Genomic DNA, 115,343 nt, shown 5'->3' with positions numbered 1-115,343 from the left:
TTCCAGCGGTCGCCCCACGCCGTCAGCGCGAGCAGGGTCGGGTAGAGGTCGAGGCCCTTGTCCGTCAGCCGATATTCGAAACGCGGCGGCCGATCCTGATACGCACGCTTGACCAGCACGCCTTCGTCAACGAGCCGCGCGAGCCGCTCGGCCAGCACATGGCGCGTGAGGCCAAGCTGGGTCTGGAACGCGTCGAAGCGTCGGCAGCCGAGGAACGCGTTGCGGAGGATCAGCATGGTCCAGCGGTCGCCGAGCACGGCGAGCGTACGCGCGACCGAACAGTTCAGCGTGCCGATGTCATCCCATTTCATCGTCGAGTCTCTTGCGTCGGTTCAGCAAAATAGCGGGTTCGATTATAGAACCCGCCTTCGGTTGTAACGGGCCCGGCCACGTTGACAACGGCCGCCGTCGCTGTCAATAATGAGTTCCAATTTAGAACTTACTCGCGCGGCGACGCGCTTTCAACCCGGAGACAACCCGATGAACCCGCTTTCCCTGTCTGGTCTCGATCTGCTGCGCGCAGCGGTATCGGGCGATGCGCCGCTCGCGTCGATTTCCGAGACGATCCCGATGCGTCCGCTCGACGTCGAGCTCGGTTACGTGAAGTTCTCGGCGCGGGCGGACGGCCGGCACCTGAATCCGCTTGGCGGCGTCCACGGCGGGTTCGCCGCGACGGTGCTCGATTCGGTCACGGGGTGCGCGGTGCATTCGATGCTGGACGCGGGTGTCGGCTACGGCACGGTCGATCTGCACGTGAAGATGCTGCGGCCCGTGCCGCGCGACGCCGACCTGGTTGCCGAAGGGCGCGTGATTCACCTGTCGCGTTCGCTGGGCGTCGCGGAGGGCACGTTGAAGACCGCGGACGACAAGATCGTCGCGCATGCGTCGGCGACCTGCTTCATCCAGCGGCCGCAGTAACGGCGGGCGGCAACACCGTCGTTCGGGCCGGCGCGTGAACCTCCACGCCGGTGCCGAAGGCCGTCTGTAAGCGTAGGTGGCGCCGGTCTGAAGCGGTCGCTTCAATGTGATAGCGTTCCTGCTTTCCACCGACGCGACAGGAGCAGCATGGAATACCGCACACTTGGCGATTCGGGCGTCGAGGTCAGCCTGATCGGCCTGGGCACGATGACGTGGGGCGAGCAGAATTCGGAGCGCGATGCGCACGAGCAGATCGACTACGCGATCGGGCAGGGCGTGACGCTGATCGATGCCGCGGAAATGTATCCGGTGCCGCCGAAACCCGAAACGCAGGGGCGCACCGAGGCGTACATCGGCACCTGGCTCGCGCAGCATCGCGCGCAGCGCGAGCGCATCGTGCTCGCGACGAAAATCGCTGGGCCGGCACGGCAGCCGCACAATCCGCGCCATATTCGCGGCGAAGGCAACCAGTTCGACCGCAAGAACCTGACCGAAGCGCTCGACGGCAGCCTCAAGCGCCTGCAGACCGACTACGTCGATCTCTACCAGTTGCACTGGCCCGACCGCAGCACGACGACGTTCGGCCGTCCTGCCTATCCGTGGGTCGACGACGCCTATACGGTGCCGATCGAGGACACCCTCGGCGTGCTCGCGGAATTCGTGAAGGCCGGCAAGGTGCGCGCGATTGGCGTGTCGAACGAAACGCCGTGGGGCGTCGCGCAGTTCCTGCGCGCGGCCGAGAAGCTCGGGCTGCCGCGCATCGCGAGCATCCAGAATCCGTACAGCCTGCTGAACCGCACGTTCGAAAACGGCCTGTCGGAATTCACGCATCGCGATGGCGTCGGCCTGCTCGCCTATTCGCCGCTCGCGTTCGGCTGGCTGTCCGGCAAGTACGAGAACGGCGCGCGTCCGGCCGGCGCACGCATCACGCTGTTCGAACGCTTCCAGCGTTACAGCAAGCCGCAGGCCGTCGAGGCGACGTCACGCTATGTCGCGCTCGCACGGCGTCACGGGCTGTCGCCCGCGCAGCTCGCGCTGGCGTTCGTCAACAGCCGGCCGTTCACGCGCAGCAACCTGGTCGGGGCGACGTCGCTCGAACAGTTGAAGGAGAACATCGGCAGCATTGACGTGAAGCTGTCCGACGAGATCCTCGCCGAGATCGACGCGCTGCATGAACGGCAGCCGAACCCCGCGCCATGACCTGAACCAAGCGGTGCGCGGCCCGCGCGGCAACCATGCCGCGACGGGCCGCACCGGCGGCGCATCGCTGCGCCGTCGTTCCTTCCGTTATCGCATCTTGAGCCGTGTGCGCGCGACGAACAGCGCGGCGAGGCTCAGCAGCGCGCAGCCCATCAGATAGAGCGCCGGCGACAGCCGGTTGCCGGTCGCGCTGATCAGCCAGGTGATGACGAACGGCGCGAAGCCGCCGAACAGCGTGACGCCCGTGTTGTAGCTGACCGCGAGCCCCGTCGCGCGCGTCTGCGACGGGAACAGCTCGGCCATCAGTGCCGGCAGTGCGCCGCAGTACATCGCCTTCAGCGCACCGATCCAGACCAGGGCGGCGAGCATCGTCGCGAACGATGCGTGACGCGTGAGCCACGCGAATGTCGGGTACACGGTGACGAGCATCAGGATTGCCGCAACCGCCATCATGCGGATCCGCCCGGTACGATCGGACAGGTGGCCGACGACCGGCGTGACGAGCGTGAGCACGAAGCCGGTCGCGAGCGTCGCCGCGAAGCCTGTCGACGCGGGCAGCCCGAGCTGCTTGATCGCATAGGTCGGCATATACAGCACCATGTAGTTGATCGCGGTCGAGATCACGAGCGCGCCGACCGACAGCAGCAGCCGCAACTTCTGATCGGCGAACAACTCGCGCACGGGCGCTTCCGAGCGTGCCTGTGTCTTGAACTCGACGCCTTCGTCAACGTAGCGGCGGATGTACAGCCCGACCGGGCCGATCGCGAGCCCGAACAGGAACGGCACGCGCCAGCCCCAGCTTTCGAGCTGCGCGGTCGTCAGCGTGGATGTCAGCACCGCGCCGAAGCCCGATGCGAGCAGCGTCGCGAGGCCCTGGCTCGCGAACTGCCAGCTCGACATGAAACCGCGCCGCTGCGGTGCGTGCTCGACGAGGAACGCGGTCGAGCTCGCGAATTCGCCGCCCGCGGAAAAGCCCTGCATCAGCCGTGACAGCATGATCCCGAGCGGCGCGAGTATGCCGATCGCTGCGTAGGTCGGCATCAGCGCGATCAGCAGTGTGCCGGCCATCATCATCGCGATCGACAGCAGCAGCGACCCCTTGCGGCCCGCGCGATCCGCGTACGCGCCGAGCACGAAGCCGCCGATCGGCCGGATCAGGTAGGACAGCCCGAACGTGCCGAGCGTGAGCATCAGCGACGTCGCTTCGCTGGTCGCGGGGAAGAACAGCTTGGCGATCGTCACCGCGAAGAAGCCGTAGACGATCAGGTCGAACCATTCGAGTGCGTTGCCGATCGATGCCGCGAAGATGATGCGCCGGATCTTCGCGGCGCTGGGGCGGGCGGCTTCCTGCGAGGTCAGGGTGGTCGTATTCATCGTGTGTGCAGGTCCCGAGAAAGGGGCGAAGCGCGTTACAGGGTGGCGTTACAGGGCGGCGCCGGTCGCGGCGGGCACCGCGCGGCGAACGGTCGGCGCGTCGTCGCCGAGATCCCAGAAAAGGCCGGCCATCATCTGCAGCCCCTCGCTGACGACGCTCGCGAGCAGGTGCTCGTCCGGCGCGTGCTGCGAGCATGCCGGGTACGAGTGCGGCACCCACAGCGTCGGCAGCCCGAGCGTGTCGGCGAACACTTCGTTCGGCAGCGTGCCGCCGAGATTCGGCAGGATCGCGGGCTTCTTGCCGGTGGTCCGCGCCAGCGATGCGACGGCCCAGCGGACCCACGGATCGTCCGGCGGCACGCGCGTCGCCGGGGCGCCGCGTTCGACGTCGATCTCGATGTCGGCGAAGCCGTGCGCATCGAGGTGCGTGCGCAGATGCGCATGCAGCGCTTCCCAGTCGGTGCCGACGACGAAGCGCAACTGGCAGTGCGCATATGCGGCGGGCGGGATCGCATTGACGGGGTGCTCGGGGTTGCCGGCCTTGAACGCGAGGATCTCGAACGTGTTCCAGCCGAATACGCGCTCGGCCGCGGTGAGGCCGGGCTCGCCCCAGTCGGCGTCGAGCGCGGGATCGCCGGGACCGCCGCCAACGGAGAGATCGGCGAGCGCATCGCGCACGGCTGCCGGGATCGGCGGCGGACGCAGCCCCGCGACGCGAATCGCGCCGCGCGCGTCGACGAGGCTCGCAAGCGCATGGGCGAGCACGATCGCCGGATTGCGCAGCAGCCCGCCCCAGTTGCCGGAGTGATGCGCGCCGTCGCGGGCGCGCAGGCTCAGCTTGAAATTGACCGAGCCGCGCGAACCGAGGAAAACCGTTGGGCGCGCGGCGGCGATGCGCGGGCCGTCGGACGCGATCAGCACGTCGGCCGCGAGCGCGTCGCGCTCCTGGCGGCACAGTGCGTCGAGGCCCGGCGAACCCGTTTCCTCGCCCATCTCGATCAGCAGCTTCGCGTTGAAGCCGAGCTGGCCGCCGCGCGCGTCGAGCACGCTCGCCAGCGCGGCCAGGTTGATGGTGTGCTGGCCCTTGTTGTCGGCGCTGCCGCGGCCGTACCAGCGGTCGCCGTCGGCGGTCAGCGTCCACGGCGACAGCGGTGCGCGCCATTGCGCGTCGTAGCCGCGCACGACGTCGCCGTGGCCATAGATCAGCACGGTCGGCAGTGCGTCGTCTTCGTGGCGCGATGCGAGCAGGAACGGGCCGCCGCCGTCGATGGGGTTGTCGACGATCCGCGACGTGAAGCCGAGGCGCGCGGCTTCGGGGGCGATCTCGTCGGTCAGGTACGCGCGCAGCGCGGCATCGTTGCCGCTTTCCTGACTTTCGGTGCGCAGACCGACGCGGCGGCTCAGGGTCGTGAAGAACGCACCGGATTCGAACTGGTTCAGCGCGTGCTGGATGGCGGCGGTACGGCTCAAGTCGTGCTCCTCGGTCGGGTTCGCTGCACGCGCCGGATCGTGCCTGCAGCGTGAGGTGCGATCGATTCTAGAAAGCCGTTTTTTTTGTCACAATGATCGAATTTCGAACCTTTCTTTGCCGAAAAGGCAAAGCAGCGCGGCCGGCAGCCGGGCGGAGACAGAACGATGGCGGCTTTCCTGCATGGCCTGGCATTGCGGTATTTCGTCGAAGTGGCGCGCACCGGCTCGATCAGTGACGCGTCCGCGCGGCTGCACGTGGCCGTATCGGCGATCAGCCGCCAGATCGCGAAACTGGAGGGCGAGCTTGGCGCACCGCTGTTCGAGCGCCGGCCGCGCGGGATGGCGCTGTCGGAGGCCGGCGAGCGGCTCCTGGCGTTCGCGCAGCGCAGCCTGCTCGAGGCCGAGCACGTGATGAAGGACATCGGCGGGCTCGATGCGCTGCACGGCAGCCTGCTGAAGATCGCATGCTCGGAAGGGTTCGCGATCGATTTCCTGCCCGGCACGCTCGCCAGTTTCAAGGCGCGCCATCCGGGCGTCGATTTCTCCGTGTGGGTGGTGTCGCCGGCGGACGCGACGCGGCGGGTGCGCGACGGCGATGTGGACATCGCGTTGAGCTTCAGCCTCGCGCCGGAGAAGGGCGTGCGTGTCGAGCACACCGAGCGCGCGCCGATCTTCGCGCTGGTGCGGCACGACCATCCGCTCGCGACGCGAGAAGCGGTGTCGCTCGCCGATGTCGCGCGTCATCCGCACGTGCTGCCCGAGGCCGGCACGACGGTGCGCCAACTGATCGACATCGCGTGCGCGCTCGACGGGCTGCTGCTCGAGCCCGAACTGACGAGCAACAACACGGCGGCGATGTACGGCTACGCACGGCGCACGGGCGCGGTGATGTTTACGGGGCTGCTGTCGGTGCGCGATCGCTGCGCCGCGGACGGCTTCGTCGTCGTGCCCGTGACGAACCCGCAGCTACGCGAGCGCAGCATCCAGGTGCAGACGATGGCGGGGCGCGATCTACCCGCGTCGGTTCGTGCGTTCCGCGACCATCTGATCGACGCGATGCAGGCCGCCTCGGCGCCGCCGACCGCCGCGCGCGTCCCGAGACGCCGGCCCGTGAGATAATCGTCAATCCGCCTTCCGCGCCCATGCGGCTCATCGAGCCGCATCGCCCCTGTTCGACGCCAAATTGAAGAACCTGCTTGTCACCCTCGATCACGCCGGTGAGTTCGACGAGATCATCGACGTGCGCACGCCGCTCGAGTTCGCCGAGGATCATATCCCTGGCGCGCTGAACGCGCCCGTACTCAGCAACGAGGAGCGCGTGCTCATCGGCACGATGTACCGGCAGGTGTCGCCGTACGAGGCGACCCGGGTCGGCGCGGCGATCGTCGCGCGCAACATCGCACGGCATCTGGATACGACGTTCGCCGATCGTCCGCGCAACTGGCGGCCGCTGATCTACTGCTGGCGCGGCGGCAAGCGCTCGGGCTCGATGACGACCTGGTTCAACCTGATCGGCTGGAAAGCGCGCCAGCTCGACGGCGGCTACAAGTCGTACCGCCAGTCGGTGTGCGCGACGCTCGACTCGCTGCCGACGCGCTTTCGCTACATCGCGCTCGTCGGGCATACGGGCTGCGGCAAGACGCGCCTGCTGAACGCATTGCGCGACGTCGGCGCGCAGACGCTCGACCTCGAGGCGCTTGCGTGCCATCGCGGTTCGCTGCTCGGCGCGCTTCCGGGCAAGCCGCAGCCGGCGCAGAAGGGGTTCGACTCCGGGCTCGTCGAAACACTCGGGCGTTTCGACCCCGAATGGCCGGTGTTCGTCGAATCGGAAAGCCGCAGGATCGGGCTCGTGCAGTTGCCGATCGCGTTGATCGAAGCGTTTCACGCAGGGCCGTGGGTGCATGTCGACGCGGCGCACGACGAGCGCATCGCATTCCTCCTCGACGATTATGCGCACCTGTTCGACGAACCGGACACCTTCAAGGCGCAGCTCGATCGGCTGATCGGCCTGCATAGCCGCGAACAGGTAACACGCTGGAAGGCGCTGATCGATGCGGACGCGCGGGCGGAGCTGTTCACCGAGCTGATCGACAAGCATTACGATCCCGCCTATGCGCGCACCTATCGCGCGACCTACAACAAACCGAACCGGGCGCTGACGTTCACGTTCCGGCCCAACGCCGCCGACGGACACGATCAGGCGCGTGCGCTGCTGGCCGCACTCGCGCAAGCCGGGCTGCCCGCATCGGCCGCGCTTGCCGCGGGCGCGACATCCGAACCCGACCAAGACCAATCGACGACCACACGATGACGACAACACGCACCCAACCCAGTCCGGCCCTCGGCTGGATGACCTTCCTGCTGATCGCGGTCGCGGGCCTGTTCTATGTGAAATGGTTCCCGTACTACAACAAGGCGTTCGTTGCCGCCGAGCATCATTCGATCGGCCAGTCGATCCTGATGGGCACATCGGCGGCCGCCCCGGAGCCGTCGCTGAAGGCCGCGCTCGATTACGCGTGGGCGTACGGCAAGGCGATCTGGCAGGCGATGGTGCTGGGCCTGCTGCTCGGTTCGGCCGTGCAGGCGCTGCTGCCCGCGCACTGGGTTGCGCGCGTGCTCGGCCGCACCGGCTTCGGCAGCGTCGCCGCGGGCGGCCTGCTGTCGCTGCCCGGCATGATGTGCACGTGCTGCGCGGCGCCGGTCGTCGCGGGGCTGCGTGCGCGCCATGCATCGCCGGGCGGCGCGGTTGCGTTCTGGCTCGGCAACACGGTGCTGAACCCGGCGGCGCTGGTGTTCATGGGCTTCGTGCTCGGCTGGCACTGGAGTGCGCTGCGCCTGGTGCTCGGCATCGCGATGGTGTTCGGGATCGGCTATCTGCTGAACCGCATCGCACGCCCTGAAGACCGCAGCATCGGCGATGCACAGCTTGCCGAGCTGGCGGCCGAGCAGGCCGCGGCCGGCAATCCGTTCGTCCGCTGGATGAAGCTGCTGGCGCGCATGGCCGTGCGGCTCGTGCCCGAATACATCGTGCTCGTGCTGCTGCTCGGCGCCGCGCGCGCGTGGCTGTTCCCGCATATCGGCCCGGACATCGGCAATCATCTCGGCTGGATCGTCGCGTTCGCGGTCGCGGGCATGCTGTTCGTGATCCCGACGGCCGGCGAGGTGCCGATCATCCAGGCAATGCTGTCGCTCGGCATGGGCGTCGGCCCGGCCGCCGCGCTGCTGATGACGCTGCCGCCGATCAGCGTGCCGTCGCTCGCGATGCTCGCGCGTTCGTTCAAGCCTTACATGCTGGCCATCGTCGCGATCCTCGTCGTCGTGTTCGGGATCGCGAGCGGCCTGCTCGCGGTCGCGCTCGGGTTCTGACGCGCGCGAGCGGCGCGCCAATCGGGCGCAATCGTCGTATTCATCCGGCGCCGCCGTTTCACGCGTGCGGCGCCATTTACAAGAAGCAAACAGGAAAACGCATGACCCAACCGAAGATCCATCCTCGACTCGAAAAGGCGCTGACGCGCGGTGATCTCGCGATCCGCCAGGCCAATTCCGCGCGGGCGACTGCCGTGCTGAACGCACTCGGCATGATGATCATCGAGGCTTCCGCAACGATCGGCGTCGAAGCCAGCATCGACATTCCGCAGGGCGACCGCATTTACGATCCGGTCAACGGCCTGTGGCCGCAGAAGATGCTGGTGTCGTTCGACGGCCCGGTGGACGAGGCTGACAAGGAAGAGCTGCGCTCGGTTTATCTGCTTGCCGACGATCCGGGCACGCAGTTCCGCGTCGAATGGCATCGCGCGGACGGCAAGCTGGGCCGCCAGGAAGGTGGCCCGCTCGCGACCGTCGCGTTCCTGACCGACGTCGAGATCCCGTGGAGCGACGACGACGAGTAACGTCGTCGCATGAAGCCGGCGCCCAGTGCGCCGGCCGTCAGCGCATCATCCGCCGCCGGAATAGCCATGCGGACAGCAGGAATCCGCCGACCGCGTAACCTGCGAGCACCGCGACATGCAGCGCGACGTCGGTCGCCGGCCGGCCGAGCATCGCGGGCCGAATCAACTCGACGGCATTCGCGAGCGGCAGCGCCTGCGCCGCATGCCGCGCGATCGGCGGCAACTGCGTGGTCGGGAAGAACACGCCCGACAGCAGCAGCATCGGCGTCAGCACGAGCGTCTGATAAAACATGAAGAAATCGTAGGACGGCGCGAGCGCCGTGACGATCATCGCGATGCTTGCAAACGCGAGGCCCGCAAGCGCGATCACGGGCAGCGCCACGAGCATCGACGGAAACTGCGCATAGCCGAGCGCCCCCGCGACGAGCATGATCGCAGCCCCCGACAGCATCGCCTTGCTGGCCCCCCAGACGATCTCGCCGAGCACGATGTCGCCGAGCGCGAGCGGCGTATGCATGATTGCTTCCCACGTGCGCTGCACGTGCATCCGCGAGAATCCCGAATACATCGACTCGAAGCTCGCGGACATCATCACGCTCGACCCGACCGTGCCGGCCGCGAGGAACGCGATATACGACACGCCGTCGACGTGGCCGAGCATCAGGCCGAGTCCGAACCCCAACCCGAACAGATAGATCATCGGATCGGCGAGATTGCCGAACATCGACGCGAGCGCGAGCTTGCGCCAGACGAGATAGTTGCGCCGCCAGACGGCGATCCAGTTGGTCGCGTTCGCGGGCATCGCGATCGCGAAACGTGACACGCGCGGGGGGGCCGACGGTGCGGCGGAATAGTTGCGGACGTCCATGATCGATCAGTCCTGCATTTCGCGGCCCGTGAGCCGCAGGAACACATCTTCGAGATTGGCCGGGCGATGCAGATAGCGCAACCCCGTGCGACCCTTGAGTCGCGCACTGAGCGGTTCCGGGTCGCTCACGTAGCAGAACAGCGTCTCGCCGCTGATCTCGGTGCGCTTCGCGAACGCCGACAGTTCGTCGCGCAGCGTGGCTGGATCGGGCCCGTAGATTTCGATCACGTCGCAGCCGATCTCCGATTCGATCAGTGCGTGCGGCGCGCCTTCGGCGATCTTGCGGCCTTCCTCGATCACGCACAGGCGGTCGCACAGGCGCTCCGCTTCTTCCATGAAGTGCGTGGTGATCAGGATCGTCTTGCCGCGTGCGAGCAGCGAGCGCAGCCGTTCCCACATCAGGTGGCGTGCCTGCGGGTCGAGGCCCGTCGTCGGCTCGTCGAGCACCAGCACATCGGGATCGTTGACGAGCGCGCGGGCGAGTGTCAGGCGGCGCTTCATGCCGCCCGACAATTCGCCGACCTTGGCATTGGCCTTGTTCTCGAGCTTCGCGAATTCGAGCAGCGGCTGCACGAGCGCGTGCGCATCCTGCGCCGACATGCCGAAATAGCGGCTGAACACGAGCAGGTTCTCGCGCACGGTGAAGTCGGGGTCGAGATTGTCGAACTGCGGGACGACCCCGACACGCCGGCGCGCATGCCGTGCACGCGATGGAACCGGTTCGCCGCAGAGCGAAATGGCGCCTGCGTCGGGGTGCGTGAGGCCGAGCAGCATTTTCAGCGTGGTGGTCTTGCCGGCGCCGTTCGGCCCGAGCAGGCCGTAGCATTCGCCGGCCTGTACGGTGAAGGACAGGCCGTTGACGACGAGCTTGTCGCCATAGCGCTTTTCGACGTTCCGGAAATCGATCGGTGCAACGGACATGGGGTGGTTGTCGTTGGAAGCGGGCTCGGACGCGGTCCGCTCCCGGATGCGAGGCCGGTTGGCGAACCGATCGGACGATTGCGTGCCGCACGGGCATGGCCGAAGCACACGACGCCGGCGCCTGCCGGCCTGCTGGAGTGCGAACGGGCCATTCTAGTGCATTGGTTGCGTCTCTTCAGAGCATACCTGCACGGTGCGATGCATGTACGCACCGATCGTGCACCGCATCATCGCGTACGCGCCGAGCGGGGCGAATCAGCGTTTTCCATCCCTTGCGTCCTGAATTGCGGCGCACCATGATGAATGCGTAGGCTCGTTGTTGCGATAGGGAGGCTTCATGGCTAGCTACAACAAGATTCTGTTGTGTTACGACGGCTCGCTCGAAGGGCGCAAGGCCCTGCGCTGCGGCGCCAACCTCGCGATGGACCTGAAGGCCGAGACGCATTTGCTGTCGGTCGTCGATATGCGCTCGAGCATTGCGCAGAGCGCAGGCTTGCTGACCGACGTCGCGTGCGGCCGGTTCGAGGAAACCGCGCGCGAAATCCTGCAGGAAGGGGTGAACTGGCTGCGCGAGCGCGGCGTGCAGGCCGAAGGCCATTTCGCGTTCGGCTATCCGATCGACGAAATCGCGAATCTCGCGACGGAGCTGAAGGTCGACCTCGTCGTTGTCGGCCATCGGTGCCGTAGCGGCTTATCGAGATGGTGGATGGGGTCGGGCAACACGCAACTGCTCGACCGCGTGAACTGCAGCATTCTGGTTGCGTGTTCGTCGGCGCAGGAGCAAAAGGCCGAAATCGCGCGTGAGCGTGAAGCGGCCACGGCGAACGGCAAATGATCCAATGATTCGATGACTGCCTGACCGGCGAATCGCGTCGGTCAGGCGTCATGCCGTACGCGTGGCGCGGGTACCGACCGCGGCCACCCAAGACCTGTCAAGCGTGCAGGTCGATCGCGGACAACTTCCACGAGAACAGGCCGAAGCGGTGGAATATTGCCGCATAGCGCGTGCCGTCGGCACTGCGCTGGTAGGTCACGACGAATTCATCGATATTCCGGTAGCCGGCGCTGGTTTGCTGCTGGTGCGGCGCATGTGTTGCGTCGACCGCGCTTGCCGGTGCGGCAGCGGCGGGTGATTGCGATGACGCGGCCGTGGTGGCCGCGTTGCTGCCCGGAGCGGTCGCGCTCGCCGGAGCCGGATTGGCTGCGGGGGCGGCCGGCGTGTTGCCCGGCGCATGGCTGCCTGGCGGCAAATTCGACCATTCGGGCGGACGCTCACCCGGATTGCCACGCGGCGGCAATCCGCTCATCAGCGCGGCCACGCCCTCCGGGGTGGCGTACGCATCGACCAGGGGGCCGATCAGTGCCGACCCGATCAACGCACCGATCACCGCGAACGGATTGTCCTTCTTCACCGCGTCGATCCGGCGCATCAACTCTTCCGTGACCTGCTGCTTCAGGCTGATGCGCAGCGACGGGAAATCGACATAATCACTGATGGCCTGCGCATCGCGCGCATCGATCGCCGATTTCAGGCGACCGAGCGCGACGTACGGCGACGCGTAGGCATAGCCGATCGCCGCAATGATGGCGACGGCCAGCACGACGATCAGCAGGGGCTTGAGCCGCCATGCGCGGCCCGAAGATCCGGTCACATTGCCTCCGGTGCGGGGATATTCCGCAATCAGAGACCGCCTGGCGTGGCCGATCGTTCCTCCGCGATGCAGCGATCGATCATCCGGCACACGGCATCGATCGTGCCGACCATGATCAGGCGCGAACGGCCGTGATAGACGCGCACCGGCGCGCGGCGCGCGGGTTCGGCGTGATTCAGGCCGGCGTTCAGCGATACCCGCGCGAAAGCGGGAAGCGCCGACGGCAGCAGGGACGCCTGCCGTTCGACTGCGACTTCTTCTTGCACAGGCGCCGCAGCGGACAGCGGTGCGCAGGGCGTGCGGCCGCGCAGGTGACGCAGGCGACCGAATTGACGGAAAGGCAGCAGACGGGAAAGGCGTTCCATGATGTTCTCCTGAGCGAGACGGAATGTCAGAGTTCGCCCGAGCGAATCAGCCCGACGGCGATGCCTTCCAGCGCGAATTCCGCGCTGCCGGCCTTGACGAAGATGTTTTCGTAATCCGGGTTCTCCGCGATCAGCTCGAGACCGCCAGGCCGGCGCATCAGGCGTTTGACCGTGACGTCGTCGCCGAGACGCGCAACGATGATCTGGCCGTCCTTCGCTTCCGTGCGCTTCTGCACGGCGAGGAGGTCGCCGTCGAGGATGCCGGCGTCGCGCATCGACAGGCCGCGCACTTTCAGCAGGTAATCGGGCTTGCTGGAGAACAGCGCGGGATCGCACGCGTAATGCTGCGAGATGTGCTCCTGCGCAAGGATCGGGCTACCGGCCGCGACGCGGCCGACGAGCGGCAGCGACAGCTGCATCAGGCCGGGGTGCGGCAGCGTGAACTGGTGCGGGGCATCGTCGATGCCGAGCAGGCGGATGCCGCGCGATGCGCCGGCGGCCAGCTCGATCACACCCTTGCGCGCCAGCGCGCGCAGGTGCTCCTCGGCAGCATTCGGCGAGCTGAAGCCCAGCTCGGCTGCGATCTCGGCACGAGTGGGCGGGAATCCGGAGCGCTCGATCGCGCGACGGATCAAGTCGAACACTTGCTGCTGACGGGCGGTGAGTTTGGTCATGGCTCAACTGTATGGATAGACAGTGAGCTGTATTTTTATACAGTAGTCCGCGAATTTCAAGTGTTACTTGAGGTTCGACGCGATCGCGCCGGTTCCGGCGCGATCTCGCGACGTCCGGACGCCGGTTCATCTGCCTCAACCGTCCATCCAGCCTGCGTTAGCACTTTTGAGTATTAAAAAATGAGGAACGATTATTTTTAATCATGTAACCCGTTCGTTAGACTGGCCCGACATCGCAATACCGACAACACTGGAGAACCAAGGATGGGCAAGCGCAACACGGGGCTGGCGGGCGGAGTGGGCCGCCTGATCGCAACACTCGCGCTCGGCGCGGCGGCGGCGCTGGGCGTCGCGACGCACGCGCAGGCCGATACGACCTTCCTGAACGTGTCGTACGACCCGACGCGCGAGCTGTATCAGGACTTCAACCAGGCGTTCGGCAAGGAGTGGAAGGCGAAGACGGGCGAGACCGTCAACTTCAAGCAGTCGCACGGCGGTTCGGGCGCGCAGGCGCGCTCGGTGCTCGATGGCCTCCAGGCCGACGTCGTGACGCTGGCGCTGGCGTACGACATCGACGCGCTCGCGAACAAGGGGCTCGTCAGCAAGGACTGGCAGAAGCGGCTGCCCGACAACGCGTCGCCGTACACGTCGACGATCGTGTTCCTGGTGCGCAAGGGCAATCCGAAGGGGATCAAGGACTGGGACGACCTGACCAAGCCGGGCATCTCGATCGTCACGCCGAATCCGAAGACGTCGGGCGGCGCGCGCTGGAACTACCTGGCCGCATGGGCATACGCGGTGCACAAGCCGGGCGGCAACGAGCAGACGGCGAAGGAGTTCGTCACGAAGCTGTACAAGAACGCGGGCGTGCTCGATTCGGGCGCGCGCGGCGCAACCACGAGCTTCGTGCAGCGCGGGATCGGCGACGTGCTGATCGCATGGGAAAACGAGGCATTCCTGTCGGTCAAGGAGTTCGGCACCGACAAGTTCGAGATCGTCGTGCCGTCGGTGAGCATCCTGGCCGAGCCGCCGGTCGCGGTGGTCGACAAGGTGGTCGACAAGAAGGGCACGCGCAAGCTGGCCGATGCATACCTGAACTTCCTGTACAGCCCGCAGGGCCAGGAGATCGCGGCGCGCAACTACTACCGGCCGCGTTCGAAGAACGTGCCGGCGGAGCTGACGAAGCAGTTCCCGAAGCTGAAGCTGTACACGGTCGACGATACCTTCGGCGGCTGGACGAATGCGCAGAAGACGCATTTCGCGGACGGCGGCGTGTTCGATTCGATCTACAAGCCGCAGTAACGCCATAACGACAGCGGCGCGCCACGCAGCGCGCCGCATCCCCGACGGCCCGCCGGCGCGATTCACTGCGCCGGCGTTTGCGTCGGACCCATGAGCAGCATCGACCCAGCAAGAGCATCCGATGACGACGTACACCTTTCGCAAGCCGAGCGCGCTGCCCGGTTTCGGCGTGACGCTAGGCATCACGGTGGCCTATTTGAGCCTCGTGGTGCTGATACCGCTCGCCGCCACGTTCCTGAAGACCGCGACGCTGTCGTGGGACCAGTTCGTCACCGCCGTCACGTCGCCGCGCGTGCTGGCGTCGTACCGGCTGACGTTCTCCGCCGCACTCGGCGGCGCGCTGATCAACGCCGTATTCGGCTTTCTCGTCGCGTGGGTGCTCGTGCGCTACACGTTCCCGTTCAAGCGCCTCGTCGATGCGATCGTCGACCTGCCGTTCGCGCTGCCGACGTCGGTCGCCGGCATTTCGCTCGCGGCCGTTTACGCGACCAACGGCTGGGTCGGCCAGTATCTCGCGCCGCTCGGCATCAAGATCGCGTTCACGCCGGCCGGCGTGCTGGTCGCGCTGACCTTCATCGGGCTGCCGTTCGTCGTGCGCACGGTGCAGCCGGTGCTCGAGGATTTCGAACGCGAGCAGGAAGAGGCCGCCGCGTGCCTCGGCGCGTCGCGCTGGCTGACGTTCCGCCGCGTCGTGCTGCCGGCCGTGCTGCCGGCGCTCCTCACCGGGTTCGCACTCGCGTTCGCGCGCGCGCTCGGGGAATACGGCTCGGTGATCTTCATCGCCGGCAACGTGCCGATGAAATCCGAGATCACGTCGCTGCTGATCATCACGAAGCTCGAACAGTACGACTACGCGGGCGCGACCGCGCTCGCGGTCGTGATGCTCGTCGTGTCGTTCCTGATGCTGCTGCTGATCAACACGCTGCAGTGGTATCTGCAGCGCAGGACGAGCAAGGGCGCAAGCGGGCCCGCGCCCGCCACCGTCACCGCCGTTGCAGCAGGAGGCCAGCAATGAGCCAGGAGGCCACCGTCGTGCTGAAAACCCCGTCGTCGGAAGCGCAAGGGCGCGCCGCGAAGCGGCTCGACCCCGTCAGCGAGTCGCGCGTCGTGCGCTGGCTGCTCACGGGCATCGCGCTGGCGTTCCTCGCGTTCTTCCTCGTCGTGCCGCTCGCCGCGGTGTTCGTCGAGGCGCTGAGAAAGGGCGTCGGCTTCTATCTCGAATCGCTGGCCGACCCCGACGCGTGGTCGGCGATCAAGCTGACCCTGACCGTCGCCGCGATCGCCGTGCCGCTGAACCTCGTGTTCGGCGTGTGCGCATCGTGGGCGATCGCGAAATTCGAATTCCGCGGCAAGGCGCTGCTGACGACGCTGATCGACCTGCCGTTCTCGGTGTCGCCGGTGATCTCGGGCCTCGTGTACGTGCTGCTGTTCGGCGCGCAGGGCTGGCTCGGGCCATGGCTGCAGGATCACGACGTGCAGATCATCTTCGCGGTGCCGGGCATCGTGCTCGCGACGATCTTCGTCACGTTCCCGTTCGTTGCGCGCGAGCTGATTCCGCTGATGCAGGCACAAGGCACGGACGAGGAAGAAGCCGCGCGCGTGCTCGGTGCATCCGGCTGGCAGATCTTCCGCCGCGTGACGTTGCCGAACGTGAGGTGGGGCCTGCTGTACGGCGTGATCCTGTGCAATGCGCGCGCGATGGGCGAGTTCGGCGCGGTATCGGTCGTGTCGGGCCACATCCGCGGCGTGACCGACACGATGCCGCTGCACGTCGAGATCCTGTACAACGAATACAACTTCGCGGCGGCGTTCGCGGTGGCGTCGGTGCTGGCGCTGCTCGCGCTCGTCACGCTCGCGCTGAAGCTGCTGGCCGAGCGCCATCTCGCCGCCGAACTGGCCGGCGCGCGCGACACCGTTCCCGCACATGCCGGCCCCGTCGCCGCCGTTTCGTCGAAATCGTAAAGAGGCAACCAGAATGGGTATCACCGTCCGTAACCTTCAGAAGCGCTTCGGCGATTTCACGGCGCTCGACAACGTATCGCTCGACTTCCCGCCCGGCGAGCTGGTCGCGCTGCTGGGGCCGTCCGGCTGCGGCAAGACCACGCTGCTGCGCGTGATCGCGGGTCTCGAGCACGCGGATGCCGGCCAGGTCGTGTTGCAGGGGCTCGACGTGGCGTCGGTCGGCGCACGTGATCGCCAGGTCGGTTTCGTGTTCCAGCATTACGCATTGTTCCGCCACATGACGGTCTTCGAGAACGTCGCGTTCGGGCTGCGCGTGAAGCCGCGTCGCGAGCGGCCGTCGGAAAGCGCGATCCGCGACAAGGTGCACGAGTTGCTGAAGCTCGTGCAGCTCGACTGGCTCGCGCAGCGCTATCCGTCCGAGCTGTCGGGCGGCCAGCGCCAGCGCATCGCGCTCGCTCGCGCACTCGCGGTCGAGCCGAAGGTGCTGCTGCTCGACGAGCCGTTCGGCGCGCTCGACGCGAAGGTCCGCAAGGAGCTGCGCGGCTGGCTGCGTCGTCTGCACGACGACCTGCACATCTCGACGATCTTCGTCACGCACGACCAGGAGGAGGCGCTGGAAGTCGCGGACCGCATCGTCGTGCTGAACCGCGGCCATGTCGAGCAGGTCGGCAGCCCGCAGGACGTCTACGATCACCCGCAGAGCGCGTTCGTCTACGAGTTCCTCGGCGCGGCCAACCGGCTGCCGGGCACGGTCGCCGGGCGTGGCTTCGTCGCCGAGGGCGCGGCCGCGCCGATCGAGATCGATGCCGATTTCGCCGGCCCCGCGAACGCCTATGTGCGCCCGCACGACCTGCAGCTGTGGCCGATTGGCGAAGGGCACCGCGACGGCATCGCGGTGGACGTGCGCCGCGTGATTCCGCTGGGCGGGTCGGTGCGCGTGGAACTCGAGGCGCGTGCGGGCGGCGCGCTCGAGGCGGAACTCGATCGCGATGCGTGGCGTGCGCTGTCGCTGCAGGTCGGCGATGGTGCGACCGCCGTGCCGCGCGCCGTGAGGGTGTTTCCCGCGCGTTAACGCAAAAATGCAGGGCAGGGGGCGGAAATTGCTCCGATTCGACAATCAAACAACGACAGCCTAAGAGGCATACCCATGAATTTTCAGCAATTGCGGTTCGTGCGCGAAGCGGTGCGCCAGAACATGAACCTGACGGAAGTCGCGAACGTGCTGTACACGTCGCAGTCGGGCGTGTCGAAGCAGATCAAGGATCTCGAGGATGAACTGGGCGTCGACATCTTCATCCGGCGCGGCAAGCGGCTGACGGGGCTCACGGAGCCTGGCAAGGCGGTGCACCAGCTGATCGAGCGGATGCTGCTCGACGCCGAGAACCTGCGTCGTGTCGCGCGCCAGTTCGCCGACCAGGACAGCGGCCACCTCGTCGTCGCGACGACACACACGCAGGCGCGTTACGCGCTGCCGAAGGTGATCCGGCAGTTCACCGACGTGTTCCCGAAGGTGCATCTCGCGCTGCGCCAGGGCAGCCCGCAGCAGATCGCGCAGATGATCCTGAACGGCGAGGCCGATCTCGGCATCTCGACCGAGGCGCTCGACCGCTATCCGGACATCGTCACGTTCCCGTGCTACTCGTGGCACCACACGGTCGTCGTGCCGAAGGGCCATCCGCTCGTCGGTCGCGAGAACCTGACGCTCGAGGAAATCGCCGAGTATCCGATCATCACGTACGACCAGGACTTCACGGGCCGCTCGCATATCGACCAGGCGTTCACGGCGGCGGGCGCCGTGCCCGACGTCGTGCTGACCGCGATCGACGCGGACGTGATCAAGACTTACGTCGAGCTCGGGATGGGGATCGGCGTCGTCGCGGCGATGGCCTACGATCCGCAGCGTGACACGGGGCTCGTCGCGCTCGATACGCAGCACCTGTTCGAGGCGAGCACGACGCGGGTCGGGCTGCGCAAGGGCGCGTTCCTGCGCGCGTATGCATACCGTCTGATCGAGATGTTCGCGCCGCACCTGAACGAAGCGGAAATCGCGGGGATGTTGCGCGAAGCCGTTTGACAGCAGCGCGTCGTGCGCCATCCACGCTATCACCGCGGATGGCGCGACGTACCTGCGCGGGTTGTCATGTATTGGGCGGCGGCAGGCGATCTGCCGCCGCCTTGGTTGTTCGACTCACGGAATCATCGACCGCCATCGCGGTTTCCCGTCCAATTCTTCGCCGCACCCGGCGAACGACATGTATTCGCTTGGCCAGCACAACGACAAGAACAAGCAGGCGCGCTTGAACGCCTCGTTTCGGCGGCGACGATCATCCATACCGGACGATCGGTATCGCTGCAGATATGATTCAATGCGTGTGAATGCCGGCTGACGCAGGTTCGCGTCGCCCCGCGTCACGTTCCTGACGCGCCGGTCCGCGCTGGTGGCGCAACGAGCAACGCCGGGAAGCAGTGCGAAAGGCGCATCCGGCGGGCCGTCCATCTTCACAAAACAATGCATGCGGATTGCCGGTCCCGACAAGCTTGGAGACATGTCGAGTTGCTCGCAACACGCTTGACGAAGAGGTGAACAATGAACCTGAAATGGTTGCTCTTTTCCTTCCAAGGCCGGATCGGACGCCTGCCGTGGTGGATCTACGCGCTGGCTTCCACGGTGCTCAGCGCGATCTTCGACGCGGGTTCCCGCGGCGCGCCGGAAGAGGATCTGCCGGTGCTGGCGATGCCGGTGCTCGTCGCCATTGCGGTCATCGCGGTGTGGTCGTCGATTGCGGTCGGCGTGAAGCGGCTGCACGACATCGACAAGTCGGGATGGTGGATGCTGCTGCTGTTCGTGCCGATCGTCGGCGCGCTTGCGTTGTTCGTGATGAATGGCTTCATCGCCGGCACGCCGCATGCGAACCGCTTCGGCGAGCCGCCGTCAGCCGGCGAAGACGAGCCGGCGCCGCAGGACCCGGCGTGACACGGGCTCCGAATAAACCCTTAAATATTGATCAGACAGGTTGCGCGCCGACACGAATCGGTACAGCATAGCCTTCACTCCGCCGGCGTCCGCCGGCGGTGGCGTGTAAACGACAGCACGCGTCAGGCAGTCGGCCGTCTGCCTCGCTTCCATTTCGTGGTACCGACAGCAGCATCGATGGCCATTGCCCGGGTAGTATGGCGCAAACGTTTGCTTACATTAAAACAACAGTCAAACAATAGTCCGGCCCTCAGGGCCAGTCGCCAGGAGATGAGTATGAATGTCCGCTTTCGCCGTCGCTTCCTGACCGCCGCGCTCGCCGTCGTCGCGGTCGCTGCCGCACCGGCCGTCCACGCGCAGTCTACGGGCAAGCCGAAGGTCGCGCTCGTGATGAAGTCGCTCGCCAACGAGTTCTTCCTGACGATGGAAACGGGCGCGAAGGAATACCAGAAACACAACGCAAGCCAGTTCGACCTGATCACCAACGGCATCAAGGACGAGACCGACACGGCGAACCAGATCCGCATCGTCGAGCAGATGATCGTGTCGAAGGTCGACGCGATCGTGCTCGCGCCGGCTGATTCGAAGGCGCTCGTGCCGGTCGTGAAGAAGGCGGTCGATGCGGGCATCATCGTCGTCAATATCGACAACCGGCTCGATCCCGATGTGCTGAAGTCGAAGAACCTGAACGTGCCGTTCGTCGGTCCGGACAACCGCAAGGGCGCCCGCAAGATCGGCGACTACCTCGCGAAGCGGCTGAAGGCGGGCGACCAGGTCGGCATCGTCGAAGGCGTGTCGACGACGACGAACGCGCAGCAGCGCACGGCCGGTTTCCAGGACGCGATGAAGGCGGGCGGGATGAAGGTCGTGTCGGTGCAATCCGGCGAATGGGAGATCGACAAGGGCAATGCGGTCGCTGCCGCGATGCTCAACGAATACCCGAACCTGAAGGCGCTGCTGTGCGGTAACGACAACATGGCGATCGGCGCCGTGTCGGCCGTGCGCGCGGCCGGCAAGCAGGGCAAGGTGCTCGTGGTCGGCTACGACAACATCAACGCGATCAAGCCGATGCTGAAGGACGGCCGCGTGCTCGCGACCGCCGATCAGTACGCAGCGAAGCAGGCCGTGTTCGGTATCGACACGGCGCTCAAGGCGATCGCGGAGCATCGCAAGCAGGCCGACTTGTCGGGCGTGGTCGAGACGCCGGTGGATCTCGTGACGAAGTGACGCGGCCCCGATGCGGCCGCCGCCCTCAAGAATTCTGCGTGGCGGCCGTTATCCGGGGTGAGCGCGATCACGGCCACTGCATGCACATGCACTTGTGAGCGTCACACCCGCGCGCCGCGTGCGCGCGGCCGCAACCAGGATCGCGATGGACCCGACTTTCCAACCCTCCCGCGCAGCCACTCCCGTGCTGTCCGTATCCGGCATCTGCAAGACCTATGCCGAACCCGTGCTCGCCGACGTCACGCTGTCGCTCGAGCCGGGCCACGCGCTTGCGTTGACGGGTGAGAACGGCGCCGGCAAGAGCACGCTGTCGAAGATCATCGGCGGGCTCGTCGAACCGACCGCCGGCACGATGCAACTCGGCGGCCAGCCATATGCGCCGGCGAGCCGGTCGCAGGCCGAGGCGCTCGGCGTGCGCATGGTGATGCAGGAGTTGAACCTGCTGCCCACACTGACGGTTGCCGAGAACCTGTTCCTGAACCGCCTGCCGCGGCGATTCGGAATCATCGACCGCGCGCGGCTGCGCGACGATGCGCGGGCCGCGATGGCGCAGGTCGGGCTCGACACGGTCGATCCCGATACGCCGGTGGGCGCGCTCGGCATCGGCCACCAGCAGATGGTCGAGATCGCGCGCAACCTGATCGGCGACTGCCGCGTGCTGATTCTCGACGAACCGACCGCGATGCTGACCGCGCGTGAAGTCGAGTTGCTGTTCGAACAGATCGACCGGCTGAAGGCGCGCGGCGTCGCGATCGTCTACATCTCGCACCGGCTCGAGGAACTCGCGCGTGTCGCCGAGCGCGTCGCGGTGCTGCGCGATGGCCGGCTCGTCCATGCGGGCGACATGGCGGCGACGACGTCCGACGGGCTCGTCACGCTGATGGTCGGGCGCGAGATCGGCGAGCACATCGACCTCGGCGAGCGCCATATCGGCGCGCCGCGGCTCGTCGTGTCGGGCCTTACCCGCGGGGCAGCGGTACGCGACGTTTCGCTCGAGGTGCGCGCGGGCGAGATCTTCGGCATCTCGGGGTTGATCGGCGCGGGGCGTACCGAACTGCTGCGGCTGATCTACGGCGCGGATGTGCCGGACGCGGGAACGATCGCGGTCGGCCAGCCGCCGAAGCCGACGCGGATCGCCTCGCCCGTCGAGGCGGTGAAGCACGGCATCGCGCTGATCACCGAGGATCGCAAGGGTGAGGGGTTGCTACTGACGCAGTCGATCACCGCGAACGTGTCGCTCGGCCAGCTCGACCGGCTCGCGCGTGGCGGGATCGTCGACGGCGCGCGCGAAACGGCGCTCGCCGAACGGCAGATCGACGCGCTACGGATCCGCACGCACGGCGCGACGCAGGCGGTCGGCGAGCTGTCGGGCGGCAACCAGCAGAAGGTCGTGATCGGCCGCTGGCTCGCGCGCGACATGGGCGTGCTGCTGTTCGACGAGCCGACGCGCGGGATCGACGTCGGCGCAAAGTTCGAGATCTACACGTTGATGGGCGCGCTCGCGCGCGAAGGCCGGGCGCTCGTCGTCGTGTCGAGCGACCTGCGTGAGCTGATGCTGATCTGCGACCGGATCGGCGTGATGTCAGCCGGCCGCATGACCGCCGTGTTCGAGCGCGGCAACTGGACCCAGGATGCGCTGCTGGCCGCGGCGTTCGCCGGCTTCGGCCGCGAGACGCCGCCGGGCGGCGGGCAGCATCCGGACGCGGGGCAGGCGCCAGGCGCCGCTCCGGGCACTTCGACGACAGGACGACAGCAATGACCCAGCCTCCCGTAACCCCGACCGACACAGGCGCGCAGCAGGACGTGACGGGGCGCCGCGCGCGCACGCTGTCCGGCACGCGGCTCGGCCTGTCGAACTACCTCGGGCTCGCCGGCGCGCTCGCCGCGATGATCGTGCTGTTTTCGACGCTGAGCTCGCATTTCCTGACCTACGACACGTTCAGCACGATCGCGAACCAGATTCCCGATCTCGTCGTCATGTCGGTCGGGATGACCTTCGTGCTGATCATCGCCGGAATCGACCTGTCGGTCGGCTCGGTGCTCGCGCTCGCCGCGTCGATGGTCAGCGTCGCCGCGCTGAAATGGCAGTGGGGGCCGCTGCCGGCCGCGCTGATCGGCATCGCGGTCGCGACCGTCACGGGCGCGCTGACGGGCGCGGTCACGGTCGGCTGGCGAATCCCGTCGTTCATCGTGTCGCTTGGGGTGCTGGAGGCCGCGCGCGGCCTCGCGTACCAGCTGACGAATTCGCGCACGGCCTACATCGGCGACGCGTTCGATTTCCTGTCGAACCCGATCGCGCTCGGTATCTCGCCGGCGTTCCTGATCGCGGTCGCGGTAATGATCGCGGCCCAGTTCGTACTGACGCGCACCGTGTTCGGACGCTATCTCGTCGGAATCGGCACCAACGAAGAAGCCGTCCGACTTGCAGGGGTTAACCCGAGGCCGTATAAAATCCTCGTATTCGCGTTGATGGGCGCGCTCGCAGGGCTTGCGTCGCTGTTCCAGATTTCGCGGCTCGAAGCGGCTGATCCGAATGCGGGCGTCGGCCTCGAACTGCAGGTGATCGCCGCCGTCGTGATTGGCGGCACGAGCCTGATGGGCGGGCGCGGCTCGGTGATCAGCACGTTCTTCGGCGTGTTGATCATCTCCGTGCTGGCCGCGGGGCTGGCGCAGATCGGCGCGAACGAGCCGACGAAACGGATCATCACCGGCGCGGTGATCGTGGTGGCGGTCGTGCTCGATACGTATCGCAGCCGGCGCACGCGCGTGCGGTAGAACGACAGACAGAACAGACCAGAGAGAAACGGGAAATGGCGACGATCAAGGATGTGGCGGCCATGGCGGGCGTGTCGTTTACGACCGTCTCGCACGTGGTGAACAATTCGAGGCCAGTGTCCGCGGACGTGCGCGCGAAGGTCGAGGGCGCAATCCGCGAGCTGAATTACGTGCCGTCGGCGGTGGCACGCTCGCTGAAGGCGCGTGCGACGGCGACCATCGGCCTCGTCGTGCCGAACAGCACGAATCCGTACTTCGCGGAGCTTGCGCGCGGCATCGAGGATCAGTGCGCTGCCAACGGCTATTGCGTGTTCTTCTGCAACTCGGATGACGATCCCGTGAAGCAGCGCAACTACCTGCGCGTGCTGCAGGAAAAGCGCATCGACGGGCTGATCGTTGCGTCGGCGGGCGAGGACGCGGTGCTGGCGCAGACGCTCGCGGACATCCATGCGCCGCTCGTCGTCGTCGACCGCAACATCGAGGGGCTGGCGGCCGACCTCGTGCAGATCGACCACGAGCGCGGTGCGTACCTGGCGACGCGCCATCTGCTCGAGCTCGGGCACGCGAAGATCGGCTGCATCACGGGGCCGACCGACACGGCGGTCAGCGCGATGCGCGTGCACGGCTTCATCCGCGCGATGGCCGAGCGCGGTGTCGACATCGTGCCGGGCGCGATCGCGGAAAGCGACTTTTCGTGCCTAGGCGGTTATCACGCGGCGTCGCGGCTGTTCGAATCGGTGCGGCCGAGCGCGATCTTCGCGGGCAACGACCTGATGGGCGTCGGCGCGCTGCGCGCGGCGGCCGAGCGCGGCATGCGCGTGCCCGACGACTGCTCGATCATCGGGTTCGACGACATCGAATTCTCCCGCTACACGTATCCGGCACTGTCGACGGTCGGCCAGTCGGTGCGCGCCCTCGGCGAAATGGCCGCGCAAACGCTGATCGAGCGGATCGGCGGCGGTTCGGCCGCCGTGCCGAGCCGCCGCCGCGTCGTGTCGCCGCGCCTCGTGCTGCGTGAATCGACGGCGATCTACCGCGAACCGCCGGCATCGGGCGGTCGCGCATGACCGCGCCCGCAGCAGGCGCCGGCCGCGTGACGGTGGTCGGCAGCCTCAACATGGATCTCGTCGTGCGCGCGCCGCGTTTGCCGCTGCCGGGCGAAACGCTCGCCGGTCATGCGTTCGCGCAGGCGGCGGGCGGCAAGGGCGGCAATCAGGCCGTCGCGGCCGCGCGGCTCGGTGCGCGGGTCGCGATGATCGGCTGTGTCGGCGCGGATGCGCACGGCGCGGCGTTGCGCGCGGGCCTCGAAGCCGAGGGGATCGACTGTGCGGGGCTCGCGACGAGCGCGTCGGCGTCGACCGGCGTTGCGCTGATCGTCGTCGACGATGCGAGCCAGAACGCGATCGTGATCGTCGCGGGCGGCAACGGCGAGGTCACGACCGAGACGATCGCACGGCACGAGGCCGCCCTGGCGTCGGCCGATGTGCTGATCTGCCAGCTCGAGACGCCGCCGGACGCGGTGTTCGCGGCGCTGTCGGCCGGGCGTCGGCTCGGCCGCACGGTGGTGCTCAATCCGGCCCCGGCCGTCGCACCGCTGCCGGACGGCTGGCTGCCGCTCGTGGATTACCTGATCCCGAACGAGGTCGAGGCGGCCGCGCTGACCGCGCTGCCGGTGCGGGACCCGGCGGAGGCGGAAGCCGCCGCGCGCGTGCTGCAGGCCGGCGGAGCACGCAACGTGCTGGTGACGCTGGGCGCGCGCGGCGTGCTTGCGCTGACGGCCGATGGCGCGGCACGGCATTATCCGGCGCCGGCCGTGCAGGCCGTCGACACGACGGCGGCCGGCGATACCTTCATCGGCGGCTTTTCCGCGCGGCTCGCGGCGGGCGCGGACGTCGACACGGCCATCCGCTTCGCGCAACGCGCAGCGGCACTGTCGGTCACGCGCGCGGGCGCGCAACCGTCGATTCCAACGCTTGCCGAACTGGCCTGATAGGGCTGGATCATGCATCGCGGCCGGCTCGTCGCGCACGACGGCCGCGTATCCGCCGCTCGCCGGCAGCCGATAAGCTCCCATTGCCTGGCTTGCAGCACATGCTGAAGTGCGCATTTTTCATTCAGCTATTTGTAATAGACAGACGAATAATTCGAAAAAATAGCGGAAACACCATCAAGTTGTGCGGCGCATGGTCGTAAATGCACCGAGCGAAGCAATGCTTCGAAGCGACGGGCCTGTCCCGTCCATCACGACGCAACACAGGAAGGATGATGGTGTTCAAAAACCTGACGATTCGTGCGCGCATCGGTTTCACGATGGCGTTTCTGGCGGTGCTCCTGGGGGTGATCGGCGGGCTCGGCGTATACGGGATGACGCGCGCGAACGATACGACGCGCGAGATTTTCACGAACCAGATGCCGAGCGCGGTCGACGTTTCGGTGGCCGAGATCTACGCTGCACGCGAACGTTTGGCGCTCGACCGTGCGGCGCTCCTGGCCGGCTCGCCGGACGCGGCGGCCGCCGTCGAACGCAGCCGCGCGATGCGCGCGCAGTCCGATACGTGGTGGCAGAAATACCTCGCGTTGCCGCGCGGCCCGGAGGAAGACCGGCTCGCCCAGGACGTCGCCGCAAAGCGGCAGGCGCTGCAGCACGAGTGTGACGCGTTCGCGAGCGTGATCGGGGCGAATCAGGCCGACCGTATCGGCGAAGGCGCGAAGCAGCTCCAGGTGCGCTACAACGACGTCGCGACGGCGAGCGAGGCGCTGCGCAACTTCCAGTTCACCGATGCGCAAGCCGGCTTCGATCACGCGGAATCGGTGTACGACACGCTGCGCGTGCTGGCGATCGTCGCGCTGTTGGCCGGCTTTGGCGCCGCGGTCGTGTCGTGGCTGACGCTGAGCCGCGCGATCGGCCGCCCGATTGCCGACGCGCTCGCGCATTTCGACGCCATTGCTGCGGGCGACCTGCGCCGCCCGATCGTCGTGGACCGGCATGACGAGATGGGCCAGCTTCTCGAGGGCCTCGGCAAGATGCAGCGCGGGCTCGTCGACACGGTGCGCACCGTGCGCGGCGGCAGCGAGTCGATCGCGACCGCGGCGCGCCAGATTGCGGCCGGCAACATCGACCTGTCGTCGCGCACCGAGGAACAGGCCGCGGCGCTGCAGGAAACCGCGTCGAGCATGGAGCAGCTGACCGGCACCGTGAAACAGAACGCGGACAATGCGCGCCAGGCGAGTTCGCTGGCCGCGAATGCGTCGGAGATTGCAAACAAGGGCAATACGGTGGTCCGCCAGGTGGTCGGCACGATGGGCGAGATCAACGACAGCTCGGCAAAGATCGCGGACATCATTGCCATCATCGAAGGAATCGCGTTCCAGACCAACATTCTTGCGCTGAATGCAGCAGTCGAAGCCGCGCGGGCCGGCGAGGAAGGCCGCGGTTTCGCGGTCGTCGCGGGCGAGGTGCGCAGTCTGGCCCAGCGTTCGTCGACCGCGGCCAAGGAGATCAAGGTGCTGATCGACGCATCGGTGGAGCGCATCCGGTCGGGTTCCACGCTGGTCGACGAAGCAGGGCGCACGATGAGCGACGTGATCGGTGCGGTGCAGCGCGTGACCGACATCATGGGCGAGATCGCGGCGGCGTCCGAGGAACAGAGTGGCGGGATCGACCAGGTGGCGCGCGCGGTCGCGCAGATGGACGAGGTCACGCAGCAGAATGCGGCGCTCGTCGAGGAAGCCGCGGCCGCCGCGCAATCGCTCGACGAACAGGCCGGACGCCTGCGTGAAACGGCAGCGGTGTTCCAGCTCGACGACGACACGTCACGCTCCGGCAGCGCGGCTCCGGTTGCGGTGCGTCACGCACCGCGTGCGCCCGCCGCAGCGGTTGCCGCGCCTGCCCAGGCTGCTGCGCGCGACGAGCGCGATGCACCGCCGAAGCGCGCGGCCGCAGCGGCGCCGGTGCGCAAGCCCGCCGCTGCTTCTGCGGCGCCGGCGCAGACTGCCGTTAGTGCCGGCTCGGACGACTGGGAAACCTTCTGATTCGCGCGTGCCGCGCATCTCTCCCCATTTGGTGACGAACGACGCCCGCGACATGCGGGCGTCGTCGTTTCCGCGGCTGAAAAATGTGACAGCCGACGTGTGTCAATGACGATCGCGCATCGTCGCGTGCATCGCGTGACCTGCATCGACGGATGCGTGCACCGGTGCATGCGAAGTTCCCACGTCCGTCGTACGGGTATCTCCGTAAGGGCGCTGCGAAAAAAATTTGTAACGGTACGCGCAACGTGTCGTCGAAAACGGCCGCTCGAACGTATAGGGATGAAGGGGAGAAGTGACGACGCCGGATGTGTCCAACACACAAGACGTTCCGTCGTTCGACGAGATGCGCAGGATGCAGTTTGTGCGACTCGGGAGATCGATTGTAAAACGACGAAATGTGTTGTCCAAGCGGTGTTGTCGAGAATGACGAACTTCGTACGAAGAGTTCGTGAAAAAAAATAAGAAAGGGTTTAGGATGAATTCGAACGCGCTTGCTTCTGCGCAGTCGTACGAAGGCAGGCACGTCTTCAGACTCAGGCGAGGGAGGTAGCATGGATATTTACAGCAGCTTCGCGAACCGCTTCGAAAAAACGCGAGAGGAAGAGCTCTCGCTGGAGGAGTATCTCGCGCTCTGCAAGAACGATCCATCCGCGTACGCGACGGCTGGTGAACGCATGCTGGCAGCAATCGGGGAACCTGAACATGTCGATACCCGCAACGATCCGCGCCTGTCGCGGATCTTTGCGAACAAGGTCATCAAGGTCTATCCCGCGTTCCGTGAGTTCTACGGAATGGAGGAGGTGATCGAGCAGGTGGTCGCCTATTTCCGCCACGCTGCGCAAGGGCTCGAAGAGAAGAAGCAGATCCTCTATCTGCTTGGCCCGGTGGGCGGCGGCAAGTCGTCGATCGCCGAGCGTCTGAAGCAACTGATGGAGCGCGTGCCGTTCTATTCGCTGAAGGGTTCGCCCGTCAACGAATCGCCGCTCGGGCTGTTCGACTACGACGAAGACGGCCCGATCCTCGAGGAACAGTACGGCATTCCGCGCCGCTACCTGAAGAACATCCTGAGTCCGTGGGCCGTCAAGCGGCTGCACGAATACAACGGCGACATCCGCCAGTTCCGCGTGGTGCGCCGCTATCCGTCGATCCTGCGGCAGGTCGGCATCGCGAAGACGGAGCCGGGTGACGAGAACAACCAGGACATCTCGTCGCTGGTCGGCAAGGTCGATATCCGCAAGCTCGAACAGTACGCGCAGGACGACGCCGACGCGTACAGCTACTCGGGAGGCCTGTGCCTGGCGAACCAGGGCCTGCTCGAGTTCGTCGAAATGTTCAAGGCGCCGATCAAGGTGTTGCACCCGCTGCTCACCGCCACCCAGGAAGGCAACTTCAAGGGTACCGAGGGCTTCGGCGCGATTCCGTTCGACGGGATCATCCTCGCGCACTCGAACGAGTCGGAGTGGAAGGCGTTCCGCAACAACCGCAACAACGAGGCACTGCTCGACCGGATCTTCGTCGTGAAGGTGCCGTACTGCCTGCGCGTCTCGGAAGAGACCAAGATCTACGAGAAGCTGATCCGCAACTCGTCGCTGGCCGAGGCCGTCTGCGCGCCGGGCACGCTGAAGATGATGTCGCAGTTCTCGGTGCTGTCTCGCCTGCACGAGCCGGAGAATTCGAGCCTGTTCTCGAAGATGCAGGTGTATGACGGCGAGAACCTCAAGGACACCGATCCGAAGGCGAAGTCGTACCAGGAATACCGCGATTACGCAGGCGTGGACGAAGGGATGACGGGCGTGTCGACGCGCTTCGCGTTCAAGATCCTGTCGCGCGTGTTCAACTTCGATTCGAGCGAGGTTGCGGCCAACCCCGTGCACCTGATGTACGTGCTCGAACAGCAGATCGAACGCGAGCAGTTCCCGCCGGAAACCGAGCAGAAGTACCTGTCCTTCGTGAAGGACGTGCTCGCGTCGCGCTACGCGGAATTCATCGGCAAGGAGATCCAGACAGCCTACCTCGAGTCGTATTCGGAGTATGGCCAGAACATCTTCGACCGCTACGTCACGTATGCGGACTTCTGGATCCAGGACCAGGAATTCCGCGATCACGACACGGGCGAGAGCTTCGACCGCGCCGCGCTGAACGCGGAGCTGGAGAAGATCGAGAAGCCGGCCGGCATCAGTAATCCGAAGGATTACCGCAACGAGATCGTGAACTTCGTGTTGCGTGCACGGGCGGCGAATGCCGGCAAGAACCCCGTGTGGACGAGCTACGAGAAGTTGCGCGTCGTGATCGAGAAGAAGATGTTCTCGAACACCGAGGAACTGTTGCCGGTGATTTCGTTCAACGCCAAGGGTTCGGCGGAGGAGCAGCGCAAGCATGAGGACTTTGTGAACCGGATGGTCGCGAAGGGCTATACGCCGAAGCAGGTGAGGCTGCTTTGCGACTGGTACCTGCGCGTGCGCAAGTCGTCATGACGCGCGCGGTACCGCGCCCGTACGGCGTCGCCGTACGGGCGCTTTCAGAGACGCCGCCGGCATGACGGGAGACGGCATGTGCGGCGAGCGTCCCGGCATATCGACTTTCGAGCGGGAGACCGGGAGTGCTTCATCAAATCATCGACCGCAGGCTGGCCGGCAAGAACAAGAGTATCGCCAACCGCGAACGCTTTTTGCGTCGCGTCAAGAACTACATTCGTCGCGCCGTGTCGGACGCGGTGCGCGACCGTAGCATCAAGGATATCCAGAGCACGCAGAGCATCACGATCCCGCGCAAGGACATCGCGGAGCCGAATTTTCGGCACGCGCCTGGCGGGCGTCGTGAATACGTGCACCCCGGCAACGAGGACTACGTGCGCGGCGACAAGATCCCGCGTCCGCAGGGTGGCTCGGGCGGCGGGGGCAGTCAGGCGAGCAACGAGGGCGAAGGGCAGGACGACTTCGTGTTCGAGTTGTCGCGCGACGAGTTCATGCAGTACTTCTTCGACGATCTCGAACTGCCGCGCCTCGTCAAGACGCACCTGCTGACGGTGCCGAGCTGGAAGAACGTGCGCGCGGGCTGGTCGGCGGAAGGCACGCCGAACAACATCGATGTCGTGCGGTCGCTGCGCAGTGCGCTCGGGCGTCGCATCGCGCTCGGCTCGCCGCTCGTCAACGAGCTGCGCGAACTCGAAGCGCAGCTGGAGGCGATGAAGAGCGATCCGGAAGACCGGCGCGCGGAGATCGCGGTGCTCGAGGCCGAGATCCATCACCTGAAGGGGCGCATCTGGCGGATTCCGTTCATCGATCCGTTCGACCTGCGCTACATCAACCGCGTGAAGCAGCCGCAGCCGTCGAGCCAGGCCGTGATGTTCTGCCTGATGGACGTGTCGGGTTCGATGGACGAGCAGCGCAAGGATCTGTCGAAGCGCTTCTTCATCCTGCTTTACCTGTTCCTCAAACGGAACTACGAGCGTATCGAGGTCGTGTTCATCCGTCACCACACGCGTGCCGAGGAGGTCGACGAGGACACCTTCTTCCATTCGACCGAGAGCGGCGGCACGGTGGTGTCGAGCGCGCTCGAGCTGATGCGCAAGGTGATGAACGAGCGCTACTCGCCGACCGAGTGGAACATCTACGGCGCGCAGGCATCCGACGGCGACAACTGGACCGACGATTCGCCCAAGTGTCGCAAAATCCTGGAAGAGGATATTCTCACGAAGACGCGTTACTTCGCGTATATCCAGGTCGCGCCGGAAGAGCAGAACCTGTGGCTGGAGTACGCGCAACTGGCCCTGTCGCAGCCGCATCTCGCGATGAAAAAAGTGGAATCGGCTGCCGACATTTACCCGGTGTTTCGCGAATTGTTCGAAAAGCAGGTGGAAATGTCATGACGACCCGCCATCTGCACAACGAGTCGCGCGGCTATGCGCCGCGCCCTTCCGGCGACGACACGGCCGGCCCTGCCGCATCGCAGCAACGCGGGCAGGCCGAACCGCCGCCGCCGGCCGCCGACTTGCCCGGCCCAGGGCAAAAGGAAGCGCGTATGAACGTTGCCGAACGCAAGCCGCTGCCGTGCCCGTCCGACTGGACGTTCGAACTGCTTGAGGAATACGACACGCACATTTCGCAGGTCGCCGAACAATACGAGCTCGACATCTACCCGATCCAGCTCGAACTGATCAGCGCCGAGCAGATGATGGACGCGTATGCGTCGGTCGGGATGCCCGTCAACTACCGTCACTGGTCGTTCGGCAAGCACTTCCTGTCGACCGAGAAGAGCTACCGTCGCGGCCAGATGGGGCTCGCGTACGAAATCGTCATCAACTCGAACCCGTGCATCGCGTACCTGATGGAAGAGAACACGATGACGATGCAGGCGCTCGTCATCGCGCACGCGGCGTACGGACACAACTCGTTCTTCAAGGGCAACTACCTGTTCCGGTTGTGGACCGACGCGCACGCGATCATCGACTATCTCGTGTACGCGAAGAACTACGTCGCGGAATGCGAGGAGCGCTACGGCCTCGATCGCGTGGAGGAACTGCTCGATTCGTGCCATGCGCTGATGAACTACGGCGTCGACCGCTACAAGCGGCCGCAGAAGCCTTCGCTGTCGAAGGAAGCCGCGCTGCGGCGCGAACGCGAGGCGTACCTGCAGTCGCAGGTGAACGAACTGTGGCGCACGCTGCCGGGCAAGAAGCCCGAGCTGATGGAGGAGCAGGAAGACCGCTATCCGCCCGAGCCGCAGGAGAACCTGCTGTATTTCGCGGAGAAGAACGCGCCGTTGCTCGAACCGTGGGAACGGGAAGTGATCCGCATCGTGCGCAAGATCGGCCAGTATTTCTACCCGCAGCGGCAGACGCAGGTGATGAACGAAGGCTGGGCGACGTTCTGGCACTACACGCTGCTGAACACGCTATACAACCAGGGGAAGCTGGAAGACGGCTTCATGATGGAGTTCCTGCACTCGCACAGCAACGTGGTCTACCAGCCGCCCGTCACGAAGCCGTACTACAGCGGGATCAACCCGTATGCGCTCGGTTTCTCGATGATGAGCGACATCCGGCGAATCTGCGAGGCGCCGACGGAGGAAGACTACAAGTGGTTTCCGGAGATCGCAGGCACCCCGTGGCTGCCGGCGATGCACTACGCGATGCGCAACTTCAAGGACGAGAGCTTCATCGCGCAGTACCTGTCGCCGAGCCTGATCCGCGACATGCGGCTCTTCTCGGTGCTTGACGACGACATGCGCGATTCGCTCGAGGTGTCGGCGATCCACGACGATTCAGGCTACCAGTACGTGCGGCAGGCGCTGTCGAGGCAGTACGACATCCATCACCGCGAGCCGAACATCCAGGTGTGGGCGGTGAACACGCGCGGCGACCGCAGCCTCACGCTGCGCCACTTCATGACCGACAACCGCCACCTGTCGAACGACAGCGACGAGGTGCTCAAGCACATGGCGCGGCTGTGGCAGTTCGACGTGTTCCTGGAAAGCGTCGACGAGGCCGGCACCGTGCGCAAGCGCTACGAGTGCCGCTACGTGCCGCCGGAGGTGCGGATCTGAGCCTCGCCTGCAGAGAGTTTGCATCGGACGCCAGCCTGTGGGCTGGCGTTTTCATATGACGAACGCATGGCGGGAGAAAAATTTTCTACATCCGGACGAACCCGGAGAGCCTGTTACTTTACATTTCGCTAAAATCCGGTAGCGTCGTGCGCCGGAACCGGTGCCACATGCGACCGCACGCGGCGGCCCGCGGCGGCCCGCGCCGCCTCGCCCAGAAAGCACTATAAGGAACTGACCCATCCATGGACGTCCAGACCGACCAAGCCGCGCTGTCCGCGCACGACACCCGGCGGCGTGTGTTCGCCATCGTCGGCGCCTCGTCGGGCAACCTCGTCGAGTGGTTCGACTTCTACATCTACTCGTTCTGCGCGCTGTACTTCGCGCCGGCGTTCTTCCCGAGCGGCAACGCGACGACGCAGCTGCTGAATACGGCCGGCGTGTTCGCGGCCGGCTTCCTGATGCGTCCGATCGGCGGCTGGCTGTTCGGCCGCATCGCCGACCGCCACGGCCGCCGCAACGCGATGATGATCTCCGTGCTGATGATGTGCGGTGGCTCGCTCGTGATCGCGGTACTGCCGACCTATGCGCAGATCGGCGCGCTCGCGCCGGCGCTGCTGCTGGTCGCGCGGCTGTTCCAGGGGCTGTCGGTGGGCGGCGAATACGGCACGAGCGCGACCTACATGAGCGAGGTGGCGCTGAAGGGCCGCCGCGGCTTCTTCGCGTCGTTCCAGTACGTGACGCTGATCGGCGGCCAGCTGTGCGCACTGCTCGTGCTCGTGATCCTGCAGCAGACGCTGTCGGCCGACGAACTGAAGGCGTGGGGCTGGCGCATTCCGTTCGTGGTCGGCGCGGCGGCCGCGCTGATCTCGCTGTACCTGCGCAAGTCGCTCGACGAAACGTCGACGAGCGCGTCGCGCGACAAGAAAAACGCGGGCACGATCCGGGGCGTGTGGCAGCACAAGGGCGCGTTCTTCACGGTGGTCGGCTTCACGGCCGGCGGCTCGCTGATCTTCTACACGTTCACGACGTACATGCAGAAGTACCTCGTCAACACGGCCGGCATGCATGCGAAGACGGCCAGCAACGTGATGACCGTCGCGCTGCTCGTCTACATGCTGATGCAGCCGGTGTTCGGTGCGCTGTCCGACAAGATCGGCCGCCGCACGTCGATGATCCTGTTCGGTTCGTTCGCGGTGATCGGCACGGTGCCGCTGATGCATGCGCTGAAGGACGTGACGAGCCCGGTGGCCGCATTCGTGCTGATCACCGTCGCGCTCGCGATCGTCAGCTTCTACACGTCGATCAGCGGCCTGATCAAGGCCGAGATGTTCCCGCCGGAAGTGCGCGCGATGGGCGTCGGCCTGTCGTACGCGGTCGCGAACGCGATCTTCGGCGGTTCGGCCGAGTACGTCGCGTTGTGGTTCAAGTCGGTCGGCAGCGAGGAAACCTTCTACTGGTACGTGACCGTGCTGTGCGCGATCTCGCTGATCGTGTCGTGGCGGATGCGCGATCCGAGCAAGGAAGGGTATCTGCGTCACGAGCCGTGATCGATTGCGCGCGGCAATGACACGCTCGAGTGCAAGCTCATCGCGCCGCGCGCGATAACGATATCGAAATCGATTCGTTGCCGGCGGCGGGTGCGCCGCTTAACCTGATTCCGTAGTTCGTGTGACACCTCCTTGACTGGGATTCACGCCCGCTGCCTGCAGCGGGCGTTTTTTTGTCCCGGTCGTTTGCGTGTCCGGGATATACAATCGGCAGCGCCGGTTCCAGGCGCCATCGACGATTGAAAAAAATATCCATGAAAGAACAACGATCATCCATTCCGGGCCTGACGATCCTGCTGGCCGTCGTCAACCTCGCCGTCTTCCTGCTGATGTGGCGGCAGGCATCGTACGGTGCGCTGCCGAACAGCCTGCTGCTCGACTGGGGCGCCAACTTCGCGCCGTATACGCTGACCGGGCAACCGTGGCGCCTGCTGACCAGCGCGTTCCTGCACGGCGGCTGGCAGCATCTGGCGCTGAACCTCTACATGCTGATCGTGCTCGGCACCGTGCTCGAGCGCGCGGGCGGCTCGCTGCGGTTCGGCATCGTGTACCTGCTGTCGGCGCTCGGCGGTTCGCTGCTGAGCGCGCTCTGGTCCGGGTACCACGAGGTCAGCACAATGCAGGTCGCGTTCGGCATCGTGGTGCCGACGAGCGGCATCCGCCCGGTCGTCAGCGTCGGCGCGTCGGGCGCGCTGATGGGGCTGGCCGGCGCGGCCGCCGCGTTCGCGTTGCACCGACGCACGGACAGCGGCCGCGATGCGCGCGTCGTCATCAATCTCGGCGCGGTGGCCCAGGTGATCGCCATCAACCTGGTATCGGGGTTCTTCATTTCCGGTATCGACCAGGCTGCGCATCTGGGTGGCGTCGTCACGGGTTTTGTCGTCGGCTGGATACTGTACGGTTTTCGTCCTTCGGGCGCGTCGTTGCGCGGCGCGGTCCTGCCGGTTGCGCTGGCGGTGCTGGGCAGCGGCGCGATGTTTTTCGCGGCGCAGCGCGCGGGCAGCGCCGAGCTGCAGGCGCTGCGCACGGCCGTAGACCGCGAGCGCGCGCAGGACGACGCGCGGCAGCAGGCGAAGCGCGACGCGGATACGATCGCCGCACAGATTCGCGACGACGAGCAGCATCGCGCCGCACCCGTGTCGGCCGAGCTGGCCGCGGGGACCGTCGTTCCGGTCGGCAAGGGCACCTATGCGATGGTGATGGGCGCGTCGGGCAAGCGCCTGTACATCACCGACAACGACGCGAACGCGCTCGTCGTCGTCGACGTCGACAAGCGCGCGGTGATCCGCACGATTCCCGGGGAGCCGTTCAAGACGGGGCTCGACGGTTGTCCGAGCAACATGTGCCGCGGCCGCGGCGCAAGCGGGGTCGTGGTCAGCCCGGACGAGCGCTATGCGTACGTGACGTCGATGCGCGAGAACAGCGTCGTGCGCATCGATCTGGCGAGTGGCAAGATCGTCGACAGCGCGACGCTCGGCCGGTTTCCGCGCGCGATCGTCGCATCGGCGTCGCACGACAGGCTCTACGTGTTGAACGGCGTCGACGACACGGTGTCCGTCGTCAGCATCACGCACTGGCCGCAGGTCGTCGCGACGCTGAAGCTGGGCGATGGCGACGGGGCGGGCGTCGAGTTCGGGCGGCCGCTGTCGATGTGGCTGTCGCCGGACGGAAAGCAACTGAACGTCAACGCCATGCAGAAAGGCACGATCGTCGCGTTCGATACGTCGACGAACGAGCCGGTTCGCTCGTATCCGCTCGATGCGGACTTCATCCAGGCGGAACCGGGCGCGCCGGGCGCGGGAACGTGGCTCTACGGCGCGTCGTCGGTCAAATGGGTGGATCAAGCGAGCCTGGCGCCGCTGAAGACCTACCCGGTCTGCCAGACTTCGGCGCACGGTTTTGACGGCAGCGGCGACGGCAAGCTGATCGCCGTGAGCACGTACGACGGCTCGCCGATGCGCGTGATCAAGGTGGCGACCCGCCGCACCGTCGGCGAATTTCCGGTGGCGGGCGGCGTGTCGCAGGTGATCTTCGCGCCGGACCATCGCACGCTCTACGCATTGGGCGCCGCGGGCACGCTGTCGTTCCTCAGCATGGACCGCTCGCTCGATTACCTGCAGGACACTGGCGAAGGCGAGTTCCTGTGTGCGGCGTCCGCGGAAGGGGAAGCGGGCGGCGACGGCGATTGATCGCCTCGCTCGCCTCATCACGAAACCCGCTGAGCAAAGCACCATTTGTTGGTTCGGATTCGCCGCACGCGCTGATACGTTAGCGGCTTCGCGACGACACACTCCGTCGCGATGTTCTTCGAACCGGGCTGCCGCGCGATCCGCGGCGGCCTTCATAACAAATCAGGTCGTGCTCATGAAAATCCACACTCTCGCTACGTGGCTCGTCGGGGCTGCGCTCATCGCTGCCGGCACCGTCGCGCATGCGGACCGTCTCGACGACATCAGGAAAGCCGGTGTGCTGCGCGTCGCGACGTTCGACAGCAACCCGCCGTTCGGTTACGTCGACGGTAAAAGCAATCACATCGTCGGCCTCGACGTCGACTATGCGAAGGCGCTTGCCGACAAGCTCGGCGTGAAACTGCAACTCCAGCCGACCAACCCCGCGAACCGCATTCCGTTCCTGACGTCCGGCAAGGTCGATCTCGTGCTCGCGAACTTCACGATCACCGACGAACGCGCGAAGCAGGTCGACTTCAGCATTCCGTATTTCTCGTCGGGCCAGCAGTTTCTCGCGAAGAAGGGCGTGCTGAAATCGGCCGACCAGCTGAACACGCTGCGCGTCGGCGCCGACAAGGGTACGACCAACGAGATCACGCTGCGCGAGAAATTCCCGAAGGCGACGATCGTCGCGTATGACGACACGCCGTTCGCGTTTGCCGCGCTGCGCGCCGGCAACGTGCAGGCGATCACGCAGGACGGCCCGAAACTGATCGGGCTGCTCGCGAACGTGCCCGACAAGCAGAACTACGAGATCCCGGCGTTCACGATCTCGAACGACTACATGGGCGTCGGCGTGCCGAAGGGCGAGACGCGCCTGCTCGGCTTCGTCAACGATACGCTGAAGGGGCTCGAGGCAAACGGCCGTGCCGGGCAGATCTACGACGCATGGTTCGGGCCGACGACGAAGACGCCGCTCACGCGCATCTTCCGGATCGGCGACAAGACCTGATCCGCATCGCACGCGCGCCGCGACCGGCCGGACCACCGGCCTCGCGGCGCTTTCCGTTTTCTTCCGATCGCGCGCTTCGCGCCCGCAACACAGCATGCTCGGGTTGGCTCCCAAATATCTGTCCTGGCTCTGGCAGGGCTTCCTGCTGACGCTCGGCCTCGCGGCCGCGTCGGCCGTCTTCGCGACCGCCGGCGGGCTGTTGCTCGCGGTCATGCGGCATGCGCGCGGCACGGGGCTGCGCACGGTGGCGGCCGCGTACGTCGTCACGTTCCGCAACACGCCACTGCTCGTGCAGTTGCTGTTCTGGTATTTCAGCGTCGCATCGTTGCTGCCCGACCCGTGGGTCGCGTGGCTCAACGCGCGCCATGCGTTGAGCATCGGCCCGTTCACGCTCGCATGGCCGTCGTTCGAATTCGTCGCGGGCTGGGTCGGGCTGAGCGCCTATACGGCCGCGTTCGTCGCCGAGGAGTGCGAAGCGGGCTTGCGCGGCGTGCGGCGCGCGCAGCACGATGCGGCGGCCGCGCTCGGCCTCACGCCGATGCAGTCGCTGCGTTACGTGGTGCTGCCGCAGGCGGTGCGCATCGCGTTGCCGCCGCTGTTCGGCCAATACATGAATCTCGTGAAGAACTCGTCGCTCGCGATGGCGATCGGCGTGGCCGAGCTGTCGTATGCATCGCGGCAGGTCGAGACCGAGACGTTCAAGACGTTCGCTGCATTCGGCGTGGCAACCGTGCTGTACGTTGCGGCGGTGGCCGCGATCGAAGCGGGCGCGTATGCCGCCACGCAATGGCGCGACCGGCTGGGAGCGGGGCGCTGACGATGGACTTTTCGCTGCTGCTCGCCAATCTGCCGTACCTGCTCGTCGGCGCCTTCCCGGAAGGGCCGCTCGGCGGCGCCGCGCTGTCGCTGCTGCTCGCAATCGCGTCGGCCGTCGTGTCGGCCGTGCTCGGCATCGCGCTCGGTGTTGCGATGGCGCTCGCGCGCGGCCCCGCACGCGTGCTGCTGCTTGCGTTCATCGGTTTCTTCCGCGCGATTCCCGTGCTGATGCTGATTTTCTGGACCTACTTCCTGATACCCGTGGTGCTGCACATGGACGTGCCGGGGCTCGCGACGGTCGTATGCGCGCTCGCGCTGATCGGCGGCGCGTATCTCGCGCACGCGGTGCATGCGGGCATCGTCGCGGCTGGCGACGGGCAATGGCAGGCCGGGCTGTCGCTCGGGCTCACGCGCTGGCAGACGGTGCGCTACGTGCTGCTGCCGCAGGCGATCCGGATCATGACGCCGTCGTTCGTCAACCAGTGGGTTGCGCTCGTGAAGGACACGTCGCTCGCGTATATCGTCGGCGTGCCGGAGCTGTCGTTCGTCGCGACGCAGGTGAACAACCGGCTGATGGTGTATCCGGCGCCGATCTTCCTGTTCGTCGCGCTGATCTATCTGGTGCTGTGCACGTCGCTCGACGGCGCGGCGCGCTGGCTGCTGTCGCGGCGCCCGCGTGCGGAACGCGCAGCGCACGCGGCCACCGGGGATACGGAACCCGCGCGGTGACGGCATGCTGCGGCCGTTTTTGAATTGCCGACGAGGCAGTGTCGGTGAATGGGCGCAGCGGGCTGCGTGCCAGGCAGGTCAGGCCCGGCGGGCAGGGACAGGGACGAGGAAGGTAGAACGCCGGCCGCGCGCGCCGCTACCCGTCGGGCAACTGCGCGCAGCACGTGCGTCACGACGCCGAGTAATGCGTATTGAAGACCGCACGCAGCGTCGATGAATCGGTCGCGAAATCGCCCCACAGCGGCCCGTCGTTCTGCGCGAACGCGAACGGCGCCGTATTGATCGATGCGAGGCGGAAGCGCCATTGCGCCGCTTCCTGGCGGAATGCGGTGAGCTGCATGTCGGACAGCGCCGTCTGCGCGCTCGCGAGCGTGACGAGCGGATCGACCGGATTGTTCGCGACGCGCACCTCGAAGTGCAGGTGCGGACCCGTCGCGGCGCCCGTCATGCCGACCGAACCGATGCGCTGGCCCTGCTTCACGGTTTCGCCCGTCTTGAGGCCGCGCGCGAACGCGGACAGGTGCGCGTAGTACGTCGAGTAACCGTCGGCGTGATCGACGATCACGTAGCGGCCGTAGCCGCCCGGATCGGTGCCGACGAACGATACGACGCCGTCGGCCGCTGCGTCGACGGGCGTGCCGGTGGGTGCCGCGAGATCGACGCCCGTGTGGAACGCCATCGCCTGCGACAGCGGATGGATGCGCTCGCCGAAGAACGAGCTGATGCGCGTCCACTTGACCGGCATCGTGAATGCGGCGGCTTCGAGCGGCGAGCCGTCGAGCGCGTAGTACGCGCCGTGCTCGGCGCCCGGTGCGCGGAACCAGATCGCGCCGAACGTGCGGCCGGCGACGCGCAGTTCGAGTGCGGTAAGGCGCGGTGTGCCGTCGTTCGTATCGAACGCGACGCGGTAGTAATCGCCGCGCTGCGCGCTTGCCCGCATCGCGACCTTGCCGCTGACGAGATCGCCGAGCTGGATGCGCACCTCGGGCGGCACGTCGAGACGGTTCAACGTATCGGACAGCGTGAGTTCGATGTTGCCCGCACGCATCCCGTGCTGGCTTTCGGGGGCCGCGAACTGGAACAGGGTCGCATAGCCGAGCATGTCGTTGCGGTGCGCGCTGAGCGGCGCGAACAGGCCCGGCTGCTGGCTGCGGTCGTTGCGTTCGCCGATCGTGCGGGCGAGCTCGCTCGTCACGAAATGCTGCGCGGTGGGAAACGGTGTTTCCGACAGCACGCGCTGCGGCAGCGCGGCCGTGCCCGAGTCGACGGCGCCCGGCAGTTGCGACACGGCTGGCAGCGCGGCGAGGCCGAGTGCGGCGAGGGCGCCGAGCACGGCGGCCGGCACGAGCGCGCGCACAATGCGCTGCGCGCGGCCGGGCGCGAAAGCATCAGGGGTAGCGACAGACTTGACCAAGGTGTCCACATCCAGGAAAGCGGTTCAAAGGGGTGTGGGCAGGGACCGCCGGCGGCACATCCGTCGGGCAGCGACGGGGCGGGCGGCGGGCGTGCAACAAAACAGGCCCCGCCAGGGGCCTGTGTCGTTTCCGTTCGACCCAACGCGCGGGGCGGGCCCGCTTCGAACGGCGGCGTGCATTCCGGGTCGAACCCGGTTATCACGAAGACGCTAAAGAAAGATGACAGCGTCAGTCTACCGATGTTCCGCGAAACGTTAAAAATTTTAAAGGGGGTCAGCTCATTCGTTTCGCGGTGCGGTAAATCGGGTTAAATCAGCATTTATTACGACAATTTTCGTCAGTCCGGCAATTTGTGCGCGCGGATGCGCAAGGCGGCGGACGTGCGCACGGTGTCGAAGCCGGCGTCGAGCATCGCCTCGGCGTCGGTCCACAGGTTGCCGCGCAGCCGGTTGGTCCAGATCATCGATGCGAACACGCCTTCGAGCAGCGACACGAGATAGACGGCGGCCAGGTGCACGTCGAGATCGGCGGCGACTTCGCCGGCCGCGATCGCGCGACGCAGCAGCGCCTTCGTGATCCGCAGCATCTGCAATTCGAGCAGCATGCGGCGCCGCTGCAGCGCGCCGTTTTCCTCGCTCTGCTCGCACTTGGTATAGAGGATCACGAGCACGCGCTGCATTGGGCCCGGCTCGCCGCATTCCTGTAGATAGTGCGATGCGGCGCGCCGCAGCGTGGCGAGCGGGGGCAGCCCGTCGCCCGCGTCGAAGCCTTCCGACGTGCGCGCGAACGCGCGGTCGCACAGCGCGAGACACACTTCCATCTTGTTGCGGTAGTGGCCGTAGACAGCGCCCCGTGACATCCCGGCGGCCTCGGCGAGGTCTGCCATCGCGGTTTGCGCCACGCCTTTCTCGAGCAGCACGAGCTCGGCGGCGTCGAGGATTCGGTGCTTGATGGCGAGCGATTCTTCGCGGGTCTTGCGGGCCATGTCCTAAAATTTCTTACAGTTCGCTGTCGTTTTATTGAGACAGTGTGACGGTCAGATTGAAGCGGTGTGTATTTAATCAGTCGTGACTGATTATAATCGGCCACCCTGAGCCGCCGCATTTTATCGGTGGCGAACGATCCGAGGTCACACATGAACAACAATCGCTCCCTGTTGCGCCACCGTCTGGCGCCGTTCGCGCTGGCGGCCATGCTGGCCCTGGCCGGATGTGGAAAGGGCGACCAGGACGCCGCGCCGGAGGCCGCGAAACAGGCAACGGTCGTGACGGTGCGCCCGACGGCCGTGCCGATGACCGTCGAATTGCCGGGCCGGCTCGAAGCGTACCGGCAGGCGGAAGTACGCGCGCGGGTCGCGGGCATCGTGACCGCGCGCACCTACGAGGAAGGCCAGGAAGTGAAGCAGGGCGCGGTGCTGTTCCGCATCGATCCCGCGCCGCTGAAGGCCGCGCGCGACGCCGCGCAGGGCGCGCTCGCGAAGGCGCAGGCCGCCGCGCTCGCGGCGAGCGACAAGCGCCGTCGTTACGACGATCTCGTGCGCGATCGCGCGGTGAGCGAACGCGACCATACCGAGGCGGTTGCCGACGACACGCAGGCGAAGGCCGGCGTGACTTCCGCGAAGGCGGAGCTCGCACGCGCGCAGTTGCAACTCGACTATGCGACCGTCACCGCGCCGATCGCGGGCCGCGCACGGCGCGCGCTCGTGACCGAAGGCGCGCTCGTCGGCCAGGACCAGGCGACGCCGCTCACGACCGTCGAGCAGCTCGATCCGATCTACGTGAACTTCTCGCAGCCGGCCGCCGATGTCGACGCGCTGCGCCGCGCGGTGAAGAGCGGGCGTGCGACGGGCATCGCGCAGCACGACATCGCGGTGACGCTGCTGCGCGCCGACGGCACCGCGTATCCGCTGAAGGGCAAGCTGCTGTTCAGCGATCTCGCGGTCGATCCGACCACCGACACCGTCGCGATGCGCGCGTTGTTCCCGAATCCGGAGCGCGAGCTGTTGCCGGGCGCGTATGTGCGTATCGCGCTCGACACGGCGGTCGACCAGCGGGCGATCCTCGTGCCGCGCGATGCGCTGCTGCGCACGGCCGAGCGCACGTCGGTGCGGGTCGTCGGCACGAACGACAAGGTCAAGGACGTCGAGGTCGCCGCCGACCAGATGAGCGGCCATGACTGGCGCATCACGCGCGGCCTCGCGGGCGGCGAGCGCGTGATCGTCGACAACGCCGCGCAGTTCGCGCCCGATACGGCCGTCAAGCCCGTCGAGAAGGCGCCGCCGTCGAAGGCAGCGCCGGCAGCGGCCGCTTCGCAGGCGGCTGCCCGTCAAACCTGACTGGTTAACATCACACCACCATGGCACGTTTCTTCATCGATCGCCCCGTCTTCGCGTGGGTGATCGCAATCTTCATCATGCTGGGCGGCGCATTCGCGATCCGCGCGCTGCCCGTTGCGCAGTACCCGGACATCGCGCCGCCCGTCGTCAGCATCTATGCGACGTACCCGGGCGCGTCCGCGCAGGTCGTCGAGGAATCGGTGACCGCGCTGATCGAGCGCGAAATGAACGGCGCGCCGGGGCTGATGTACACGTCGGCCACCAGCAGCGCCGGGATGGCGTCGCTGTACCTGACGTTCAAGCAGGGCGTGAACGCCGACCTCGCGGCCGTCGAAGTGCAGAACCGGCTGAAAACGGTCGAGGCGCGGCTGCCCGAACCGGTGCGGCGCGACGGCATCCAGGTCGAGAAGGCCGCCGACAACATTCAGCTCGTGGTGTCGCTGACGTCCGACGACGGACGGATGAGCGCCGTGCAGCTCGGCGAATATGCGTCGGCGAACGTCGTGCAGGCGCTGCGTCGCGTCGAGGGTGTCGGCAAGGTGCAGTTCTGGGGCGCCGAGTACGCGATGCGGATCTGGCCCGACCCGGTGAAGATGGCCGGGCACGGCCTCACCGCGTCGGATATCGCGTCGGCCGTGCGCGCGCACAACGCGCGCGTGACGATCGGCGACATCGGCCGCAGCGCGGTGCCGGCCAGTGCGCCGATCGCGGCGACCGTGTTCGCCGATGCGCCGCTGAAGACGCCGGCCGATTTCGGCGCGATCGCGCTGCGCACGCAGGCCGACGGCTCCGCGCTGTATTTGCGCGACGTCGCGCGCGTCGAGTTCGGCGGCAACGACTACAACTATCCGTCGTACGTGAACGGCAAGGTCGCGACCGGAATGGGCATCAAGCTCGCGCCGGGCTCGAACGCGGTATCCACCGAGAAGCGCGTGCGCGCGACGATGGACGAGCTGTCCGCGTATTTCCCGCCGGGCGTGAAGTACCAGATCCCGTACGAGACGTCGTCGTTCGTGCGCGTGTCGATGAACAAGGTCGTCACGACGCTGATCGAGGCCGGCGTGCTGGTGTTCCTCGTGATGTTCCTGTTCATGCAGAACCTGCGCGCGACGCTGATCCCGACGCTCGTCGTGCCGGTCGCGCTCGCGGGCACGTTCGGCGTGATGTACGCGGCGGGCTTCTCGATCAACGTGCTGACGATGTTCGGGATGGTGCTCGCGATCGGCATCCTCGTCGACGACGCGATCGTCGTGGTGGAGAACGTCGAGCGGCTGATGGTCGAGGAGGGGCTGCAACCCTACGACGCGACCGTCAAGGCGATGAAGCAGATCAGCGGCGCAATCGTCGGGATCACCGTGGTGCTGACGTCGGTGTTCGTGCCGATGGCGTTCTTCGGCGGCGCGGTGGGCAACATCTACCGGCAATTTGCGTTGTCGCTCGCGGTGTCGATCGGCTTCTCGGCCTTCCTCGCGCTGTCGCTGACGCCCGCACTGTGCGCGACGCTGCTCAAGCCCGTGTCCGGCGACCATCACGAGAAGCGCGGCTTCTTCGGCTGGTTCAACCGCTTCGTCGCACACTCGACGCAGCGCTATGCGACGCGCGTCGGCGCGATGCTGAAGAAGCCGGTGCGCTGGCTCGTCGTGTACGGTGCGCTGACCGCGGCCGCGGCGCTGATGCTCACGCAGCTGCCGACCGCGTTCCTGCCGGACGAGGACCAGGGCAATTTCATGGTGATGGTGATCCGGCCGCAAGGCACGCCGCTCGCGGAAACGATGCAGAGCGTGCGGGAGGTCGAGTCGGCCATCCGCCGCGACGAGCCGGCCGCGTTCACGTATGCGCTTGGCGGCTTCAACCTGTACGGCGAGGGGCCGAACGGCGGGATGATCTTCGTCACGCTGAAAAACTGGAAGGAGCGCAAGCGCGAAGACACTCACGTGCAGGCGATCGTCGCGCGCATCAACGAGCGCTTCGCGAGCACGCCGAACACGACGGTGTTCGCGATGAACTCGCCGGCGCTGCCCGATCTCGGCTCGTCGAGCGGTTTCGACTTCCGTTTGCAGAACCGCGGCGGGCTCGACTACGCGACGTTCAGCGCCGCGCGCGAGCAACTGCTCGCGACAGGCCGCAAGGATCCGGCGCTGACCGACCTGATGTTCGCCGGCACGCAGGACGCGCCGCAGTTGAAGCTCGACATCGATCGCGCGAAGGCGTCCGCGCTCGGCGTGTCGATGGACGAGATCAACACGACGCTCGCGGTGATGTTCGGCTCCGACTATATCGGCGACTTCATGCACGGCACGCAGGTGCGGCGCGTGGTCGTGCAGGCCGACGGGCTGCACCGGCTCGATCCGGAGGACGTGAAGAAGCTGCGCGTGCGCAACACGCATGGCGAGATGGTGCCGCTCGCGGCGTTCACGACGCTGCACTGGACGATGGGGCCGCCGCAGCTCACGCGCTACAACGGCTATCCGTCGTTCACGATCAACGGCTCGGCCGCGGCAGGCCACAGCAGCGGCGAGGCGATGACCGCGATCGAGCGGCTCGCCGGGAAACTGCCGGCCGGCACCGGCTTCTCGTGGTCGGGGCAGTCGTTCGAGGAGCGGCTGTCGGGTGCGCAAGCGCCGATGCTGTTCGCGCTGTCGGTGCTCGTCGTGTTCCTCGCGCTCGCGGCGCTGTACGAGAGCTGGTCGATCCCGTTCGCGGTGATGCTGGTCGTGCCGCTTGGCGTGATCGGTGCGGTGCTCGGCGTCACGCTGCGGATGATGCCGAACGACATCTACTTCAAGGTCGGGCTGATCGCGACGATCGGGTTGTCCGCGAAGAACGCGATCCTGATCGTCGAAGTCGCGAAGGACCTGGTCGCGCAGCGCATGTCGCTCGTCGACGCGGCGCTCGAGGCCGCGCGCCTGCGGCTGCGGCCGATCGTGATGACGTCGCTCGCGTTCGGCGTCGGCGTGCTGCCGCTCGCGTTCGCGTCGGGCGCCGCGTCCGGCGCGCAGATGGCGATCGGCACCGGCGTGCTCGGCGGCGTGATCACGGCGACCGTGCTCGCGGTGTTCCTCGTCCCGCTGTTTTTCGTGATCGTCGGCCGCCTGTTCGACGTCGGCCCGCGCCGGCGCGGCGGGGCGCAGCCGGCGACGATGGAGGGTTCTCAATGATGTTTGCGCTGAATGCACGCGCCGCGCTGCGGGTTCAGGTTGCGCTGGCCGCCGCGCTCGCGCTGGCCGGTTGCACGCTCGCGCCGCGCTACGAGCGGCCGGCGGCGCCGGTGCCGTCGACCTATGCGCCGGTCGACGGCAGTGCCGCGCCGGCGGCCGAGGTGTCGCCCGACGCCGCCGCGCTGCTCGACGACTGGCGCGCCTACTTTACCGACGCCGCGTTGCAGGCGTGGATCGATGCGGCGCTCGCGAACAACCGCGACCTGCGGGTCGCGGCCGGCCGTCTCGAGGAAGCGCGTGCGCTGTACGGCGTGCAGCGCGCGGACCTGATGCCGTCGGTCGATGCGAACCTGGGCTACGACCGTGCACGGCAGTACGACCCGGTCGTGCGCGAAAGCGCGATCAGCGGGCTGTATCGCGCGGGCGTCGGCGTCAGCGCGTACGAGCTCGACCTGTTCGGCCGCGTGCGCAGCCTGTCCGACGCGGCACTCGCCGAATACTTCGCGACGGCGAACGCGCAACGCACGGTTCGCATCGGCGTGATCGCCGACGTGGCGCTCGCCTATGTGTCGGAGCGCTCGCTGCGCGAGCAGCTCGCGCTGGCGCAGCGCACGCTGGATGCGCGCGAACGGATGGCCGCGCTCACGCAGCGCCGCTATGCGGCCGGCACGAGCGATGCGATCGAGCTGCGCTCGGCCGAGATGCTGGTGGCATCCGCGCGCGCGTCGCAGGCCGCGCTGCAGCGCGATCATGCGCAGTCCGTGCGGGCGTTGCAGTTGCTCGCGGGCGACTTCGCGCGCAACGCACCCGGCGACACGACCGCGCTCGACACGCTGTCGATCGCGCCGGTGGCGCCCGGCGCACCGAGTACGCTGCTCGAACGGCGGCCGGACATCCGGCAGGCAGAGGCGCGGCTCAAGGCTGCCAACGCGCAGATCGGCGCCGCGCGCGCGGCGTTCTTCCCGCGCATCACGCTGACGAGCGACTACGGCTCGGTCAGCGACGCATTGTCGAGCCTGTTTACCGGCGGCACGAGCGTGTGGACGTTCTCACCGCGCATCACGCTGCCGATCTTCGCGGGCGGACGCAATCGCGCGAACCTCGATGTCGCGAACGCGCGCAAGCACATCGCGGTTGCCGATTACGAGAAGACGGTGCAGACCGCGTTCCGCGAAGTGGCCGATGCATTCGCCGCGCGCGACTGGATCGATCGCCAGCTTGGCGCGCAGCAGGACGTCCATGCGGCCGACGGCGCGCGGCTGAAGCTCGCGGAGCGTCGCTTCGCGGGCGGTGTCGCGACGTATCTCGAACTGCTCGACGCGCAGCGCAGCACGTACGAGTCGGGGCAGGAGCTGATCCGGCTCAAGCAGCTCCGGCTCGCGAATGCGATTACGCTGTACCGTGCGCTCGGCGGCGGCTGGTCGCCGGCGTCGGCGGAGGCCGCGGCTTCCGCGTAATGCCCGTCGCCTGACGCGACAACGCCCCTGGCGGCATGGCGGCGGCGGTACGCTTCGACGTGCCGCCGCCGCTTCCTTCGATCCATACCGCTGTTCCAGCGATAGCGTTCCCCACCGACAGGCCGGCCAGGACGTTCGTCATCCTGCCGCAACGCGCACGTACACGTTCCGGAACAGCCCTCGTCTTGCGACCGCTCGTGTCGCCATCCCGCGCAAACGTGTGCGGGTCATTTCGGCTTCTTTCTCCCATGCGATGCGGTCCGGATGTCTGGTTCCGGCGACCGTGCATATGTGCGACTTACGATCCTGAATTGACAATCGAATTAACCACGTATTGGAAATAATGAGGGCGGCAAAATGTCGCGGTAAAACGTTTGTATTCGCATCGCAATCGTTTGCGCGAAAGAATCATATTGATTGAGTTGCGATTTAATTTCCTGTTTGTTGAAAATGATTTGATATTGGCGTTGTCGTCAGGCAACGATGGCGGCGTTGGACAAGATTTTGTCTTTTTCCCGGATGATTTGTATGGAGCCAATGCCAGCAAGGGGGAGCAGGTGGGTGGCGACTGCCGATCGAAAATATCTTTAATCTTCAATCGCTTCCAGAGAATAAAAAAGGACTGCGGATAAAAATCTCTGGATTGAAAGCGGGTGGGAAGTGGTATGGGTTTAGAGGGATAAATCGAACATTGTCAGAAGCATTTGACAATGATTTACAAAAAACTTTCACGATTATCTCGATAATGCGGCCTCGTGACGGACGGAAGCCAACCATGCGCTGCCGTTTGTGTCCGCCACGTCATCTACTCCATTTGCACTCCTTACGGGTAATGTCATGAAAAAATCCCTCCTGACCGCTGTCGCACTCGCAGCCCTGTCGACCTCGGCCTTCGCAGCGGGCACCGGCACGATCAACTTCACGGGCGAGATCGTCGCGGGCGCATGCGGCATCGATTCGGGTTCGGTCAACCAGACCGTGAACCTCGGCAAGGTGCCGACCAACGTGTTCAAGCAGGCTGGCGACAAGTCCACGCCGACCAACTTCGACATCAAGCTGACCGATTGCGACACGAGCGTCGCGCAGAACGCGTACTTCACGTTCACGGGCACGTCGAGCGCAGGCCAGCCGAAGCTGCTCGCGACGATCGGTTCGGCAACCAACGTCGGCATCCGCCTGCAGGCAGCGTCGGGCGAATACCTCGACAACGGCGCCGAGCAGAAGGCACCGACCGTGCTGCAGAACGGCACGAACATCGCACGCTTCGCGGCCATGTACGAAGCGACCGCAGCCGGCGTGACGCCGGGTACCGCCGAAGGCGTCGCGAACTTCACCGTCCGCTACCAGTAAGCCGCCGTACCGGGGAAGGGTGCGCGCACCCTTCCTCGTTCGTTTTGCCTCCTTTTCCCCATCCCTGGACTTCCGGTAGCGCCGCGTGCGAATCAGACATTCCTTCCTTTGCGTCTCCGTGCTGGTTGTCAGCAGCCAGAGCCATGCGACGGAATTCAATGCGTCGTTCCTGAACATCGACGGCTCGAACAACGTCGATCTGTCGCAGTTCTCGCAAGCGGACTTCACGCTGCCCGGCGAGTACATGCTCGACGTGCAGGTCAACGACCTGTTCTACGGGCTGCAGGCGATCGAATTCATCGCCGTCGACACATCGGGGGCGGGCAAGCCGTGCCTGCCGCCGGAACTCGTCGCGCAGTTCGGGCTGAAGCCGTCGCTCCTGAAGGACCTGCCGCGCTTCCAGGGCGGACGTTGCGTCGATCTCGGCGCGATCGAGGGGGCGACCGTGCGCTACCTGAAAAGCGACGGGCGGCTCAAGATCACGATTCCGCAGGCCGCGCTCGAGTTCACCGACACGACCTACCTGCCGCCGTCGCGCTGGTCCGAAGGGATTCCGGGCGCGATGCTCGACTATCGCGTGATCGCGAACACGAACCGCAACTTCGGTACGGGCGGCAGCCAGACGAATTCGATCCAGGCCTACGGGACGGTGGGCGCGAACTGGGATGCATGGCGCTTTCGCGGCGACTACCAGGCGCAATCGAACGTGGGCAATACGGCCTACGCGGACCGCACGTTCCGCTTCAGCCGGCTTTATGCCTTTCGCGCGCTGCCGTCGATCCAGTCGACGGTGACGTTCGGCGACGACTACCTGACTTCCGACATCTTCGACACGTTCGCGCTGACGGGTGCGTCGATCCGCAGCGACGACCGCATGCTGCCGCCTTCGCTGCGCGGCTATGCGCCGCTGATCTCGGGTGTTGCGCGCACCAACGCGACCGTGACGGTTTCGCAGGCAGGCCGTGTGTTGTACGTGACGCGCGTGTCGCCGGGCGCGTTCGCGCTGCAGAACATCAATACGAGCGTGCAGGGCACGCTCGACGTCGCCGTCGAGGAAGAGGACGGCAGCGTGCAGCGCTTCCAGGTGACGACGGCCGCCGTGCCGTTCCTCGCGCGCGCCGGGCAATTGCGCTACAAGGCCGCTGTCGGCAAGCCGCGACAGTTCGGCGGCGCCGGCATCACGCCGTTCTTCGGCTTTGGTGAAATCGCCTACGGCCTGCCGTTCGACGTCACGGCGTACGGCGGCTTCATCGCCGCGTCGGGTTATACGTCGATCGCGCTCGGCCTGGGCCGCGATTTCGGCGCGTTCGGCGCGCTGTCGGCCGACATCACGCATGCGCGGGCGAAGCTGTGGTGGAGCGGCGCGACCCGCAACGGCAACTCGTACCGCATCAACTATTCGAAGCACTTCGACGGGCTCGATGCCGACGTGCGCTTCTTCGGCTATCGCTTCTCCGAGCGCGAGTACACGAACTTCGCGCAGTTCTCGGGCGACCCGACCGCGTACGGCCTTGCCAACAGCAAGCAGCGCTACTCCGCGACGCTGTCGAAGCGTTTCGGCGATACATCGACCTATTTCTCGTACGACCAGACGACCTACTGGGAACGTGCGAACGAGCAGCGCGTGGGCCTCACGCTGACGCGCGCGTTCTCGATCGGCACGCTGCGCAACCTGAACGTGAGCGTGTCGGCGTTTCGCACGCAGAGCGCCGGTGCAAGCGGCAACCAGGTCTCGGTCACCGCGACGCTGCCGATCGGCGGCCGCCACACGGTCACGTCGAACCTGACGACGGGCAGCGGCAGCACGAGCGTGAACGCGGGCTACATCTACGACGATCCGAATGGCCGCACCTACCAGATCAACGCGGGCGCGACCGATGGACGCGCGTCGGCGAACGCGAGCTACCGCCAGCGCTCGTCGGCGTATCAGCTGACCGCGCAGGCGTCGACGCTCGCCAATGCGTACGCGGCCGCCTCGCTCGAAGTCGACGGCTCGTTCGTCGCGACGCAATACGGCGTGTCGGCACACGCGAACGGCAATGCGGGCGATACGCGCTTGTTGGTGTCGACCGATGGCGTGCCCGATGTGCCGCTGTCCGGCACGCTCTCGCGTACCGATTCGCGCGGCTACGCGGTGCTCGACGGGATCTCGCCGTACAACGTGTACGACGCGACCGTCAACGTCGAAAAGCTGCCGCTCGAAGTGCAGGTGACGAACCCGATCCAGCGCATGGTGCTGACCGACGGCGCGATCGGCTTCGTGAAGTTTTCCGCCGCGCGCGGCAGCAACCTGTACCTGACGCTGACCGACCCGGCCGGCAAGCCGCTGCCGTTCGGCGCATCGGTGCAGGACGTGGCGAACGGCAAGGAACTCGGCATCGTCGGCGAGGGCGGTGCGGCGTTCCTGACCCAGGTTCAGCCGAAATCCACGCTGGCGGTGCGGGCGGGCGAACGCACGCTCTGCACGATCGACACGCTGCCGAACCAGCTCCAACTCGAAGGCACGCCGATTCCGGTGACGTGCCAGACGCCCGGCGAGTCGCATGCAGCGGCCGCACGGGTCGAACGATGAATTCACGGATCCAGCGATGAAAAATTCCTTCTCCCTTTCCTTCCCGCGGCGCGCAGGGTGCGTGCTCGCAACCGCCGGCGTGCTGTTCGCGGGCGCCGCGCAGGCGGCGATCGTGCCCGATCGCACGCGCGTGATCTTCAACGAAGGCGAACAGGCCGCGATCGTCACGATCACCAACAAGAGCACGACGTACCCGTATCTCGTGCAGTCGTGGCTCGAGGACGCGAAGGGCAACAAGATCACGTCGCCGCTGATGGTCGTGCCGCCGCTGCAGCGCGTCGAGGCGAACGAGCGCAACGTGCTGCGGATCGCGAAGCTGCCGGGCACCGAGTTGCCGGCCGATCGCGAATCGGTGTTCTACCTGAACATCCGCGAAGTGCCGCCGAAGACGGATACGCCGAACACGCTGCAGATCGCGCTGCATACGCAGATGAAGCTGTTCTACCGGCCGAAGGCCGTGCAGCCGGCGCGCGACGAGGACTGGACGCTACCGATGACGTTGCGGGTCGATCCGGCCGCGCACACGCTGGTGTTCGACAATCCGACGCCGTATCACATCACGATCGTCGGCCTGGCTTCGGGGGCGCAGAAGACGCATGTGCCGCTCGAGCCGGTGATGGTGAGCCCGATGAGCACGGCCGACGTGCCGTTCAAGGCCGCGACGCCGACGACGCTGTTCGTCACGCACGTGGACGACTACGGCGGCCAGGTGGCGGTGGAGTACGCGTGTGAGGCCGGTGCGTGCAGGAGCGTGAAGAAATGAGCGGGGGCATGCGAAGCGGCGTGACGACGAGGACGCCCAAGTGGCTCCGGTGGTGTGTGCTCGCGCTGTTCGTCGCGCTTGCGCAGCCGGCATGGGCGTTGAAATGTGTCGCGGACGGCGGCGGCATGTCGCTGACGGAGTCGATCGGCAACGTGGCGTCGTATCCGACCGACGCCCCCGACGGCTACGTGATCTGGGTGTCGCCGCCGCGCACGACCACCGGCTATTGCTACAAGGACATCGCCAACGGGCTGCAGTACTTCGACGAGCAGATTTACTTTTACGCCAACCCTGAGAAGCAGAATCCGGTCGCGTGGGGGCTGGAAGTCGGGATTCGCTTCGAGGGCCAGGACTACTACGGGCGCAGCAGCCAGCCGGGAGACGGCATCGACACGCACCGCTCCGTTGAAGCCTGCAACAAGAGCGATCGGGAGGTGGAGGCCGGGCTGTGCAAGAAATGGCCCATCAGCATCGCGTACCAGGTCGTCGTGCGCAAGCGTGGAGCGTGGGTGGCACCGCCGTCGGACATCTACGCGGTATTCCAGTTCGACGGCAAGTACGGGCTGAACAGCAAAGGGAGTTTCCGTTACAAGCTGAGCGGGCTGCAGAAGCTCAAGCCCACACCCTGTACGGTCGACGTGCTGGTCACGCCCGAGCCGGGCATCGTGAATTTCGGGCAGGTGCAGGCCTCGGGCAACGGGTTCCTGCCGGCCGTGCCGCGCAAGCGGTTTTCGCTGTCTCTGACCAAAAAGTGCAGCATTCCGGTGCGCGTCGACGGTTACTTCGAAGCGACGAAGGGTACTGTGCAAAACGGCCTGCTGGTGCCTGAAAGCAAGAGCAACTTTGGCATCGGCCTGGAAGACAGTCAGGGCAAGCCGATCGAATTCAACAAGCAATTCACGCTCACGCAGTTTCCGGCCAACGTCGCCAACCAGACCGTGTTGCTCGACGCGGTGCTCAAGTCGTTCGGACCACCGAAGATCGGGCGGTTCGACGCGTCGGCGACGATCCGGATTTTTCTGTATTGAGCGTTGCCTGGCATGAGGGGCGTGCGTCGCGAAACACACCGCTGCCCCCGATTTGCTTTGACGAACTGACGGAGGAGAAGGGGATGCATCTGAGACGCGGTATCGTTGCGGCCGTGCTGGCCGTGTCGGCGATGAGTTCGGTTCACGCACAGACGGTTTCGGCCGGCGGTTATTCGTTGACCGTGATCGGCGACCTGGGCGGGCCGCGCAATATGCGCTACAACGGCTATGCCGTCAGCGCGGACGGCAAGACGATTATCGGTTCCTACTGGAGTGAAGCGCAGCCCGGCAACTCGATGGCCTTTTCGTGGTCGGCGGCGACGGGCTGGCAGAGGCTGGCCGCGCCGGCAAACGCCTACGACTCGCAGGCGCAGACGGTGTCGGCCGATGGCCAGGTGATCGGCGGTTCGATCAGCGCGCTCCAGGCGGACAGCAGCAACCTCGATCGATGGGCGGTGCGATGGCCGGGCGACGGTCGCACACAGAAACTCGTTCCGGATACGGCGGGCCGGGGCGCATGGGTCGAAGTTGCGAACCTCGCCGGCACCAGGATGACGGGCAGCTTCACGACGACAGACGGCCGGTATGCACGGTTCATGTGGGACCAGCCGAGGGGTTTCCGCGAGTTGCCGCCGGGCGGCGACTATGCTGTGCAGTTCCTGTCGATGACGTCGTCCGGGAATGCGGCAACCGGGCTCGCCGGCAATGTCGACGGCGTGTATGGCTCGCGTGCGCTCCTGTGGACAGCACGATTCGGCGAACGACTGTTGCCGACGATCAACACGGGCCTGGCCAGAATGGATATAGCCAGTGGCGTGACCGAAGACGAACGGACGATCGCCGGCTCGCTCGGCACCCTGGTGGTCACGCCGGATGGGCAACGGGTCGACTCGGAGGCCGTGCTGTGGACGAACGGCGGAGACACCATCCAGCGGCTCGGTTTTCTCGACGGCGACAACAGTAGCTACGTGTCGTCGATCAGCACGGACGGGCGGGTCGTGATCGGTGAATCCAGCAATGGGCAGATAGACGGCACGCGTGTCTTCGTCTGGACGCCGCAAAGCGGTATGCGCAGCCTCGTTGCGCTGCTCGAAGCAGCCGGCCTGTCGGTCGGCACGCTGAATCTGACCGGCGTGATCGGCGTCAGCCCCGACGGGCAGACCATCACGGGGCAGGGCTATCGCGAAGACGATCCCGACGGGAGGCCGCAATTCTGGCAAGTGCACATCGATGCAGCGACGCTGCGCGCACTGCGGCCGGCGAGTCCGGGTGCGGACGCATCGCGGGTACGGGCGTCGCAGCCGAAAGTGGCGTCACGCATGCTGGCGGCAAAGCCGAACGCAGCCATGCGGCGAGACGCCTGCCGCATGCCCGTCACCCCGGCGCGGCTGGCGCAATGCCGGTTGCGGTTGCCGGCCGCACGCTAGCCCGCGTGGTTGCATGCAGGTAAAGCGATGAAACCAGGCGCCGGTTCCCCGGCGCCTGGTTTCGTTTACCGCACCCAGCGGCACATCTTGTGATGGTGATGATCGAAGTGACACACGCGGTGCGGATGCGCTTCGGCGATGGCCGGCACGAGCACGGCGGCGGCGAGCGCCGCGACGGTCAGGGTTTTGAGTAGCGTCTTCATGTTGAGGTCCTGTTGTTGATTGGCGGGCTACGGAAGCGGCGGCGCTTTACCACTGCGGCCGCTGATCGTCGTGATGGTCGTCACGGCGATCGTCGCGCCGGTCGTCATGCCAGCCGGGATGCCGAGCCTCCCAGTCGCGGCGCTCCCAGTAGCGATTTCCGTCCCAGTAACGATCGCCATGCCAGCCGATCGTGACTTCGGCCGGCGCCGGATAGGCGACGCAGCCGGTGAGCATCACGCTCGATACCACGCCCGCCATGACGGCGGATAACACGATGGATTTCATGTCGTTCTCCGTTGGAAACGGCAACCCGATCGTACGAGCCCTCAAAATTTCACGTGGTAAGAAGTTGCTACCGCCCATGACACGCACAGGCGTTTCGACGGACGCGTGAAAGATCGCGTCGGCGCGGCGCCGGCGGTGCGCGCAGGGCGGCGCCGCTGGCGGCCCCGTCCCATCTGTCCGAGCAACGGTTTCATCGATTATTCAGACAAATCCTGACAACCGAAAGGGTCATCCCGTAATCGGATTGAGAATGATTTGCGTTTACGTTAAATTGCGCTATCTCGGAATTTGACGGAGCAGATCGATGGCGATGGCGGAAGTGCTCGACCGACCGGCGGCGGCAGCGGCGAACCCGTTCCTCGGCAATTTTTCCGACCGGCCGCCGCGTGCGCGCCGTGCCGCGTCGGACCGTGCGCAGGGTGCGTTGCTCGACGTGCTGATCTCTCATCGCGCGATGCTCGTCAATGTCGCGCGCGGTTTCGTCGGTTGCGCGAGCCGCGCCGAGGACGTCGTGCACGACGTGTTCGTGAAACTCGTCGAATTCCCGAACCAGGACGCGGTGCGCCAGCCGGTCGCGTACGTGACGCGGATGGTGCGCAATGCGTCGATCGACGCGTGCCGCCGGCAAAGCCTCGAGAACGTCTATCACACGGAAGAGGACGACGGCTTCGACGTGCCGTCGCCCGAGCCGACGCCGGAAGCCGCGCTGCTGACGCGCGACACGCTGCGGCGCGTGTGGGCCGCGCTCGACGACCTGCCGGCGCGCAGCCGTGCCGCCTTCGAGATGGTGCGGCTGCGCGAGGAAACGCTGCAGACTGCGGCGCGCGCGCTGAACGTGTCGCAGACGCTCGTGCACTTCATGGTGCGCGACGCGGAGCGCCACTGCGCGGAATGCCTCGACGCGTGCCATCGCGGCGTCGCGTGCCCGGTGTTCCTGGGCGGCCGCGCACGCCGCCGGTAAAAAACCGCGCCGGCCAATCGTCTAACAGACAGGAGCGGCCGACACCGCCGCTTCGCCACCTTCAACCGCCTCAGCGATTTCCGATCATGACGCAAGCCACGACGCCTTCCGCCGACACCGACGACCTCGTCTATACGGTCGTCATCAACGACGAAGAACAGTATTCGATCTGGCCGACGTTCCGGCCCGTGCCGGCCGGCTGGCGCGAGATCGGCGTGAGCGGCCCGAAAGCCGACTGTCTCGCGCACATCGAGACCGTCTGGACCGACATGCGCCCCGCGAGCCTGCGCCGCGCGATGGACGGCGAGCGCGCATCGCGCGCGTCGTGACCCGCTGCGCCGTGATCCGGCGCGCCACCTGAAGAGGACGTTGCATGACCCTGCTTTCGTTGCCGACGCTCGACGACCTGCGTATCGAGCCGGGGCTGCCCACCGTCGTGTCGCCGCGCGGCGGCGACGGGATGTCGATCGACGACGTCGCGCCGCTCGCGCGCGAGATCGCGGCCGACACGCTCGAACGGGCGGGCGGCGTGCTGTTCACGGGCTTTCACGTGCCGTCGATCGACGCGTTCCAGCAGTTCGCGGCGTCGTTCGGCGATCCGCTGATCGGCTATGAATATGCGTCGACGCCGCGCAGCCAGGTCGAAGGCGCGGTCTACACGTCGACCGAATACCCGCCGCACCGTGCGATTCCGCTGCACAACGAGCAGTCGTACACACGCGAATGGCCGCTGCGGATCTGGTTCCACTGCGCGCTCGCGGCCCCGAAGGGCGGTGCGACGCCGATCGCGGACAGCCGCGCGGTATACCGCGCGCTCGATCCGGCGCTGGTTGCGCGCTTCGAGAAGCGCGAGCTGCTGTACGTGCGCAATTTCGGACAGGGGCTCGACCTGCCGTGGCAGCAGTCGTTCGGCACCGACGAGCCGGCCGAGGTCGAACGGATGTGCGCGGCGCGCGGCATCGAATGCACGTGGCGCACCGGCGACGACGGCGAACTGCTGCTGCGCACCCGCGAACGTTGCCAGGCCGTTGCGCGCCATCCGCGCACGGACGAGCGCGTGTGGTTCAACCAGGCGAACCTGTTTCACCTGTCGGCGCTCGACGACGACATGCAGGAGGCGCTCGTCGACGCGGTCGGGCTCGAGAACGTGCCGCGCAACGTGTATTACGGCGACGGCGAACCGCTCGAAGCCGATGCACTCGCTCAGATCCGCGGCGTGCTCGACCAGCAGCGCATCGTGTTCCCGTGGCGCACGGGCGACGTGCTGATGCTCGACAACATGCTGACCGCGCATGCGCGCGACCCGTTCGATGGGCCGCGCAAGGTCGTCGTCGCGATGGCGCAGAGTCATACGGTCCCGCGCGACCGAACGGAGGATTGATGACGCGTCGTACCGCCGCGCTTGCCGCGCGCGGGCTGTCGGTAGGGTATCGCGACCATGTCGTGATCGACGGGCTGGACCTGTCGATCGCGGCCGGCCGCGTTACCGCGCTGTGCGGACCGAACGGTTGCGGCAAGAGCACGCTGCTGCGCACGCTCGCGGGCCTGCAGCCCGCACGTGCCGGCCATGTCGAAGTCAACGGCCAGCCGCTCGCGTCGTTTCGCCGTCGCGCGCTTGCGCGCGAGCTGACGATGCTCGCGCAGTTCAACCAGATTCCTTCGGGCCTCACGGTGCGCGAGCTCGTCGCGTACGGGCGCTATGCGTACGGCGGCTTCCTGCGCGGGCTGACGCGCACCGACCATGCGGCGATCGACGAGGCGCTCGAGACGAGCGGCCTCGCCGACGACGCGAACCGCGACGTCGGTGCGCTGTCCGGCGGCGAACGCCAGCGCGCGTGGATCGCGATGGCGCTCGCGCAGCAGGCGCCGATCGTGCTGCTCGACGAACCGACGACCTATCTCGACATCCATCACCAGCTCGACATCCTCGATGCGCTGCGCACGCTGAACCGCACGCGCGGGCTGACGATCGTGTGGGTGCTGCACGACCTGAACCAGGCGGCCGCGTACAGTGACGAGATCGTGCTGATGCGCGCGGGCCGCCTCGTCGCGCAGGGCACGCCCGACGCGATGCTCGATCCGGCGCGGCTGCGCGCGGCGTTCGGCGTCGAGATGCTGAAGCTCGCGCATCCGCAAACGGGCGCGCCGATGTGCGTGCCGGCCTACGGGCCGTCAACCGACGGCGCGCCGCAGGCGGCCGGCGTCTTCGACCGGGATCTCGCCGTATGACGACGTTCGCGATGCGCAAGCGCCTCGCGGCGGCGGGGAAGGGCGCGGCTTCGGGCCGGGCCGGCGCGATCGCGTTCGGCCTCGTCACGTTGATCGCGCTGCTCGCGGCGCTGCGCGTCGCCCCCGATCTGCGCGTGTGGCGGGACGCCGTGCCCGGCAGTGATGCCGCCGCGCTCGCGCACGTGTTCCTGTTCGACCTCAACCTGCCGCGCGTCGCGGCCGCGCTCGTCGCGGGCGGCTGCCTCGGCATCGCCGGCGCGCTGTTCCAGTCGCTCACGCGCAATCCGCTCGCGTCGCCCGACCTGCTCGGCGTGACGGGCGGCGCCCAGCTCGGCCTGCTCGCGGCGATGCTCGTGCCGGCGCTGGCCGGGGTCGCGTCGGTGCCGTTGTTGTTCGTGTGCGGGCTGGCCGCCGCCGCAATCGCGATCGTCGCGGCCGGCGGCTGGCGCGCGACGCCGTTGCGGCTCGTGCTCGCGGGCAGCGTGTGCATGCTGCTGTTCGCGGCGCTGTCGACGCTCGTGCTCGCGTTCTTCGAGCAGAACATCGCGGGCGCCGCGCTGTGGACCAACGGCAGCCTCTACCAGCCGGGCGCGACGGGCCTCGGGCTCGCCGCGCGCTGGCTGGTCGTGCCGCTCATCGCGTTGCCGTTCGTGATCCGGCCGCTGAATCCGCTCACGCTCGGCGACGATGCGGCGGCCGCGGCCGGCGTGCGCGTCGATGCGACGCGGCTCGCCGCGACGATCGTTGCGGTCGCGTTCACGAGCGTGGCCGTCAGTATCGCGGGCCCGCTGTCGTATGTCGGCCTCGTCGCGCCGAACCTGCTGCGCCAGGTGCGCGGCGCGCGCGCGGCGCGGCTTGGCGTGCTGGTGCCGCTGTCCGCGCTCGCGGGCGGTGCGCTCGTGCTCGTCACCGACAGCGCGGTGCTCGCGTCGGGCCTCGACGCCACGCTGTCGACCGGCGTCGCGATCGCGCTGGTCGGCACGCCGCTGATGCTGGCGATGATCCGGCGCGGCGCCGCGTGGTCGGGCGTGCTGCATGCGGATGGCGAACGCGCGGCAGGCGGCGGCTCGACGCGGCTCGTGGGCTGGCTCGAACGGCTCGGCTGGCCGCTGCGCACCGCGCTGTTCGTCGCGGCAGGCGTGCTGATCGTGTTGGTCGGCGTATCGGCCGGCCCCGAGTGGCTGTCGATCGCGCGCTGGTCCGATGCGCTGTCCGGTCACGATGCGCTCGCGCGGATGCTGATCGACCTGCGCATGCCGCGCCTGCTGTGCGCGCTTCTGGCCGGCGCGTTGCTGGCGGTGAGCGGCGTCGCCATGCAAAGCGTCGTGCGCAATCCGCTCGCGGGCCCTGAAGTGCTCGGCGTTACGCAGGGCGCGGGGCTGGTCACGCTGTTTGCGTTGTCGACGTGGCCGCTGATGGGCCACCTGACGCTCGCGGCGGCCGCGCTGATCGGCGGCGGACTGTCGCTCGCGATCACGCTCGCGCTGAATCACCGGCATCGCTACGCGCCGCTCGCGGTGGCGCTGACGGGCATCGTGATCGGCGCATTGTGGACCACGCTCGCGCAATGGTTGATCACGCAGGAAAGCGTGCAGCCCGCGCGTTTCGTCGTGTGGCTCGTCGGCGGCACTTATGGCCGGAGCTGGGGCGAGGTGTCGATGCTGCTGCCGTGGTGCGTGCTCGCGGTGCCGGTGTTTGCGTGGCTCGCGAAACCGCTCGACATGCTCGCACTCGGCGACGATCAGGCGGCCGCGCTCGGCCTGCCGGTGGCCGCGCTGCGGCCGCTCGCGCTGACGATCGCGACGCTCGCCGCGTGCGCGGCCGTCGCGGCGGTCGGGCCGGTCGGCTTCATCGGGTTGATGGCACCGCACGTCGCGACGATGCTCGGCGCGCGCCGGCACCGTACGCGGCTGTGGCTCGCAGCCGCGTGCGGCGCGCTGATCCTCGGGGTGGCGGATCTCGCGGCGCGTACGGTCGTCGCGCCGCGCGAAGTGCCGGCCGGCGTGCTGACCGCGCTGATCGGCGCACCGTACCTGCTCGGGTTGTTGATCCTCGAGGGGCGCCGCGCCCGGCGCGCAGGGCGATGACGCCCGCGCTCGACGGCGCGCCTGCCACGCGTTTTTCAGCGTTCGCGCCCGAACCGTTCGCCGAACACCTCGACGTCGTCTGGCTCGGCATGCCCGACGACGCGCACGCGCCGGGACGCATCATCGTGCCGGTCAGCGCGTTGCCCGCGCACCGCGACATCGTGCTCGACGCGATGGTCGGCCATTACGGCGGCGATCCGGCGCAGCATGCGCGCGCGCTGATGTCGCAATGGAGCAAATACTATTTCGGCCGCGCGGCGCCGGCCGGCGTCGTCGCCGCGCTGACGCTCGGCCGCCCGCTCGACATGACGCCCGAGCGCACGTTCGTCGCGCTCGACGACGGGATGCCCGCCGCGCTGTACTTCCCGCACGATGCGCTCGGCGAACCGTGCGACGCCCCGGCGCCACGCTATGCGGGGCTCGTCTCGCATCTTGGCGCCGTGATCGACGCGCTCGCGGCGATGGGCCGCGTCACGCCGCGCGTGCTGTGGAGCAACGCAGGCAACCTGCTCGACTACCTGCTCGATACGTATCGTTCGCTGCCATGCGCGGCCGATCCCGTTCGGGATACGGACTGGCTGTTCGGCTCGAACTGCGTGCACGGCGAACCGAATCCGCTGCGCCTGCCGGTGCGCGATGCCGTGCCGCGCTCGGCGCTGCTGCCGACGCCGTTTCGCGCGCGCCGCGTGTGCTGCCTGCGCTATGAAATTCCTGGAGAAACGCAACTGTGTGGAAGCTGCCCCCTGCTACTGACGATGGACGACGCGGCGCTGGCCGGGCAGGACGCGATCCGGTGACGGATGCCGGCCGCCGGCACGCGCTCGGCGCACTCGCGGCGCTCGGCGCCGCGTGCTGCGGCGCGCTTGGCGCACGGTCCCACGCCGTTGCCGCGACCCTCGACGCTCATCGCGTGCAGGGCGTGCAGGGCGTGCGTGCGCCGGGCGCGGTGTCGCTGGCCGGCAATCCCGTCGTGTCCCAGGCGAGCGCGACGATGCCGGTGCGCCCGCAGCGCGTGGTCGCGCTCGACTTCATGTTCGCGGAAAGCGTGATCGCGCTCGACATCGTGCCGGTCGGGATGGCCGATACCGCGTTCTATCCGGGCTGGCTCGGCTACCAAAGCGACCGGCTCGCGAACGTGACCGATATCGGTTCGCGCCAGGAGCCGGGCCTCGAAGCGATTGCGGCGGTCAAGCCCGACCTGATCATCGGCGTCGGCTTCCGGCATGCGCCGATCTTCGACGCGCTCGACCGGATCGCACCGACGATCCTGTTCCAGTTCAGCCCGAACGTGTCCGATGGCGGCGTGCCGGTCACGCAGCTCGACTGGATGCGGCGGATCTTCCGGACGATCGGTGCGGTGACGGGGCGCGACGCGCGTGCGCAGGCGGTCGATGCGCAGCTCGATGCGGGCATCGCGCGCAATGCGGCGCGGCTCGCGGCCGCGGGCAGAAAGGGCGAGCGCGTCGCGCTGCTGCAGGATCTCGGCTTGCCCGACCGCTACTGGGCCTATACGGGCAACAGCACGTCGGCGGGCCTCGCGCGGGCGCTCGGTCTCGATCCGTGGCCGAAGAAGCCGACACGGGAAGGCACGTTGTACGTGACGTCGGCCGATTTGCTCAGGCAGCGTGAGCTGGCCGTGCTGTTCGTGACCGCATCGGGGATGGAGGTGCCGCTGTCCGCGAAACTCGATTCGCCGGTGTGGCGCTTCGTGCCCGCGATGAAGGCGCACCGGATCGCGCTCGTCGAACGCAATATCTGGGGATTCGGCGGGCCGATGTCGGCGCTGAAGCTGGCCGACGTGATGACCGATACGATGCTTAAGCTGCCGGCCGTGAGTTGAGTGCGTGCGCGGCGGTCGATCGGCGGACGATGCGGCTTCGGCTTCGACGGGCAGGGCGTTGCGGTCGGCACGATTCGCGGTGAACCGCCCGGGCTATTCCACGATCGCACAGCACACACGGGCCCTGTCCTTCCGAAACGAAAATCGCCGGCGCACTGTCATTGCAGCGCGCCGGCGATTTTTTTGATCGTCTGCCGCGTTACGCGCTCAGCGCATCGACACCATCCTGCGCGCGCGAGCGCGCCGGCGTCGTGTCGCTGACGATGCGCCCGTTGTCGAGCTTCAGCAGGCGGTCGGCGAGATCGAAGTAGCGGTCGTCGTGCGTGATCACGATCACCGCCTTGCCGCGCGCGCGCAGCTCGGGCAGCAGTTGCTCGTAGAACACGGCCTTGAACGACGGGTCCTGGTCGGCTGCCCATTCGTCGAACAGGTAGAACGGCCGGTCCTCCAGGTACGCGACGACGAGCGCGAGCCGCTTGCGCTGCCCGGTCGACAGCGCGCGGGTGGAGAACGCGCCGTCGACCACCTTCACCTTGTGGTCGAGCGCGAGTTTCGCGACGAGCGCGTTTGCGCGCGCATCGGCCTGCGCACGGGACGGATCGTCGGGATCGACGATGCCGAGCAGCGCATCGAACAGGTGGAAATCGTTGAACACCGCGCTGAAGCGTTGCCGGTACGCGGCGCGCTCGCGCCAGCCGATCGCGCGGCCGTCGACCTCGATCGTGCCTTCTTCCGGTTCGTAGAGCCCCGTCAGCACCTTCGCGAGCGTCGTCTTGCCGCTGCCGTTGCCGCCGACGATGAACACGAGCTCGCCCGGCTGGATCGTCAGGTTGATCGGCCCGATGCTGAACATCCGTTCGTCGCGCTCGTGGAAGTACGCATGCGTGACGCCGCGCAGCGTGACGGAGCCGGCCGGCGGCACGTCGGGTGCATCGGACGCGGGCGGCACCGTGCGCAGCGCGCCGAATTCGGCCATCACGCCTTCGATCCGCGTGAGCGACACGCGGGCTGCATTGACGGTCGGCAGGTTGTTCAGGAGTCCGTCGAGCGGCACGAGCATGAACAGGAACACGACGACGTAGCCGGCGGCCGCGGCCGGATCGGCATGCACGCCGAGTTGCGGCCAGAACGACGCGATGCCGAGGAACACATAGAACAGGAAGATGATCCAGCCGACGCCGACCGCATATGCGCTGAACGCGCGGCGGCGGTGATCGCGTACTTCGCCGATCGCGGCGCCGAGCTGGCCGTCGACGAACTGGCGTGCGCGCTCGTCGTGCAGCTTCAGCTCCTTCGCGCCGGAAAACAGCGAGCCGAGATAGCCGAACAGGCGGTCCTGCGCCTGGCCGGCCGCTTCGAGCGACGCGATCGCGCGGCGATCGCCGGTGTGATAGCCGAGCGAGCCGGCAATGATCGCGGCCAGCGCCAGCAGGCACACGGGCCACGACAGCCACGCGAGATAGCCGAGGCAGCCGAACACGATCGAGCCGTGCATGACCAGGTTCGGCAGCGCGAAGAACAGCATCGACACGTTGGTGGCGTCGTCGGTCAGCACCGACTGCACGGGCGCCGCGCCGATCCGCTCGATGTCGCGCAGCTCGGCCGCGCCGACGCGCCGCGCGAGATGCACGCGCAGCCGCGCCATCGTGTCCTGCGACAGGCGGGCAAACAGCGTGCCCGACACGATTCGCGTGACGAGCGCGATCACCGCGCACAGCGCGAAGCGCCACGCGAGCGACGCGTCGGCCGCGCCCGGCTGCGAGAGCGCGCGGTTCAGCGTCGCGACGAGCAGCACGCTCGCGACGCCGTTCAGCACGCACGCGGTGAGCGCCAGCGCGAGCGACGCACGGCTTTCGCGCAACAGCGCAAGGATCAGGCGCGCCGCGGGGCGGCCGGGGGAAGCGTCGAGGGGCGGCGGGGAAGAAGGCTCGTGGGCGGCAGTCATCGGCAACGTCGGTAAAGGGAAGGCAAGCGAAAACGCGGAAACGGCAAAGCTGACGTGAAAGCGGCGGGCGAGGCGGGGCCCCGTTCCGGCTTTCCTCCCTGATAGACGAACGGGCCGCGCAAATATTTAGCGGCGTGTACAAAAAAAGCCTTCGCGCGGGCTTTGCGCACAAAACGGTAAAAAATCGGCCACGCCGTTCGTCACACCAGTGAAGCCGCCCCAAGCGGCCCCGAGACTTGGCCGAAGCGGCCGGACCGAAGGACTTCACGCACATGACGAGTTTCCCGACTGCGCTGCATCACCGAATCCGCGAACTGGCGCGCCTCGCGCCCGACGCACCCGCCATCGCAATCCCTTTCCAGAATGACTTGCGCCTGTCGCGCGGCGCGCTCGATGCGCGGGCATCGCGGCTGGCCCGGCAACTGCGCGCGGCCGGCGTCGGCGCGGAAGTGCGGGTGGGCGTGTGCGTCGAGCGTTCGTGCGAACTGTTCGTCGCGCTGCTGGCCGTGCTGAAGGCGGGCGGCGTGTTCGTGCCGCTCGACCCGCGTCATCCGGCCGCGCGCCTCGACTGGATCGTCCAGGATGCGCAGTTGCGGCACGGGATCGTCGATGCCGCCGGCCGTGCGGCGCTCGGTCAGCCGTTCGAGCACGCGTTTGACGCGGCAGTGGCAGCGGAAGTAGAAGCGGCGGACGGGCAGGATATGTCCGCCGATGACGAGGCCGTGTCCGTCCACCCGCGTTCGGCCGCCTACATGATTTATACGTCGGGTTCGACCGGCACGCCGAAGGCGGTCGTCGTCGAACACGGGCCGCTCGCCGCGCACTGCGACGCGCTCGCGGCCGCGCTGCCGATCGAGGCCGGCGACCGCCTGCTGCATTTCGCGTCGGTCAATTTCGACGCCGCTCATGAATGCTGGCTCGCGCCGCTCGCGAGCGGCGCCAGCATCGTCGTGGCGCCGCCGCAGCCCTTCGCGCCGGATGCCGCGCGTGCGTTGATGGTGAATGAATCGGTCAACGTCGCCGCGTTCCCGCCTGCGTACCTGCGCGAATTCGCGGCGGTGGCCGCGCGCGACGGCGTGCCGCCGACACTGCGCGTGCTCGCGTTCGGCGGCGAAGCGCTGCCGCAGCAGGCATTCGAGTTCGTGCGCGGCACGTTCCCGTCGGTACGCCTGATCAACGGCTACGGGCCGACGGAGGCTGTCATTTCGCCGATGCTGTGGCCGGTCGAGCCGGGCGAGACGCCCGTGCTGGCCGCCACCGACGCGTACGCGTCGCTGCCGATCGGCCGCGTGATCGGGCCGCGCGTCGCGCGTATCGACGGCGGCGACGGCGTGGGCGAACTGCTGCTGGGCGGCGTGTGCGTCGCGCGCGGCTATCACGGCCGTCCGGCGCTGACGGCCGAACGCTTCATTCCCGATGCCGACGGCGAACCCGGTGCGCGCGTGTACCGCACCGGCGATCTCGCACGGCTGCGCGAAGACGGCGCATTCGACTATCTCGGCCGCCTCGACGATCAGGTCCAGGTGCGCGGCGTGCGTGTCGAGCCCGCTGAAATCGCCGCATGCCTGCGCTCGCATCCGGCCGTGGCCGACGCGGCCGTGGTCGCCGAAGCCGGCAACGGGCCGACGCGGCTGATCGCGTGCGTCGCGTTGCGCGCGGCGGCCGACGATGCGGTGCTGAAAGCACACGTGGCCGCGCAACTGCCGGCCGCCTGGCAGCCGCACCGGTTCGTGCGTTGCGATGCGCTGCCGTATACGCTGAACGGCAAGATCGACCGCGCCGCGCTGCGCGAGAAGATTGCCGCCGCGCGCGACACCGCACCAGGCAGCGGCGACACACCGCGCACGCCGACCGAACGGCAGCTCGCCGACCTCTGGCAGACGCTGCTCGGCCTTGACGTCACGCCGTCGCGTGACGACCGGTTCTTCGCGCTGGGCGCCGATTCGCTCGCCGCGATGCAGTTGCAGGCGGCGATCCGCGCGGCAGTACGCGTGAACCTGCGGCTCGATACGCTGTTCGCCGATCCGGCGCTCTTCGAACTGGCCGAGGCGGTCGATCGTGCGGAACGCGAAACCGGCGAACCGCTGGCCGCCATTTCCGCGCACCGCGCGCCGGCCGAAGCAGTCGAATCGTACGCGCCGCACGTCGACCGCGCCGCATCGCTCGCGCAGCAACGATTCTGGGTGCTCGCGCAAACACGTGACGCGAGCGCCGCGTATCACATCGCCGCGCACTGGACGATCGACGGCACGCTCGATCGCGCTGCGTTGCAGCGCGCGCTCGATCACGTGATCGAGCGCCACGAAGCATGGCGCACGACGCTCGTCGACAACGACGACGGCATCGTGATGCAGCGGATTCATGCGCATCTGCACGTGCCGATCGTCGACGTCGACCTGCGCGGCCAGCCGCCCGCCGCCCGCGACGCGCACGCCGCGCGTCTCGCCGAGCGCGACGCGGCCGAACCGTTCGACCTCGCACGCGGCCCGCTGCTGCGCGCGACGCTGGTCGCACTCGCCGACGACCGTCACCGCCTGCTGCTCACCGCCCATCACGCGATCACCGACGGCTGGAGTTCGCGCTGCGCATTTGACGAGCTGTCGGCCGCCTATCGTGCGTACGCCGAAGGCCGCGAACCGTCGCTGCCCGAACTGCCGATCCAGTACGCCGACTATGCGGACTGGCAACGCGACATGCTGGCCGGCGGCGAGGGGGAACGTCAGCTCGACTACTGGCGCGGCGCGTTGCGCGACGTGCCGGGCCCGCTCGCGCTGCCGGTCGATCGTCAGCCGGGGGCGGTACGCACGCTGCAAGGCGCACGCGTGTCGGTGCGGCTGCCCGACGCGGTCGCGGCCGATGTGCGGCAACTCGCGCGCGACACGCAGGCCACTACCTTCACGGTGCTGCTGGCCGCGCTCGACGCGTGGTTGTCGCGCCTGACCGGCGAGACGGACGTTGTCGTCGCGGTGCCGGTCGCGCATCGCCAGCGCCCGGAAACGCGCGCGCTGCTCGGCCTGTTCCTGAATACGGTCGCGCTGCGCGTACGCGTGGCGCCGACGCTGCCGTTCCGCGCGCTCGTCGACGCAGCGCGCACGGCGGCGCTCGACGCGGTCGCGCACCAGGACGTGCCGTTCGAGCGCGTCGTCGATGCGGTGAAGCCGCCGGTCAAGCGCGGTGACGAATGGCTGCGCGTGAAATTCGCGCAGCAGTTCGACGCGCGGCACGACAGCGTGCTGCCGGGCGCGACGGCCGTCGCGGCGCCGGGGCCTGACCTCGCCGCACGCTTCGACTTCGCCGTGGATTTCACCGACGATGCGAATGGCATCGAACTGGTCGCGGCCTATGCGACCGACTGCATCGACGGCGACACCGCGCGCGCATGGCTCGACAGCTATGCGGCGCTCGTGGGTGCGGCCGCGGGCGATCCGCATCAAACCACGGCCGTCCTGCCGTGTGACGCATCGGCGGCTTCGCGCCAGCCGCGCGACGGCCGTGCGCTGCGCGTCGAACATGCGGACATCGTCGCCGCGTTCGCGCGACAGGCGGCCGCGTATCCGCATCGCGTCGCGCTCGCCGACGCGTCGGTGTCGCTGACGTTCGCCGAACTCGACGACGCATCGAACCGCATCGCGCGCGCGCTGACCCAACGCGGCGTGGCCGCCGAAGCGGCCGTCATCGTCTGCATCGAACGTTCGGCGCGCTTCGTCGTCGATTTGCTCGGCGCGCTGAAGGCCGGTGCACTTGCGGTGTTGCTTGATCCCGCCCAGCCCGACGCGCGACTGGCCGCGGCGGCAGCCGACTGCGGCGCGCGCTGGGCGCTCGTCGCGGAGCCGGCCGCGTGGCCGGCCGGCATCGACGCACAGCCGCTCGACGTCGACACGCTCGCGCAGGATGCCTCGCTCGCGCATGCAGCCGGCGTACGCATCGCGCCGCATCCGGAACAGGGGGCGTACCTGATCTACACGTCGGGCTCGACCGGCACGCCGAAGGGCGTCGTCGTGTCGCACGGCGCACTCGCCGACTACGTGCAGGGGATGCTCGACGAACTCGCGTTCGCACCGGACGCGTCGTTCGCGATGGTGTCGACCGTCGCGGCCGATCTCGGCCACACGACGCTGTTCGGCGCGCTGTGCGCGGGCCGCACGCTGCACCTGCTGCCGGCCGCGTGCGCGTTCGATCCCGACCTGTTCGCCGATGAAATGCGCCGCCGCGACATCGGTGTGCTGAAGATCGTGCCGAGCCACCTGCAGGCGCTGCTCGATGCGCGCGTGCCGGCCGACGTGCTGCCGCGCCACGCGCTCGTGACCGGCGGCGAAACGCTCACGTGGGCGCTCGTCGCGCGCGTGGCCGCGCTCGCGCCGGCCTGCCGCGTGATCAACCACTACGGGCCGACCGAAACGACGGTCGGCGCGATAGCCTGCGACACGGCGTCGATCGCCGCCGATGCGCGCGATCCCGCGAGCGGCGTGCCACTCGGCCTGCCGCTGCCGAATGCGCGCGCGCTGGTGCTCGACGCGTTCGGCGCGTGCGTGCCGGCCGGCGCGACGGGCGAACTGTATCTGGGTGGGCCGGGCGTCGCGCGCGGCTACCTCGGGCGGCCGGCGCAGACCGCCGAGCGCTTCGTCCCCGATCCGTTTACGCCCGGCGCGCGGCTGTATCGCACCGGCGACCACGTGCGCTTGCGCGCGGACGGCCGCCTCGCGTTCCTCGGCCGTATCGACGATCAGGTGAAGATTCGCGGCTATCGCGTCGAACCGGGCGAGGTTAGTGCGGCCGTGCGCGCAGCCGGCCAGGTCGCACAGGCCGAAACCCTCGCGATCGAGCACGACGGCCGCATGCGGCTCGCGACGTTCGTCGTGATGCGCGACGGTGCGACCTTCGACGAGGCTGCATTGCGCGAAGCGCTTGTCGCGAAGCTGCCCGACTATATGGTGCCCGCGCAGTTCGTCGCGCTCGCGCGTCTGCCGGTCACCGCGAACGGCAAGATCGATCGTGCCGCGTTGCGTGAACGGGCGGCCACGCCGGTCGCGACGGCATCCGGCGATACCCCGCAGGGCGCGGTCGAAACGGTGCTCGCCGAAGTCTGGCAGGCCGTGCTGAAGGCGCCGAAGGTCGGGCGCGACGACAATTTCTTCGCGCTCGGCGGCGATTCGATTCTCGTGCTGCAGGTGATCGCCCGTGCGCGCAAGCGCGGCGTGCGATTCACGCCGAAGCAGCTGTTCGACGGCCCGACGGTCGCCGAACTCGCACGCATTGCGAAGACGGAGGACGTGGCTGCGGCGGCTGCCGCTGCCGCACAACCTGCGGTCGCGGCCGGCGCGCCGGTGGCTGCGAGGGTCCTGACACCCGCTCAGCAGCGCTTCTTCGCGCTCGATATTCCGCATCCGGGCCACTGGAACCAGTCGGTCGCGTTCGATGTGCGCGGGCCGTTCGACGCCGACGCATTCGCGCGCGCCTTCGCATCGTTGCTGACGCATCACGACGCATTCCGCCAGCGGTTCGCGGGTGGCGCCGATGGGACGTGGCACGCCAGCGAGGCGGCGAAGCCGTACGACGCGCTGCCGTTCGTCGACGTCTCCGCCCGAGACGAAGCCGACGCGCTAGCGCGCTTCGACGCGTTGCAGCGTCGCCTCGACCTCGGCCGCGGGCCGCTTGCCTGCGCGTGCGCGGCACGCTTGCCGGACGGCGCGACGCAGCTCTATCTCGCGATTCACCATGCGATCGTCGATGGCGTGTCGTGGCGCATCCTGCTCGACGACCTCGACACGGCGTACCGCGCCGCTTGCGAACGCGCGCCGGTCAAGCTGTCGCAGCCGGGCCTGCGCGCGGATGCGTGGGCCGCACGGCTCGCACGGGCGGCAACGGAACCGCGCTCGCCGTTCGCGGCCGAGGCTGCGTACTGGGCCGGCATGGCGCAGGGCGACGACATCGCGCCCGATCATCCCGACGCGGCGGCAACGAACGCCGATGCGGCCGTCGTCGTGCAGACGATCGACGCGGCATTGACGCGCGCGGCGTTGACCGATACGCATGCGGCCTACCGCACGCAGACGATCGAGCTGCTGGGCGCGGCGCTCGCACAGGCGCTGGCCGGCGTGAGCGGTGCCGCGTCGTGCCGCATCGAACTGGAAGGGCATGGCCGCGAGGCACTGTTCGACGACGCGGATGCCAGCCGCACGATCGGCTGGCTGACGAGCCATTACCCGGTGACGCTGCCGGTCGCGGCCACGGCGCGCGACACGCTGTGCTCGGTCAAGGACGTGCTGCGCGCGGTGCCGCACAAGGGTCTCGGCTTCGGCGTGCTCGCGCACTACGGCGATGCGGCGACGCGTGCGGCGCTGGTCGCCGTGCCGCGCCCGCGCGTCACGTTCAACTATCTCGGCCAGTTCGACGCGCCGCGCGATGCCGCGCTCGTGCCGCGCTTCGGCGGCGCCGGCGTCGAGCGCGATCCCCAGGGGCCGCTCGGCAATACGCTCGCGATCCACGCGTACCTCGATACGGATCGTGACGGCGCGCGCACGCTGAAAGTGCACTGGGTCTACGGCGCACCGCAATTCGAACGCACGACGATCGACGCATTCGCCGAACGCTTCGCGGCGGCGCTGCGCGAACTTGTCGACACGTGCGTGTCGCGCGTGGCGCATCGCGGTGGTGGCGCGACGCCGGGCGATTTCCCGCTCGCGCAGTCCGCCGGTCTCACGCAGGCCGCGATCGAGCGCGCGCCGCTCGACTGGCGCACGATCGAAGACGTGTATCCGTTGTCGCCGATGCAGCAGGGCATCCTGTTCCATGCGCTGTTCGCGCCCGGTCACGCCAGCTATGTGAACCAGCTCGTCGCGACCGCGACCGCACTCGACGCCGACCGGCTCGCGGCCGCATTCGACGCGTCGATCGCCCGCCACGACATCCTGCGCACGAGCGTGATGCCGGACGAAGCCGCGCCGCTGCAGTGCGTGCATCGTCACGCGCGGATGCCGGTCGAACGGCTCGACTGGCGCACCCGCGGCGACACGCTCGATGCCGATTTCGACGCATGGCTCGCGGCCGATCGCGCCCGCGGTTTCGACTGGCGCGAGCCGCCGCTGATGCGGCTCACGCTGATCCGCGTGACCGATGATGCATGGCGCGTCGTGTGGACGCGTCATCACGTGCTGCTCGACGGCTGGAGCACGGCGCGCCTGCTCGCCGACGTGCTGCGCGACTATCGCGATCCGGATGCCGTGTCGCCGTTCGCAAGCCGCCCGGCGCTGCGTTATCGCGACTTCATCGCATGGCTCGGCACGCGCGACCGCGACGCCGACGAGCGCTTCTGGACGGAACGCCTCGCACGACTCGACGCACCGACGCTGATCGCGGCACGCACGGCCGACCGTGCGGATGCCGAAATGCTCACGTGGCGCGCAACGCTCGATGCCGACACGATGACGCTTGTCGCGCAGACCGCACGCGCATTGAAGCTGACCGTCAACACGCTGGTGCAGGGCGCCTGGGCGCTCGCCCTGCAGCGGATGACGCACCAGCCGGCCGTCGCGTTCGGCGCGACCGTCGCGGGCCGCCCCGATGCGCTCGCGGACGTCGATTCGGTGCTCGGCCTGTTCATCAACACGCTGCCGGTGATTACCGCACCGGCGCCGCAACAACGCGCGGCCGACTGGCTGCAGACGCTGCAACGCGAGAACGCGGCTGCCGCCGAGCACGCGCACACGCCGCTCGCCGACATCCAGCGCTGGGCGCGCGGCGCGGGCGGCGCCCTGTTCGACACGCTGGTCGTGTTCGAGAACTACCCGGTCGACGACACGGCGCGCGACGCCGATCCGCGCGCGCTGGCATTGAGCGGCGTGCGCAGCATCGAAGCCACCGATTTCGCACTGACGCTCGTGATCGAGAGCGGCACCGAGCTGACGATCGACTACGGCTACGACACCGCGCGCGTCGATGCGCGACAGGTTGAAACCTGGCACCGCGCGTTTGCATGCGCGCTCGACGCGCTGGCCCGCACGCCGGATGCGCTGCTCGGCACGCTGTCGATCGCCGACGAAGCGACTCGCGACGCGCTGGTCCATGCGTGCAACACCGCGCACATCTGGCCGGACGCGCAACGTCAGCCGCTGCATCTGCAATTCGCCGATGCGGCGCGGGCGACGCCCGACGCGATCGCGCTCGAATACGCGGACGTTCACGGCGGCGTGCATCGCGCGACCTATCGCGAACTCGACTTCAGCACGTCACGCATCGCGGCCGCATTGCGCCGGCGCGGCGTGCGGCCCGACACGCCGGTCGCACTGTGCGTCGAGCGTTCGTTCGACATGGTGATGGCGCTGTTTGGCGTGCTGAAGGCCGGCGCGGCGTACTTGCCGGTCGATCCCGACTATCCGCCCGAGCGCATCGCGTACCTGCTGCGCGACGCGCGGCCGGCCGTCGCGATCACCCAGGCTCATCTGCGCGAGCAAGTCGAAGCTGCGCTCGGTGATGGTGCGGGCACGCAGTTGCTGACGGTTGCCGACCTGCTCGCCGATGAAACGGCCGATGAAACCGGACACGACGCCGCCGGCGCGACCGCGGCGATCGACGACGCGCAGCTCGCATACCTGATCTACACGTCCGGTTCGACCGGCAAGCCGAAGGGCGCCGGCAACACGCACGGCGCGCTCGCGAACCGGATCGCGTGGATGCAGCACGCGTACCGGCTGACGCGCGACGACGTCGTGCTGCACAAGACGCCGTTCGGCTTCGACGTATCGGTGTGGGAATTCGTGTGGCCGCTGGCGATCGGCGCGAAGCTCGCGATCGCCGCGCCAGGCGACCATCGCGATCCGGCGCGCCTGGCCGCCGCGATCCACGCACACGGCGTGACGGTGCTGCACTTCGTGCCGTCGATGCTGGCCGCGTTCGCCGCGCATCTCGACGATTTCTCGGCCGCCGCGCAGTGCGACAGCGTGCGCCTGATCGTTGCAAGCGGCGAGGCGCTCGCGCCTGAACTCGTCGCGAAGACGGCGCGACTGCTGCCGAACGCGACGCTCGTGAACCTGTACGGGCCGACCGAGGCCGCGATCGACGTGTCGCACTGGACCTGCGGCCCCGACGATGCGGATGCTGCCGCGGTGCCGATCGGCCATCCGATCGCGAACCTGCAACTGCACGTGCTCGATGCGGCGTGGCAGCCGGTGCCGGCCGGCGCGACCGGCGAACTCTATCTCGCGGGCGCGGGCCTCGCGCGCGGCTATCTCGGCCGTCCGGCGCTGACCGCCGAGCGCTTCGTGCCCGATCCGTTCGTGCCGGGCACGCGCATGTACCGCACGGGCGACCTCGCACGACGGCGTGCCGACGGTGCGCTCGACTATCTCGGCCGCGTCGATACGCAGGTCAAGCTGCGCGGCCAGCGGATCGAGCCGGGCGAGATCGAGGCGCTGCTGCGCGCGGCGGCCGGTGTGAACGACGCCGTCGTGATCGTGCGCGACGAGCAACTGATCGGCTATGTCGCGCGTGGCGACGCGGGCCCGCTCGACCAGGCGGCGCTGCTCGACGCGCTCCGTGCGCAATTGCCGGCCTACATGGTGCCGTCGCGACTGATCGAACTCGACGCGTTGCCCGTCACGCCGAACGGCAAATGCGATCGCCATGCGCTGCCCGCGCCGGCGCGCGAAGCGGCAACTGACGTCGCGCTCGCGACCGACACGGAACGCGCGCTCGCCGGGATCTGGCAACGCGTGCTGCACGTGGAGGCGATCGGCCGCGACGACGATTTCTTCCTGCTCGGCGGCCATTCGCTGCTCGCGACGCAGGCCCACGCGCAGGCGAATCTGCACTGGGGGCTCGCGTTGCCGCTGCGCACGCTGTTCGACACGCGCACGCTGGCGCGCTGCGCGGAGGCGATCGACGCGGCCTGCGCGGCGCGCGGCGAAACCGACGCGGCGAGCGCGATCGATGCGCTGCTCGGCGAACTGGAAACCCAATAAGGACGACGGATGACGAAGGTTCAACCCGACTGGCTCGCGCTCGCGACACGTTTCGCGCAACTGCCCGACGCGCAGCGCGCGGTCTTCATCGACAAGCTCGGCGCGGCCGGCATCGACTTCCGCGTGCTGCCGATCCCGCCGCGCACGCCACGCAGCGAGCGCGTGCCGGCGTCGTTCGCGCAGACGCGGCTGTGGCTGCATGCGCGGCTGATCGATGCGCCCGACGCGTATCACATCACCGAGCGCCTGGCGCTGACGGGCCCGCTCGACGCGCATGCGCTGCGCCTGGCGTGCGACGCGCTGATCGCGCGCCATGAGGCGCTGCGCACGACCTTCGACGAAACGCAGGACGGCGTGGCGCAAACGATCCACGCGCCGCTGCGCTGCCCGTGGCGCGAAACCGATCTCGAAGCGCTGCCGGATGCGCAGCGCACGGCGCGCGCGGAGGCGGTCGCCACGGCTGACGAAGCCGAGCCGTTCGATCTCGGCGCGGCGCCGCTCGTACGCGCCCATCTGGTGCGCTTCGATGCGACCCGTCACTGGCTCGCGCTGACCGTGCATCACATCGTGTCGGACGGCTGGTCGTCCGGCGTGATGCTCGAGGAACTCGCGGCGTTCTATCGCGCGTATGCGTCCGACCGGCCGGTGCCGCTCGCGCCGCTGCCGATCCAGTACGCCGACTACGCGCTGTGGCAGCGCCGCTGGCTCGACGCCGGCGAGCGTGACCGCCAGCTCGCGTTCTGGCGCGAACGGCTCGATCCGCAACGCGGCGTGCTGGCGCTGCCGGGCGCAGCCGCGCGACCCGCACGCCGCAGTGCGCGCGGCGCACGCCATGGGTTTTCGCTCGACGCACGCATCGGCGCGCAATTGCGCGCATTCGCGGCTGCGTCGGGCGCCACGCCGTTCGCGGTGCTGCTTGCCGCGCTCGATGCGCTGCTGGCGCGCGCGACCGGCGATGCGCGAATCTGCGTCGGCGTGCCGGCCGCGAACCGCGAACGCGCGGAAGTCGCCGGCCTGATCGGCTTCTTCGTCAACGCGCTCGCGATCGACGTCGACGTGCCCGCGTACGGCGATTTTTCGTCGCTGGTCGCGCGCACGCAGCGCGCGCTCGTCGACGCGCAGATGCACCAGGACGTGCCGTTCGAGCAGGTGGTCGACGCGCTCGGCGTGCCGCGCAGCGCGAGTCACCATCCGCTGTTCCAGGTGATGGCCGCGTACGGCGAGCGCCGCGCGCTGCCGGCGCTCGGCGCGGCGTCGGCGGCGTTGCTGCCGTCGGGCACGCCGTCCGCGAAATTCGACCTGACGCTTTCGGTCGAAGCGACGCCGGACGGCACGTTCGACGCCGCGTTCATCTACGCGCTCGACCTGTTCGACGCGGACGCGATCGCACGGCTGGCCGCACGTTTCGTCACGCTGCTGGCCGATGCGCTCGCGCGCCCCGGCATGCCGGTCGGCGATCTCGACTGGCTGCCCGCCGACGAACGGGCGCAACTCTTTGCATGGAACGCGCCGGCGGACGAGACCGAAGTCGAGCCGTTCGTACCCGTGCATGCGCGCATCGCTGCGCATGCACACGCGCGGCCCGATGCACGCGGCGTCGCCGATGTCGATCGTGCGCTGACGCGTGGCGAAGTCGATGCGCGCGCGGCACGGCTGGCGCGCCATCTGGTGGCGGCCGGCGTACGGCCCGAAATGCGCGTGGGCGTCGCGCTGCGGCGCTCGGTCGACCTGCTCGTCGCGCTGATCGCGGTGCTGAAGTCGGGCGCCGCGTTCGTGCCGCTCGACCCGGCGCATCCGCGCGAACGGCTCGCGCAGATCGTCGGCGACGCGAACATCGCGCACGTGCTGACCGACGGCGCGAGCGCCGCGTCGCTGCTCGAACTGCCGGATCTGCGCGTATGGCGCGCCGATGAAGTCGATGCACTCGACGCAGCCGCGCACGTCGCGCTGCCGGACGTGCTGCCGGGCCACGCGGCCTATGTGATCTACACGTCGGGCTCGACCGGCAAGCCGAAGGGCGTGATCGTCGATCATGCGTCGTTCGCGCGGCATTGCGCGGCGATCGCCGAGCGCTACGGCGCGGGCGAAAACGACGTGTTCCTGCTGTTCCAGTCGGTCAACTTCGACGGTGCGCACGAAGGCTGGTTTTCGCAGTACATGTCGGGCGCCGCCGTGTCGGTGACGGCCGACGTGCTGTGGCCGCCCGCGCAGACCTGCGCGATGATGGTCCGCGATGGCGTGACGATGACCTACGTGCCGCCCGGTTGCGCCGCGCAGCTCGCCGAATGGGCGCTCGCGCATGGTGCGCCGCCGACGCTGCGTTCGCTGACCGTCGGCGGCGAGGCGACGTCGCGCGAGGCGTTCGCGATGCTGCGGCGCGCACTGCCGAACGTGCGCGTGGTCAACGGCTATGGCCCGACCGAGACGGTCATCACGCCGACGCTGTGGATGTTCCGGCCCGGCGACGATCTCGCGATGCTCGGCGACGCCGCCTACCTGCCGATCGGTACGCTGGTCGGCGCACGCACCGCGCATGTGCTCGACGAACGCCTGCATCCGCTGCCGGTCGGCGTGATCGGCGAACTGTATCTGGGCGGCGAGGGGATCGGCGTCGCGCGCGGTTATCTCGACCGCCCGGCGCTGACCGCCGAGCGCTTCGTGCCCGATCCGTACGGCGTGCCGGGCGCGCGGCTGTACCGCACGGGCGACCTCGTGCGGCGTCGCGCGGACGGCGTGTTCGACTTCATCGGCCGCGTCGACCATCAGGTGAAGCTGCGCGGGCTGCGCATCGAACTCGGCGAGATCGAGGCCCAGCTTGCCGCGCACGACGCGGTGCGCGAAGCGTGCGCGGTCGTGCACGGGCAGGGCGCACGCGCGCAGCTGGTCGCGTACGTCGAGCTGACCGCCGACGCAAGGGCGGCCGCGCAGCCGGTCGAAGCCGCGACGCTCGACGCGCACCTGCGCCGCACGCTGCCCGACTACATGGTGCCCGCGCAGCTGATCGTGCTCGACGCGCTGCCGCGCAACGCGAACAGCAAGGTCGACCGCGCACGGCTGCCGGCGCCGGTACGCGTCGAGCGCGCGTACGAAGCGCCGCACGACGGCGACGAGGCCGCGCTCGCCGCGATCTGGTGCGACGTGCTGAATCTCGCGCGCGTGGGGCGCGGCGATCACTTCTTCGATCTCGGCGGCCATTCGCTCGCCGCCGTGCGCGTCGCAACGCGTGTGGCCGAACGGCTCGGCCGCGACGTGCCGGTGCGTGCGCTGTTCGAAGCGCCCGTGCTCGCGCAGTACGCGTTGCAGGTCGCCGGTGCGCCGCGCGCCGCGCATGCCGGTGCGGCAGCGCCGGGCCTCGCCGTCGCCCAACCGGACGCGCACGGCGTGTGGCCGCTGTCGCCGGCGCAGCTCGGCCTGTGGTTCCTGTGGCGCGCGCAGCCGGACAGCGCCGCATACAACATTCCGGTCGCGCTGCGTGTGCGCGGCCCGCTCGATGTCGATGCGCTGCGTGCGGCCTTTGCGGATGTCGCGATCGTGCATCCGGCGCTGCGCGCGCGGTTGGTCGAGCGTGACGGCGCACTTCCGGGCCAGCGGATCGACTCGGACGTTGCCGTCGAACTGCCGGTGGTCGACCTGTCGGCGCAAACCGATGCACTCGTTCGTGCCGCGGCGCTGACCGACGAGGATGCGCTCGCGCCGTTCGACCTCGCTGCCGATGCGCCGCTGTGGCGCGCGCGGGTCCTGCGGCTCGGGGCAGACGATCATGTGCTGTCGGTGACGATTCATCACATCGTGTCGGATGGCGAATCGATCGAGCTGTGGCTCGACGCGGTTCGTGTGCGCTATGTCGCCCGCGTGCAAGGCGGCGCCGCGCCGGCCGATGAGGCTGTTGAGGCCGTTGAACCAGCCATGCCGCTCGTGCTGCCCGCACCGTGCCATCCGGCCCGCGTCGCGTACTGGCGCGACGCGCTGGCCGATCTGCCGACGCGCGTGCTGCCGCAGCGCGCGCACGCACCGGCCGTGCCGCAATGGCGTGCGGCCCGCATTGCATTCGAATTCGACGGCGCCCTGATCCGCGCCGCGCGCGACACGGCGTCGGCCGCGCACGCGACACTGCCGATGCTGCTGCACGCGGCGCTCAACACCGCGCTGTTCCGCACGACGGGCGCGGCCGACCAGCCGGTCGGCGTGCTGGCGTCGACGCGCGAGCTGACGGGCGACGCGGCCCGCGACGCGCTCGGCCTCTTCATCAATTCGGTCGTCGTGCGCACGCGGCTCGACCCGGCCGCGCGCCGTGCGGACGTGCTCGCACAAGTGCGCGACACGGCGCTCACGGCCTACGCGCACGCCGACGTGCCGTTCGCGGACGTCGTCGCGGCGCTGCGCGCGCCGCGTGCCGCGCAGGCCAATCCGCTGTTCCAGGTGATGTTCAACTACCTGCGCCCGGCGGGTGCCGCGGCGCGCGACTGGGCCGGCCTGTCGCTGGCCGGATTCGGCGAGGTGCGCCATCGCGTCGTGTTCACGCTGGAGCTCGACGTCGTCGAGCATCCGGATGGCCGCGTAAGCGCCGCATTCTCGTATGCGGACGAACTGATCGACCGCGGTTTCGTCGATGCGCTCGTCGATGTCTACCACGACGAAGTCGCGCGTTTCGCCGGCGCGTCGGAAGCGGCGCTCGGCGCGCCGGACAAGCCTGCGGTCGCGCCGGCGTCGCATCGCTCGCAGGCGGAAGGCAACGGGCGCGCGGCGACGTCGTCGCGTGCACCGCATGCGGCTGCCGCCCTCGCGGCGCTGTGGTCCGACACGTTCGCGACGGCCGCACCCGAAGCGGACGCCAACCTGTTCGAAGCCGGCGCGACCTCGTTCGACGTCGTGCGCTTCGTCGACGCGGCGGCCCGTGCCGGTCACGCGCTGACGGTCGCCGACCTGTTCGCGTCGCCGACGCTCGCGGCACTCGGCGCGCGACTTGATGCGCGACTCGATGCACACACGGAAACGGGACAGGAGGCGCGCCATGCTGGCTGAGGTGCGTCCGGACGGATTCACGCTGCTCGATACCTGCCGCCTCGCGTTCGCGGACGGCCTGTTCGCCGTGCGCGACGGCACGCAGATCCGCGTCGCGCAGGGCGACGGCATCGGCGCGCAGTTGCTGCGCGCACAGCTCGGCGACGATGGCGCGCTGCGCCTCGTCGCGTACAACCATCGCGCGGCCCCGGCCGACCAGCGGCGTGCGCTGCTGGTCGCGCTGGCCGCGGCGTTTTCGGATAGCGCCCGCCACGCGGCGATCCGGCTCGACCCGGCAGCGTGGCCGGCGGTTGCGCTCGATGCGTTGCGCGCGAGCGGCGTGCTCGCCGACGGCGGCCGCTGCATGCGTGAAGGCTGGGCGCAGCAGGCCGATCTGTGGCTCGTCGGCCCGCATCTGCCGTGCGCGACGTTGCCGATGTTCACCGACGGCCGCCGCCATCCGCGCCGGCCGCCCGCGCCGCGCGGCGAGGTCTACGCGCGCGACCTGCCTGCGCTCGGCGTGCGCTTCACGCTGCGCGGCTGGCAGCCGGCCGAGGACGCCGCGCGACTCGCGCGCTGGTTCGACGAGCCGCGCGTGCGCGACGGCTGGCCGGGCACGCCGCCCGGCGCGCAAGGCGCGGCGCCCGACGCCGATCCGCACGTGATTCCGCTGGTCGGCTGCTTCGACGGCGAACCGTTCGCGTATTTCGAAGCGGTCTGGCTGAAGGAAGACGCGCTCGCGCCGCACGTCGCGGCGCGCGACTACGACCGCGGGCTGCGGATGCTGGTCGGCGAGTCGCGCTGGCGCGGCCCGCATTGCGTGGCGGGCTGGCTGCCGTCCGTCGTTCATTACCTGTTTCTCGACGACCCGCGTACCGAAGCGGTCGGCTGTGCCGTGCCGGCCGGCCACGCGCGGGTTGCCGACCATCTCGCGCGGCATGGCTTCGCGCGGCAGCGCCGTCTCGCGCTGGCCGACGCGCAGCCGCTGTGGATGCGCACGCTGCGCGAGACCTTCTTCTCCGGCCGTCACGTCTGACGCGCCGGATTCACCGACAAGGGAGCTGAGACATGCAGAGAGAAACCGTATTCGACCTGATCGGCGTCGGCTTCGGGCCGTCGAATCTGGCGCTGGCCGTGCGCCTCGCCGAGCGCGGCGGCGCCCGCACGTTCGCCCATTGCTTCGTCGAGCGCCAGCCGGAATTCGGCTGGCATCGCGGCATGCTGCTCGACGACTGCCGGATGCAGATCTCGTTTCTGAAGGATCTCGTCACGATGCGCGATCCGAAGAGCCGCTACACGTTCATCAACTATCTGTTCGAACGCGGCCGGCTGAACGAATTCGTCAACCTGAAGAACTTCTATCCGACCCGCGTGGAGTTCCACGACTACCTGAGCTGGGTGGCCGAGGCGTTCGACGATCGCGTCCATTACAGCGAAACCGTCCTGGCGATCGAACCCGTGCACGGCGACGGCGCGCGGATCGACGCGCTGCGCGTGCTGTCGCGCGACGCGGCCGGCCATGAGCGCCAGCGCGTCACGCGCGCGCTGTCGGTCGGCGTCGGCGGCACGCCGGCGGTTCCGGACGCGTTCGCCGCGCTCGGTCGCGACCGCGTGATCCACTCGTCGTCGTACCTGACCGACATCGACCGGCTCGTCGCGTCGCCGGACGGCGAGCGCCGCCGCGTCGCGGTGATCGGCGCGGGGCAGAGCGCCGCCGAGGTGTTCATCGATCTCGCGCGCCGCTTCCCGCACGTCGACGCGAACCTCGTGATGCGCGCCGGTGCGTTGAAGCCGGCCGACGACAGCCCGTTCGTCAACGAGATCTTCAGCCCCGAGTTCACCGATGTCGTCTACGCGCAGCCGCACGACGCGCGACGCGCGCTGCTCGAGCGTTATCGCGACACGAACTACGCGGTGGTCGACCGGCCGCTGATCGAACAGATCTACGAAATGCTGTACCTGCAGCGCATCGACGGCACGCCGCGTCATGCGCTGCTCGCGAACAGCGCGATCGAGGCGGCGGTGCGCACCGCCGACGGACGCATCGAGCTGACGCTGCGCGACCGGATGAGCGGCGACACGCGCGTCGAGCGTTTCGACGCGCTCGTGCTGGCCACCGGCTACCGCCGCGACACGCATTCGGCGCTGCTCGAAGGGCTCGCGCCGCACCTGGGTGACGCGCTTGCACGCGGCGACGTGACGCGCGACTACCTGCTCGCGACGCCCGAGCACTTCGCGCCGCGCATCTACCTGCAAGGCTGCTGCGAAGACAGCCACGGCCTGTCCGACACGCTGCTGTCGGTACTGGCGCGTCGCGCGGACGAAATCTGCGCGTCGCTCGAAAACGAGATCGCACCCGCCCATGAAGAAGGCGCGGCCCGGGCATCACAGGAAAAACGACGGGACAACGGGGTGAGCGCGAGCCGGATGGCTTTCGCTCTTTGACAAAGGCACGGTCGGAGACCGCATGAAACAAGTGGAGCAGAGAAAGATGGAGTGGGCAACAGGCACGCGTTTGCGTGCGATCGCAGCCGCGGCGAGCGTGGCGTTCGGTGTGGCGGCAGGGCAGGCACAGGCCCAGACGGCGCCGGCCGTGAACGCGGGCGCCGCGGCATCGGCCAGCAGTGCGCAGAACGGTGCGTCGGCCAGTGGGTCGACCGGCACGCTGCCGACGATCAACGTCAACGCGGCCTCGGAAGGAGACGGCACGGTCGGGCTCGTCGCGAAGCGCAGCCGGACCGGTACGAAGACCAGTACGTCGATCAACGAGATCCCGCAGACGATCAACGTCGTCACCGCGCAGCAGATCGAGATGACCGGCGCGACCGACGTGAACGCGGCGCTGCGCTACGTGCCGGGTTTCTCGTCGTACGGCTCGGACAACCGCTCCGACTGGTACGCGGCGCTGCGCGGCTTCACGCCGACCGCGTACGTGAACGGGCTGCAGGTGCCGAACACGATCAACCTGGCGAGCTGGCGTGTCGATCCGTACATGATCGACAGCATCAGCGTGCTGCGCGGGCCGACCTCGGTGCTGTACGGCGCGGGCGACCCGGGCGCGATCGTCGACGTGCAGACCAAGCTCGCCGACGGCGAGCGCGTGCGCGAGGCCGGCGTGCAGATCGGCAACTACGCGCGCAAGCAGTTCATGATCGACGTCGGCGACAAGCTCGACCCGGACGGCAAGTACGCGTACCGCTTCGTCGGCGTCGCACGCGACGGCAACGCGCTGACCGGCCCGAACAACGACCAGCGCGTCGCGCTCGCGCCGTCGTTCCGCTGGCGTCCGGACGCGGACACCTCGCTGACGCTGTCGGCCACCTATCTGCAGGACTGGGGCGACATCTCGTCGAACTTCCTGCCCGCGCAGGGCACGGTGCTGCCGAACCCGAACGGGCAGATCAACAAGGACGTCTACGAGGGCGACGGAAACTTCAACTACTACCGCAAGAAGCAGTGGTCGGTCGGCTACCAGTTCGAGCGCAACCTGACGCCGGCGTGGACGTTCCGCCAGAACACGCGCCTGATGCACCTGTCGCTCGACAACGGTTCGGTGTTCGGCAACGGCTTCGTCGACGGCAGCATGACCGACGTGTCGCGCTGGGCCGGCGTGTTCCAGATGAACTACAGCCGCTTCGACATCGACAACAACCTCGAAGGCCGCTTCGCGACGGGCCCGCTCCAGCACACACTGCTGCTCGGCTTCCAGTACAACCGGCAGACGGCGACCGACAGCGAGTGGCTCGCCGCCGCACCGCCGCTGAACATCTACAACCCGGTGTACCAGCCCGTCACGACGGCGGTGTTCACGCCCGACGCGACGTTCCGCACCAACACGTACACGACGATGAACACGTTCGGCCTGTACGCGCAGGACCAGGTCAAGTGGAACCGCTGGACGCTGACGCTCGGCGGCCGCGAGGACTGGGTCAACATGCGGATGGACGACCGCGCGGGCGGCACGTCGACGAAGGCGGACGTGACGGCATTCACCGGCCGCGTGGGCCTCACGTACCAGGGCGATTACGGGCTGTCGCCGTACGTCAGCTATGCCACGTCGTTCAATCCGCTGATCGGCGTGAACCTGCTCGGCGGCGGGCTGCCGCAGCCGACCCGCGGCAAGCAGATCGAGGCCGGCCTGCGCTGGCAGCCGCCCGGCAAGAACCTGATGCTGAACGCGGCGATCTACCAGATCAACCAGACCAACGTGCTCACGCCGGCGCTGCCGAGCCAGGACAATACCGGCACGAAGTCGGTGCAGACCGGCGAAGTGCGCTCGCGCGGGATCGAGCTGAGCGCGACCGGCAAGCTCACGCGCAACCTGTCGGTGATCGCGTCGTACGTGTACCAGGACGTGAAGAACGTGAAGGCCAACGACGTGTCGCTGAACAACTGGCCGGTCGACATCCCGCGTCCGCGCCAGATGGCGTCGCTGTGGACCGACTGGACGTGGCACACGGGGCCGCTCGCGGGCTTCGGCCTCGGCGGCGGCGTTCGCTACCAGAGCGCATCGGCCGGTGCGGCCGACAACTCGCTGACGGTATCGAGCGTCACGCTGTTCGACGCGGGCGTGCACTACGACACGCGTAACTGGCGCTTCGCCGTGAACGGGACGAACCTGTTCAACCGCCACTACATCAGCGGTTGCCAGTCGGCGAACGTCTGCGTGTTCGGGACCGACCGTACCGTGATCGCGACCGCGAAATACAACTGGTGACGATGTGCGCCGCGGCGCGCCGGCCGGCCTGCGTGGCCGGCGCGGGCGGGCCGCGGCGCCATCGTCCGCTTTTCCACGACGCCTCCATGCCGAAGAAAAATCTCGTCTACATCCAGTCGCTGCGCAACGGCGCGGCCGATCGCGCCGGCCAGCCGGTCGCTTATCAGGGCGGCACGCGCTACATGAAGGCGCCGCTCGAATTCCTCGTCGAGCGCCTGAACGACTCGCCGCTCGGCGAGCGTTACACGCTCCAGGGCGTGATCGTCGACGACGACGAAGGCTCGCCGGCCGACCGCGCGAAAGTCGCCGACTACGGCTTCGCCCGTACGCCGGGCCGCCCGTGGATCCTGCCGGAAGGGTTGACGGTGCAAGGCCGGCCCGTCGACGAACTGTTCTGCACGATTGCGTCGACGTACCGGCGGCTGCCGCGCGACGCGCGCGAGCGCGCCGCGGCCAAGCAGGCGTTCGAGCGCCGTCTGCTCGAGCGCCTGCTCGAACTCGAAGCCGACGTCGTCGTGCTCGACGGGCTGCTCGTGATCCTCGACGAACTCGTGCGGCCCGGCGCGCGCTTTCACCGGCGCATCGCCAACATCCACCCCGGCATCACGGCCGACGGTTCGCCGTACCAGCGGCGCGGCGCGTGGGCGACGCTCGACGCGCTGCACGGCGCGCGCGGCGAACGGGTCGACTGGGCGAGCGGCGCAACGTCGTCCGTCGAGCCGGTGATGATGACGGGCGCATCGTTCCACTACGTCGACAACGGCATCGATTCCGGCGAGGTGATCTGCGACGTGCTCGACACGCCGATCGCGCCGGACGACACGATTCTCGAACTGCGCTGGAACAACTTCCAGCGCAGCCTGTTTCCGGCACTCGAGCGGGGGCTGCACGTCCTCGCCGACCGCCACGACGCGGGAGCACTGTGATGGTAGACACGCTGACGAAACCGGCCGGCGCCCCGGACGCCGTCGAAGGTGCAGTGGCCGCCGCGCTCGACGGCGCCGCACGCGGGCAGGCGCTGGCCGTCGCCGAGCACACGCTCGACGCGTGGCGGCCCGACGACTCGCCGGACCTGCTGCTCGCGGCGTTCGTCGCACTGTTCAACACCGACACGCGCTACGACGCGGCGACGATCACCGCGCCGCTCGGCGGCGCCGATGCGGCGGCGATTGCGTCGTACGTCGTGCGCGCGGTGCGCGAGGGCGTGATCGACGGCGCGCAGGTGGCCGGCGACACGCTGCGTCTCACCGTGTCGCGCGCGACGTTCTGGCAGAACCCTAAGCCGTGGCTGAAGGCGCCCGCGTCGGGCGGCATGCCGCTGCGCTACGCGATCACGAACGGCCACCGGCACCCGGTGCGGCCGCCATCGCCGGCCGGCGAGATCTATGCACGCACCATGCCGCAGGTCGGGATGACGTTCAGCCTGCGCACGGTCGATGTCGACGCGCACGCGGATCTGTTCAGCGGCTGGATGAACCTCGATCGCGTCGCGCAGTTCTGGGACCAGCGCGGCACGCGCGACGAGCACGCGGCGTATCTCGCCGAGCGGCTTGCCGATCCGCACATGCACCCGATGATCGGCTATTTCGACGACACGCCGTTCGGCTATTTCGAGTTCTACTGGGCGAAGGAGGACCGTCTCGCGCCGTTCTACGACGCGCACGACTACGACCGCGGGCTGCACCTGCTGATCGGCGACCCGCGCTTCCAGAGCGCCGGCAAGCTGCATGCGTGGTGGAGCGGGGTACTGCACTACATGTTCGTCGACGAACCGCGCACGCAGCGCCTCGTCGGCGAACCGCGCGTCGATCACGTGCGGCATATCGCGTACATGCACCGGCTCGGGTTCCACACGCTGAAGGAATTCGACTTCCCGCACAAGCGCGCGGCGCTCACCATGATCGAGCGCGATACGTTCTTCGACACGTTCCGGTTGCCGTGACGGCGCGAATGCGCGGCGCGGCACGACGCGCCGGCATCGGCCGTCCGGCATATGGACCGCGCGGCCTGCGTCGTGAAGAATTGATCACTCTCCTCATCGACGACAGGCCCGCAACAATGGCGAAAACATCTTCCGCGGCATGGGGCGCGACATGCGGGTTGCGTACGCCCATATATGCCCGTAACCAGGCAATCCGTATCCCGAAGGACATGGAGTTCGAGGGGGTGACGGAACTCGAGATCCGCCGCGAGGGCGACACGCTGCTGCTGTGGCCGGTGCGGCCTACGTGGCTGTCGTTCGCGAGCGAACCGCTGGCCGACGCCGATTTTCTCGCAGAACGCCCGGCCGTGATCGAGTCCGACCGCTTCGACCTCCGCGGTGAGGGCGAAGCGCCGACGGAGTCCAGCCGGTGATCACGCTCTACATGCTCGCTACGAACAACTGTTCGTTCATCATGCGCGAGCGGCCGCCCGTGGTGCTGTCGCGGCTGCAATCGTGCGTCAATGCGCAGCACCGGATCGTCGTCTCGGCAATCACCTATGCCGAAATGCGGTTCGGCGCGCTCGGCAGGAAGGTGTCGCCCAAGCATGCAGAACTCGTGGCGACCTTCGTTGCGCGCCTGGACGGCGTGCTGTCGTGGGACACGGCGGCGATTCGTGCCGGTCTTGCCGCGCGCGGCACGCCGATCGGCGCGAACGATACGTCGATCGCCGGGCATGCGATCGCGGCCGGGGCGGTGCTCGACACCCTCAGCAGCCGCGAGTTCGGCCGTGTCGCCGGGTTGTCGCTCGAAGACTGGGCGGCCTGAGCGCAGCATGCCGCGCGCACGGTCGCGCGGCTGTACCGCAGCGGTGCGTCACGTGCGCGGTGCGGGGCGATATGCGAGAAAGGCGGTGCGGAACGCGTCGAGATACCGGTCGGCGTCATCGCTGAATTCGCCGGGCAACAGCGCGAACGCGCGTGCCAGCAGATCCTGGCCGAGCGCGGCATAAGTCGCTTCATCCGACAGCAGCGCGCGGATCGCGTCGCGCGTGTGCGGCAACGCAATCCGTTGCGCGTCGCGCGCGAGCAGCGCGGCAGCGGCGAGTTCCGGCTGGAACGCGTGCATTTCGAGCAGGTCCGGCGCGACATCCCAGATGCGCTCGCGATTACCGGCGTCGTGGAAATGCGTCAGCAGGAACAGCAGGTCGTACGCGTCGCTGTTCTGGCGCGCGCGCCGATCCTTCCACGCGAGCAGCTTGAGCAGCGCGAGCGCCGGCAGGCTGGCCACCGGCACCACGGTGTGCGCGTCGATCGACACCGGCTGCGCGGTGTCCACCGCTTCCTGAAAACCGAACACGTTCAGCACGAACTCACCGCCGGGCGGCCACGCGATCTCGCCGGGCGGCGTTTCGAGCGGCCCGAACGGCACGAGATCCAGCTCCGTGCGAAAACCGTGTGTGCCACTGTCGAACAGCAGTTTCTGCTGCTGTTTCGGTGCGCGGGCGAACTGCCCGGTTGCGACGAGCGCGTCGATGAGTCGCTCGTGAAACGGCCAGCTCACCGCGCACACCGCAACGTCGATATCGCGCGTCGCGCGCGCCGGCTGAATGCCGTGAACGTGCCACATCAGGATGTCGCGCGCGGTTGCGCCGGCGACCACGAATGCCGCGTCGAGGCGTGAGCAGGTCGAGCACACGCTCTGCAGCAGCGCAAGCGCCGCAGGCGCCAGCGGCCGGCGTGCGTCGACCTCAAGCGGGCGGGTGGGCGAGGTATCGGTCATGGATGCGCTCGGCGACGGCGAGATTGCGGCTGTCGCCGGACGCGACGAGATCCGCGTAGATCAACAGCGGCGGCACGACCGGTACGTCCTGCTCGGGCCAGGCGAGCGCCGCCAGCGGCGGCCAGAACGCTTCGACGAGCTCGACGTCGCCGCGCTCGTCAGCGCGCAGGCGGCCTTGTAGCAGCAACTGGTTCGACGCGGTGCCGTGCGTATAGACGGTGATCGCGGCCGGCTTCAGATCGTGCGTCAGTAGGTCGGCCGCCGGCTCGCCGCCGAGCCGCGCATTGAATGCGGCGAAATCGAAGCCGCGCCACCAGTCGGGCGAGAGCGCGGCAAATCGTCGGCTCGGCAGTTTCGCGCGCAAGCGGCTCGGGTAGAGCGCGACCCATTCCTGCACGAAGCGCGGCCAGTCGGGAATCAGGCGCTCGCCGTTGCGGCGCTGCCCGACGAGGGCGCGCGCGACCAGATCGTCCATCGCGAGATTGACCGTGCCGAGCGCGACGTCCGACGCGGCGGCGATCGCCCGGTACGGTTGGGCGACGAGGCCCGGCTGCGTCGCGAGTGCGAACATCACGGCCAGCCCCTTGGGCGTCGTTGCGCGCGACGCCTGCCGGCGCGGTGCGCGTGCGGGCTTCGGCCGGCCCGAGATCATCACGGTCGCCTCCGGCTGAATCAGGCATGCGTTGCCGGCGGTATCGAGATACGGGATGCCCTGGTCGGTCAGGCCGGCGGCCAGTTCGGCCGAAAGGTATGGCGCGACGAGCATCAGCGGCCGCTCCCCAGGCTTCGCGGTATCGCCGCCGAGGCGGCGCAGTGTCGCGAGCGCGTCCGCCAGCGATTCGACGCGCAGGCTGACGGCGGCCGGCATCTCGAAGGCGTGCCCGGCAACGTCGAAGCGGATCATCGCGTCGGCGCGCGCGTGGCCGGCGGCCGGCACGCGTACGGGCCGCGCACGAAAGCGCCGGGTAGCGCGTTCGAACGCAGCGCAGGCTTCGTCGAGCACCTGCTGTTCCGACATGGAGAGGGAAGGGTTCGCGGGCATCGAAGGCAATCGCATGTTCACTTTTTTGCCATCGTACACAAAAAATGTACGAGCGTCAAAAAGTGAACAAGAATTCGCAAGCTTTTGATTATCCATGACTATTTAAGGATGCCGAGCAATGGTCATTGGAGCCCTCATACGCAAGAAGTTGACAGGTGGCGCACAGTTTCGCGTGTCCGGCCCCGGCGCGGCAGTCGTCCGGACGGCCAGCTTGCGCGGCTCGCGCACCGTTCCCAATATGGCAACTGCGAGTTGCTACCGCGACAACTTTCCGTCTGCCCGGTTGCCGTTGAACGGACTATCCTTGCCTGCACATCCCGGCAGCACCACCGCACATCAGGAGACGACACCGTGACGCACAGCGTGATTCCCGCAGGCCTCGCCGACGAAATGATCGAGATCCGGCACCGCATCCATGCCCACCCCGAGCTCGGCTTCGAGGAATTCGCGACGAGCGACCTCGTCGCGGAGCAACTGCAGTCGTGGGGCTATACGGTGCACCGCGGGCTCGGCGGCACGGGCGTCGTCGCGCAGTTGAAGGTCGGCGACGGCGCGCGGCGCCTCGGCCTGCGCGCCGACATGGACGCCCTGCCGATCCACGAGGCCACGGGCCTGCCGTACGAGAGCAAGATCGCCGGCAAGATGCACGCGTGCGGCCACGACGGCCACACGGCGATGCTGCTCGCGGCCGCGAAGCATCTTGCCCGTGAGCGCCGCTTCTCGGGCACGCTGAACCTGATTTTCCAGCCGGCCGAGGAAGGGCTCGGCGGCGCGAAGAAGATGCTCGACGAAGGGCTGTTCGAGCGGTTCCCGTGCGACGCGATCTTCGCGATGCACAACATGCCCGGCTTCCCGACCGGCAAGTTCGGTTTCCTGCCGGGATCGTTCATGGCGTCGTCGGATACGGTGATCGTCGACGTGCAGGGGCGTGGCGGCCACGGCGCGGTGCCGCACAAGGCGGTCGATTCAGTGGTCGTCTGCGCGCAGATCGTCATCGCGCTGCAGACGATCGTGTCGCGCAACGTGCCGCCGCTCGACATGGCGATCGTCACGGTCGGCGCAATCCACGCGGGCGAGGCGCCGAACGTGATTCCCGATCGCGCGCAGATGCGCCTGTCGGTGCGCGCGTTGAAGCCCGAGGTGCGCGACCTGCTCGAGACGCGCATCAAGGAGGTCGTCCATGCGCAGGCCGCCGTGTTCGGCGCGACCGCGACGATCGACTACCAGCGCCGCTACCCGGTGCTCGTCAACGATGCGGATATGACCGCGTTCGCGCGCAACGTCGCACGCGAGTGGGTGGGCGACGCGAACCTGATCGACGAAATGGTGCCGCTCACCGGCAGCGAGGATTTCGCGTTCCTGCTCGAGAAGCGGCCGGGCTGCTACCTGATCATCGGCAATGGCGACGGGGAAGGGGGCTGCATGGTGCACAACCCCGGCTACGACTTCAACGACGCGGCGCTGCCGACCGGCGCGTCGTACTGGGTGAAGCTGGCGGAGGCGTTCCTGGTGTGACCCGTCGTACGAGCCGGCTTGTGGCTTCTCGAGTCACGCGAAACGCAGGGGCGAGCGTGGCAGGAAGCATTGAAAGCAGGGGCGGCATCGGGCGCGCCCAAGCCGTTCGACAGCAAGGCCGTCCTGGCCCGGATGCGGGCGACGCACCAATCGAACCCCATCCGCAGCCGCACGAAGTACGCACGGGCGTGTTGCGACGGGGTACGCCATCCCGGCATGACTCGAGCCATCCCGCGTCTAGAACGCTTCCCCGCTGAACATCGCGATGACCGCTTCCGGATTCGACGGCCAGTACATGTGCATGTACGTCGCGACGATCGCGTCGCGTCGATAGACCGCTTCGCCGCTGCCCGACATCCCGTCGGGGCGCGCGGCGCTCGCGACCGGTTCGAGCGGCGTCGCGAACCGCGAATAATGGAACGTGTGGCCGCGCATCGTCCCGCTGCGCGTATCGAGCTGCTGCATGCCGAGCGCGGCAAACCGGCGCTGCATCGTCGCCTGACCCGGCAACAGTCCAAGCATCGGCGTCGTCGCGCCGTCCACATCGGTCAGCGATTCACACAGGTACACCATCCCGCCGCATTCCGCGACGACCGGCTTGCCCGCCGCCGCGTGCGCGCGAATCGACCGCGCGGTCGCGGCGTTCGACGCGAGGGTCGCCGCATGCAGTTCCGGATAGCCGCCCGGCAGGAACAGCGCGTCGCAGTCGTCCGGCACGGGTTCGTCGGCGAGCGGCGAGAAGCATCGCACCTGCGCACCGAGCCTGTCGAGCAACGCGAGATTCGCCGGATAGATGAACGAAAAAGCGACATCGCGCGCCACCGCGATCCGCTTGCCGGCGAGCGCACGCGGCAGCGGCGCTGCCGCTTCCGGTTCCGCGAACACGACAGCCGGGGGCAATTCGGCAAGCGCCGTGTGCGCGAGCACGTCGGCCGCGCGATCGAGCCGCGCGTCGAGATCGTCAATGTCGTTCGGCTGGTGCAGGCCGAGATGCCGCTCCGGCAACGCGATGCCCGCATCGGCCGGCACGTGCCCGAGCCACCGCAGGTCGTCGGGCAGCGCCTGTTGCAGCAGTTCCGCGTGCCGGGCCGAGCCGACGCGATTCGCCAGCACGCCGTGAAACGGCAGCCCCGGCCGGAACCGCGCGAGCCCGAACGCGATCGCCGCGAACGTCTGCGCCATCGACTTCGCGGAAATCACCGCGACGACCGGCACGCCGAACGCGGCCGCGAGGTCGGCGCTGCTCGGCGTGCCGTCGAACAGCCCCATCACGCCCTCGATCAGGATCAGGTCCGCCTCGCGCGCGGCGTCGGCAAGCAGCGCACGGCAGCCGGCCTCGCCGACCATCCCGAGGTCGAGCGCATGCACGGGCGCGCCGCTCGCGCGCTCGAGCAGCATCGGATCGAGAAAATCGGGCCCGGTCTTGAATACGCGCACGCGCCGGCCGAGCCGGCGGTGCAATCGAGCGAGGCCCGCCGTCACCGACGTCTTGCCCTGGCCCGACGCGGGCGCACTGACGAACAGCGCGGGGCAGGCAGGCATGCTCAGAACTCCACGCCGCGCTGCGCCTTCACGCCCTGTTCCTTGTACGGATGCTTGACGAGCCGCATTTCGGTGACGAGGTCGGCCGCCTCGATCAGCGCATCGGGCGCGTGCCGCCCGGTCACGACGACGTGCACCGAATCGGGCCGTGCGGCCAGCGTCGCGAGCACTTCGTCGAGCGGCAGGTATTCGTACTTGAGCACCGTGTTCAGCTCGTCGAGGATCACCATCCGGTAGTCGCCGCTCTCGATCATCCGGCGCGCCTCGTCCCAGCCCTTGCGCGCGGTCGCGATGTCGGCGTCGCGGTTCTGCGTGTTCCACGTATAGCCGTCGCCCATCGTCACGAAATCGCATTCGGCCACCGCGCCGAGGAAGTCGCGCTCGGACGTGTGCAGCGCGCCCTTGATGAACTGCACGACGCCGAGCCGCATGCCGTGGCCGAGCACGCGCACCGCCATGCCGAACGCGGCCGTGCTCTTGCCCTTGCCGTTGCCGGTGTTGACGATCAGCAGGCCCTTTTCGTTGACGGCGGCGGCCTGCTTCTTCTCGTGGCCCGCGCGGCGGCGTTCGGTCATCCGTTGATGGGATTCGGCGTCGGTTTTCATCGGATTCGTCCTGTCGAAAGAAAGCGAAACAAAGGGGTTCAGAGCGGGCCGGCGAGTGCGACCGTCACGCCGTCCCGGATGGATTTGGGGCCCAGCAGCCGGCCGTGCGGCGCCGCGAGCCGCGCGCATGGCTCGGCCACGCCCGCGACGCCGAAGCGGGCGAGCGCGGCATCCGACGGGCCGCTGGCGGCCAGTTCGGGATGGCGCGCGAGGTGCGCCGCGTCGAACGCGACGAGCGGCCAGCCGCGTCGCGCGCACAGCGTGCGCAGCGCGCGGGCGCGCGCCTTGTCGGCGAGCGTGGCGACGAGCGCCGGTTCGGCGGCCGGGTACCGCGTCAGTGCCGCGCGGATCGCGGCATCGAGTTGCGCGGCCGTGGCGCCTGCTCGGAAACCGATGCCGAGCGCGACACGCATCATGCGCGGCCGCCGAGCGCGGCACGTACCGCGGGAGCGTCGGCGAACGCCGCGACGCGCCCGATCACGACGATCGCAGGCGAGCCGATGCCGGTTGCGCCGACGCGTTCGACGAGCGTATCGAGCGTCGCAAGCACGTGCCGCTGTTCGGGGCGCGTCGCATGCTCGATCGCCGCGCACGGCGTATCGCCGGGCAAGCCGCCTTCGCGCAGCGCGGTTGCAATCGCGTCGAGCCGGCGGATGCCCATGTAGATGACGATCGTCATGCGCGTGGCCGCGAGCGCGCGCCAGTCGGGCTCGTCGGCGCCCGCGCCGTGGCCCGTGACGAAGATCACGCCCTGCGCGTCGCCGCGCTGCGTGACCGGGATGCCGATGGCGGCCGGCGCGGCGATGCCCGCGGTGACGCCGTTCACGACTTCGACCGGGAATCCCGCCGCGCCGAGCGCGGCCAGTTCCTCGCCGCCGCGGCCGAACACGAACGGGTCGCCGCCCTTGAGCCGCGCGACGCTGCGGCCCGCGCGCAGATGCGCGAGCATCGCGGCGACGATCGCCGCCTGCGGCGTCGATGCATGGCCGCCGCGCTTGCCGACGTGCTCGATATGCGCGTCGGCACGCGCATGGCGCAGTACGTCGGGATTCACGAGATCGTCGACGAGCAGCACGTCCGCCGCGCCGATCGCGTGGACGGCCTTGAGCGTCAGCAGGTCGGCGTCGCCGGGGCCGGCGCCGACGAGCCATGCGCGGCTCATCGGGCGCGGCACGGCGCGCACCGTGTCGAAACAGTGGAACGGGGCAGGCGGGCGGCGCGGCGGCGGCCGGCAGACGGGTCAAGCATGGCGGATCGAACGAAGCCCGCGCGAACGCGGGCGGAATGCGCACCCCATCCGTCCCCCGCGGATCGGGCGTTCGGCGAGCGTCGGGCTCGCCCCTTGCGTCGGCCGGTATCCGGGCTGGCCGCTTGCCAGGCCGCAGCCTTCCCGCCCGGCTGAAGGGCAGTGGCATCGTGGGCGGCATGGGCGCGTGCGCGGGGAAGCGCGTCGCGCGGGCGGCGTACCGTTGCGGGGACAGCACAGGCCGGGCGGCAGGCCGCCTCCTGTTTCCCGTTTAACTGCAGGCGCGGAATGCGCATGCGAGCACCGAACGCGGCGCTACGATAGCACAGCGATCCACCCGCGCGAACCGCCGCGCACGACGTCCAGCCCTGCGCGCCGGGCATCCGGAACCGGGCCCGGCGGCCTGGTTCGCCTTGACGCTCCCCGCACCGCCGCCTACACTCGCACGCGTTTTGGTGCTCGCGCGCGCCGCTCCGGTGCGCGCAGTTAAACGGGAAACAGGGCGCCCGCCTGCGCCGCAGTCGAGCCAACCTGTGCTGCCCCCGCAACGGTAAGCGAACGCGTCGCGCGCAAGCGCCACGCAGCGCCGCTTCGCCGCATGCCGCGCGCATGCGGACGACCGCCACTGGATGCCGCGCGCATCCGGGAAGGCGAAGCGGCGTGTTCGCCAGCCCGGATACCGGCCTAAACATTGGGGTTCAGCGCCGCGGGGAGGCGGCGCATCGTCCACGGCCGCAGCAGGCCCGACGCCCGCATGTTGCCCGCTTCCTCCGCCGATCTGCCCATGCGCGAACCCGCGCCGGCCGTCGCGGGGAACAGCCGGCTGCGCGAGCCGGGCCGGCGGCAGCCGTGTTGGCATTCACGATGTCGACCGTTCGCAAGGAAGCACCATGTCCGATTCGTCGTTCCGCCCACCCCGCGACTGTCCGTGCGGATCGCGCGGCGGCAGGCCCGCGATCCGCCAGATGAACTGCCACGCCGCCCTCGACGCGACGATCCCGGCCTGATTCCATTTTCGACCCTGGACCTACCATGACCCTACGCAAGCTTCCCGTCACGATCGTCACGGGCTTTCTCGGCAGCGGCAAGACCACGCTGATGCGCCACATCCTGCAGCACGCCGAAGGCCGCCGCATCGCGGTGATCGTCAACGAATTCGGCGAGCTCGGCATCGACGGCGAAATCCTCAAGGGCTGCGGCATCGGCTGCGACGATGCCGACGGCGCGCAGGGCGAAGCGTCGGGCCAGCTCTACGAACTCGCGAACGGCTGCCTGTGCTGCACGGTGCAGGAAGAGTTCTATCCGGTGATGGAAGCGCTCGTCGAGCGCCGCGCGGACATCGACCACGTGCTGATCGAGACGTCCGGCCTCGCGCTGCCGAAGCCGCTCGTGCAGGCGTTCAACTGGCCGACGATCCGCAACAGCTTCACGGTCGATGCGGTCGTGACCGTGGTCGACGGGCCGGCCGCCGCCAGCGGCCAGTTCGCGGAAAACCCGCAGGCCGTCGACGCGCAGCGCCGCGCCGATCCGAACCTCGACCACGAATCGCCGCTGCACGAGTTGTTCGCCGATCAACTGTCGTCCGCCGATCTCGTGATCGTGAACAAGGCCGATCTCGTCGGTGACGCGGCGTTCGCGCAGATCGAAACCGCGATCCGCGACGAGATCCCGCCGCAGGTGAAGATCGTGCGCGCGACGCGCGGCGAGCTCGATCTCGCGATGCTGCTCGGTCTCGAATCGGCATCGGAGGAAACGATCCACCTGCGTCACGACCATCACGGCTCGGCCGACGACGGCGATCACGATCATCATCACGACGATTTCGACTCGGTGGTCGTGTCGGGCGACGCCGGCACGCGCGAAGCGACGATCGCCGCGCTGCAGCGCGTCGTCGAAGCGCACACGATTTACCGCGCGAAGGGCTTCGCCGCGTTGCCCGGCGCACCGATGCGGCTCGTGATCCAGGGCGTCGGCCGCCGCTTCGACAGCTACTTCGACCGTCGCTGGCAGGACGGCGAAACGCGCGCGAGCCGCTTCGTGCTGATCGGCGAGGATCTCGACGCGGCCGCGCTGCAACGCGCGTTCGACGCCGCGTGCGCGGCCGAACCGCAACAGGCGTAACGCACGATGCATCTGCTGCGTACCACGCCGGGCGGCTTCGTCGACGATACGCAGGGCGTCGTCCGGATCGACCAGCAGCCGGCCGACATCGTGATCCTGAGTTCGGCCGACACGACGCTGTCGCTGCTGGCGAGCGTCGTGCCGCATCTGCCGGCCGGCTTCCCGAGCGTGCGGCTCGCGAACGTCACGTTCCTGCGGCAGCCGGCGTCGGTCGACTTCTACGTCGACGACGTGCTGCAGCATGCGAAGTCGGTCGTGATCGATCATCTCGGCGGCGAGGCGTATTGGCCGTACGGGATCGAGCAGGCCGTGTCGCTCGCGTCGAAGCGCAAACTGCCGCTCGCGATGTTCTCGGGCGACCTGCAGGAAGACCCGAACCTCGTCGCGAAAAGCACCGTCGCGCCCGACCTGTGCCGGCTGTGGTGGCGCTACCTGCGTGAAGGCGGCGTGCACAACGCCGAGGCGCTGCTGCGCAGCATTGCGTTCCACACGCTCGGCTTCGGCGAAGCGCCCGAGCCGCCGCGCCCGCTGCCGGCCGCCGCGCTGTATCACCCGGCGCGCGACCGCGCGAGCGTCGACGACTGGCGGCCGCGCTGGACGCCCGGTGCGCCCGTCGTCGCGATCCTGTTCTATCGCGCGCACTGGCAGGCCGCGAACACGGCCGTGTTCGACGCGCTGGCCGATGCGCTCGTCGACGCAGGGCTGAATCCGCTGCCGATCGCGGTCACGTCGCTGAAGGACGCGGTGAGCCGCGAAGTCATCACGCAGCTCTGCGACACGCACGACGTCGCGCTCGTGCTGAACACGACCGCGTTCGCAGCCGGCGCGATCGACAGCCCCGAACACGACGTGCTCGCCGGCGACGCGCCGGTATTGCAGGTGATCCTGTCCGGCGGCAATCGCGACGCGTGGGTGGCCGACAACCAGGGCCTGCATGCGCGCGACATCGCGATGCACATCGCGCTGCCCGAGGTCGACGGGCGCATCGTCACGCGCGCGGTGAGCTTCAAGGGGCTCGCGTACCGCTGCCCGCACACCGAGGTCGACGTCGTGCGCTACCAGCCGGATGCCGAGCGGATCGCGTTCGTCGCGGCGCTCGCGCGCGGCTGGTGCCGGCTGCGCACGGTCGACCACGCCGACAAGCGTATCGCGCTGATTCTCGCGAACTATCCGCAAAGCGAAGGGCGGATCGGCAACGGCGTCGGGCTCGACACGCCGGCGTCCGCGCTGCGCGTGCTCGCGGCGCTGCGCGACGCGGGCTATGCGGTGGCCGACCTGCCGCCCGACGGCGACGCGCTGATCGCACGGCTCACCGAAGGCGTGACCAACGACACGGCCGTGCACGCGCTGCGTCCCGCATTCCAGAGCTTCCCGCTGGCCGACTACGTCGCACGTTTCGCGCGGCTGCCGGCGGCCGTGCGCGACGCACTGAACGCACGCTGGGGCCCGCCCGAAGCCGACCCGACGCTGCGGCAAGGGCGCTTCACGATCGCCGGCTGGCGCGCGGGCAACGTGTTCGTCGGCATCCAGCCGTCGCGCTCGCGCGGCGAGAACGATTACGCGAGCTACCACGACGCGGATCTCGTGCCGCCGCACGCGTATCTCGCGTTTTATTTCTGGCTGCGCGACGCGTATCGCATCGACGCGGTCATCCACCTCGGCAAGCACGGCAACCTCGAATGGCTGCCGGGCAAGAGCGTCGCGCTGTCCGACGCGTGCTGGCCGGACCTGACGCTGGGGCCGCTGCCGCACCTGTACCCGTTCATCGTCAACGATCCGGGCGAGGGCAGCCAGGCGAAGCGCCGCGCGCAGGCCGTGATCATCGATCACCTGATGCCGCCGCTCACCCGCGCGGAAAACTACGGCCCGCTGCAGGATCTCGAACGGCAGGTCGACGAATACTACGAAGCGCTGATGGTCGATGCGCGGCGCGCGAAGCTGCTGCGCAAGACGATCCTAGCGACGATCGCCGAACATCGTTTGCATGACGAACTGAGCGTGTCGCCGCCGCGTGATACGGGCGGCGAGGATGCGCTGCTCACGCGCGTCGACGCGTGGCTGTGCGAGCTGAAGGAAGCGCAGATTCGCGACGGGCTGCACGTGTTCGGCGTATCGCCGGCCGAGCGCCAGCGGCGCGACACGCTGCTCGCGCTCGCACGCTTTCCGGTCGGTGACGGCAAGGGTGCGCGGGCAGGGCTGATCGGTGCGCTCGCGCGCGATCTCGCGCTCGGCGACGATTTCGATCCGCTCGCGGCCGACTGGGCCGCGCCGTGGGTCGGCCCGCGCCCGGCGATCCTGCAGGCGCTCGACGCATCGCCGTGGCGCCATGCGGGCGATACGCGCGAGCGGCTCGAACGGCTTGCGCAGCACTGGCTCGACGGGTTGTGCACAGCCGGCTGCGGCAACACGGGCGCCGATGCGACGCCTCCCGGCGACTGGCCGCACACGCTCGCCGTGATCGAGCGCGTGCGTGCGACGCTGCTGCCCGCGCTCGACGCATGCGGCGGCGAGGAAATGCGTCAGCTGCTGCGCGGGCTCGACGGCCGCTTCGTGCCGCCGGGGCCGAGCGGCTCGCCGTCGCGCGGCCGCCCCGACGTGCTGCCGACCGGCCGCAACTTCTACTCGGTCGACACGCGCGCGGTGCCGACGCAGGCCGCGTGGTCGCTCGGCCTGAAATCCGCGCAGCAACTGATCGAGCGTCATCTGCAGGATCACGGCGACTATCCGCGCGCGATCGGCCTCTCGGTATGGGGTACGGCGACGATGCGCACCGGTGGCGATGACATCGCGCAGGCGTTCGCGCTGCTCGGCGTACGGCCGAAATGGGCGCACGGCAGCCACCGCGTGACCGACTTCGAGATCCTGCCGATCGAGATCTTCGACCGGCCGCGCATCGACGTGACGCTGCGCGTGTCGGGCTTCTTCCGCGACGCGTTCCCGAACCTGATGCATCTGTTCGACGCGGCCGTGCAGGCCGTGGCCGCGCTCGACGAGCCCGAGGATCTGAACCCGATCCGTGCGCGCATCGCGCGTGAACGCGAGACGTGGATCGCACGGGGCGTGGCACCGGACGAGGCGCGGCGCCGCGCCGGCTGGCGCGTGTTCGGCGCGCGGCCGGGCAGCTACGGCGCGGGCCTGCAGGACCTGATCGACCAGCGCCGCTGGCAGGCCGACGCCGATCTCGCCGACGCCTACCGCCGGTGGGGCGGCCACGCGTACGCGCAGAACAGCGCGGGCGACGCCGCGGCCGACGTGTTCGGCGAGCGGCTCGCGACGATCGACGTCGTCGTGCAGAACCAGGACAGCCGCGAGCACGACATCCTCGATTCGAACGACTACTACCAGTTCCAGGGCGGGATGACGGCGGCCGTGCGGCACCTGTCCGGGCAGCAGCCGAGCATCTATCACGGCGACCACGCGAATCCGGCCGCGCCGAAGATGCGCACGCTGCGCGAGGAAATCGCGCGGGTGATCCGCTCGCGTGTCGTCAACCCGAAATGGCTCGACGGCGTGAAGCGCCACGGTTACAAGGGCGCAGCCGAGATGGCGGCGACCGTCGACTACCTGTACGGCTATGACGCGACCGCGCGCGTGCTGTCCGACCACCAGTACGCGCTCGTCGCCGACGCGTACCTGTTCGACGACGCCACCCGCGCGTTCCTCGAACGGCACAACCCGAAGGCGCTGCACGGCATCTGCGAACGCTTCGTCGAAGCGATGCAGCGCGGCCTGTGGCAGCAGCCGGGCGACTATCGCGAACGGATCGAGGCGGTCTGGCTCGCGAGCGAACAATTCCAGGAAGGGGGACGGCGATGACCGATCCGACGACGCACCGCGCCCGCGCGGTCTTTCCGTTTGCGGCGCTCGTCGCGCAGGAGGCGCTGCAGCAGGCGCTGCTGCTGGCCGCGATCGATCCGTCGCTGGGCGGCGTGCTGGTGAGCGGGCCGCGCGGTACCGCGAAATCGACCGCGGCGCGCGGCCTCGCGGAGCTGTTGCCCGAAGGGCAGTTCGTCACGCTGCCGCTGTCGGCGAGCGACGAGCAGGTGACGGGTACGCTCGATCTCGCGCATGCACTCGCCGAAAACGGCGTGCGCTTCCGGCCGGGCCTCCTCGCGAGGGCGCATCTCGGCGTGCTGTACGTCGACGAAGTGAACCTGCTCGCCGACGGGCTCGTCGATACGCTGCTCGACGTCGCCGCGAGCGGCGTGAACATCGTCGAGCGCGATGGCGTGTCGCACGCGCACGATGCGCGCTTCGTGCTCATCGGGACGATGAATCCGGAGGAGGGCGAGCTGCGTCCGCAGCTGCTCGACCGCTTCGGTTTGATGATCGAGCTGGAGAACTGCTTCGACGCCGCACAGCGCGAGCGGATCGTGAAGGCACGGCTTGCATTCGATCTCGATCCGGATGCGTTTCGCGCGCGTCATGCGTCTGCGCAACGCGAGCTCGGCGACCGGATTCACGCGGCGCGCGCACGGCTGGCGGCGCTCGGTTTCGACGATGCGGTCCATGCGCGCGTCAGCGCGCTGTGTATCGACGCGGCCGTCGACGGGCTGCGCGCCGATCTCGTGATGCTGCGCGCGGCGCGCGCGCTTGCCGCGCTGGAGCAGGCCGACGCGGTCACGGTGTCGCATGTGGAGCGGGTGGCCGACGCGGTGCTGCGGCACCGGCGCCACGCGGGCCTGCCCCCCTCGTCCGGCGCACCGCAACCCGATGACGAACGCGACGGTCACGCGCCGCCCGATGCGCGCGAGCGCCCCGGCGATCCATCGGGCGCGGCGAACAACGATGCCACGCCATCCCAGGGCGACTGGGGCTACCTGCCGCCCGAGCCGGCGGGGCTGCGCAACGTCAAAGGCGTCGTGCCGCTGCCGCTAAAAAAACGCTGAGCCATCGAGCCGGCGCCGCCGCGAACCTCGTTCGCGGTCCTCGATGGCCATCAGGCGCAGCCGCGCGCGTGCCGGGCACGGCGCGCGCCGGCGCGGCCGTGGCGTGGCCGGCGACACTGGCCGCGAAACGCGGCGGCCCGCTGCATCGCGACCATCTGCGCTTCCGCAAACGCGCCGGCACGCCGCCCGCACTGCATTGCTTCGTGCTCGACTGTTCGGCGTCGATGCTGTCTCACGAGCGGCTTGCCTTGGCGAAGGGGCTGATCGTCGCGTATTTCGACCAGGCCGCGCGCGCCCGGGTCGAAACCGCGCTGATCTGCTTCGGCGGCAACGGCGCCGCGCGACGCTTTGGCCCGGCCGTCCCGCGCTGGTGGAATGCGCGCTGGCTCGAACCCGTCGAAGGCGGCGGCGGCACGCCGCTCGCGGACGGCATCGCGGCCGCCGCGCAATTGCTCGCGCGTGCGTCGCGGCGCGAGCCCGGCAAGCAGCGCTGGCTGTGGGTGCTGTCCGACGGACGCACGCGCGAGATGCCCGCGAAACCCGCGGCGGCCGATCACGTCGTGTTCGTCGATTTCGACGACGCGGCCGTACGGATCGGGCGGGGCGCGCGGCTGGCCGCGGCGTGGGACGCGCAGTGGGTGACGGCCGACGCGCTGTGCACGGGCCGGGCCGGCTGATGGCGGCCGGCGGTGCGCTATGATCGCCGCTTCTGCTTCAACCCATTGGAACACTCCACCATGCAAGTACTGGTCGATGCCGACGCGTGTCCCGCCGTCATCAAGGACATGCTGTTTCGCGCCGCGCGTCGCGCCGAAATCAGCGTGACGCTGGTCGCGAACCAGTTTCTGCGCACGCCGCCGTCGCCGTTCATCAAGGCGGTGCAGGTGCCGGCCGGCTTCGACGTGGCCGATGCGCGCATCGTCGAGCTGGTGGAAGCGGGCGACCTCGTGATTACCGCCGACATCCCGCTGGCCGCCGCCGTGCTCGACAAGGGCGCGCATGCGCTCGACCCGCGCGGCAACTGGTTCAGCCGCGAGAACATCGAGGAACGCCTGTCGACGCGCGCGATGATGGATCAGTTGCGCAGCGCGGGCATCGACACGGGCGGGCCGGCGCCGTTCAGCGCGCGCGACGGCAAGGCGTTCGCATCGCAGCTCGACCGGTTCCTGGCGCGACAGGGCAAGCCCTGAGGTTGCGTGGATGCGGCCGCGCGTCGTCATCATCCCGCGTCGGGGTGCACTCGCCCGTGTCACGCGCCACATCACCCGATCCGCATCGCATCGCGCTCATCGCCCAGGCCTCGACGCAGATTCGTGCCGACGCTGCTATCGTGGCGAAAACCACAACACAGGAGCGCATGCGTGACACCGACCCAACTTCTCGTCCCGACCTTCACCCAGCTGCTGCGCGCGCAGACCGCATGGCTCGACAAGGCTGCCGCGCACCGGCAGGCCGCGGGCGACGCGCCCGACGCGGCGATGTCGCTGAAGCTGGCGCCCGACATGTATCCGCTCGCGGCACAGGTGCGCTTCTCGTGTTTCCAGGCGATGGAGCCCGTCCACCGGCTGCGTGGCGAACCGGTGCCGGCCGCGTTGCTGGCATTGCGCGAGGCGGGATGGAATGCGGATGCGCAACCCGGCTCGCTCGCCGACGCGCAGGCGATCGTCGCCGGCACGCTCGCCTTTCTCGGCGAACTCGCGCCGGATGCGCTCGACGGCGGCGCCGCGCTGCCGATCGCGCTCGAGATGCCAAACGGGATCGCGTTCGACATGACCGGCGAACAGTACGCGCGCGACTGGGCGCTGCCGCAGTTCTACTTCCACGCGATCGCCGCGTACGCGATCCTGCGCCATCATGGCGTCGAACTCGGCAAGGCCGACTACGTGCCGCACATGCTCGCGTACGTCCGGCCGGGCACGATTGCGCAAGGGTGAGCAGGGTGGTGTCGGGCAACCGCGAAGCGACATGACGCGGGCGCTCTTCATCTGCAGCCGCAACCGGCTGCGCAGCCCGACCGCCGAAGCGGTATTCGCCGCCTGGCCGGCCGTCGAAACGGACTCGGCGGGCCTCGCGCCCGATGCGGATACGCGCCTGTCCGCCGAGCAGCTCGACTGGGCCGATGTCGTGTTCGTGATGGAGCGTGCCCACCGGGCGCGGCTGGCGGCGCAATTCGGCACGCATCTGCGGCACAAGAAGATCGTGTGCCTCGACATTCCCGACCGTTACACCTACATGCAGCCCGAACTCGTCACGCTGCTCGAGCGCAAGGCCGGTCCGTTCCTGCGCGCGTGACCGGCGCGGGTGATATCGGGGTCAGCGCGGCCGGCCGTTCGCGATCGCCGAGAAACACTCGAGCCGCAGCAGTTCGATGATCTTGCGCGTCGGCACGCTCGCACGAAGCGTGTCGAGCCGGTCGACGGTGAACCACTTGCAGCGGGCGATCTCGTTGCTCGCGCGCGGCGTCAGGTGCGCCGGTACGTCGGCCACGAACACGTGATGGAGCTTGGTCAGCCCGCCGAACTGCACCGCGTAGTCGAGCGTTAGCCCCTCCAGCCGCGTTTCCTCCGCGAGCTCCCGCAGCGCAGCATCGAGCGGCGTCTCGCCACGCCGGATCGTGCCGCCCGGCAGCGACCAGCGCGACGCGGTGCGGGCAACCAGCAGCACACTGCTGCGCTGGCGGCACACGATCGTGGCGCGTTCCTTGATGACGGCGAGAGTGTCCGGCCCGGTACTCATATTCGGTAAAGCAGGTGCTGAATCGTGGAGAAAATGCGCGTCGGCGGCTCGTTTTCCGGCAACGGGCCGCGACGGCGTACAGGTGCCGCACCGATCTTAGTGGCCGTTCATGACAGTTCCGTGCACGGCTTCGCGGAACGGAAAACGGGTCACGCGTGCGTATAGATTCCGCTGCGCGCCGGCTTCGCGTGGCGCGGTGGGCGGCGCTTGTGAACGGCACGCCGATGGTGGGACGGCGGCGTGACGTGCCGGCGCGCGGGCGCGGGCCGCGCGGTCGGTGAGGCCACCTGCGGCGCGCCCCCCGGCATCTGCGTCTGTCCTTCGCCGAAATGGAACGTCCGGGTTTGCGCGTGGGCGACGCCCAGCGTCGACGCCAGCACGAAGGCCGCGAGCAGCATCCGTTTCATGAATAGTCCGCCTTGTTTTTTCGAGATGAAGATGGCCCGCCAGCTTAGCGAATGGCGGGGCGCCATCGCAACCGCGTCGTGTTCGGTGTCGGCCCCACTTGCGCACGGCGGCGCCGTCCGTCCGGCCTCAGGGTGCCGTCGGGGTTGACAACATAATTCCCGAGTGTGAATATAAATTCACACACAAGAATTATTTATCGAATCCGGGAGGCTGCGCCGCAGGTGTGCGGCAACCGGAACCGGCCGTCCGATCAACCGGAACCAGGAGCGGGACGCATGGCGGAACACGAGCAGCAGGGCGCGCTGGCGGGATTGCGCATCATCGATCTGTCGCGGGTGCTGGGCGGCCCGTATGCAACGCAGATCCTGGCCGACCACGGCGCGGAAGTGATCAAGGTCGAACCGCCGTCCGGCGACGAAACGCGCACGTGGGGCCCGCCGTTCGACGGCGATACCGCGTCGTACTTCCTCGGCGTGAACCGCAACAAGCTCGGCATCGCGCTCGACCTGACGCAACCGGCCGACCGCGAGCGGCTGCTCGGCCTGCTCGAACACGCGGACGCCATCGTCGAGAATTTCAAGATCGGCACGATGGAGCGCTGGGAGCTCGGCTTCGACGCGCTGCATGCGCGGTTTCCGCGCCTCGTTTATTGCCGCGTGTCGGGTTTCGGCGCGGACGGCCCGCTCGGCGGGCTGCCCGGCTACGACGCCGCCGTGCAGGCGCTCGCGGGGCTGATGAGCGTCAATGGCGAAGCGGGCGGCGCGCCGCTGCGGGTCGGCGTGCCGATCGTCGATCTCGTCACCGGGCTGAACGCCGCGCTCGGCGTGCTGATGGCGCTGCGCGAGCGCGACGCGAGCGGCCGCGGCCAGTTCGTCGAATCGACGCTGTTCGACTGCGCGCTGTCGATCCTGCATCCCCATACGCCGAACTTCTTCCATTCACGGAAGGCACCCGTGCGCACCGGCAACGCGCATCCGAACATCACGCCGTACGACAGCTTTCCGACGGCCACCGTCGACATCTTTCTCGCGGTCGGCAACAACGGGCAGTTCGCCGGGCTGTGCGACGTGCTCGGCACGCGCGACTGGCTCGACGATCCGCGCTTCACGGACAACCGCGCGCGCAGCGCGAATCGCGCCGCGCTGCGTGCGCGGCTCGAAACGGCGCTCGCCGGACACGACGGCGCGGCGCTCGCCGAGCAACTGATGCGCCGCGGCGTGCCGTGCGCACCGGTGCTCGGGCTCGATGCGGCGCTCGATCATCCGCATGTCGCGCATCGGGAGATGAAGGTCGAGCTGGGCCGGCATCGCGGCATCGCGTCGCCGATCAAGCTCGGTCGCACGCCGGCCACGTACCGGCGGCCGCCGCCCGCGCTGAACGAACACGCGGCGCAGGTGTTCGCCGACGCTGACGGCCGCGATCGCGCCACACACCGGGATTGACCGGCTTCGCGGCCGCCGGCCGTGCCGCGCGCCCGACGGCGCCGCACGGCCCTGCGTGCCGCACGCCCCTTCGAACACCCTGCCGGGCGCTGCACCGGCGTACCGGCTGCAGAGGAGACGCATCATGCTTGCATGGATCGGCGCGATCGCCATCGTCGCGCTGTTCGGCCTGATCATCACGAAACGGCTGTCGCCGCTCGTCGCGCTGATCGTCGTGCCGGTGGCCGCGTCGCTCGCGGCCGGTTTCGGGCTCGCGACCGGCAAGTTCATCGTGCACGGCGTACAGAACATCGGCCCGATCGCCGGGATGTTCGTTTTTGCGATTCTTTTTTTCGGCATCCTCACCGATGCGGGGATGCTCGACCCGATCATCGCGGGCGTGCTGCGCGTGATCGGCTGCCATCCGCCACGCATCGTGACGGGCTCGGCGCTGCTCGCGCTGCTGATCCATCTCGACGGCTCGGGCGCCGTCACGTTTCTCGTCACGCTGCCGGCGATGATGCCGCTCTATACGCGGCTCGGGATGGATCGCCGCATCCTCGCGTGCGTGGCGTCGATGGCGGCCGGCGTCAACTTCCTGCCGTGGGTCGGGCCGATGCTGCGCGCGTCGGCGGCGCTGCACATTCCCGGTTCCGCGATCTTCATGCCGATGATTCCGGTGCAGATCGTCGGGCTCGTGTTCGTGTTCGGCACCGCCTACGTGCTCGGCGTGCGCGAGGCGAAGCGGCTCGGGCTCGATCGCGCCGGCGCGGCGTCGCTCGCGATTGCGCCGCGCGCACTGACCGACGCCGAACGCGCGTTGCGCCGGCCGGAACGCTTCCGGATCAATCTCGCGCTGACGCTCGTCGTGCTTGTCACGCTCGTGTCGGGCATCGTCGACCCGATGGTGATGTTCATGCTCGGCACGGTCGCCGCGCTCGTGATCAACTACCCGGACGTGCACGCCCAGCGCGAGCGGATCGACGCGCATGCGAAGGCCGCGCTGATGATGGCGAGCGTGCTGCTCGCGGCCGGCGCGTTCACCGGCATCATGTCCGGCACCGGGATGCTGAAGGCGATGGCGGACGTGGTCGTCGCACACGTGCCGGTCGAGCATGCGCGTCACATGCCGTTCGTGCTCGGGCTGCTGTCGATGCCGCTCAGCCTGCTGTTCGACCCCGATTCGTTCTATTTCGGCGTGCTGCCGGTGCTCGCGGAAAGCGGCAAGCTGCTCGGCGTGCCGCCGATCCAGATGGCGCAAGCCGCGCTGCTCGGGCAGATGACGACGGGCTTCCCGGTGAGCCCGCTCACGCCCGCGACGTTCCTGATCGTCGGCCTGACCGGCGTCGAGCTGGCCGAGCACCAGAAATTCACGATTCCGTTCCTGTTCGCCGCCACCGTGCTGATGGTGTTCGCCGCGGTGATCGTGGGCGTGTTTCCGTTGTGAGCGCCCGAGACTGGCCGCTTCGTGCCGACGCGCCGAGCGGGCCATCCCGCACGGGGACATCCTTCGGCGTGGAAACCTCGGCGCCGCATGGCGTTTTCTTGAGAGCGGCGCGACCGCTCGCCTTTTTCCGGGAGTGCATTCCATGCAGTTCGACCTGACCGATGACCAGCGCGCGATCGAAAGCGCGATCGAGAAAATCTGCGCGCGCTTCGGCGACGACTACTGGCTCGAACGCGATCGCGCGGGCGGGTTCCCCGCCGATTTCCACGCGGCGCTCGCCGAGGCCGGCTGGCTCGGCATCGCGATGGACCCCGCCCATGGCGGCGCCGGGCTCGGGATGACCGAGGCCGCGCTGATGATGCGCACGATCAGCGCATCGGGTGCCGGCCTGTCCGGCGCGTCGGCCGTCCACATGAACATCTTCGGGCTGAACCCGGTGCAGGTGTTCGGCACCGACGCGCAGAAGGCGCGCTTCCTGCCGCCGCTGATCGCCGGGCGCGACAAGGCGTGCTTCGCGGTGACCGAACCCGATGCGGGCCTCGACACCACGCACCTGACCACGCAGGCCAGCCGGGACGGCGACCACTACGTGCTGAGCGGGCGCAAGATCTGGATCTCGACCGCGCAGGTGGCCAACAAGATGCTGATCATCGCGCGCACGACGCCGCTCGACCAGGTCGCGAAGCCGACCGACGGGCTGAGCCTGTTCTATACCGATCTCGACCGCTCGTGCGTCGAGGTGCGCGAGATCGAGAAGATGGGCCGCAAGGCGGTCGATTCGAACCTGCTGTTCATCGACAACCTGCGCGTACCGGAAGGCGACCTGATCGGCAACGAAGGCGACGGCTTCCGCTACCTGTTGCACGGGCTGAATCCCGAACGGATCCTGATCGCCGCCGAGGCGATCGGGCTCGGGCAGGCCGCGCTGCGTCGCGCGACGCAGTATGCGTGCGAGCGCGTCGTGTTCGGCCGGCCGATCGGGCAGAACCAGTCGATCCAGCATCCGCTCGCGCAGGCGTGGATGCAGCTCGAGGCCGCGTGGCTGATGGTGATGAAGGCCGCGACGCGCTACGACGCGGGGCAGCCGTGCGGCGCGGAGGCCAACGCCGCGAAATACCTCGGCGCGGAAGCCGCGTTCCAGGCGTGCCAGACGGCGGTCGCGACGCACGGCGGGATGGGCTACGCAAAGGAATACCATGTCGAGCGCTACCTGCGCGAGTGTATGATTCCGAGGCTCGCGCCCGTGAGTCCGCAACTGATCCTGTGCTACATCGCGGAGAAGGTGCTCGGGCTGCCGAAGTCGTACTGACCGTACCGTCCCGGCGGCCGGCCCGGTGCGCGACCTCCCGTTCCGATTCAAGCGCTCGTCATGGACGTCAAACTCGTTGCCCGCACGCTCGACCTGTTCGAGCTGTTCGCCGCCGAACGGCGGCCGCTGCCGCTCACCGAACTCGCGCGCCTGCTCAATGTGCCGGCGTCGAGCTGCCTCGCGATGGCGCGCACGCTCGTGAGCCGCGGCTACCTGTACGAAGTGCGCAAGCGCGGCGGCTACTACCCGACGCGCCGCCTGCAGACGATCGCCGCCGCGATCGACGCGACCGATCCGGTCGTCGACATCGTTCATCCGCATCTCGTCGCGCTGCGCGACGCGAGCCGCGAAACGGCCGTGCTCGGCAAGATCCAGGGCGTGTCCGTCACCTATCTCGACGTCGTCGAATCGGAGCAGGCAATCCGCTACACGCGCGCGCCGGGCGAGCTGCGCCCGCTGCATGCGAACTCGATCGGCAAGGCGATTTTCGCGGAACTGGACGGCGACGCGCAGCAGGCGCTCGGCGCGCAGTTGACGTTCGAACGCTACACCGACACGACAGTGGCGGACCTGCCTGCGCTCGTCGCGCAAACCGCCCGGTTCCGCGAACTCGGCTGGGCCGAGAACTTCGGCGAGAGCGCGCCCGAACTGTCGGCGCTCGCGGTCGCGCTGACGCTCGACGGCGACTGGTACGGGCTGTCGGTGGTCGGGCCGACCGAGCGGATGCGCCAGCATCGCGATACGCATGCGGCGCGGCTCGTCGATGCGAAGGCCAGGCTGCTGGCGGAGCACGCGCGCGGCTGAACGCGGGCAGGGTACCGCCGGCCAGCGGGCCGTCCGCCGGCGATCCGCTATCGATCGCCGTGAACGGCCGCTGAAGCGCAAGCCTGGTGCCTAGCGACGGCCGCGACGCCGCATCACGACTTCACCCACACACCGCCCGCACTCGGGTTGTCGCCTTGCGTCCACCATTTCGCGCAGTATTTCGCGCCCTGGTACATCACGCAGGTGCCGCCTGAATACGCGGTGGTGGCAGACCACGTGGGCGTGCCGCCGCCGACCGGCTTCCACACCGCGGCCTGGCCGGGCACGTCGCCCTGCGTCCACCATTGCGCCTGATACGTCGTGCCCTGGTAGGTGACCGTCGCACCGGCCGTATAGACCTGGCCGGCCACCCAGGGCGCGCCCGGCTGCGGCGTGCCGCCGTCCGAGCCGCCGCCGTAGTTCGGGTCCTGCGTGACGCCCGCGCCCCACTTGCCGCCGAGCTGCTTGAAGATGGTCGCGAACGCGTACGGCTGCTGCGCGACGCCCGAGCACGTCGGCGACGCATAGGTGCCGCCGGACGGGCAGGCCTGGTCGCGGCCGACCGACCAGTTGCCGAAGAAGCCGTAACCGTTGGCGACCGCCGCGTTCAGCACGCTTTGCGCATTCGCGAGCGTGAAGGTTTCGCCCTGCACGTCGTTCACGCCGATCATCGGCGTGACGCCGACCATCTGCCAGAGCTGCGCATCGGTCTTCGGCTGGCCGGCCGACTTGAAGGCCGTATCGAGCTGCGAGTAGAGCGCCTGCGCGGCACTGATCGCGGCCGCGCCCATGTCGATGTTCGCGGGGCCGTAGTCCATCGCCATCACGTTCACCGCATCGAACGCGGTCTTGTTCGAGATCGCCGCGTTGACGACGTTCAGGCCGTCCTGCGTGAGCCCGGTCGGCATCGTCGGCAGCGTGAGCGTGACGTGCAGCGGCTTGCCTTTCGCCGCATAGCTCGCCTGCAGCTGCGCGACCGCCTGGAAGTTGCGCGCGACCGCGGTCGTGTCCGTCTGCGACGCGCCCTCGATGTCGAAGTCGATGTGCGTGAGGCCGTACGTGTCGATCACGGTCTGGTATGCGCTCGCCAGCGCGGGGACCGTCGAGCATGCCTGCATCAGCGGCGTGCCGTTCGCGCCGCCGAACGACACGGCCACTTCGCCGCCTTTCGAGCGATAGCTCGCGATCGACGTCGACAGCGCGGTCAGCAGGCCGCCGCTCGCGCCGTTGCCGATCGGCTGCACGCCGCCCCACGACGGCACACAACCGTTGCCCGCGACCACGAACGCGAGCGTGAACTGCTGGATGCCTTGGCGAATGCCGATCTGGTCGACGAGCGGCGTCGGGTAGAGCGTCACGTCGACATAGGGCGCATAGACGCCGGCGCCCTGGGACACGCTCGCCACGGCGAGCAGACAACCCGCGGCAAAAGCGCGCGGGATGAAACGCGGCAACACATTGTTGTTCATTGTGTTCTCCAAGTGGAAGAGGGATACGCTGGCCCGCGTATCGCCGCCGGTCGTGCGACCAGGCATGCCCGGCCGGCGGCGTGCCCATCTTGGAGGATTCGCATCGAATAGTGAACAGTCAGGAGTTCTTTTTGTTATTTGATTCCCGATACGTAACGATCTTGCCGATTCCGCACAGTTCCGGCACGCGTGATGCGGGCGATTTTCCCGATCGATCGCACGCGCCCCGACGCTCCCCGCTCGCGATGCATCAGGCCGATGCCGGCTGCGCAAGCGAGCGTGCCAGTGCGACGAAGCGCTCGACGCACGCCGACGCGAACGGCTCGTTCCACGACACGATCTGTTCGACCGCGCGCGTGCCGGCAAGCGGCACGTAGACGACGCCCGGGCGCCGCAGCGTCGCCGTGAATCCCGGCACGATCGCGATGCCGCGCTCGGCGGCCACCAGCGACACGAGCGTCGCGATCTGGGCCGCGGTCGCGCCGATCCGCGGTGCGAATCCGGCTTGCGCGCACAAGTCGTCCAGGGCAGCGGTCAATGCCGAGCCGTAACCGGGCGGAAACGTGACGAAGGTTGCGTTCGCAAGTTCCGCGACGTCGACGCTCGCACGGCCCGCGAGCGGATCGCCGGCCGGCACGGCCGCGACGAGCGGTTCGCGCGACACGACGAGCGATGCCACCGGCACGCCGGGCGCACCGTCCCACGCCCAGCCGAAGCCGATGTCCATCGTGCCGTCCGCGATCTGCTGGCGCTGGCTGGCGGTCGCCGCCTCGCGGAACGTGAGCTCGACGTCGGGCATCGTCCGGCTCGCGACGCGGATGACGTCCGGGAACGTGTCGGACATCGGGATCGAGCTCGCATAGCCGATCACGATCCGCCCGGCGATGCCTTGCGCGATCTTGCGCGCGCTCGCCTCGGCCTCGGCGGCCGCGCTGACGACGTTGCGCGCATGTTCGAGGAACGCGGCGCCTTCCGGCGTCAGCCGCACCGCGCGCGTCGAACGCTCGAACAGCCGGACGCCGAGCTCGCTTTCCAGCGCGGCGACATGGCGCGTCAGCGGCGGCTGCGCGACCCGCAGGCGCAACGCCGCGCGGCCGAAGTGCAGTTCGTCGGCGACGACCACGAAATAGCGGAGGCGGCGCAGGTCGAGCATTGTTGTCGTTCCGGTATCAATCGCGATGAAAACGGTATTGGCGTGCACGCGGCGCGCTCGTCAGACTGTCGGCATCGACGACCAGGCAGCTCCGATGAACGACAGGACCACGCGCATCGCGTTCTTTCTCTGCGGCTTCGCCGCGTTTCTCAATCTGTATTCGACGCAGGGCATCCTGCACGAACTCGCGGCCACCTTCGGCGTCAGCGCGGAGCGTGCGGGGCAGGGCGTGAGCGCCACCACGACAGCCGTCGCCATTATCGCGCCGTTCGTCGGCGTGCTGGCTGCACGCATCGAGCGGCGCGTCGCGATTTCGCTCGCGGCGGCGGCCGTCGCGCTACCGGTCGTGTGGTCCGCGCATGCGGTCAGTTTCGCGTCGTTTCTCGGCGCGCGTTTTGCCGCCGGTCTCGTCATGCCGTTCGTCTTCGCGCTGTCGATCGCCTATATCGCCGAACGCTTCGATCGCGGCACGTCGGCCGAGATCAGCGCGCTGTTCGTCGCCGGCACGACGCTCGGCGGTTTCGCCGGCCGCTTCGCGACCAACCTGATGACGTCGATGTGGGGCTGGCGGCATGCGCTCGACGTCGTCGCGGCGCTATGTCTCGTCACGGGTGTCGCGATCTATGCGAGCCTGCCGGCATCCGGTGCGAGCGCGCGGCGCGCCGACCACGACGCGGACAGCGGTGCCGGGCCGTCCTGGCGCATCGTCACGCGCGGCCCGCTGCTCGCGTCGTTCGCGATCGGCGCGTGCGTGCTCGCGTCGCAGGTCGCGACGTTCACGTTCGTCGGCCTGCGCCTGGCCCGTGCGCCGTTCGGCTTCGGCACGGTCGGGATCGGCGCGATCTATGCGGTGTTTCTGGTGGCGGTGGTCGTGACCCCGCTGGCAGGCCGCCTCGCGCGGCATCGCGGCCCGCGTGCACCGGGGCTTGCCGCGGCCGCGCTCGCGATCGGCGGGGCATTGCTCACGCTGTCCGACAGCGTGCCGGTGATCCTGGCCGGCCTCGCGCTCAGTTCGACCGCCGTGTTCGTCGAACAGGCGTCGGCCAATGCGTTCATCTCGCAGGCGGCGTCGAGCGCACGCTCGACGGCGATCGGCCTCTACCTGTCCTGCTATTACTTCGGCGGCAGCCTCGGCTCGATCCTGCCGGTGCCCGGCTGGCATCGATGGGGATGGGCCGGCTGCGTCGCGTTCGTGGTCGCGGCGCAGGCCGTCGTCGGCGTGCTCGTGTACCGGTTCTGGCGAGACGGCGGCGCGGCCGGCAGCGAGCATGCCCACGTGCGCGGTGCCGGGTTCACACGTTAGCCGGGTTCACACGCTAGCCGCGTTCAGCGATACCAGCGCGGCGTATAGACCCACTCTCGTGCGTTGCCGATCGCGAAACGCCGCGTCGTCGACGAGCCGACGATCACCATCGTGCGCATGTCGACCTGGTCGCTGCGCAGCGCGCCGAGCGTCGTCGTCGTGAGCGTCGCGCCCGGCCGGCCGATGTCGCGGCCGAGCACGACCACCGTCTCGGCCGTGCGGTGCGCGCGCACGACATCGAGCGCACGATCGAGCTGCCACGGCCGCGCACGCGAGATCGGGTTGTAGAACGCCATTACCAGATCGGCCTGCGCCGCATGCCGCAGGCGCGTCTCGATCACGTCCCACGGCTTCAGGTTGTCCGACAGCGAGATCGCACAGAAGTCGTGACCGAGCGGCGCACCGGCCTGCGCGGCCGTCGCGAGCGACGCCGAGATGCCCGGCTCCACGCGCAGGTCGACCGCGGCCCAGTGCGGATCGCACGCTTCGTCGAGCGCTTCGAGCACGGCCGCGGCCATTGCGAACACACCCGGGTCGCCCGATGACACGACCGCGACGCGCCGGCCGCTGGCCGCGAGCTCGAATGCATGGCGCGCGCGCTGCATCTCTTCGCGATTGTCGGTGCCATGCACGCGCTGGTCGCCGCGGAACGGGCCCGCCATGTTCACGTAGGTCGTGTAGCCGAGGATGTCGGTCGCGTCCGCGAGCGCGGCGCGTGCGGCCGGCGTGAGCCACGCTGCGCCGCCCGGGCCGAGGCCGAGCACCGTCAGGCGGCCGCGCGCACGGCCGAGCGTGGCGGGATCGACCGGATGCGACGCGACCGCGCACGCGATACCGTTCGTCGTGGCGCGCAGCGTGTGTGCGACGCGCAATGCGCGGCCAAGCAGCGCGGCGGCATCGGCGATTGCCTCGTCGTTGCCTTCGGAATCGACATCGACGAAACGCAGCGGCACGTCGAGCGTTCGCGCCGCGTCCTCCAGCACCGCGTCGCCGATTGCCGACGCGTGCGCCACGATGGCCGCGAGCGCGAGCCGTGCGAGACCGTGCGCATCGAGTGCGGCGTCGATGCGCGCAGCGAGCGCTTCATCGCCGCGGATCGCCTGCGCATCGACGCCCACCACCACGCTGCGCGGATGAATCACGAGTTCGTCGCGCGTGCCGCGCCATGCGTCGGGCGTCACGCGGATCGCGTGCGCGGCCGCGTCGTCGCGCGGCAGTGCGACATCGTCGAGCCACGGCGCCGCACCGTCGATGCGCGTCGACGCGCCCGCGAGCAGATCGGACACGAAACGCTTGCCCTGGGCGAGATCGGCGAGCGCATAACCTTCCGGCGGATTGAGCATGCACGCGCCGAAGCGCAGTTCGCCGCTCGTCGTGATTGCAGGAGCGACGCCGACGCATGCGGCGATTTCTCGCGCGATCACGTTGACGCCCGTCAGCCCGCCGAGCAGCGGCACGACCGCCGACCCGTCTTCCGCCACCGCGAGCACGGGCGGCTCGATGCCTTTGTCGGCGAGTGCGGGGGCGAGGCAGCGGATCACGATGCCGGCCGCGCACAGCGCGACGATCGGCAGCCCGCGCGCATAGAGTTCGCGCAAGTGCACGCCGAGATCGTCGAACGGCACGTCCGCCGCGACGCGCGACGCGAGGCCGTGCACGAGGGCATCCGGATAGCGCGCCTGGATGCGCCGTGCGGTATCGAGCGCGCCCGTGCCGAGAATCACGATCGCGGGCGGGGTCGTCATCCTTGCCATTTTTCCCCCGGCACGACGAGCAGCGAGAAATACGGCGACGCCATCGGATCGACTTCGTCGAGCGGCACGATGCGCTGGCTTGCCATCGTCGCGCGCTCGACATACAGCGCGCGCTTCGCGAGCCCCAACTCGTCGAGCACGCGCCGCACCTTGTCGAAATTGCGGCCGAGCTTCATCACGACGGCCGCGTCGGCCCGCGCGAGCCGCTCGCGCAGCTCGTGCTCGGGCAGCACGCCCGACAGCACCGACAGGCTCTGGTTGCGATAGACGAGCGGCTGGCCGAGCACGGCCGTGCCGCCGAGCATCGCGCATACGCCGGGGACGACCTCGGTGTCGTAGCGCGGTGCGAGGCGGTCGTGCAGGTACATGTACGAGCCGTAGAAGAACGGGTCGCCCTCGCAAATCACGGCGACGTCGCGGCCCGCATCGAGGTGCGCGGCAACGATCTCGGCGGCCGTATCGTAGAAGTCGGCGATCACCGTCTCGTAGCACAGCGGCGGCGGCAGCGCTTCGGTCGTCACCGGATAGACCAGCGGCAGTTGCGTTTGCCCGTCCCGCAGGTGCGCTTCGACGATGCCGTACGCATTGCCCTTCTTGCCCTTCGCGACGAAATACGCGACCACGGGCGCGGCCTGCAGCACGCGCAGCGCCTTGATCGTCATCAGTTCAGGATCGCCGGGGCCGACGCCGACCCCGAACAGGCGTCCGCGCGCGGTCGTCATTCG

General features: G+C 68.4%; 91 protein-coding genes, 1 pseudogene and 2 riboswitches (2 of these 94 cut by a window edge). Of the genes and pseudogenes, 66 read left to right on the top strand and 26 right to left on the bottom strand.

Going from position 1 to position 115,343, the window contains the following annotated elements; all coding sequences use genetic code 11:
* Positions 1–311, bottom strand: partial view of a helix-turn-helix domain-containing protein gene (locus HWX39_RS22740; protein WP_175970084.1) — the 5' portion only. Its footprint begins 178 nt before the window's first position; the window shows 311 of its 489 coding nt (coding positions 1–311); its start codon is at positions 309–311; its stop codon lies beyond the left edge, outside the window.
* A gap of 169 nt (positions 312–480) precedes the next feature.
* Between HWX39_RS22740 and HWX39_RS22735 the strand changes: the two genes are divergently transcribed.
* Positions 481–918 carry a PaaI family thioesterase gene (locus tag HWX39_RS22735; RefSeq protein ID WP_046545630.1) on the top strand — a complete coding sequence of 146 codons (438 nt, stop codon included), beginning with the start codon at positions 481–483 and terminating at the stop codon, positions 916–918.
* A gap of 147 nt (positions 919–1,065) precedes the next feature.
* Positions 1,066–2,118: an NADP(H)-dependent aldo-keto reductase gene (locus tag HWX39_RS22730; protein WP_175970083.1), complete on the top strand. Its 1,053-nt coding sequence runs from the start codon at positions 1,066–1,068 to the stop codon at positions 2,116–2,118.
* A gap of 87 nt (positions 2,119–2,205) precedes the next feature.
* On the opposite strand, the gene HWX39_RS22725 is transcribed toward HWX39_RS22730, so the two are convergent.
* Positions 2,206–3,492, bottom strand: coding sequence for an MFS transporter (locus HWX39_RS22725; protein ID WP_175970082.1), 1,287 nt, complete (start codon positions 3,490–3,492; stop codon positions 2,206–2,208).
* 48 nt (positions 3,493–3,540) lie between these two features.
* On the bottom strand, positions 3,541–4,962 hold the full coding sequence (locus HWX39_RS22720) for a M20 family metallopeptidase (RefSeq protein ID WP_175970081.1): 1,422 nt from the start codon (positions 4,960–4,962) through the stop codon (positions 3,541–3,543).
* 165 nt (positions 4,963–5,127) lie between these two features.
* On the opposite strand from HWX39_RS22720, the gene HWX39_RS22715 reads away from it, so the two are divergent.
* From HWX39_RS22715 to HWX39_RS22700, 4 genes are all read left to right on the top strand, one after another.
* Positions 5,128–6,081 (top strand): LysR family transcriptional regulator, encoded by a 954-nt coding sequence (locus HWX39_RS22715; protein WP_175970080.1) that lies wholly within the window; start codon positions 5,128–5,130, stop codon positions 6,079–6,081.
* A gap of 64 nt (positions 6,082–6,145) precedes the next feature.
* Positions 6,146–7,273 (top strand): tRNA 2-selenouridine(34) synthase MnmH, encoded by a 1,128-nt coding sequence (gene mnmH / locus HWX39_RS22710; protein WP_175970079.1) that lies wholly within the window; start codon positions 6,146–6,148, stop codon positions 7,271–7,273.
* Positions 7,270–8,328: a permease gene (locus tag HWX39_RS22705; protein ID WP_175970078.1), complete on the top strand. Its 1,059-nt coding sequence runs from the start codon at positions 7,270–7,272 to the stop codon at positions 8,326–8,328. The genes mnmH and HWX39_RS22705 overlap by 4 nt, the downstream gene beginning before the upstream one ends.
* 101 nt (positions 8,329–8,429) lie before the next feature.
* Complete coding sequence (locus HWX39_RS22700) at positions 8,430–8,852, top strand: hypothetical protein (protein ID WP_175970077.1); 423 nt, start codon at positions 8,430–8,432, stop codon at positions 8,850–8,852.
* A 37-nt stretch (positions 8,853–8,889) separates the two neighbouring features.
* Here HWX39_RS22700 and HWX39_RS22695 read toward each other — a convergent pair whose 3' ends face one another.
* Both HWX39_RS22695 and nodI read right to left on the bottom strand, forming a co-directional pair.
* A complete protein-coding gene (locus HWX39_RS22695) occupies positions 8,890–9,720 on the bottom strand; it encodes an ABC transporter permease (RefSeq protein WP_175970076.1) in 831 nt (276 codons plus the stop codon).
* A 6-nt stretch (positions 9,721–9,726) separates the two neighbouring features.
* Complete coding sequence (gene nodI / locus HWX39_RS22690) at positions 9,727–10,641, bottom strand: nodulation factor ABC transporter ATP-binding protein NodI (protein WP_244135073.1); 915 nt, start codon at positions 10,639–10,641, stop codon at positions 9,727–9,729.
* Positions 10,642–10,978: 337 nt separating this feature from the next.
* On the opposite strand from nodI, the gene HWX39_RS22685 reads away from it, so the two are divergent.
* A complete protein-coding gene (locus HWX39_RS22685; RefSeq protein WP_175970075.1) occupies positions 10,979–11,476 on the top strand; it encodes a universal stress protein in 498 nt (165 codons plus the stop codon).
* 97 nt (positions 11,477–11,573) lie between these two features.
* Here HWX39_RS22685 and HWX39_RS22680 read toward each other — a convergent pair whose 3' ends face one another.
* Genes HWX39_RS22680 through lexA form a run of 3 tightly spaced genes read right to left on the bottom strand, consistent with a single transcriptional unit; the run spans position 11,574 to position 13,332 of the window.
* Positions 11,574–12,293 (bottom strand): DUF2939 domain-containing protein, encoded by a 720-nt coding sequence (locus tag HWX39_RS22680; RefSeq protein WP_175970074.1) that lies wholly within the window; start codon positions 12,291–12,293, stop codon positions 11,574–11,576.
* A 29-nt stretch (positions 12,294–12,322) separates the two neighbouring features.
* Entirely contained in the window at positions 12,323–12,658 is a 336-nt protein-coding gene (locus HWX39_RS22675) for a hypothetical protein (RefSeq protein ID WP_043182727.1), read from the bottom strand.
* Positions 12,659–12,684: 26 nt separating this feature from the next.
* A complete protein-coding gene (gene lexA, locus HWX39_RS22670) occupies positions 12,685–13,332 on the bottom strand; it encodes a transcriptional repressor LexA (RefSeq protein WP_175012950.1) in 648 nt (215 codons plus the stop codon).
* Positions 13,333–13,596: 264 nt separating this feature from the next.
* On the opposite strand from lexA, the gene HWX39_RS22665 reads away from it, so the two are divergent.
* From HWX39_RS22665 to HWX39_RS22570, 20 genes are all read left to right on the top strand, one after another.
* Entirely contained in the window at positions 13,597–14,634 is a 1,038-nt protein-coding gene (locus HWX39_RS22665) for a sulfate ABC transporter substrate-binding protein (protein WP_175970073.1), read from the top strand.
* A gap of 121 nt (positions 14,635–14,755) precedes the next feature.
* Complete coding sequence (gene cysT / locus HWX39_RS22660; protein ID WP_175970072.1) at positions 14,756–15,649, top strand: sulfate ABC transporter permease subunit CysT; 894 nt, start codon at positions 14,756–14,758, stop codon at positions 15,647–15,649.
* Positions 15,646–16,596, top strand: a complete 951-nt coding sequence (cysW, locus tag HWX39_RS22655) for a sulfate ABC transporter permease subunit CysW (RefSeq protein ID WP_175970071.1) — start codon at positions 15,646–15,648, stop codon at positions 16,594–16,596. The genes cysT and cysW overlap by 4 nt, the downstream gene beginning before the upstream one ends.
* Positions 16,597–16,609: 13 nt before the next feature.
* Positions 16,610–17,668, top strand: coding sequence for a sulfate ABC transporter ATP-binding protein (locus HWX39_RS22650; protein ID WP_175970070.1), 1,059 nt, complete (start codon positions 16,610–16,612; stop codon positions 17,666–17,668).
* Between the two features lie 75 nt (positions 17,669–17,743).
* A complete protein-coding gene (locus HWX39_RS22645) occupies positions 17,744–18,670 on the top strand; it encodes a CysB family HTH-type transcriptional regulator (RefSeq protein ID WP_175955462.1) in 927 nt (308 codons plus the stop codon).
* A 513-nt stretch (positions 18,671–19,183) separates the two neighbouring features.
* On the top strand, positions 19,184–19,570 hold the full coding sequence (locus HWX39_RS22640) for a DUF805 domain-containing protein (protein WP_175970069.1): 387 nt from the start codon (positions 19,184–19,186) through the stop codon (positions 19,568–19,570).
* Positions 19,571–19,846: 276 nt separating this feature from the next.
* Entirely contained in the window at positions 19,847–20,797 is a 951-nt protein-coding gene (locus HWX39_RS22635; RefSeq protein ID WP_175970068.1) for a sugar ABC transporter substrate-binding protein, read from the top strand.
* 145 nt (positions 20,798–20,942) lie between these two features.
* The gene (locus HWX39_RS22630) at positions 20,943–22,556 is read left to right on the top strand and encodes a sugar ABC transporter ATP-binding protein (protein ID WP_175970067.1); all 1,614 of its coding nucleotides are present in this window, start codon (positions 20,943–20,945) and stop codon (positions 22,554–22,556) included.
* The gene (locus HWX39_RS22625; protein WP_175970066.1) at positions 22,553–23,572 is read left to right on the top strand and encodes an ABC transporter permease; all 1,020 of its coding nucleotides are present in this window, start codon (positions 22,553–22,555) and stop codon (positions 23,570–23,572) included. Before HWX39_RS22630 ends, HWX39_RS22625 begins: the two co-directional genes overlap by 4 nt.
* Before the next feature lie 35 nt (positions 23,573–23,607).
* Positions 23,608–24,639, top strand: a complete 1,032-nt coding sequence (locus HWX39_RS22620) for a LacI family DNA-binding transcriptional regulator (protein WP_175970065.1) — start codon at positions 23,608–23,610, stop codon at positions 24,637–24,639.
* Positions 24,636–25,562 (top strand): ribokinase, encoded by a 927-nt coding sequence (gene rbsK, locus HWX39_RS22615; protein ID WP_175970064.1) that lies wholly within the window; start codon positions 24,636–24,638, stop codon positions 25,560–25,562. The genes HWX39_RS22620 and rbsK overlap by 4 nt, the downstream gene beginning before the upstream one ends.
* A gap of 275 nt (positions 25,563–25,837) precedes the next feature.
* Positions 25,838–27,604: a methyl-accepting chemotaxis protein gene (locus HWX39_RS22610; protein WP_175970063.1), complete on the top strand. Its 1,767-nt coding sequence runs from the start codon at positions 25,838–25,840 to the stop codon at positions 27,602–27,604.
* A gap of 551 nt (positions 27,605–28,155) precedes the next feature.
* Positions 28,156–30,078 (top strand): PrkA family serine protein kinase, encoded by a 1,923-nt coding sequence (locus HWX39_RS22605; protein WP_175970062.1) that lies wholly within the window; start codon positions 28,156–28,158, stop codon positions 30,076–30,078.
* A gap of 125 nt (positions 30,079–30,203) precedes the next feature.
* Entirely contained in the window at positions 30,204–31,472 is a 1,269-nt protein-coding gene (locus HWX39_RS22600; protein WP_039358726.1) for a YeaH/YhbH family protein, read from the top strand.
* Positions 31,469–33,148 carry a SpoVR family protein gene (locus HWX39_RS22595; RefSeq protein ID WP_175970061.1) on the top strand — a complete coding sequence of 560 codons (1,680 nt, stop codon included), beginning with the start codon at positions 31,469–31,471 and terminating at the stop codon, positions 33,146–33,148. The genes HWX39_RS22600 and HWX39_RS22595 overlap by 4 nt, the downstream gene beginning before the upstream one ends.
* Positions 33,149–33,390: 242 nt before the next feature.
* Positions 33,391–34,695, top strand: a complete 1,305-nt coding sequence (locus HWX39_RS22590) for an MFS family transporter (RefSeq protein ID WP_175970060.1) — start codon at positions 33,391–33,393, stop codon at positions 34,693–34,695.
* 254 nt (positions 34,696–34,949) lie between these two features.
* Positions 34,950–36,884: a rhomboid family intramembrane serine protease gene (locus tag HWX39_RS22585; protein WP_175970059.1), complete on the top strand. Its 1,935-nt coding sequence runs from the start codon at positions 34,950–34,952 to the stop codon at positions 36,882–36,884.
* A gap of 175 nt (positions 36,885–37,059) precedes the next feature.
* Positions 37,060–37,875, top strand: a complete 816-nt coding sequence (locus HWX39_RS22580) for an ABC transporter substrate-binding protein (RefSeq protein ID WP_175970058.1) — start codon at positions 37,060–37,062, stop codon at positions 37,873–37,875.
* A gap of 94 nt (positions 37,876–37,969) precedes the next feature.
* Entirely contained in the window at positions 37,970–38,692 is a 723-nt protein-coding gene (locus HWX39_RS22575; RefSeq protein ID WP_175970057.1) for an amino acid ABC transporter permease, read from the top strand.
* Between the two features lie 2 nt (positions 38,693–38,694).
* Positions 38,695–39,420, top strand: a complete 726-nt coding sequence (locus tag HWX39_RS22570; protein ID WP_175970056.1) for an amino acid ABC transporter permease — start codon at positions 38,695–38,697, stop codon at positions 39,418–39,420.
* Between the two features lie 169 nt (positions 39,421–39,589).
* Here the strand turns inward: HWX39_RS22570 and HWX39_RS22565 are convergent, their stop codons facing one another.
* Positions 39,590–40,834 carry a M23 family metallopeptidase gene (locus tag HWX39_RS22565; RefSeq protein WP_175970055.1) on the bottom strand — a complete coding sequence of 415 codons (1,245 nt, stop codon included), beginning with the start codon at positions 40,832–40,834 and terminating at the stop codon, positions 39,590–39,592.
* A gap of 338 nt (positions 40,835–41,172) precedes the next feature.
* Positions 41,173–41,820, bottom strand: a complete 648-nt coding sequence (locus HWX39_RS22560; RefSeq protein ID WP_175955436.1) for a TetR family transcriptional regulator — start codon at positions 41,818–41,820, stop codon at positions 41,173–41,175.
* Positions 41,821–41,970: 150 nt separating this feature from the next.
* On the opposite strand from HWX39_RS22560, the gene HWX39_RS22555 reads away from it, so the two are divergent.
* The 9 genes from HWX39_RS22555 to HWX39_RS22515 all read left to right on the top strand — a co-directional run bounded on the left by HWX39_RS22555 (position 41,971) and on the right by HWX39_RS22515 (position 54,925).
* The gene (locus HWX39_RS22555) at positions 41,971–43,170 is read left to right on the top strand and encodes a MexX/AxyX family multidrug efflux RND transporter periplasmic adaptor subunit (RefSeq protein WP_175970054.1); all 1,200 of its coding nucleotides are present in this window, start codon (positions 41,971–41,973) and stop codon (positions 43,168–43,170) included.
* Between the two features lie 20 nt (positions 43,171–43,190).
* Positions 43,191–46,328, top strand: coding sequence for a multidrug efflux RND transporter permease subunit (locus HWX39_RS22550; RefSeq protein WP_175970053.1), 3,138 nt, complete (start codon positions 43,191–43,193; stop codon positions 46,326–46,328).
* On the top strand, positions 46,328–47,785 hold the full coding sequence (locus HWX39_RS22545; protein ID WP_175970175.1) for an efflux transporter outer membrane subunit: 1,458 nt from the start codon (positions 46,328–46,330) through the stop codon (positions 47,783–47,785). The genes HWX39_RS22550 and HWX39_RS22545 overlap by 1 nt, the downstream gene beginning before the upstream one ends.
* Positions 47,786–48,159: 374 nt before the next feature.
* A complete protein-coding gene (locus tag HWX39_RS22540; protein WP_175970052.1) occupies positions 48,160–48,417 on the top strand; it encodes a hypothetical protein in 258 nt (85 codons plus the stop codon).
* A 205-nt stretch (positions 48,418–48,622) separates the two neighbouring features.
* Positions 48,623–49,135, top strand: coding sequence for a fimbrial protein (locus HWX39_RS22535; RefSeq protein ID WP_069247917.1), 513 nt, complete (start codon positions 48,623–48,625; stop codon positions 49,133–49,135).
* Positions 49,136–49,253: 118 nt separating this feature from the next.
* Positions 49,254–51,707, top strand: a complete 2,454-nt coding sequence (locus HWX39_RS22530; RefSeq protein WP_175970051.1) for a fimbria/pilus outer membrane usher protein — start codon at positions 49,254–49,256, stop codon at positions 51,705–51,707.
* A gap of 16 nt (positions 51,708–51,723) precedes the next feature.
* Entirely contained in the window at positions 51,724–52,470 is a 747-nt protein-coding gene (locus tag HWX39_RS22525) for a molecular chaperone (protein WP_175970050.1), read from the top strand.
* On the top strand, positions 52,467–53,498 hold the full coding sequence (locus HWX39_RS22520; protein WP_175970049.1) for a fimbrial protein: 1,032 nt from the start codon (positions 52,467–52,469) through the stop codon (positions 53,496–53,498). Before HWX39_RS22525 ends, HWX39_RS22520 begins: the two co-directional genes overlap by 4 nt.
* A complete protein-coding gene (locus tag HWX39_RS22515) occupies positions 53,495–54,925 on the top strand; it encodes a calcium-binding protein (RefSeq protein WP_244135072.1) in 1,431 nt (476 codons plus the stop codon). Before HWX39_RS22520 ends, HWX39_RS22515 begins: the two co-directional genes overlap by 4 nt.
* A gap of 65 nt (positions 54,926–54,990) precedes the next feature.
* Here the strand turns inward: HWX39_RS22515 and HWX39_RS22510 are convergent, their stop codons facing one another.
* Positions 54,991–55,128 carry an HHHH-motif protein gene (locus HWX39_RS22510; protein ID WP_011351930.1) on the bottom strand — a complete coding sequence of 46 codons (138 nt, stop codon included), beginning with the start codon at positions 55,126–55,128 and terminating at the stop codon, positions 54,991–54,993.
* A 46-nt stretch (positions 55,129–55,174) separates the two neighbouring features.
* A complete protein-coding gene (locus HWX39_RS22505; RefSeq protein WP_175970048.1) occupies positions 55,175–55,414 on the bottom strand; it encodes a hypothetical protein in 240 nt (79 codons plus the stop codon).
* 304 nt (positions 55,415–55,718) lie between these two features.
* Between HWX39_RS22505 and HWX39_RS22500 the strand changes: the two genes are divergently transcribed.
* From HWX39_RS22500 to HWX39_RS22470, 7 genes are all read left to right on the top strand, one after another.
* Complete coding sequence (locus HWX39_RS22500) at positions 55,719–56,375, top strand: RNA polymerase factor sigma-70 (protein WP_175970047.1); 657 nt, start codon at positions 55,719–55,721, stop codon at positions 56,373–56,375.
* Positions 56,376–56,461: 86 nt separating this feature from the next.
* Positions 56,462–56,704: an MbtH family NRPS accessory protein gene (locus HWX39_RS22495; RefSeq protein WP_011351933.1), complete on the top strand. Its 243-nt coding sequence runs from the start codon at positions 56,462–56,464 to the stop codon at positions 56,702–56,704.
* Between the two features lie 44 nt (positions 56,705–56,748).
* Entirely contained in the window at positions 56,749–57,756 is a 1,008-nt protein-coding gene (locus HWX39_RS22490; protein WP_175970046.1) for a TauD/TfdA family dioxygenase, read from the top strand.
* Positions 57,756–58,604: an ABC transporter ATP-binding protein gene (locus tag HWX39_RS22485; protein ID WP_175970045.1), complete on the top strand. Its 849-nt coding sequence runs from the start codon at positions 57,756–57,758 to the stop codon at positions 58,602–58,604. Before HWX39_RS22490 ends, HWX39_RS22485 begins: the two co-directional genes overlap by 1 nt.
* Positions 58,601–60,691 (top strand): Fe(3+)-hydroxamate ABC transporter permease FhuB, encoded by a 2,091-nt coding sequence (gene fhuB, locus HWX39_RS22480; RefSeq protein WP_175970044.1) that lies wholly within the window; start codon positions 58,601–58,603, stop codon positions 60,689–60,691. The genes HWX39_RS22485 and fhuB overlap by 4 nt, the downstream gene beginning before the upstream one ends.
* Positions 60,688–61,488, top strand: coding sequence for a siderophore-iron reductase FhuF (gene fhuF, locus HWX39_RS22475; RefSeq protein WP_175970043.1), 801 nt, complete (start codon positions 60,688–60,690; stop codon positions 61,486–61,488). The genes fhuB and fhuF overlap by 4 nt, the downstream gene beginning before the upstream one ends.
* Positions 61,485–62,531: an iron-siderophore ABC transporter substrate-binding protein gene (locus tag HWX39_RS22470; RefSeq protein WP_175970042.1), complete on the top strand. Its 1,047-nt coding sequence runs from the start codon at positions 61,485–61,487 to the stop codon at positions 62,529–62,531. Before fhuF ends, HWX39_RS22470 begins: the two co-directional genes overlap by 4 nt.
* A gap of 199 nt (positions 62,532–62,730) precedes the next feature.
* Here the strand turns inward: HWX39_RS22470 and HWX39_RS22465 are convergent, their stop codons facing one another.
* Complete coding sequence (locus HWX39_RS22465) at positions 62,731–64,476, bottom strand: cyclic peptide export ABC transporter (protein WP_175955391.1); 1,746 nt, start codon at positions 64,474–64,476, stop codon at positions 62,731–62,733.
* 272 nt (positions 64,477–64,748) lie between these two features.
* On the opposite strand from HWX39_RS22465, the gene HWX39_RS22460 reads away from it, so the two are divergent.
* The 9 genes from HWX39_RS22460 to HWX39_RS22420 all read left to right on the top strand — a co-directional run bounded on the left by HWX39_RS22460 (position 64,749) and on the right by HWX39_RS22420 (position 86,900).
* Positions 64,749–74,432, top strand: a complete 9,684-nt coding sequence (locus HWX39_RS22460; protein ID WP_175970041.1) for a non-ribosomal peptide synthetase — start codon at positions 64,749–64,751, stop codon at positions 74,430–74,432.
* Between the two features lie 9 nt (positions 74,433–74,441).
* A complete protein-coding gene (locus HWX39_RS22455) occupies positions 74,442–79,454 on the top strand; it encodes a non-ribosomal peptide synthetase (RefSeq protein ID WP_175970040.1) in 5,013 nt (1,670 codons plus the stop codon).
* Complete coding sequence (locus tag HWX39_RS22450; RefSeq protein ID WP_175970039.1) at positions 79,444–80,469, top strand: GNAT family N-acetyltransferase; 1,026 nt, start codon at positions 79,444–79,446, stop codon at positions 80,467–80,469. The genes HWX39_RS22455 and HWX39_RS22450 overlap by 11 nt, the downstream gene beginning before the upstream one ends.
* A 32-nt stretch (positions 80,470–80,501) precedes the next feature.
* Positions 80,502–81,878, top strand: coding sequence for a lysine N(6)-hydroxylase/L-ornithine N(5)-oxygenase family protein (locus HWX39_RS22445; protein WP_175970038.1), 1,377 nt, complete (start codon positions 80,502–80,504; stop codon positions 81,876–81,878).
* A 22-nt stretch (positions 81,879–81,900) separates the two neighbouring features.
* The gene (locus HWX39_RS22440; RefSeq protein ID WP_175970037.1) at positions 81,901–84,150 is read left to right on the top strand and encodes a TonB-dependent siderophore receptor; all 2,250 of its coding nucleotides are present in this window, start codon (positions 81,901–81,903) and stop codon (positions 84,148–84,150) included.
* A gap of 86 nt (positions 84,151–84,236) precedes the next feature.
* Positions 84,237–85,076, top strand: coding sequence for a formyltransferase family protein (locus tag HWX39_RS22435; protein WP_175970036.1), 840 nt, complete (start codon positions 84,237–84,239; stop codon positions 85,074–85,076).
* Positions 85,076–86,092: a GNAT family N-acetyltransferase gene (locus tag HWX39_RS22430; RefSeq protein ID WP_175970035.1), complete on the top strand. Its 1,017-nt coding sequence runs from the start codon at positions 85,076–85,078 to the stop codon at positions 86,090–86,092. The genes HWX39_RS22435 and HWX39_RS22430 overlap by 1 nt, the downstream gene beginning before the upstream one ends.
* 158 nt (positions 86,093–86,250) lie before the next feature.
* Positions 86,251–86,505 carry a type II toxin-antitoxin system VapB family antitoxin gene (gene vapB, locus HWX39_RS22425; RefSeq protein ID WP_175970173.1) on the top strand — a complete coding sequence of 85 codons (255 nt, stop codon included), beginning with the start codon at positions 86,251–86,253 and terminating at the stop codon, positions 86,503–86,505.
* On the top strand, positions 86,502–86,900 hold the full coding sequence (locus tag HWX39_RS22420) for a PIN domain-containing protein (RefSeq protein ID WP_175970034.1): 399 nt from the start codon (positions 86,502–86,504) through the stop codon (positions 86,898–86,900). Before vapB ends, HWX39_RS22420 begins: the two co-directional genes overlap by 4 nt.
* A gap of 48 nt (positions 86,901–86,948) precedes the next feature.
* On the opposite strand, the gene HWX39_RS22415 is transcribed toward HWX39_RS22420, so the two are convergent.
* Entirely contained in the window at positions 86,949–87,854 is a 906-nt protein-coding gene (locus HWX39_RS22415; RefSeq protein ID WP_175970033.1) for a nucleotidyl transferase AbiEii/AbiGii toxin family protein, read from the bottom strand.
* Positions 87,823–88,896, bottom strand: coding sequence for a type IV toxin-antitoxin system AbiEi family antitoxin (locus HWX39_RS22410; RefSeq protein WP_175970172.1), 1,074 nt, complete (start codon positions 88,894–88,896; stop codon positions 87,823–87,825). The genes HWX39_RS22415 and HWX39_RS22410 overlap by 32 nt, the downstream gene beginning before the upstream one ends.
* Positions 88,897–89,247: 351 nt before the next feature.
* Here HWX39_RS22410 and HWX39_RS22405 point away from each other — a divergent pair, with 351 nt between their 5' ends.
* Both HWX39_RS22405 and HWX39_RS22400 read left to right on the top strand, forming a co-directional pair.
* Positions 89,248–90,411: a M20 aminoacylase family protein gene (locus HWX39_RS22405; RefSeq protein ID WP_175970032.1), complete on the top strand. Its 1,164-nt coding sequence runs from the start codon at positions 89,248–89,250 to the stop codon at positions 90,409–90,411.
* Positions 90,412–90,414: 3 nt separating this feature from the next.
* Positions 90,415–90,558: pseudogene (locus HWX39_RS22400) on the top strand (type II toxin-antitoxin system ParD family antitoxin); the annotation flags it as partial.
* A 90-nt stretch (positions 90,559–90,648) separates the two neighbouring features.
* Here the strand turns inward: HWX39_RS22400 and HWX39_RS22395 are convergent.
* From HWX39_RS22395 to cobA, 4 genes are read right to left on the bottom strand one after another with little or no spacing between them, the layout of a single operon-like run.
* Positions 90,649–91,953: a cobyrinate a,c-diamide synthase gene (locus HWX39_RS22395; RefSeq protein WP_175970031.1), complete on the bottom strand. Its 1,305-nt coding sequence runs from the start codon at positions 91,951–91,953 to the stop codon at positions 90,649–90,651.
* Positions 91,954–91,955: 2 nt separating this feature from the next.
* Complete coding sequence (gene cobO, locus HWX39_RS22390) at positions 91,956–92,558, bottom strand: cob(I)yrinic acid a,c-diamide adenosyltransferase (protein WP_175012900.1); 603 nt, start codon at positions 92,556–92,558, stop codon at positions 91,956–91,958.
* Between the two features lie 38 nt (positions 92,559–92,596).
* A complete protein-coding gene (locus HWX39_RS22385; protein WP_175970030.1) occupies positions 92,597–92,974 on the bottom strand; it encodes a cobalamin biosynthesis protein in 378 nt (125 codons plus the stop codon).
* Positions 92,971–93,720 (bottom strand): uroporphyrinogen-III C-methyltransferase, encoded by a 750-nt coding sequence (gene cobA / locus HWX39_RS22380; protein WP_175955505.1) that lies wholly within the window; start codon positions 93,718–93,720, stop codon positions 92,971–92,973. The genes HWX39_RS22385 and cobA overlap by 4 nt, the downstream gene beginning before the upstream one ends.
* A 169-nt stretch (positions 93,721–93,889) precedes the next feature.
* A riboswitch (cobalamin riboswitch) is annotated at positions 93,890–94,127 on the bottom strand.
* A 113-nt stretch (positions 94,128–94,240) separates the two neighbouring features.
* Positions 94,241–94,507: riboswitch (cobalamin riboswitch) on the top strand.
* A 329-nt stretch (positions 94,508–94,836) separates the two neighbouring features.
* Here cobA and cobW point away from each other — a divergent pair.
* The 7 genes from cobW to HWX39_RS22345 all read left to right on the top strand — a co-directional run bounded on the left by cobW (position 94,837) and on the right by HWX39_RS22345 (position 103,106).
* Positions 94,837–95,925, top strand: a complete 1,089-nt coding sequence (gene cobW / locus HWX39_RS22375) for a cobalamin biosynthesis protein CobW (RefSeq protein ID WP_175970029.1) — start codon at positions 94,837–94,839, stop codon at positions 95,923–95,925.
* A 6-nt stretch (positions 95,926–95,931) separates the two neighbouring features.
* The gene (gene cobN, locus HWX39_RS22370) at positions 95,932–99,741 is read left to right on the top strand and encodes a cobaltochelatase subunit CobN (RefSeq protein ID WP_175970028.1); all 3,810 of its coding nucleotides are present in this window, start codon (positions 95,932–95,934) and stop codon (positions 99,739–99,741) included.
* Positions 99,738–100,814, top strand: a complete 1,077-nt coding sequence (locus HWX39_RS22365) for an ATP-binding protein (RefSeq protein ID WP_175970027.1) — start codon at positions 99,738–99,740, stop codon at positions 100,812–100,814. The genes cobN and HWX39_RS22365 overlap by 4 nt, the downstream gene beginning before the upstream one ends.
* Positions 100,815–100,882: 68 nt before the next feature.
* Positions 100,883–101,491 carry a VWA domain-containing protein gene (locus tag HWX39_RS22360; RefSeq protein ID WP_175970026.1) on the top strand — a complete coding sequence of 203 codons (609 nt, stop codon included), beginning with the start codon at positions 100,883–100,885 and terminating at the stop codon, positions 101,489–101,491.
* Between the two features lie 60 nt (positions 101,492–101,551).
* On the top strand, positions 101,552–102,004 hold the full coding sequence (locus HWX39_RS22355) for a YaiI/YqxD family protein (protein WP_034186905.1): 453 nt from the start codon (positions 101,552–101,554) through the stop codon (positions 102,002–102,004).
* Between the two features lie 171 nt (positions 102,005–102,175).
* Positions 102,176–102,748, top strand: a complete 573-nt coding sequence (locus HWX39_RS22350; protein WP_175970025.1) for a DUF1993 domain-containing protein — start codon at positions 102,176–102,178, stop codon at positions 102,746–102,748.
* Positions 102,749–102,779: 31 nt separating this feature from the next.
* Positions 102,780–103,106: a low molecular weight protein tyrosine phosphatase family protein gene (locus HWX39_RS22345; RefSeq protein ID WP_175970024.1), complete on the top strand. Its 327-nt coding sequence runs from the start codon at positions 102,780–102,782 to the stop codon at positions 103,104–103,106.
* A gap of 21 nt (positions 103,107–103,127) precedes the next feature.
* Here HWX39_RS22345 and HWX39_RS22340 read toward each other — a convergent pair whose 3' ends face one another.
* Positions 103,128–103,550, bottom strand: a complete 423-nt coding sequence (locus HWX39_RS22340; RefSeq protein WP_175970023.1) for an NUDIX hydrolase — start codon at positions 103,548–103,550, stop codon at positions 103,128–103,130.
* A 149-nt stretch (positions 103,551–103,699) separates the two neighbouring features.
* Positions 103,700–103,957, bottom strand: coding sequence for a hypothetical protein (locus HWX39_RS22335; protein ID WP_175970171.1), 258 nt, complete (start codon positions 103,955–103,957; stop codon positions 103,700–103,702).
* A 276-nt stretch (positions 103,958–104,233) separates the two neighbouring features.
* Here HWX39_RS22335 and HWX39_RS22330 point away from each other — a divergent pair, with 276 nt between their 5' ends.
* The 4 genes from HWX39_RS22330 (at position 104,234) to HWX39_RS22315 (ending at position 108,939) form a co-directional block, all read left to right on the top strand.
* A complete protein-coding gene (locus HWX39_RS22330) occupies positions 104,234–105,400 on the top strand; it encodes a CoA transferase (RefSeq protein ID WP_175970022.1) in 1,167 nt (388 codons plus the stop codon).
* A gap of 124 nt (positions 105,401–105,524) precedes the next feature.
* Positions 105,525–106,826: a citrate:proton symporter gene (locus HWX39_RS22325; RefSeq protein ID WP_175970021.1), complete on the top strand. Its 1,302-nt coding sequence runs from the start codon at positions 105,525–105,527 to the stop codon at positions 106,824–106,826.
* Between the two features lie 142 nt (positions 106,827–106,968).
* A complete protein-coding gene (locus HWX39_RS22320) occupies positions 106,969–108,135 on the top strand; it encodes an acyl-CoA dehydrogenase family protein (RefSeq protein ID WP_175970020.1) in 1,167 nt (388 codons plus the stop codon).
* A 60-nt stretch (positions 108,136–108,195) separates the two neighbouring features.
* The gene (locus tag HWX39_RS22315) at positions 108,196–108,939 is read left to right on the top strand and encodes an IclR family transcriptional regulator (RefSeq protein WP_175970019.1); all 744 of its coding nucleotides are present in this window, start codon (positions 108,196–108,198) and stop codon (positions 108,937–108,939) included.
* Positions 108,940–109,052: 113 nt separating this feature from the next.
* Here the strand turns inward: HWX39_RS22315 and HWX39_RS22310 are convergent, their stop codons facing one another.
* Both HWX39_RS22310 and HWX39_RS22305 read right to left on the bottom strand, forming a co-directional pair.
* Positions 109,053–110,408: a chitinase gene (locus HWX39_RS22310; protein ID WP_175970018.1), complete on the bottom strand. Its 1,356-nt coding sequence runs from the start codon at positions 110,406–110,408 to the stop codon at positions 109,053–109,055.
* A gap of 250 nt (positions 110,409–110,658) precedes the next feature.
* Complete coding sequence (locus HWX39_RS22305; RefSeq protein WP_175970017.1) at positions 110,659–111,561, bottom strand: LysR substrate-binding domain-containing protein; 903 nt, start codon at positions 111,559–111,561, stop codon at positions 110,659–110,661.
* A gap of 94 nt (positions 111,562–111,655) precedes the next feature.
* Here HWX39_RS22305 and HWX39_RS22300 point away from each other — a divergent pair, with 94 nt between their 5' ends.
* Positions 111,656–112,864 (top strand): MFS transporter, encoded by a 1,209-nt coding sequence (locus HWX39_RS22300; RefSeq protein ID WP_175970016.1) that lies wholly within the window; start codon positions 111,656–111,658, stop codon positions 112,862–112,864.
* A 23-nt stretch (positions 112,865–112,887) separates the two neighbouring features.
* On the opposite strand, the gene cobJ is transcribed toward HWX39_RS22300, so the two are convergent.
* The 3 genes in view from cobJ to HWX39_RS22285 are tightly spaced (each overlapping or abutting the next) and all read right to left on the bottom strand, a layout consistent with a single transcriptional unit that may run on beyond the window.
* Positions 112,888–114,609, bottom strand: coding sequence for a precorrin-3B C(17)-methyltransferase (gene cobJ, locus HWX39_RS22295; RefSeq protein WP_175970015.1), 1,722 nt, complete (start codon positions 114,607–114,609; stop codon positions 112,888–112,890).
* Positions 114,606–115,340 carry a precorrin-2 C(20)-methyltransferase gene (locus HWX39_RS22290; RefSeq protein WP_175970014.1) on the bottom strand — a complete coding sequence of 245 codons (735 nt, stop codon included), beginning with the start codon at positions 115,338–115,340 and terminating at the stop codon, positions 114,606–114,608. The genes cobJ and HWX39_RS22290 overlap by 4 nt, the downstream gene beginning before the upstream one ends.
* On the bottom strand, positions 115,337–115,343 hold the 3' portion of the coding sequence (locus HWX39_RS22285; protein WP_175970013.1) for a precorrin-8X methylmutase. 620 nt of this gene lie beyond the right edge of the window; only the last 7 of its 627 coding nucleotides appear in the window; its start codon lies beyond the right edge, outside the window — the gene reads right to left on this strand; its stop codon occupies positions 115,337–115,339. Before HWX39_RS22285 ends, HWX39_RS22290 begins: the two co-directional genes overlap by 4 nt.

The organism is Burkholderia sp. BCC0322 (genome assembly GCF_902833045.1).
Classification (GTDB): Bacteria; Pseudomonadota; Gammaproteobacteria; order Burkholderiales; family Burkholderiaceae; genus Burkholderia.
The sequence above is the reverse complement of the archived record's forward strand: the minus strand, read 5'-3'. Positions and strand labels throughout refer to the sequence as shown.

Excerpts from the sequence above, each read along its gene's own strand:
- HWX39_RS22550 (WP_175970053.1), top strand. The coding sequence starts at position 43,191 with ATGGCACGTTTCTTCATCGATCGCCCCGTCTTCGCGTGGGTGATCGCA.
- HWX39_RS22580 (WP_175970058.1), top strand. The coding sequence starts at position 37,060 with ATGAAAATCCACACTCTCGCTACGTGGCTCGTCGGGGCTGCGCTCATC.
- HWX39_RS22345 (WP_175970024.1), top strand. The coding sequence starts at position 102,780 with ATGACGCGGGCGCTCTTCATCTGCAGCCGCAACCGGCTGCGCAGCCCG.
- HWX39_RS22665 (WP_175970073.1), top strand. The coding sequence starts at position 13,597 with ATGGGCAAGCGCAACACGGGGCTGGCGGGCGGAGTGGGCCGCCTGATC.
- HWX39_RS22450 (WP_175970039.1), top strand. The coding sequence starts at position 79,444 with ATGCTGGCTGAGGTGCGTCCGGACGGATTCACGCTGCTCGATACCTGC.
- HWX39_RS22435 (WP_175970036.1), top strand. The coding sequence starts at position 84,237 with ATGCCGAAGAAAAATCTCGTCTACATCCAGTCGCTGCGCAACGGCGCG.
- HWX39_RS22305 (WP_175970017.1), bottom strand. The coding sequence starts at position 111,561 with ATGCTCGACCTGCGCCGCCTCCGCTATTTCGTGGTCGTCGCCGACGAA.
- HWX39_RS22625 (WP_175970066.1), top strand. The coding sequence starts at position 22,553 with ATGACCCAGCCTCCCGTAACCCCGACCGACACAGGCGCGCAGCAGGAC.
- HWX39_RS22555 (WP_175970054.1), top strand. The coding sequence starts at position 41,971 with ATGAACAACAATCGCTCCCTGTTGCGCCACCGTCTGGCGCCGTTCGCG.
- cobA (WP_175955505.1), bottom strand. The coding sequence starts at position 93,720 with ATGAGCCGCGCATGGCTCGTCGGCGCCGGCCCCGGCGACGCCGACCTG.
- fhuB (WP_175970044.1), top strand. The coding sequence starts at position 58,601 with ATGACGACGTTCGCGATGCGCAAGCGCCTCGCGGCGGCGGGGAAGGGC.
- HWX39_RS22415 (WP_175970033.1), bottom strand. The coding sequence starts at position 87,854 with ATGACCGATACCTCGCCCACCCGCCCGCTTGAGGTCGACGCACGCCGG.
- HWX39_RS22355 (WP_034186905.1), top strand. The coding sequence starts at position 101,552 with ATGCAAGTACTGGTCGATGCCGACGCGTGTCCCGCCGTCATCAAGGAC.
- HWX39_RS22735 (WP_046545630.1), top strand. The coding sequence starts at position 481 with ATGAACCCGCTTTCCCTGTCTGGTCTCGATCTGCTGCGCGCAGCGGTA.
- cobJ (WP_175970015.1), bottom strand. The coding sequence starts at position 114,609 with ATGACGACCCCGCCCGCGATCGTGATTCTCGGCACGGGCGCGCTCGAT.
- HWX39_RS22385 (WP_175970030.1), bottom strand. The coding sequence starts at position 92,974 with ATGATGCGTGTCGCGCTCGGCATCGGTTTCCGAGCAGGCGCCACGGCC.
- HWX39_RS22610 (WP_175970063.1), top strand. The coding sequence starts at position 25,838 with ATGGTGTTCAAAAACCTGACGATTCGTGCGCGCATCGGTTTCACGATG.
- HWX39_RS22325 (WP_175970021.1), top strand. The coding sequence starts at position 105,525 with ATGCTTGCATGGATCGGCGCGATCGCCATCGTCGCGCTGTTCGGCCTG.
- HWX39_RS22330 (WP_175970022.1), top strand. The coding sequence starts at position 104,234 with ATGGCGGAACACGAGCAGCAGGGCGCGCTGGCGGGATTGCGCATCATC.
- HWX39_RS22310 (WP_175970018.1), bottom strand. The coding sequence starts at position 110,408 with ATGAACAACAATGTGTTGCCGCGTTTCATCCCGCGCGCTTTTGCCGCG.
- lexA (WP_175012950.1), bottom strand. The coding sequence starts at position 13,332 with ATGACCAAACTCACCGCCCGTCAGCAGCAAGTGTTCGACTTGATCCGT.
- HWX39_RS22570 (WP_175970056.1), top strand. The coding sequence starts at position 38,695 with ATGGACTTTTCGCTGCTGCTCGCCAATCTGCCGTACCTGCTCGTCGGC.
- HWX39_RS22290 (WP_175970014.1), bottom strand. The coding sequence starts at position 115,340 with ATGACGACCGCGCGCGGACGCCTGTTCGGGGTCGGCGTCGGCCCCGGC.
- HWX39_RS22500 (WP_175970047.1), top strand. The coding sequence starts at position 55,719 with ATGGCGATGGCGGAAGTGCTCGACCGACCGGCGGCGGCAGCGGCGAAC.
- HWX39_RS22495 (WP_011351933.1), top strand. The coding sequence starts at position 56,462 with ATGACGCAAGCCACGACGCCTTCCGCCGACACCGACGACCTCGTCTAT.
- cobN (WP_175970028.1), top strand. The coding sequence starts at position 95,932 with ATGCATCTGCTGCGTACCACGCCGGGCGGCTTCGTCGACGATACGCAG.
- HWX39_RS22705 (WP_175970078.1), top strand. The coding sequence starts at position 7,270 with ATGACGACAACACGCACCCAACCCAGTCCGGCCCTCGGCTGGATGACC.
- HWX39_RS22715 (WP_175970080.1), top strand. The coding sequence starts at position 5,128 with ATGGCGGCTTTCCTGCATGGCCTGGCATTGCGGTATTTCGTCGAAGTG.
- cobO (WP_175012900.1), bottom strand. The coding sequence starts at position 92,558 with ATGAAAACCGACGCCGAATCCCATCAACGGATGACCGAACGCCGCCGC.
- HWX39_RS22725 (WP_175970082.1), bottom strand. The coding sequence starts at position 3,492 with ATGAATACGACCACCCTGACCTCGCAGGAAGCCGCCCGCCCCAGCGCC.
- HWX39_RS22505 (WP_175970048.1), bottom strand. The coding sequence starts at position 55,414 with ATGAAATCCATCGTGTTATCCGCCGTCATGGCGGGCGTGGTATCGAGC.
- HWX39_RS22630 (WP_175970067.1), top strand. The coding sequence starts at position 20,943 with ATGGACCCGACTTTCCAACCCTCCCGCGCAGCCACTCCCGTGCTGTCC.
- rbsK (WP_175970064.1), top strand. The coding sequence starts at position 24,636 with ATGACCGCGCCCGCAGCAGGCGCCGGCCGCGTGACGGTGGTCGGCAGC.
- HWX39_RS22445 (WP_175970038.1), top strand. The coding sequence starts at position 80,502 with ATGCAGAGAGAAACCGTATTCGACCTGATCGGCGTCGGCTTCGGGCCG.
- HWX39_RS22560 (WP_175955436.1), bottom strand. The coding sequence starts at position 41,820 with ATGGCCCGCAAGACCCGCGAAGAATCGCTCGCCATCAAGCACCGAATC.
- HWX39_RS22315 (WP_175970019.1), top strand. The coding sequence starts at position 108,196 with ATGGACGTCAAACTCGTTGCCCGCACGCTCGACCTGTTCGAGCTGTTC.
- HWX39_RS22430 (WP_175970035.1), top strand. The coding sequence starts at position 85,076 with ATGGTAGACACGCTGACGAAACCGGCCGGCGCCCCGGACGCCGTCGAA.
- HWX39_RS22620 (WP_175970065.1), top strand. The coding sequence starts at position 23,608 with ATGGCGACGATCAAGGATGTGGCGGCCATGGCGGGCGTGTCGTTTACG.
- HWX39_RS22340 (WP_175970023.1), bottom strand. The coding sequence starts at position 103,550 with ATGAGTACCGGGCCGGACACTCTCGCCGTCATCAAGGAACGCGCCACG.
- cysT (WP_175970072.1), top strand. The coding sequence starts at position 14,756 with ATGACGACGTACACCTTTCGCAAGCCGAGCGCGCTGCCCGGTTTCGGC.
- HWX39_RS22440 (WP_175970037.1), top strand. The coding sequence starts at position 81,901 with ATGAAACAAGTGGAGCAGAGAAAGATGGAGTGGGCAACAGGCACGCGT.
- cobW (WP_175970029.1), top strand. The coding sequence starts at position 94,837 with ATGACCCTACGCAAGCTTCCCGTCACGATCGTCACGGGCTTTCTCGGC.
- HWX39_RS22320 (WP_175970020.1), top strand. The coding sequence starts at position 106,969 with ATGCAGTTCGACCTGACCGATGACCAGCGCGCGATCGAAAGCGCGATC.
- HWX39_RS22410 (WP_175970172.1), bottom strand. The coding sequence starts at position 88,896 with ATGCCCGCGAACCCTTCCCTCTCCATGTCGGAACAGCAGGTGCTCGAC.
- HWX39_RS22730 (WP_175970083.1), top strand. The coding sequence starts at position 1,066 with ATGGAATACCGCACACTTGGCGATTCGGGCGTCGAGGTCAGCCTGATC.
- HWX39_RS22335 (WP_175970171.1), bottom strand. The coding sequence starts at position 103,957 with ATGAAACGGATGCTGCTCGCGGCCTTCGTGCTGGCGTCGACGCTGGGC.
- HWX39_RS22510 (WP_011351930.1), bottom strand. The coding sequence starts at position 55,128 with ATGAAGACGCTACTCAAAACCCTGACCGTCGCGGCGCTCGCCGCCGCC.
- HWX39_RS22520 (WP_175970049.1), top strand. The coding sequence starts at position 52,467 with ATGAGCGGGGGCATGCGAAGCGGCGTGACGACGAGGACGCCCAAGTGG.
- HWX39_RS22645 (WP_175955462.1), top strand. The coding sequence starts at position 17,744 with ATGAATTTTCAGCAATTGCGGTTCGTGCGCGAAGCGGTGCGCCAGAAC.
- HWX39_RS22695 (WP_175970076.1), bottom strand. The coding sequence starts at position 9,720 with ATGGACGTCCGCAACTATTCCGCCGCACCGTCGGCCCCCCCGCGCGTG.
- nodI (WP_244135073.1), bottom strand. The coding sequence starts at position 10,641 with ATGTCCGTTGCACCGATCGATTTCCGGAACGTCGAAAAGCGCTATGGC.
- HWX39_RS22525 (WP_175970050.1), top strand. The coding sequence starts at position 51,724 with ATGAAAAATTCCTTCTCCCTTTCCTTCCCGCGGCGCGCAGGGTGCGTG.
- HWX39_RS22585 (WP_175970059.1), top strand. The coding sequence starts at position 34,950 with ATGAAAGAACAACGATCATCCATTCCGGGCCTGACGATCCTGCTGGCC.
- HWX39_RS22675 (WP_043182727.1), bottom strand. The coding sequence starts at position 12,658 with ATGGAACGCCTTTCCCGTCTGCTGCCTTTCCGTCAATTCGGTCGCCTG.
- HWX39_RS22590 (WP_175970060.1), top strand. The coding sequence starts at position 33,391 with ATGGACGTCCAGACCGACCAAGCCGCGCTGTCCGCGCACGACACCCGG.
- HWX39_RS22460 (WP_175970041.1), top strand. The coding sequence starts at position 64,749 with ATGACGAGTTTCCCGACTGCGCTGCATCACCGAATCCGCGAACTGGCG.
- HWX39_RS22545 (WP_175970175.1), top strand. The coding sequence starts at position 46,328 with ATGTTTGCGCTGAATGCACGCGCCGCGCTGCGGGTTCAGGTTGCGCTG.
- HWX39_RS22535 (WP_069247917.1), top strand. The coding sequence starts at position 48,623 with ATGAAAAAATCCCTCCTGACCGCTGTCGCACTCGCAGCCCTGTCGACC.
- HWX39_RS22605 (WP_175970062.1), top strand. The coding sequence starts at position 28,156 with ATGGATATTTACAGCAGCTTCGCGAACCGCTTCGAAAAAACGCGAGAG.
- cysW (WP_175970071.1), top strand. The coding sequence starts at position 15,646 with ATGAGCCAGGAGGCCACCGTCGTGCTGAAAACCCCGTCGTCGGAAGCG.
- HWX39_RS22685 (WP_175970075.1), top strand. The coding sequence starts at position 10,979 with ATGGCTAGCTACAACAAGATTCTGTTGTGTTACGACGGCTCGCTCGAA.
- HWX39_RS22485 (WP_175970045.1), top strand. The coding sequence starts at position 57,756 with ATGACGCGTCGTACCGCCGCGCTTGCCGCGCGCGGGCTGTCGGTAGGG.
- HWX39_RS22635 (WP_175970068.1), top strand. The coding sequence starts at position 19,847 with ATGAATGTCCGCTTTCGCCGTCGCTTCCTGACCGCCGCGCTCGCCGTC.
- HWX39_RS22365 (WP_175970027.1), top strand. The coding sequence starts at position 99,738 with ATGACCGATCCGACGACGCACCGCGCCCGCGCGGTCTTTCCGTTTGCG.
- HWX39_RS22490 (WP_175970046.1), top strand. The coding sequence starts at position 56,749 with ATGACCCTGCTTTCGTTGCCGACGCTCGACGACCTGCGTATCGAGCCG.
- HWX39_RS22455 (WP_175970040.1), top strand. The coding sequence starts at position 74,442 with ATGACGAAGGTTCAACCCGACTGGCTCGCGCTCGCGACACGTTTCGCG.
- HWX39_RS22465 (WP_175955391.1), bottom strand. The coding sequence starts at position 64,476 with ATGACTGCCGCCCACGAGCCTTCTTCCCCGCCGCCCCTCGACGCTTCC.
- fhuF (WP_175970043.1), top strand. The coding sequence starts at position 60,688 with ATGACGCCCGCGCTCGACGGCGCGCCTGCCACGCGTTTTTCAGCGTTC.
- HWX39_RS22395 (WP_175970031.1), bottom strand. The coding sequence starts at position 91,953 with ATGCCTGCCTGCCCCGCGCTGTTCGTCAGTGCGCCCGCGTCGGGCCAG.
- HWX39_RS22640 (WP_175970069.1), top strand. The coding sequence starts at position 19,184 with ATGAACCTGAAATGGTTGCTCTTTTCCTTCCAAGGCCGGATCGGACGC.
- HWX39_RS22650 (WP_175970070.1), top strand. The coding sequence starts at position 16,610 with ATGGGTATCACCGTCCGTAACCTTCAGAAGCGCTTCGGCGATTTCACG.
- HWX39_RS22575 (WP_175970057.1), top strand. The coding sequence starts at position 37,970 with ATGCTCGGGTTGGCTCCCAAATATCTGTCCTGGCTCTGGCAGGGCTTC.
- HWX39_RS22595 (WP_175970061.1), top strand. The coding sequence starts at position 31,469 with ATGACGACCCGCCATCTGCACAACGAGTCGCGCGGCTATGCGCCGCGC.
- HWX39_RS22300 (WP_175970016.1), top strand. The coding sequence starts at position 111,656 with ATGAACGACAGGACCACGCGCATCGCGTTCTTTCTCTGCGGCTTCGCC.
- HWX39_RS22700 (WP_175970077.1), top strand. The coding sequence starts at position 8,430 with ATGACCCAACCGAAGATCCATCCTCGACTCGAAAAGGCGCTGACGCGC.